We start from the raw sequence: 113,405 nt of genomic DNA, 5'->3' as shown, positions 1-113,405 counted from the left end.
CGACAGGGCCGGGCGGTCCTTGACCGAGCCGGCCGGATTGTTGCCTTCGAGCTTGAGCAGCAGGGTATTGCTGGTTTCGCCGGCGATGCGTTGCAAGCGAACCAGGGGCGTGTTGCCGACGCAATCGGCGATAGTTGGGAACTGCATGGTCATGGCGTATTTCGCAATCGGGACGGCAGGGGCGACTATCATACCGGCAAACCTTTCCCGGCCATATCACGCTTTGACGGGTTGTCATGGCGAATGCCTGCATGAGCCGCGCCGCAGCGCCTGGGCTGCCCCGGGTCGCCTGCGAGCGCCGTGGCCGCTTTCGCTCGACTCTTACCGTGCAGCCGCGCACGGGCCCTTGCCCGGCAAGGCCAGAGGCGTCGGCCAGTAGCCTGGCAGGCGCATGCACAGGCGCAGTCCGCAAGCTGCGTTTTCCGCCCACAGGCTGCCGCCCTGGCGACGGATCGCCGCCCGCGCGATGCTCAGTCCCAGGCCGAAGCCACCATGGCCCGGGCGCGAGCCTTCGAGCCGGGAGAACGGCGCGAAGATCCGCTCCAGATCGGCGGCGTCCACCCCGCCACCTTGATCTTCCAGCCAGACGAGCCAGTGGTTGCCCTGGCGGCGTCCATCGAGAACCACGGTACCGCTCGCGGGCGAATGACGGATGGCGTTGCGCAGCAGGTTCTCCAGCGCCTGAGCGAGCTGGTCGAGGTTGCCCAGCACCTGACAGCGGTTCGGCAACCGACAGTGCAGCCGCGCCCGGTCCCAGCCACTTTCGTAGCAGGCATTCTCGGCCAGCATGTCCCACAAGGGGTGCAATTCGATGGGCTCGAGCTCCAGTGGCGCGCGCTCGGCATCCTGCCAGGCCAGTTGCAAGGTGTCCTCGACCAGCCGCTGCATGGCGTCCACCTCGCGGCCAAGACGCAGGCGCAGGCCCTGCAGATCGTGCTCGCTGTCGCAGGCGATCCGCAAGCGGCTCAACGGGGTGCGCAGCTCATGGGAGAGATCGCGCAACAATTGCTGCTGCAGTGCGACGCTCCCCTGCAGGCGCTCGGCCATCTGGTCGAATGCCTTGGCCAACTCGCCCAGCTCGTCCTGCCGATCGATCAGGCGCTGGTCGAGACGCACCGACAACTGCTCGGCGCGCCAGGCACTGGCCTGCGCGCGCAAGCGGTTCAGCGGCACGATCAGCAGGCGGTACAGCCCGGCACAGAGCAGCAGGGTGAACAGGCCAGGCATCAGGCCGTTGGTCAGGATCTGCCAGAACAGCCGATACCGTCCAGGGTTGAAGCGTTGCGGCAGTTCGATGACCAGCATGCCCTGCCCTGGCGCATGGGGAAACGGCAGGCCCAGCCAGGGCTGCCCGACCGTGCGCCGGCTCATGGGCCAATCGACATGGCGCAGGCGCGTCAGGCGCTTGCGGGCCTCGGCATCCAGCGGCCGGCTGCCCAGCGACATCAACCTGTCGTCGACCACCCCCACCCAGCCCGCCTCGCGCCGGTGCATCTCGGCCAGCCAATGGTCCACGCCACTGCGCCCGCCAGCCTGCCAGGCTCGCTCGGCTTCGCCGGCGTAGCCGCGCAGTACCTGCCGAGCCTCTGCCGACAGATAGGCGCTACGCGTTTCCATGTGCCGGCCCCAGGTGTAGCTCAGGCCGATCATCGACAGGCAGAAGCCGGTGAGCAGGATCGACAGCTTCCAGAACAGCGAGTGACGGTCGGGCACCTCAACCCGCCTCGCCGGCGCCGAGCACATAACCCTTGCCCCAGACCGTGCGCAGCTGACGCTCGTGGTAACCGATGGCCTTGAGCTTGCGGCGGATCTGGCTGACATGCATGTCCAGGCTGCGGTCATGCCGGGCGTAGCCACGTTGCAGCACCTGCTGATAGAGAAAGGCCTTGCTCAGCACTTCGTCCTGGCTGCGATAGAGGGTCTCGAGCAGGCGGAATTCGCTAGGTGTCAGGCCAGCCCAGTGTCCGCCGAGGCAGACATCGTTGGCCTGGTCGTCGAAGCGCAACTGCCCCTGGATCGGCTCGCGGGCCTTTTGATGACGCCGCTCGAAGGCGACGCGGCGCAAGATGGCCTCGATGCGTACCCGCAGTTCGGCCATGCTGAACGGCTTGGGCAGATAGTCATCGGCTCCGCGCTGGAACCCGGTGATCCGGTCAGTCTCGGCGCCCAGGGCGGAGATCAGGATCACCGGCGTGGCGCTATGCCGGCGCAAGCGCGCCAGCGCATCGAGACCGTTCAGGCCAGGCAGCAGGATGTCCAGCAATACCAGGTCGAAGCTCTTGCGCCCTGCCGTCTCGAGCCCCTCCAGGCCGTTGCGGCACCAGGTGACCTGAAAGCCGCCGCGCTGCAACTCTTCGTGCAGGTAGGCGCCGAGCACGGGGTCGTCCTCGATGGCAAGAATACGGGATGAACCAAAGGTTTCGGGATTCATTGTCGACTGCTAGCCATTCTCAATCGCGCGATTATCGGGCAATCGCTGCGCCACAGGCAACCGATGCCTTCCGATGCTGGCCGGACGTGTTGGCGATACCGACGCATGGCACATCAGACCTTGCAAAAAGTGTGCATTAGCCGTGCTGGCGGGGTAACGTGCGCCCAAGGTTCGCCTGCCAAGGCGGCGAGGCAGGCGTGTGACAGGAGACCGTTGTGCTTGATCGACTGGGAATCAGAAGTCGGGTGTTGCTGCTGGCATTGGTGCCAGCCGGCCTGATGGCGCTGGTATTGGGCAGCTATTTCACCTGGCTGCAGCAGAACGAGTTGCGCACCCAGCTGCTGCAGCGCGGCAAGATGATCGCCGAACACCTGGCGCCGCTCGCCGCGCCGTCCCTGGCTCGGCATTCCGCGCGGCAGCTCGAGCGTATCGCTGCCGAAGCCCTGGAGCAGGCCGACGTGCGTTCGGTGAGCTTCCTGGCGGCTGACCGCAGCCGCCTGGCACATGCCGGCCCGAGCATGCTCAACCAGCCGCCGAGCAGCACCGGTGGCGGTACCTCGATGTTGCAACGCAGCGGCAACGATGCCACCCGCTACCTGCTGCCGGTGCTCGGTCGCCACCGCGACCTGGCGGCCGACACGGTGCCTGGCGAAAGCGAGCGTCTGCTGGGCTGGGTGGAAGTGGAACTGTCCCATGACGGCACCTTGCTGCGCGGCTATCGCAACCTGTTCACCAGCCTGCTGCTGATCCTGGCCTGCCTGTTCCTGACCACGCTGCTCGCCTTGCGCATGAGCCGCGCGATCAACGCACCGATCAGTCGTATCAAGCATGCCGTGACGCAGCTCAAGGACGGTCACCTGGAAGAGCGTCTGCCGGTGCTCGGCAGCCGCGAGCTGGACGAGCTGGCCGCCGGTATCAACCGCATGGCCCAGACCCTGCAGAGCGCCCACGAGGAGCTGCAACACAGCATCGACCAGGCGACCGAGGACGTTCGGCAGAACCTGGAGACCATCGAGATCCAGAACATCGAACTGGACATGGCGCGCAAGGAGGCACTGGAAGCCAGCCGCATCAAGTCGGAATTCCTGGCCAACATGAGCCACGAGATCCGCACCCCGCTCAATGGCATCCTCGGTTTTACCCACCTGCTGCAGAAAAGCGAGCTCAGCCCGCGCCAGCTCGACTACCTGGGCACCATCGAGAAGTCCGCCGGAAACCTGCTGGGGATCATCAACGAGATCCTCGACTTCTCCAAGATCGAGGCCGGCAAACTGGTGCTCGACAGCATTCCCTTCAACCTGCGCGACGTGATCCAGGACACCCTGACGATCCTTGCACCCGCGGCACATGCCAAGCAGCTGGAGATGGTCAGCCTGATCTATCGCGACACGCCGCTGTCGCTGGTCGGCGATCCCCTGCGCCTGAAGCAGATCCTGACCAACCTGGTCAGCAACGCGATCAAGTTCACCCGTGAAGGCCACATCGTGGTACGGGCCATGCTCGAGGACGAACAGCCAGACAGCGTCCAGCTGCGCATCAGTATCCAGGACAGCGGTATCGGACTGTCGCCCGACGACTTGCGCACCTTGTTCCAGGCGTTCAGCCAGGCGGACAATTCGCTTTCCCGCCAGCCCGGCGGGACTGGCTTGGGGCTGGTGATCTCGAAGCGACTGATCGAGCAGATGGGCGGTGAGATCGGGGTCGACAGTACCCCTGGCGAGGGTTCGCAGTTCTGGATCAGCCTGACCCTGCCCAAGGCTCAGGACGATGCCGAGGACCTGCCGCTGCAACCTCTGGTCGGCCGCCGCGTGGCGTTGATCGACCAGCATGAGCTGGCGCGCCAGGCACTCGAGCACCAGCTCGAGGGGTGCGGGCTGGCAGTCAGCCCGTTCTCCTCGCTGGAGCAGCTGGTACAGGCCGTGCAGGCTGCTGGCCAGGCGGGTCAGCCATTCGACTTCGCCGTACTGGGTGTCAGCCTGGACAAACTGTCGCCGCCGCAGCTGGGCGAGCATGCGCAGCGCCTGGAGAGCCTGGGCTGCCAGCCCGTGGTGCTCTGCCCCACCACCGAACAGACCCAGTACCATGCCTATCTGGCCGATGGCCTTGGCTCGTTGCTCGCCAAGCCGGTATGCACGCGCAAGCTCAGGCGATTGCTGCTGGAACTGGTCCAGCCACGACGTCCCGCTCGCGGGCTGGCCAAGCAGGAAAGCGAGCGGGTGCCAAGGATTCTTTGCGTGGACGACAACCCGGCCAATCTGTTGCTGGTGCAGACCCTGCTGGAGGATCTCGGTGCGCTGGTACTGGCCGTGGACACTGGTCAGGCGGCGCTCCAGGCGGTACAGGAAGGCACCTTCGACCTGGTGCTGATGGACGTGCAGATGCCCGGCATGGATGGCCGGGCCTGCACCCAGCAGATCCGCCGCTGGGAGGCTGCCCAAGGCAAGCACCCCTTGCCGATCGTGGCGCTGACGGCCCATGCCATGGCCAACGAGAAACGTGCCTTGCTGCAAGCAGGCATGGATGACTATCTGACCAAGCCGATCAGTGATCGACAACTGGCCCAGGTCGTCCTCAAATGGACCGGGCTCGATATAGGACTGCCGCGCCAGGGCATCGCCGACGAGCGCCTGCCGGCCAGCCACGAACTCAAGGTACTCGATGCGCAGCAAGGCCTGCGACTGGCTGCCGGCAAGCCGGACTTGGCGGCGGACATGCTGGCCATGCTGCTGGCTTCGCTGGAAAGCGATCGCGAGGCGATCCGCGTGGCCCGTGAAGCCGCCGACCGCAGCGCGATCATCGAGCATGTGCACCGTCTCAACGGCGCCTCGCGCTACTGCGGTGTGCCGCAGCTGCGAGCGGCCTGCCAGCGCAGCGAAACCCTGCTCAAGCAGGACCATCCGCACGCCATGCAGGCCCTGGACGAGCTGGACCAGGCCATCGTCCGCCTGGCTGTCCAGGCCAGGTCGAGCGCCTGATCTGCCTGGGCCGGCGCACCGGCGCAGGTCAATGCGCGTACTTGCCGGCCTGGCTACACTGGGTTTCCCCATGACAGGAAGACCACGCCATGCGCATTCTGTTGTACAGCAGCCAGCTCCATGACCAGGACAGTTTCAGCAAGGCTGCCGCTAGCGGCAGTTTCGACCTGCATTTCCAGCCCGCTCGGCTGACCACCGATACGGTGGTCCTGGCCCATGGGTTCGAGGTGGTCTGCGCATTCATCAACGACGAGCTGGATGCCAGCGTGCTCGAGCGGCTGGCCCAGGGCGGTACAAGACTGATCGCCCTGCGCTCGGCCGGCTACAACCATGTCGACCTGAGCGCTGCCCAACGCCTGGGCCTGGACGTGGTCCGGGTGCCGGCCTACTCGCCGCATGCGGTGGCCGAGCATGCCGTGGCCCTGGTGCTGGCCCTCAACCGCCGACTGCACCGAGCCTACAACCGCACCCGCGACGGCGACTTCACCCTGCACGGGCTGACCGGCTTCGACCTGTACGGCAAGTGCGTCGGCGTGGTCGGCACCGGGCAGATCGGCGCGACGTTCGCGCGCATCATGGCCGGCTTCGGCTGCCGGCTGCTGGCCTGCGACCCGTATCCCGATCCCGAGCTGCTGGCACTTGGCGTACGGTACGTGGAGCTGGAGCAACTGCTGCGCGAAGCCCGGGTGATCAGCCTGCATTGCCCGCTGACCGAGCAGACCCACCATCTGATCAATGCACGCAGCCTGGCCGAGCTGCAGCCTGGCGCGATGCTGATCAATACCGGCCGAGGCGCGCTGGTCGATACCCCGGCGTTGATCGATGCGCTGAAGACTGGCCGATTGGGTTACCTCGGGCTGGATGTCTATGAGGAAGAGGCTCGCCTGTTCTTCGAGGACCGCTCGGACCTGCCCTTGCAGGACGACGTGCTGGCCCGCCTGCTGACCTTCCCCAACGTGATCGTCACGGCCCACCAAGCTTTCCTGACGGGCGAGGCGCTGGACGCCATCGCGCGTACCACCCTGGACAACGTGCTCGCCTGGTCGGCCGGGCAGCCGCGCAACCTGGTCGCGGGCTAGCAGTCGATACACAGGGTGCCGGCGCTCGTGAATTAAACCGCGACTGGCCCTACAATACGCGGCAATTCTGGAGGACCTATGGTCGAGCACGATTTCCGCTACACCCTGTTCAATCCGCAGCACACCCTGATCGAATGCCGCGCCCTGGTGCCGGGTCGCTACCAGGTCACCGGCAACGGCGGCGCCATCCAGCGAGGCGATGTCCTGCTGGTCACCCTCAAGGGCAGCCGCGAGCTGTCCATGCGCCTGGTCGTGGAAAGCGTTCGGCACCTGATCAACCCAAGCGGCCAGTGGGTCGCCGTGGCCAGCGGGCCTGTATTCAACGAACTGGAGATTCGCCAGTGGCAAGTCAAGTGCGACCGCTGCCAGAGCGTGCTCGACTTCGAGTTCGCGGTGGATGCCAAGCTCGGCGCCAAGGCTCGCCAGTCGGCAGCGAGCGCGCGCATCGCCGAACTGGGCTGGGCCAGCCAGGGTGAGCGCCATCTGTGCCCGGACTGCCAGGAGCCAGCCTGATGAGACACGCCCTGGCCGGTACGCTCATCGCCTGTGCCCTGCTTGGCTGCGCCGAGCGCGGAGCGCAGCTGGAGCAGGAACGCAGCTACGTGCTGGAGTGGATCGGCGAACGCCCGCTGATCGACGACAGTCACCTGACCCTGACCTTGGGGTCGGACAACCGGGCCTACGGCAATGCCGGCTGCAACCACTGGTTCGCACCGTATGCGCTCGATGGCGAACGCATCACCTTCGGCGCTCCGGGAAAGACCCGCAAGCTCTGCGCGCCGGCGATCATGGAGCAGGAACAGCGCTTCATCGAAGCCTTGCCCAAGCTCCAGCGCTGGGATGTCTCGGCCGAAGGCCAGGTACGCTTCTGGCCGGCCGAGGGCAAGCCGCTGCGGTTCTGGGCAGATGAAAGCTAATTGGCATCAGGACACTGGCTGCGTTTGCATGCATGCAAAAAGTGAAGTACGTGGCGGCGTGGCGATCCTGTAAGGACAAACCGTCATTTTTGCCAGTTGGCACATTCGAATGGTCCTCTGATACTCGAAGCTCCACTACAGGAGGCCGAGTCATGAAGATCAACGTTAGAACGCTTATAGGCCAGGTGCTCGAACTAGATGTACAGGCCGACGACACCGTTGCAATGGTCAAGAAGAATCTTGTAGAAAAGACGGGCATACCCCAGGAGCAGCAATCTCTTCGCCTAGGCAGTCAGGAGTTGGATGACGACCAGACCCTGAAGCATTACGAAATAGAGGAAGACGCCTTACTCCACCTTGTATTGAAAATGGAATAAGACGCTGCGCAGTTTCCTCAGGATAATACGTGGCAAGCTTTAGCTGCCTCTAAGCGCCTTGATTTTCTGCTGCAAGCCTTCGAGCGTCTGCTCGCCGAGCAACTGCTCGCGCACCTTGCCCTTGTCGTCGATGATGTAGGTCACCGGCAGGGCCTCGCTGCGTGGCAGGTCGTAGCGCTCGGCCGGATCCTGGGCCAGGACGGTGAACTCGATGCCCAGGGTTTCGCTGGCCTGCCTGAGTTCGTCGCCCTGCAGGCCATCGAAATTGACCCCGACCACCTTGATCCCTTCGGACTGCCATTGCTTGGCGGCGGCGTTGAGCTGGGGTACCTCCGTGCGGCATGGGCCGCACCACTCCGCCCAGTAGTTGAGCACCAGCCAATGCCCGTCGATCTGCTCGGCCTGCACCGCCTTGCCGTGCTGATCCACCCCGTAGTCGGCACCGCAACCACCGAGCAGCAGGCTCATGCTGATGGCCAGTGCCGCCGCCAAACGTCTTGTCATGGGACATCCTCGTGAAGTTTTCAAGCGAGCGATCGAGTCGCTGCGGTTAGAATAGCTGCCACACCCTGCTGGATGCGACCTGTCATGACCGAACTGATCTTCTATCATAACCCGCGCTGCTCCAAATCCCGCGCAGCCCTGGAACTGCTCGAGCAACGCGGCCTGGCACCGACCGTGGTGCGCTACCTCGAGACCCCCCCGGACGCAGCCACCCTCCAGGGGCTGCTCGGCAAGCTGGGTATCGGCGCGCGTCAGTTGCTGCGTACGGGCGAAGAAGAATACCAGGCCCTGGGCCTGGCCGATCCAGCGCTGACCGAGGCACGACTGGTCGAAGCCATGGCCAGCCATCCGAAACTGATCGAGCGGCCCGTGCTGGTGGTCGGCGACAAGGCGGTGATCGGCCGGCCACCGGAAAAGGTCCTGGAGCTGCTGCCATGAGCGCGCCGTATATCCTGGTCCTGTACTACAGCCGGCACGGCTCGACCAGCGAAATGGCCCGGCACATTGCCCGCGGCGTCGAGCTCGGCGGCCTGGAAGCCCGCCTGCGCACCGTCCCGGCGATTTCCACCGAATGCGAAGCCGTGGCGCCGGACATCCCGGCCAGCGGCGCGCTGTACGCCACGCTCGACGACCTGCGCAACTGCGCCGGCCTGGCCTTGGGTAGCCCTACCCGTTTCGGCAACATGGCCGCACCGCTGAAGTACTTCCTCGACGGCACCAGCAGCCTCTGGCTGGGCGGCGAACTGGTCGGCAAGCCGGCCGCGGTCTTCACGTCCACCGCCAGCCTGCACGGCGGACAGGAAACCACCCTGCTGTCCATGCTCTTGCCTTTGATGCACCACGGCATGCTGGTGCTGGGGTTGCCGTACAGCGAAGCGGCCTTGCTCAACACCCGTGGCGGAGGCACGCCCTACGGTGCCAGCCATCACGCTGGGGCGGATGGCAAGCGCGACCTGGATGCCGAGGAAATCGCCCTGTGTCGTGCGCTTGGCCAGCGCCTGGCGAATACTGCCAAGCGGCTTGACGGCCTGAGCGGCTGATTCGCGAGTCTTGAAACCAGTGGTGTGATTCAATGGACCGGCCGCGATCGGCCCGCAAGGGCCGCAGGTTCAGCAGCGTGACCTGGCAGACCCATCGCTGGGTGTCGCAGGGTCGTTCCTACGAACTGCCGTGACTGCCAGGCATCAGTGATTCACCGTATGGGCCAGCATCACCGAAAGCTGGCACAACGGTCGGCCGCTTTGCTCGTGCCACTGGTTGAACGCCTCTTGCACCAACGCCAGGTCGCGCTGGCTGGTGGGCTGCTTGTCGACCACACCCTGGGCGACCAGCGCGGCGGCCACGTCCCCAGTGGGCACGAAGGTATCCTTGCCGGCCATGCGCAAGAAGCGGGGCGCCGACAGGCCGCCGAGCTGGTTGCCGTGTCGGGTCAGGTACTTCCACAGGCCGACGATATCGGTCACCGGCCAGTCGGCGATGAAGGCGGCGAAGCTACCGTGGTCCTTCTGCACGTCGAGGATCATCTGCGCATTGCGCGGTACGCTCTTGAGCTTGCCGAGATGACGAATGATGCGGGCGTCCTGCATCAAGCGCTCAAGGTGCTCGGCACTCATGAGCACGACCTTTTCCGGATCGAACCCGAAGAACACCTGTTCGAAGGCCGGCCACTTGGCATCCACCAGGCTGTGCTTGAGTCCGGCGCGAAACACCCGCAGAGCCAGGGTCGACAGGTAGCGGTCGTCGCCGATGGCGCGCAACTGCGCCGCGGACCTGGGTTGCGGCAGCCTGGCTTCCAGCGCTGCCGCCGAGCCGAAGCGGTTCAGGCAGTATTCATGCAGCCACTTGTAGTCACGCATCGGATCAGATGTTCACTACGTCGAGAAAACGGGGGGTGGCGCTCTCGTCGATGCGCAGGCTGGCGAAATCGAACAGGTTGCGATCGGCCAGCTGAGACGGCACCACGTTCTGCAGGGCGCGGAAGATGTTGTCGGTGCGCCCGGGATGCTTGCGCTCCCATTCCACCAGCATTTCCTTGACCACCTGGCGCTGCAGGTTTTCCTGCGAGCCGCACAGGTTGCACGGGATGATCGGGAACTGGCGCATGTCCGAATAGGCCTGGATGTCCTTTTCGCTGCAATAGGCCAGCGGACGGATCACCACGTTGCGACCATCGTCGGCACGCAGCTTGGGCGGCATGGCTTTCATGGTGCCGTTGAAGAACATGTTGAGGTAGAAGGTCTCGACGATGTCATCGCGGTGGTGCCCCAGCGCCATCTTCGTCGCGCCGATCTCGTCGGCGAAGGTGTACAGGGTACCGCGACGCAGGCGCGAGCACAGCGAACAGGTGGTCTTGCCTTCCGGGATCAGCTCCTTGACCACCGAGTAGGTGTCCTTCTCGACGATGTGGTACTCGATGCCAAGGGTTTCGAGATAGGCCGGCAGCACATGCTCAGGGAAGCCCGGCTGCTTCTGGTCCATGTTCACCGCGACGATCTCGAACTTGATCGGGGCCACCTTCTGCAGATGCAGCAGGACATCGAGCATGGTGTAGCTGTCCTTGCCGCCGGACAGGCAGACCATGACCTTGTCGCCATCCTCGATCATGTTGTAGTCGGTGATGGCTTCGCCGGCGAGACGCCGCAGGCGTTTCTGCAGTTTGTTCTGATTGACCGAAAGGGTGCCCATAGCGCTTGCGTCCGCGAGGTGTGACAAAAGCCGGCTATTTTACGCACAAACCACGCCCTCGCGTAGGGCCTTCCGATAAAGACCGCCGGGTAATCACGGCGCCGGCGGCGAGCACCATTTGCTCTAAAAAGCGGCGTACCGGTCGGCGGACGCTTCCTATACTGCCTCATGAGGCCCAGGCGCCCTTGCGCTCGACATCCCATTCGCACCTGCAGCCGCTACCGCCCCACCGGGGCCGTCTGGCAACCAAGACAGGAGTGGCCGGCATGATCCATCATGTTCTGGGCTTGTTCACTCATCCCGATCAGGAGTGGCGAGAGATCCGTGGCGAGGAGCAAAGCATTGGCCACATGTACCTGACTCATACCCTGATCCTGGCGGCGATCCCGGCTGTGTCGGCGTTCATCGGCACCACGCAGGTCGGCTGGGTGATCGACGATCGAGCCGCGGTGATGCTGACTCTGGAAAGCGCCTTCTGGATGAGCTTGATGTCCTACCTGGCCATGCTCGCTGGCGTCGCGGTGATGGGAGCATTCATTCACTGGATGGCCGGAACCTATGATGCGACGCCCTCGCTGGCGCGCTGCGTCGCGTTCGCCACCTATACCGCCACGCCGTTGTTCATCGGTGGCCTGGCCGCCCTGTACCCGCATCTCTGGCTGGGCATGCTGGTTGGCACCGCGGCGGTCTGCTACACCATCTACCTGCTTTATGTGGGGCTGCCCACCTTCATGAACCTGCCTGCCGACGAAGGTTTCCTGTTCTCCAGCTCCGTACTGGCCGTGGGCCTCGTGGTGCTGGTGGCGATCATGGCGAGCAGCGTGATCATCTGGGGACTGGGTGTGGGGCCTGTGTACGTCGGCTAGCGAACCAGTGCCTTCGCGCCAGCGGCGCAAGCGAGCGGTGTCCTGGCGCTTCGCTGACCGCTGGCGCGGTGAAGATGGCTGGCTTGCGGCATAATGATGGGCGAGGAGTTCCAAGCCATGCCCGATTTGCTCATGCAACGCGTCGAGACCTGTTACCAGCAGGCCGAGGCCTTCTTCAAGCGCCCTTTCCCCCGTCCCGAGGTCAGCTTCAAGCTACGCGGCCAGAAAGCCGGGGTGGCCCACCTGCAGCGCAACCTGCTGCGTTTCAACCTGCAACTGTACCGGGAAAACACCGAGGACTTCTTGCGCCAGACCGTCGCCCATGAAGTGGCACACCTGGTCGCACACCAGCTGTTCGGCGGTCGTATCCAGCCACACGGCGAGCAATGGCAGCTGATCATGCGTGGCGTCTACGAGCTGCCGCCCAAGCGCTGCCATGACTACGAGGTCAAGCGTCGTCTCGTCACCCGCTACATCTACCGCTGCCCTTGCCCACAGAGCGACTTTGCCTTCACCGGGCAGCGACACAAGCTGGTGCGCCAGGGTCGACGCTACATCTGCCGCACCTGCAAGCAGCTGCTCAAGTACAGTGGCGAGACGCGCGTGGAATGAAACGACGCAGGCGCCTGCACAGCCGAGGCGGTCGGCGCCCAGCAGATCCCTCGAACGACAAAGGCGACCGCAAGGTCGCCTTTGTCTGTACGCCAGGATCGTTTGGCAGGATCAGCGTGCCGGGCCTTCGGCGACGCCCAGGTCGTCGGTCGGGCGCGTGTCGGTCAGCGTCGAACCACCGGAGGCCAGTTCGGCCTGCAGGGTGTCGTTGTCCATTTCCTTGACCCACTTGGCGACCACCACGGTGGCCACGGCATTGCCGATCAGGTTGGTCAGGGCACGGGCTTCGGACATGAAGCGGTCGATACCGAGGATCAGCGCGAGGCCAGCGACCGGCAGGTGGCCGACCGCCGACAGGGTCGCGGCCAGGACGATGAAGCCCGAACCGGTGACGCCCGCGGCGCCTTTGGAAGCGACCAGCAGCACCAGCAGCAAGGTGATCTGGTGAGTGATGTCCATCGTGGTGTCGGTAGCCTGGGCGATGAACACCGCGGCCATGGTCAGGTAGATCGAAGTGCCGTCGAGGTTGAAGGAATAGCCGGTGGGGATCACCAGGCCGACCACGGACTTCTTGGCGCCCAGGCGCTCCATCTTGGCCAGCATGCGTGGCAGCGCCGATTCCGAGGACGAGGTACCGAGCACGATCAGCAGCTCCTCACGGATGTAGCGGATCAGCTTCAGCACGCTGAAACCGTGGGCACGGCAGATGCTGCCCAGCACCACCAGCACGAACAGCACGCAGGTGATGTAGAAGCACGCCATCAGGTAGCCCAGCTGCACCAGCGAGCCGACGCCGTACTGGCCGATGGTGAAGGCCATGGCACCGAACGCGCCCAGCGGCGCCAGCTTCATGATCATGTTGATGATGTTGAACATCACATGGGCGAAGCGATCGATCATGTCCAGCAATGGCTTGCCGTAGCTGCCCAGCCGGTGCAAGGCGAAGCCGAACAGCACGGAGAACATCAGCACCTGAAGAATGTCGCCGTTGGCGAAGGCGCCGACCACCGTATTGGGGATCACGTTGAGCAGGAAGCCGACAGTGGTCTGCTGCGCGCCGGCGGCGGCGTAGGCGGCCACGCTGCTGGCGTTGAGCGTGCTGACATCGACGTGCATGCCGGCGCCCGGCTTGACCACGTTGACCACGACCAGGCCGATGATCAGGGCGATGGTGGAAACGATCTCGAAGTACAACAGCGCGTAGCCGCCGGTCTTGCCGACCGATTTCATGCTCTGCATGCCGGCGATGCCGCTGACCACGGTGCAGAAGATGATCGGGGCGATGACCATCTTGATGAGTTTGACGAAGCCGTCACCCAGCGGTTTCAGGGCGACGCCGGTTTCGGGATAGTAATGGCCGAGCAGGATGCCGATGGTGATGGCGACCAACACCTGGACATACAGAGACTTGTAGAGCGGCTGACGTGTCGTCATGGCTGATTCTTCCTCGAGTGTGTTCCGCGGCCCTTCCCAGGACATGGATCACCTTGCGCTAACCCTCCTGCACCTGGAGGGATTTGTTGTCTGGAACTGCAGGTTGCAGAACTCTGACGCAAGCTTGAGCAAGGACAGTGCCAATTGCCCAAAACCGGTGCAAACACTGGATTTGGCTGGTCGAACTGCTCGTTGAAAGTGCACGCCATCAGGTCCACATGGCGGTTTTCCGCCTTCGGCATCGACGATCCGGCCCTTCGCGGCGGAAACCCGCCTCGCCGCTGTCGCGCGGCGAGCTCTTCGGTTCGACTGTTTTCAGCAAGGCTCGCTCATGCGCCCGCAACGAGCCTCAGGCCTGGTCCTGGCTGAAGAGGATGCGAAACGCCGCGCCACCAAGCGGCGAGTCGCCCAGCTCCAGGTGAGCGTCATAGCTTTCCAGGATGTCCTTGACCACCGCTAGGCCGATGCCTTGCCCTGGATGCTGTCGGTCAAGGCGCTCGCCACGGTGCAGGATACGCTCGCGTTGCTCGAAGGGTACACCGGGGCCGTCGTCTTCGATGCACAACTGCAAACGCCCCGCCGATACGAGCAGGCTGACCCTGACCTTGCCGAGACAGAGGCGATAAGCGTTTTCCAACAGGTTGCCAAGCAGCTCCAGCAACGCACCCTGTTCCATCGGTACCTGGGCCTGGGCCGCCACGTCCAGCTCGACCTCCACCTGCTTGTCCCGGTAGACCTTGGCCAAGGTCTCGCACACCCCTTGCAGGACCGGTCGAAGCGACACCTGGTGACGGACCAGGCCGCTCTTGCGCAAGCTGGCCCGCTGCAACTGGTAGTCGATCTGCTGACTCATGCGCTCGATCTGCGTCTGTAGCACCTGGGCCTGCTCCCGCTCGCCGGGCGTCTTGCCCAGGTTGTCACCAACCCCCTGCAACACCGCCAGCGGTGTCTTGAGGCTGTGGGCCAGGTCGTCCAGCGAATCACGGTAGCGCTGGCGTTGTTCCCGCTCGCTGTGCAGCAGCCGGTTCAGCGAGCCGGTCAGGCGCAGCAACTCCCGCGGATGGTCGCCACTGAGGCTTTGCCGCTGGCCGCTTTCGACCTCGTCGAGCTCCCGACTCAGGCGCCGCAACGAACGCAATCCCCAGGTCAGGCCCACCCAGAGCAGCACCAGCAGCACGGACAAGGCGGCGGCGAAGCCCAGGTAGAGCTTCTCGCGAAGCCCGTCGAGGGTTTGCCGGTATTCGCGCACCGGCTGGAGGGCGACGATGCTGTAGGCCGCGGCCTTGCCGCCGAGCAGCTTGACCTCGACGTCATAGACGAAGAAGTCTTCGCCATCTGCCTGGTCGATACGGGCGAACTCGGTGCCACGACCATCGTAGCGAGGCTGGTAGCTGATGTGCCTGCCCACGGTGGCGCGAGACTGCCACACCAGCCGCCCCTGACGATCATAGATATAGCCGAGCAGGCCGGCGTAAGGCAGATCGTAGCGTTCGTCGGGCAACAGCTCGGGCATCTGCAGGCGGCCATTTTCGATACGCGCCGCGGAAATCAGCGTGGTGACGTCGGAGGCCAGGCGCTGCTGGATCGAATCCTCGAGAGCGAGACTGAAGGTTTTCTGCAAGGCCGGCAGCAGGGCGAGCATGAACAGCAGCGCCAGCACCGTCGCGGCAGCCATCAGGCGCAGGCGTAGCGAGCCGATCATCGGCAGCGCTCGGTGAACAGGTAGCCCAGGCCTCGGATCGTATCGATCGGCCGAAAGCCATTCGTGCCGGCCAGCTTGCGGCGCAGCCGCCCGACCAGCACTTCGATCACGTTCGGATCGCGCTCCTCGTCGTCGGGGTACAACTGCTCGATGAGTCGCTCCTTGGCCACGACCTGCTGGTGATGGCGCATCAGGTATTCGAGGATGCGGTATTCGTAGGCGGTCAGCGCCAGCGGTCGCTCGTCCAGCGTGGCCTGCTTGCGATTGAGGTCCAGCACCAGCGGCCCCGCGGCGATGGTCGCCTGGGTAAAGCCGCTGCAGCGACGTAGCAAGGCGTTCAGGCGCGCCTCGAGCTCCTCGAACTGGAAAGGCTTGACCAGGTAGTCATCGGCTCCGGCTGCCAGCCCCTCGACCTTGTCCTGCCAGTTGCCGCGCGCGGTGAGGATGAGGATTGGAAAGCTCCGGCCATGGCCGCGGATTCGGCCGATCAGCTCGAGCCCGCTCATGCCGGGCAGGCCAAGATCGATGATCGCCAGGTCGTGGTTGTAGTGCATGCTCTGGTACAGCGCCTCCTCGGCGTCGGCGACCGCTTGGACCAGGTGGCCGCTTTCGCCCAGGCGCGTACGGAGGTGGTGGCGCAGCAGCGCCTCGTCCTCGACCACCAGCAACTTCATGAAGATCTCCCCGTCCCCAGGACACAGGCTGCCATGGGCGACAAACATACCAGCGAAGCAGGTGTTGGCAGACACCTGCTTCGCTGGCAGCCAGTATCAGAATTTGTAGTTGGCCGAGAGGTAGGTCTGGGCGCTGCTGTTCAGCCTCAGGGTACCGGCCTTCGCCTGGCCATGCCTGGCCAGCTCGGTGCTGGCATTGCTGCGCAGGTAGCGGTAGCCAAGCTCCACCGAGGCCTTGTCGGTGAGCGGCTGCAGGACGCCGAACTGAGCGCCGTACAGGTAGCCCCGGCCAGTATCGCGGCTGAACCCGGACGATTCCTGGGCCAGCTTGGTCAGGCCCAGGCTCGCGCCCCCGAACAGCTTGGTGGTATCGCCCAGCGGCAGGAACAGGTCGTAGCTGCCCAGCAGGTTTTCCTGGCGCAGCTTGATCCCGCTGTGCTGGCCGGAGGTATTGTCATAGGTGACATAGTAGCGGCCCTGGTCGTTGATCCGGCCGGCACGCAGGCCCCAGGTCGAGTCCTTGCCGATGATGCCGTCGGTATTCAGGTGGCCGGTGTTGCGCTGGAGCAGCCCGGACTTGCGTATCTTGTCGCTGGCCTGGCCGTAGCTCAGGCCGACGAAGGTATCGCTGGCCTGCGCGGCCAGGCTGGCGCTGCCGATTGCCAAGGTGGCGATGAGGGTGCCGAGTGTCTTCATGCTGCGCTACTCCTTGAGGATGTGTTTCGTCGATATGCCAGCTACAGTAAGCGGAGCGCGCTGAACCGCCGCTGAACCCTTGCTGAACCAGCGCTGAACGAAGTCCGAACTCGGCCCACCGGGAGTGACCCACATGCGTGTCCTGCTTGCCCTGGCGCTGCTCTGCAGCGCCTCCCTGGTTCAGGCGGCTGTCCAGACCCGCGAGATCCTCTACCGGGACGCCGCTGGGCAGCGCCTGGTCGGCTACCATGCCTACGACGACGCGTTCGACGGCAAGCGCCCGGGCATCCTCGTGGTACATGAATGGTGGGGGCTGAACGACTATGCCAAGCGCCGCGCCCGTGATCTGGCCGCGCTCGGCTACAGTGCCCTGGCCATCGACATGTACGGCGACGGCAAGCACACCGAACACCCCAAGGATGCGCAGGCCTTCATGGCCGCCGCGCTGAGGGATCCGCAAACGGCCGAGCGGCGCTTCGCTGCCGGCCTCGAGCTGCTGGGCATCCAGCCCCTCACCGACAAGACCAGGCTCGCGGCGATCGGCTACTGCTTCGGTGGCAAGGTGGTGCTGGACGCCGCCCGCCGTGGCGAGCCGCTGGCCGGCGTGGTGAGCTTCCATGGCGCGCTGGCAACGCAGACGCCGGCTACGCCAGGCAGCGTCAAGGCCAAGGTGCTGGTCGAGCATGGTGCCGCCGACAGCATGGTCGACGAGCGCCAGGTGCAGGCCTTCAAGCAGGAGATGAGCGATGCGGGGGCCAGCTTCGACTTCGTCAGCATTCCCGGAGCCCGGCATGGCTTCAGCAATCCCGATGCCGACCGGCTTGGCCATGGCGCCCATGGCGGGCCGGACATCGCCTACAGCAAGACCGCCGATGAAAGCTCCTGGGCCGACATGCGGGCGTTCCTCGACAAACTGTTCAGGTAACGGCCACCGAGGTGCCGCTAGGCAGGTTCCCCTGGCGTGTCGACGGCTGGCACAATGGTCCGCATGAACAGACTTCCCGCCTGCTGCGCCCCGCTCCAGTACCACTGGCCCCTGCCCTTGCCGCTCCCCGGTGCCGTGCTGGTGAGTTGTGCCTTCGACCCATCCCGCCTGGCAGGCGACGACTTCCAGAGGGCCGGCATCGAGCAGAGCCCTGGCCTGCAACGCTCGGTGGCCAAGCGCCAGGCCGAATACCTGGCCGGCCGGGTCTGCGCCAGGGCAGCGCTGGAGCGCCTGGATGGTCGCGAGTACGTCCCGGCGACCCACGATGACCGCTCGCCAATCTGGCCGAGCGGCATCCACGGCTCGATCACCCATGGCAAGGGCTGGGCCGCCGCCGTGGTGGCCGCCGCCGATGCCTGCGGTGGCCTGGGCCTGGACCAGGAAAGCCTGCTGGACGATGAACGCGCCGAGCGGCTGGCAGGCGAAATCCTCACGCCCGCCGAGCTGGGGCGCCTGGACCGCAGCCAGCCGGGCCTGGCGGTGACCTTGACCTTCTCGCTCAAGGAAAGTCTGTTCAAGACGCTCTATCCACTGACACGCAAGCGTTTCTGGTTCGAGCATGCCGAACTGCTCGAGTGGTCCAGCCAAGGCCAGGCCCGCCTGCGGCTGCTGACCGATCTTTCGCCAGACTGGCGCAGCGGACGGGAACTGGAGGGGCAGTTCCGGGTGGCCGATGGGCAGCTGCTGAGCCTGGTCAGCGTCTGAGTCCAATCAAGCCTTGGACCACTCGTCGAACAGTAGCCGCTGCTGCCGGGTTCGCTGGCCCAGGTAAAAAGTGACCGCTCACGGCCGTACGCTGGAGCTTTCACCGTGCCGGGACAGGTCCTTCGTCAGCTGGAAAAAAATCGCTGACGAATGGCAATTCGGTCCTAGGACGCACCCTGCAAGGGGTGGCCCGGCATGCTCACAAACTACGCACAAGTTATCCACAGAAGGCTGCCTTGCATTAGGCACTCGACCGCACTATCTTGTACCGCCATCAGGGCGGACCAACTACATGTTGGGTTTCGAGAGACTTTCCAAGCACAAGTGATGCAGGAAACTCAAGCCTGAAATAGCGCTTTTTCTGCATGAACTTTACGCGAATTCGCCAGACAAACCGCTCCTGCAAGGCAAGTGTCACCAGCCCGGGTTGGGCTGGTCGCGACAGGGGAACCGCGCTGCCGGCGCGATGACCTGCGACAACGGGTCCCGTGCTTTGAGCCCGGGATTTTGACTTCGGCCAGGGAGCGGCAAGCAATTGCCCTTTTTATCCTGATCTGTCCCGAAGTCGGTGAGCACGCCCGAACGAACGCACCTGTGTCGTGCGTTGGCGGTCGGGCCGTCGAGCAGTGGACAGGACAGCGGGCGCCTTGGTGGCGCTTGAACAAACATTGAGAATGTGGAGACACACCCCCCATGCAAACCGACACAACTCGCGAGAACCCGCAGGCCAAGGCGCCGCAGGCCGCCGACTCGAGCCAGGACCTGGCTGCGACCGCTCCCGGCCAACTGCGCGTGATCAAGCGCAACGGCACGGTCGTCGCCTACACCGACGACAAGATCACCGTGGCCATCACCAAGGCGTTCCTCGCAGTTGAAGGCGGCACCGCTGCCGCCTCGTCGCGCATCCACGACACCGTCGCGCGTCTGACCGAGCAGGTCACCGCCACCTTCAAGCGTCGCATGCCATCGGGCGGCACCATCCACATCGAGGAAATCCAGGACCAGGTCGAACTGGCCCTGATGCGTGCCGGCGAGCAGAAGGTCGCGCGCGACTACGTGATCTACCGCGAGCAGCGCGCCAAGGAGCGTGCCAGCCGTGCCGGCAGCGGCGCCGTGGTCGAGCCGCACCCGAGCATCCGCATCACCCTGGCCGACGGCAGCCTGGCGCCGCTGGACATGGCGCGCCTGAACACCATCATCAGCGAAGCCTGCGAAGGCCTGGCCGAAGTCGATGGTCAGCTGATCCAGCGCGATACCCTGAAGAACCTTTATGACGGCGTGTCCATCAAGAACGTCAACACCGCGCTGGTGATGACTGCCCGTACCCTGGTCGAGCGCGAGCCGAACTACTCGTTCGTCACCGCCCGTCTGCTGATGGATACCCTGCGCGCCGAAGGCCTGGGCTTCCTCGGCGTGGCCGAGAGCGCCACCCACCACGAGATGGCCGAGCTGTACGCCAAGGCCCTGCCAGCCTACGTCGCCAAGGGCGTGGAATTCGAGCTGCTCGATCCAGCCCTGCAGGGTTACGACCTGGAGCGCCTGGGCCAGGCGATCGATCACGAGCGCGACCAGCAGTTCACCTACCTGGGCCTGCAGACCCTGTACGACCGCTACTTCATTCACAAGGACGGCGTGCGCTTCGAACTGCCGCAGGTGTTCTTCATGCGCGTGGCCATGGGCCTGGCGCTGGAAGAGAAGGACAAGGAAGCCCGCGCGATCGAGTTCTACAACCTGCTGTCGTCGTTCGACTACATGGCCTCGACCCCGACCCTGTTCAATGCCGGCACCCTGCGCCCGCAGCTGTCGAGCTGCTACCTGACCACCGTGCCGGACGACCTGTCGGGCATCTACCACGCGATCCACGACAACGCCATGCTGTCGAAATTCGCCGGTGGCCTGGGCAACGACTGGACTCCGGTCCGCGCGCTGGGCTCCTACATCAAGGGCACCAACGGCAAGTCTCAGGGCGTGGTGCCGTTCCTCAAGGTGGTCAACGACACCGCGGTGGCGGTCAACCAGGGCGGCAAGCGCAAGGGCGCGGTCTGCGCGTACCTGGAAACCTGGCACCTGGATATCGAAGAGTTCATCGAGCTGCGCAAGAACACCGGTGACGATCGTCGTCGTACCCACGACATGAACACCGCCAACTGGATCCCCGACCTGTTCATGAAGCGTGTCTTCGACGACGGCAAGTGGACCCTGTTCTCGCCGTCGGAAGTGCCGGACCTGCACGACCTGACCGGCAAGGCCTTCGAAGAGCGCTACGAGTACTACGAAGCCCTGACCGAGTACAACAAGATCAAGGTGTTCAAGACCATCCAGGCCAAGGACCTGTGGCGCAAGATGCTCTCGATGCTGTTCGAGACCGGCCACCCGTGGCTGACCTTCAAGGACCCGTGCAACCTGCGCTCGCCGCAGCAGCACGTGGGCGTCGTGCACAGCTCCAACCTGTGCACCGAGATCACCCTGAACACCAACAAGGACGAGATCGCCGTCTGCAACCTGGGCTCGATCAACCTGCCGAACCACATCGTCGACGGCAAGCTGGACACCGCCAAGCTGCAGCGCACCGTCAACACTGCCGTGCGCATGCTCGACAACGTGATCGACATCAACTACTACTCGGTCCCGCAGGCGCGCAACTCTAACTTCAAGCACCGTCCGGTCGGTCTGGGCATCATGGGCTTCCAGGACGCGCTGTACCTGCAGCACATCCCGTACGGTTCGGATGCCGCCGTGGAGTTCGCCGACAAGTCGATGGAAGCGGTCAGTTACTACGCCATCCAGGCCTCCTGCGACCTGGCCGACGAGCGCGGTGCCTACGAGACGTTCCAGGGCTCGCTGTGGTCCAAGGGCATCCTGCCACTGGATTCGCAACAGATCCTGATCGAAGCCCGTGGCGCCAAGTACATCGACGTCAACCTGGACGAGACCCTCGACTGGGCGCCGGTACGCGAGCGCGTCAAGAAAGGCATCCGCAACTCGAACATCATGGCCATCGCGCCGACCGCGACCATCGCCAACATCACCGGCGTGTCGCAGTCGATCGAGCCGACGTACCAGAACCTGTACGTCAAGTCGAACCTGTCGGGCGAGTTCACCGTGATCAACCCGTACCTGGTCCGTGACCTCAAGGCTCGCGGCTTGTGGGACTCGGTGATGATCAACGACCTGAAGTACTACGATGGCTCCGTGCAGCAGATCGAGCGCATTCCGCAAGAGCTCAAGGCCTTGTACGCCACCGCGTTCGAGGTCGAGACCAAGTGGATCGTCGACGCCGCCTCCCGTCGCCAGAAGTGGATCGACCAGGCCCAGTCGCTGAACCTGTACATCGCCGGCGCCTCGGGCAAGAAGCTCGACGTGACCTACCGCATGGCCTGGTACCGTGGCCTGAAGACCACCTACTACCTCCGTGCCCTGGCCGCGACCAGCACCGAAAAGTCGACCATCAACACCGGCAAGCTCAACGCCGTGTCCAGCGGTGGCGACAGCGCCCCGGTCCAGGCCGCCGGCCCGGCCCCGGTGCCGAAGGCCTGCGCGATCGACGAGCCGGATTGCGAGGCTTGCCAGTAACACTGCCTAGCGAAGCGGGAGAAAGGCCTGTTTGGCTTTTTCCTGCAGCGCTGGAAGACAGATATGCTTTCATCAGGCAATAAAAAACCCAACGCAGTTATAGCTGCGCTGGGTTTGGAATCTCCCGCGAACAATAGCATCGTTCAAAGGGAGGCTAGATCTGGCAGATCTATCGAGCGCGAATCTTCGTGCCTGTCAGGACTGGTGTCATGCACCCTACTCCATTACCTGTTCATTGCTTTCTTGCTGATATCTGCCGCGCTTGAACAAACGAGACAGGTCTACCTAAGCTATATGGCTTAAATCTGTAGGAAACTTCTGTTTTTGGGCTGCATCCATGCTGCCCGGCACACCACTTGGTACGCTCGCGGTTTCGTTTGCACAAGGACCTTGCACATGGCGGACCTCGCCAAGGTGGGGATCCCGTCTCCTGTCCCGTTTGTGGCATCACACGTATTGCCAATGGCTCCCACAACACCTTCCTGGATCATCAGCCGGTAGCATTGGTTGGCGTCAGCCGTACTGCCTGCTCGTGCTCATCGGTCATCATCTCCGGGCTGGCCTGGTTTCACATCAACGATCATCTCGCCGCCGTCCAATGGCAGCATGACAGCCAACGGCGGCGTCGTCCTTGCCGCTTCCTCTGCCTCGACAGGCGCACCCGGCAATGTATCCGGGGCATTCGCTGCAGCCAGGCGCAATCCCGACCATGTCTTCTATGAAGGGGTGAATTTCGGCTTTCAACCTAGCCCCGGTCAGCCTCATGCCAAAGGGGGCATGGCCTTCATTGCAGAGCCGCAGACGCCTTGCGTGTTCGCCAAGTCCTGCTCGGTGCCAAGAGGAACGACCCAGACCGGCACGGCAGTGGAGCCTGCGCGAAACTTTGGCCAGATTGCACTGCTAGCTCCGAGCCTGGAGCAGAACGGCACGGCAGGTGGGTCGAATGACGACAAGCGTGTCACGGGTATCCTGCAACCGGTGGCGGGGAGTTCGATGGCTGCCAGCCTGTCCATGTGGTCATGGGCAATTCGGGCTGCAGGGCCAGCAGGGATAGGGGCGGCAGCTACCGGGGCTGGAAGCATGGCTGTTGGCAGCGCCACCTTGCCGGTCCTGGCTACTTTGGTTGGCGTCATGCTGCCTGACAGTGTTGCCGACGGACGTCTGTACCAAGATCAGCAGATCGACCCGGCACGGCTGGCCGAGGCAGCCACACGCGTGCGATTCCAGTTCCGTCGCGACGAGGCAGGCACTGTTCAGCTCTACGGCATCCATACCAGCGCCAACGCCGGTGATGACCGAGTGCCGACCATCCAGGCCGAATGGGATACTGACAAGCGTACGATGGAGGCCCATCTGGATGGACTGACCCTCACTTGGACGCCCAACAACGGACCAATCATCACAGCACCGACTTCCTACCCGGATGCCCCCGAAAAGCTTCCTACTGTTCTGGTTCACCCTATTGCGCAAGATCGGGACTCGCAGATAACCCATTATCCGGGAAGTGATGTCAAGGACATCACCTGGCAGGACATCATTGTCTCGTTTCCGATCGACTCGGGCATGCCACCTCTTTAGCCAGCATTGCCATTCTGCCATTGTTCACCAAAAATACAGCGAGACTTATGGGTGGCGGAACACAAAAGGCAAGCAGATGCTGGACGCTGAAGATTTGCGTCAAGCAGTCGAAAGCAACTTCGACGCCATCAAGCCCTACATGCTGGAGGAGGGTTTTGAAGACGCATCTCTCGAAGAGGCACGCAGGAGAGTGCACCAGATCAACGAAGAACAGGGGTGGTACTGATGGATGCTGCGACGATCAACAGATGGATAGACAGTATCGGACATACATACGATGTGCTGGTGGTCAACGGGCTGATACCTAACCTGCCTTTGACGCCAATGCTTGGCAGCCCGGACAGCGAGGACCTGCTTCAAAAACCAACGCCCGGCATAACACTTTGGTTTTGCGCAGAGACCAAACGGCTGGAACAGGTGATGATAACCTTGGCGCAGACAGTTGGTCAGCCAGTTTACACGGGGGAGTTGCCAATTCCATTTACACACGGCATGGATCAGCAGACAGTGCGTCGTTTACTAGGCGTGCCGACGGAAATAAAAAAGCCTGTGAAACTTCCGGGTGGGCTAGGCATGCGAGGGGGGGCAGACACGTACCATGCGCATCGTAAAAGACATGCGCCTATCAACATCAGTCTTGGTTACTTGGAGAACCTGAGCGTAAACAATATCAGCTTTTCCTTGTTAACAAAAAGCCAAGGACGTTAAGCAACTCTTGTCACCTGTCAAGACGCTCAGCAAGAAGAGATTCGTAAAGATTATAATTCTTTGATGTCGGACCAGTCACCTCGGTCATTCTTGCCAGACTTTGGTTGCCGAGGTGCTTACCCGTTCCTTGACTGTCCTGGTCTGGGAAAGCCTGGAGTTGAACATCTTCAACAAAGGTTCCGGCTCACCGATGCCTATGCCATCGACCCGACGGTCAGCCTTGTAAATGAAGCGTTGAGCGCCTGCCGCCGCTCAGGCTGAACTGACGCTTTGCTACCGCTCTCGCCCGGCACTTGCACGATGCTTCGTGTCAAAAATGGCCGGAGCTCAAGCCGCTGACCATTCGTCTGACCGGCCAAGAACGTCAGAACAACGTCGTATCCTGCTTCTGGAGCCGGCAGAATTTGACCTGAAGCTGAGTGTCTTCACCTTGCCCCTTGCGTCATAACACTATATCATGTGCCATAAAATTAGAATCAACACTACATATGCTACTTCTGCCTTTCGTGACGCCTTGACAACCCTTACTGACGGGTGCCGGGAATCTTTCCAAAAAGAGATCGGAGATGCGACATGACTGCCCTGAAAAGCTGTTTTCCGCTACAATGCAGCCCCTCAAAAACCGGCCTCGATCACCGGCCACTTCCGATGACCGGATTCTGCCCTCTACGCCTCCAAAGCTAGCGCGCTAACGAAGCCAGTAGCCTGAGCACCACGGCTCGATGGCCAACTCAATCAGAATTCAGGATCTCGCCGGACACCTCGCAAGTAGAGGCTTTGCCTGCGGGATCCCAGTATCACATCATCTTGAAATTCACGGTCGCCCCTGAGGCGGCCCTTATGCGGAGCCAAATATCATGCTGAGCTGGGACGAATTCGACAAGGACGAAAACGAAGCCACCACCAAGGGCACAAGTACCCCTCAAGCCAGCCAGCCGAGCATGGACAAGCTCGACAGCGCCGGCGATGCCGCCGCCCAGGAAGCCCGCGCCGCCACCGCCGCCGACTCCGACGCGGTCAAGCGCGCCAAGGCCGCCCTGGACGAACTCGACATCGCCGAAGGTCTGGCCGAGCTGGAAGGCTCCTCGGCGCGGGTACGCGTCGACGAGAAGCGCATGATCAACTGCCGTGCCGATCTCAACCAGCTGGTGCCTTTCAAGTACGACTGGGCCTGGCAGAAGTACCTCGACGGCTGCGCCAACCACTGGATGCCGCAGGAGGTCAACATGACCGCCGACATCGCCCTGTGGAAGAGCCAGGACGGCCTGACCGAGGACGAGCGCCGCATCGTCATGCGTAACCTGGGCTTCTTCTCCACCGCCGACTCGCTGGTGGCCAACAACCTGGCGCTGGCCGTGTACCGCCTGATCACCAACCCGGAGTGCCGCCAGTACATCCTGCGCCAGGCCTTCGAAGAGGCGATCCACACCCACGCCTACCAGTACTGCATCGAGTCGCTGGGCATGGATGAAGGCGAGATCTTCAACATGTATCACGAGATTCCCTCGGTCGCGAAGAAGGCCGCCTGGGGCCTGAAGTACACCCGCGCCATCTCCGATCCTCAGTTCAACACCGGCACCCCGGAGACCGACAAGGAGCTGCTGCGCAACCTGATCGCCTACTACTGCGTGCTCGAAGGCATCTTCTTCTACTGCGGCTTCACCCAGATCCTCTCCATGGGCCGGCGCAACAAGATGACCGGCGTCGCCGAGCAGTTCCAGTACATCCTGCGTGACGAGTCAATGCACCTGAATTTCGGCATCGACGTGATCAACCAGATCAAGATCGAGAACCCGCACCTGTGGGACGCCGAGATGAAGGAAGAGGCGACCCAGATGATCCTGCAGGGCACCCAGCTGGAGATCGAATACGCACGCGACACCATGCCGCGCGGCGTGCTGGGCATGAACGCGGCGATGATGGAGGACTACCTCAAGTTCATCGCCAACCGCCGCCTGACCCAGATCGGCCTGAAGGAAGAGTACCCAGGGACCACCAACCCGTTCCCGTGGATGAGCGAGATCATGGACTTGAAGAAAGAGAAGAACTTCTTCGAGACCCGGGTGATCGAGTATCAGACCGGTGGGGCGTTGAGCTGGGATTGAGGCGTTAGCGCGGTTCTTTGCGCCGATAGCATGCCACGCACGGCATGCAAGCTAGACAGTCCAATGACTGCCCAGACTGAAGAAGCCACCTGAGCCGACATGGCCTAGGTGGCTTTTGCATGTTCAGGTCCTGCTCGATGCGACATCGGACATTGCTCACCTGTTTGCTCAAGAAAGACCCTGCTCGGTGGCCCTGGCCTGATTTCGACTGCGCGTATCGGTAGATCAGCCGCGCGGCAAGCTTGATCCCCGGAAACGCGCGCCTTCAGTCGCCGACAATGAACAAAGGGTTGTAACCGCTGCGCTGGTAGCTGCCCTGCTCGGCCAGCAGCATATCCAGGGCAAGGCTGGCCAGATCGTCGGCGATCGGCTCGGCGCGCCCCTGGAGCTGACGTTGCATCAGTTTGAGATAGTGCTGGCAATGTCCGCACGCTTCGGCCTGAACTGGCAGGTACGGCCTGCCCTGCTCGTTGTCCAGGCCAAGGTACGACAGCTCGCCGCCGTGATCGCAAACGCTGCAGCGCACGCGCTCCAGATGCCATTGGCTCGAGCAGAGGCTGCAATACAGGTAGCGCAGGCCATCGCGCGGCTGCTCGTCATGGACCACGCTGGCGACCGGCGCCGAGCCGCAACAGGGGCACAAGCCTTGAGCCTTGCGCTCTGGCCTTTGCGGCGCGCGAGGCAACGCCAGGGCCAGGCGCACCCAGGCGACCTGCAGCGCCGCCGCCACCAGAGGCATCAAGCCGCGGTTGGCGCGTTCGCCGGGCCGGCCTTCGAGCACATCGTCGGCCAGGCTCTGCAGCAGGGCTGGCGACGCTGCTCGCAAAGCCTCCAGCAATGGCCGCTGGGCCGCGCCCACGTGCAAGGCCAACGACTCGAGAATGGCCATAAGATCCGTCTGCCAATCGACCACGCGTCGCAACGTCTGGAAGCCCAATGCCGGCAGGCCATGCTCCAGGGCCTGGTCGAAAGCGCCTTCGCCTGGCTGCCAAGCAGGCCTGGCGGCCTGCAAGGCCTGATCCTGGGCTTCTACCAGCCGGGCCATGAACGCCAGGAACTCATCCAGTTCCGGCACCTGCATGACAAGCTCGCGCAGCCGCAATGCCCGCCGACGAAAGACCTGGTCACTGGGCAGCAATACCTGAGGGGCCTCGAGCGTGCCGGTTGGCGCCTGACCGAATACGTGTTCCACGCGAACTCCTGTGAGCGTACTTTCAATGATTGCAATGCCTTGCCAGGTTCGCCAACGCTGCAGAATCGCTGGCGATCCCGGCTCAGCGCCGTTTCGGCTGCGGCGGATCGCTGGGCCCCGGCAGCTGGCTGTCATCGCCCTTGCGTTCGCCACGCATGATCTGCTCGTACCACAGCCCATGATGGTGCTTGGCCCAGGCATGGCTGACTCGCCCCTGGGTCATGGCGCGTATCGAACCTTTGACCCAGATGGCCGAATAGATATGGATGATGAGCGTGATGATCGCCACGAAGGCCGCGTAGCCGTGGATCATCGCTGACCAGCGCAACAGTTCGCGCGGCATCTGGTCGGCAAAATAGGGCCGCCAGATGATCACCCCGGTCACCAGCAGCACTGGAACACAAGCCAGGAACAACCAGTAGACCGCCTTCTGTCCGGCGTTGTTCTGCCCCACCGGCGGCAGCTTCTCGTCGCGGTTGCTCAGTACGTCACCGATCTGCTTGATCCACTGGATATCGTAGGAGCGGAACAGGTTGGCGCGCATGAAGCGTATCGCCTGGATGGCGAAGAACACCGACATGAAGATACCGATGAACGGATGCACGATCCGGGTTTCACCGGGGCCGCCGAACAGTCCGGTCAAGCCGAAGAAGACCGGATGGAACAGCGCCAGGCCACTGAGGCTCAACAGCACGAAACAGGCCGCGATCAGCCAATGGTTGGTGCGCGACCACCAGCCATAGCGCAGGATGCCTTTGCGCACGTTGGAATGACTCATGGTCGATCCTCCCCTCGGCGGTTCTCTTCGAGCGCATCGGCGGACTTGGTCGGGTCGGGGTCGTCCTCGGGTTCCTCCTTCGGGCCCTTGATGATGTAGTGGAAGAACCCGGCCATCACCGATACCCCGAGCGCCACCGACATCAAGGGTTTGGTGATGCCTTTCCACATGTCCACCACCGGGCTGATGTGCGGGTCATTGGGCAACCCGCTGTAGATCTCCGGCTTGTCGGCGTGCTGCAGCACATACATGACATGCGTTCCGCCAACCCCGGCCGGATCATAGACGCCAGCATTCTCGTAGCCACGCTTCTTGAGGTACTCGACCCGCTGGTCGGCACGATCGTGCATGGCTTGCTTGGTACCGAACATGATCGCCGAGGTCGGACAGCTTTTCACGCACGCCGGCTCCAGCCCGTTGAACACCCTGTCCGAGCACAGGGTGCACTTGTAGGCCTTGTTGTCTTGCTTGGACACGCGCGGAATGTTGAAAGGACAGCCGGCCACGCAGTAGCCGCAGCCAATGCAGTGCTCGGAGTTGAAGTCGACGATGCCGTTGGCGTACTGCACGATGGCCCCAGGCGACGGACAAGCCTTCAGGCAGCCGGGATCGGCGCAGTGCATGCAGTTGTCCTTGCGGATCAGCCATTCCAGTTCGCCCTGCTCGTTCTCGTATTCGCTGAAGCGCATCACTTCGAAGGACGAAGGGCTCAGGTCCTGAGGGTTGTTGTAGGTACCGTCGCACTCGCCTACCTCGTCGCGCAGGTCGTTCCATTCCGAGCAGGCGACCTGGCAGGCCTTGCAGCCGATGCACAGTGATACATCGATCAGCTTGGCCACAGGTTCGACGCCGCCGCTGCGAATCTGCGGCGACTGTTCGAGAGTGGCCGAGCGTCGGATGAAGTTCTGGGTGTTCATTTGATCGCCGCGCATCAGGCACTTCCTCCAATCTTCTCGATGTTCACCAGGAACGACTTGAACTCTGGTGTCTGGGTATTACCGTCCCCCACGAATGGCGTCAGGGTGTTGGTCAGGTGAGCCTTGCGGGCCACCCCTGTATAGCCCCAGTGGATCGGAATGCCGACCTGATGCACCGTGCGCCCGTCGATCTGCAGCGGTACCAGCCGCTTGGTGACCACGGCCACCGCTTCGATGAAGCCGCGCTTGGAGCGGACCCGGACGCGGTCCCCGGCCTTGATCCCGAGTTCGTTGCCAAGCGCCTCGCCGATTTCCACGAGCTTTTCCGGCTGCATGATTGCGTTGAGCCGTGCATGCGTGGTCCAGAAATGGAAATGCTCGGTCAAACGATAGGTCGTCGCCGCATAGGGAAACTCCTTGTTGTCGCCAAAGTGCTGGCGATCCTCGGCGAAGACCCGGGCCACGGGGTTATGGACCGCAAGGGCATTGCCTGGATGCAATGGATTGCCATCGATGGGCGATTCGAGCGGCTCGTAGTGTTCCGGGAACGGCCCCTCACCCAGCCACTCGCTGGAAAAGAAGTGCCCGGTGCCGCTTTCAGTGAGGATGAACGGGCCGACGTTGTCCTTGGGCGGCGCGGTGACCGGATAGTCCGGGATGTCGGCGCCGACCCAGCGCTCGCCGCTCCACCAGACCAGGCGCTTGTGCATGGCCCAGGGGGTGCCGTCGGGGCGAGCCGAGGCACGGTTGTAGAGCACCCGGCGATTGAGCGGCCAGGCCCATGCCCAGTTCAAGGTGGTGCCATTGTTGAAGGGGTCGGAGTTGTCGCGGCGATCCATCTGGTTGCCCTGTTCGGTCCAGGCGCCCGAATAGATCCAGCAACCGCAGGCGGTGGTACCGTCGTTGCGCAGTTCGCCGAAATCGTTGAGCAGTTGACCCTTGGGCCGGATGACCCGGCCCTGCCCATCGTCGATATCGGCCAGGGCCCGGCCGTTGTACTCCATGGCCAGCTCGTCGGCACCGGGCTCCTCCAGGTCGCTGTAGCGCCAGGTCAGGTTGAGAATCGGATCGGGGAAGGCGCCGCCCTCTTCCTGGTAGAGCTTGCGCAAGCGGTTGAACAAGGCGCCCATGATCGCGGTGTCGGGACGTGCCTGGCCTGGCGGCGGCGCGGCCCTGAAATGCCACTGCAGCCAGCGTGAACTGTTGGTGATCGAGCCGTTGTCCTCGGCGAAGCAGGTAGTCGGCAGGCGGAACACCTGGGTCTGGATCTGGCTTGGATCGACATCGTTGAAGGTGCCCTGGTTCTTCCAGAATTCGCCGGTCTCGGTGGCCAGCGGATCCATGATGCAAAGGAACTTGAGTTTGGACAGCGCGTCGCTGACCTTGGCCTTGTTGGGGAAGGCGGCGAGGATGTTGAAGCCTTGGCAGAAGGCCCCCGTCATCTTGCCCAAGGTCATGTCGTTGATGGCGTAGAGCACGTCATACAAGGGTTCGCTGAGCTTGGGCAGCCAGTGATAGCACCAGTCGTTTTCGGCGGTGGCCGCATCGCCCCACCAGGCTTTCATCAAGCTGACGAAGAAACGATCGTAGTATTTCCAGTAGGATACCTGGTTAGGCAGTTGCGGCAGCTTGGTGTGTTCCCTGATGTAGTCGTCGTAGTTTTGCAGCTGCACGCCGGCTAGGGTCATGTAGCCCGGCAGCAGGTTCGACAGCAGGCCGATATCGGTCAGGCCCTGGATGTTGGAGTGGCCACGCAAGGCATTGACGCCGCCTCCGGGCATGCCCATGTTGCCCAGCAGCAGTTGCACCATGCAGCCGGCACGGATCATCTGCGACCCGATCGAATGCTGTGTCCAGCCCAAGGCATAGAGAATGGTCATGGTCTTTCCAGGCGCGGCGGTCTGGGCGATCAGGTCCCACAGTTGCAGCACCTTTTCGCGCGGGATGCCGCAAACCTTCTCGACCATCTCCACGGTATAGCGGCGGTAATGCTCGCGCATCAGCTGGAACACGCAGCGCGGATGCTGCAAGGTCGCGTCGACACGCACCTGGCCGTTGGCATCCAGCTCGAAATTCCAGCTTGCCTTGTCGTACTGGTGTCGGCCTTCGTCGTAGCCGACGAACAGCCCGTTGTCGAAACCGAAGCCCTCCTTCACCAGGTGGCTGGCATCGGTATAGGTGCGCACATACTCGTGCTGGTAGCGATCGTTTTCGATCAGGTAGGCGATCAGGCCGCCAAGGAAGACGATGTCCGTGCCGGTGCGGATCCAGGCATGGTAGTCCGCCACTGCCGTGGTGCGGTTGTAGCGTGGATCGATGGAAATCAGGATCGCATCGTTGTGTTCCTTGGCGTGCATGACCCAACGGAAGCCCACCGGATGCGCCTCGGCCGAATTCCCACCCATGGAGAGGATGACATCAGCGTTACGGATATCGACCCAGTGATTGGTCATGGCACCGCGACCGAATGAAGGGGCAAGACCTGCCACCGTCGGAGCGTGTCAGACGCGAGCCTGGTTATCCACCTTGAGCATGCCCAGGCTGCGGGCGATCTTCTGGGTGATGTACGCGGTCTCGTTGGTACAGGCCGAAGCGGCAACCATCGAGGTGGTCATCCAGCGGTTGACCACCCTCCCCTGGTCGTCATGGGTCTCGAAGTGCTGGTCGCGATCGTCCTTCATCAATCGGGCGATGCGGTCGAGCGCTTCATCCCAGCCGATGGTCCGCCAATGGTCGGTGCCTGGCTCGCGCACCTGCGGGTACTTCAGGCGCGATTCGCTCTTGATGAAGTCCAGCACCCCAGCACCGCGCGGGCATAGCGAGCCGCGACTGACCGGGTGGTCCGGGTCGCCCTCGACGTGGAAGACCTCGTTGGTGACATTGAGTGCGTCGTCGCCCCGGGTATACAGCAACATGCCGCAGCCTACCGAACAGTAGGTGCAGACATTGCGGGCAACCTTCGCACCGGTGAGTTTGAAGTAACGAATCGACGCAAGTGCCTCATCCGGGGCGAAACCCATCATGGCCATGCTCGAAGCGCCCATTCCGGCGGCACCTAGCTTGAGAAACTGTCGCCGGGATACATTCATGGTCATGGATGTCTCCTGATGCAGTGCAGATCAACGGTTTCTCGGTTGACTGTAGTCTCATTGAGACAGGTGTCGACGAAGCAACGACCAATGGTCATCCTGGCTCCTGCCTCGATGGCCGCAGGCCGTGACCGCTCCGCCGGACGGCATCGTCCCGGACCACACCGGATTGGCCGCCGCCGAACCCGGCCGGGTTGCTGCCCGCAGGCCTCGCAATAGCCGTCGAAGGTCGCTCAGAACTGCAGCATTTCCAGCGCCCGGCCGCGACATACCCGCTCCTGCCGGGCGGCGTCCAGGCCCATGCGCGCGAACCACGCCTGGCTCTCCCGCCACCAGCGCGATACGTCCGGTTGCGATGGCTGGCCCAGATCCGAACTGTAGATGACACCCGGCACCTGACCCAGTACCTGGGAAAAATCCTCCCAGCCCTGGTAGCCGAGCAGATAGGTCAGCGCCGTCTGCTCGGTATAGACGTTCGGCAGCGCCGCCAGCTCCATCAGCGCCTTGGCATCCAGCCCGGTCAGGGGGCTGGCCGGCTGGTTGAGCATCAGCCGAGGCACATCCAGCCTGACCGCCGCATCCACCAGCAGGCGCACTTCCTCGGCATTGGCGTGACCGGTGGAGACCACGATCGGATGGTCCCGGGCCATGCGCAGGATATCCAGGGTCGCCGAGCCCAGGCGCCCGTCCCGGCTGACAGTCAGCGGCCGCACCGGATGGTCGCGCAGCAAGGCGTGGCCCACCTCGCGCCGCAGCGCCGAGCGATGACTGCGACCGGTGACGGTGGGCAGATGCACGATCAGGCGGGCCGGGCTGTCACCGTGACAGCACAGCGAGCGCTGGACCACCCGATGATCGATGCCGCCAGCGATCTCGTTGAGCACCACCGAACCGGAAACCGGCAGGCCCTCGCGGCGGGCCTCCCAAGCCTGCGCCGCCGTGCAGCCCAGGTGGTTCTTGAGCACCACCCAACCGTCTTCCTTGGCATACAGCCGAGCTGCCTGGAGCGCGCCATGGCGACGGACGAAGGCGTCCGGCCCGGCATGGTAATGCACGTCGATGAACCGCGCCGCGACCAGGGATGTGCTCATGGCTGCACCTGCGGCTTGATATGCAAGGTGTCAGCCATTGCCGCGACGATTTCCTGAAGATGCTCAGGCAGCGGACGCATGCCCGCCCCGGCGATCTCCAGCTGTCGGTGGGCAGGGTTGGCGGTCAGGCGTACATTGACCTGGCGTACCAGTTGCGATTGCTGCCCATGGATACTCAACACGGGCTTGTCGAAGCGGTCGAGGATCTGCGCGAGGTCCAACCCCCTGAGCATGTCGAAGCCTTCGCTCAAGCGGCGCATCCTTCGAGGGTCGGCCCCGCATTCGATTCGCGCTGGCAGCGAAGGTGCCGCAGTACCCGCCGGCTGCACCCGATACGCCAACAGATGCAAGGCCTCTGTCATCTTGCCGGCACGGGCGAGCCTGGCCATTTCGCCCAGCCGCTGTTCGAGCAGGGCGTCAGCGCGGGTGGGTGCCGATATCAGCAGGACATTATCGACCTGTCGGGCCAATGGCATACCGAGCAGCGCCTGCGCCAAGCTCCCGCCCAAGGCGTTTCCAGCCAGCAGGCTGATCGGCCCGAGCGCCTGCAAATGCGACGACCAACGATGGGCATAGACAGCTAGCGAACAGCTGTCTTCGTCGAGCAGCGAAAGCGTATCGAAGATCCGCACGCGATAGTCGCAGCCAACCAGATGATCGGTGAGCGGTGCGAAGAACGCGCCCTCGTCCCATTCAGGCATCACCGGAGACATGACCACCGCAAGGTGCGAGCCGTTACCGAAAGTTCTGCTGATAGGCACGGGGGCATTCACAGACCTGTCTCTCCACCGAGCCGAGTGGATAGCTGCAGGTGCTGGAGGCGCTCCACGGTTTGCTCGACCAGCGAATGCACCAGTTGCCCGGCGGTACGTATGTCGTTGACCAGGTCCAGCACCTCTCCGGCCCATATCACCCGTTGCTCGAGGTCATCCTCCCGCACGGCGCGGGCGAAGGCTTCGCCAACGGCGGCCGGCGCCTGCCGCAGAGCCTCGTCGCGACCCAGCCAGCGCGCGGAGAACTGGTTGGCGAGCGCCCGGCCGCTGTAGGATGCCGGCCAGTCGATGCCGCGCACCAGGTCGAAGATGCGCGTGCGGATCGTTTGCGCGGTCGCGCTTTCGATCAGCTTGCGCTTGTAGGCAGCGCTCGGTAGCGCTTCTTCGGTGGCCAGCATGCGCGTGCCAAGCATGGCGCCATCGGCGCCCAGCGCCAGTGCCGCGGCCAGGCCCCGGCCGTCGGCGATCCCGCCGGCGGCGATCAACGGATAGTCGGCCGGCACCAGATCGCGCACCACTGGCAGCAACGCCATCAGCCCGCGCTCGAGGCTGTGCCCTCCGGCTTCGGCGCCTTGCACGATCAGGGCATCGGCTCCAGCATCCAGGGCCTGGCGTGCCTGGTCGGGTTCATGGACCTGCACGATAGCCTTGGCGCCCCGTTCATGGATGAGCGGGATGAACGGCCGCGGATCGCCGAACGAAAGCGCGATCACATCGGGGCGGTAGCTCAAGGCCAGGTCCAGCACACGCATCTGCTTGACGACCGTGAACATCACCAGGCCCACGCCCCAGGGTTCACGCACGTCGCGCATGGCTGGCAATTGCGCCTGCATCCAGGCTTCGTCGCCATAGCTGGCCCCCACCAGTCCCAGCCCGCCAGCGTTGGAAACCGCTGCCGCCAGGCGCGCCCCGGAAGCGCCACCCATGGGCGCGAGCACCACCGGATGGCGCAGCTTGAAGGCGCGCGTCAAGGTTGTCTGCAATGCACTCATGCCGGTCAACCCCGTTCCAGGGGCAATGCCCCATTGGTGGTCAGCACGGGAGCGGCGGGGATGAAATGCTCGACCGTGTACAGGTGATATTCCCAGCTGCCGTATTGCTTCAAGCCGTTGTAGCGACCAAGGAACTCAGGGTCCTGGAACAGCGACTCGAACTCCGCCCTGCTGCTCCATTGCGCCTGGTTGATGACGGTCTTGCCATCACTGCTCTTGAACAGACGGCTCCACCTGAAGGACGGATAGGTACGCGCGACGTAGCTGACGGTATCCCAAAGGACTTCAAGCGCCTTGTCCTGCTGGCCGTCATGCACATGTACGACATTGACGAGAAAGATGGCGTCCTTTTCATCGGCGCCTGGCACATCGAAGGGAGGAAGCTTGCTCATCTCATGCTCCTGGGCATTGACGTGGAAGATGGGCCGAGACTCACAGGGATACCTCGTGGGACAAGGCAGCGGTGGCCGGCCGGCGTTGGCCGGATTGCTCCATCAGGGGCAGGACCTCGGCGACGAACCGCTGCAACCCGCTGCGGTAATCGAGCCAGGTCAGGTTCAGCCCATCGACGCCGAGCTGCGACCAGCGCTGCATCTGCTCGACGATCATCGGCGCGGTACCGACCAGCGGTACGCCGGCGAAGCCGGCCTTGAAGTGGAAACGAAAGCGCTCGGCATCGCTCTGGTCCTTGAACATGCCGCTCTGGATGCCGATTTCCTGGGTGACATTGTCCAACGCGGCGTCATCGCCGTGCTGGTTGACGTAGTAGTCCAGTTTCCTGCGTGCCTCGGCCAGGCTGTCTTCCTGCACGACGTAGGCATACACCCAGACCTGAATCCGACGGCCGAACTCCAGGCGTGCCTGATCACGGTAGGCACGTATCCGGGCGCGAATGACGTCGTCGTCGTCCTCGTGCTTGAGGATCAGGTAGGCGGCATCGCAGTGCTGCGTGCAGAAACGTCGCCCGCGCGCAGAGCCGCCGGCGTTCATCAGGAACGGTCGATTGAGCGGCTTGGGTGCCGAGAAGGCTTGATCGATGGTGAAGAACCGGCCCTTGTAATCGAAGTAGCCCGGGTCTTCCCACGCCAGGCGAGCGATGGCCAGCCATTCGTCGGCGTGGTCGTAGCGCTGGTCATGCTCGCGCTGTCGACCCTCGAACATGGCCATCTCGCGGCCGAACCAGCCACAGATCATGTTAAGACCGAAGCGTCCGCCGCTGATATGGTCGATCGTGGCGGCCTGCTTGGCGGCGAACAGCGGGTGCACGGTGGACAGGTGCGAGGTGGCGAACACGGCGATCTGCTCGGTGACCGAAGCCAGCCCGGCTGCCCAGGTGTAGGTTTCGAAGGACACGCCCATCGGATTGCTCTGGCCTCCCCAGCCACGCCAGCGCCCGACCGGTAGCAGCAGTTCCAGCCCTGCGCGGTCGGCCATCTGGGCGATTTCCAGGTTGAGGTTCCAGTTGGCCGCCTGGTGCCGCTCCGGGGCGCTCGTCAGGGTGCAGCCGCCTTCGATGTTGAAGCCGAAGACACCTAGCTTGATCCGATTGGTACTGCTACGTACAGGGTTGGGCTTGCGAATCACGGGGGCCAGCACGGTCATGGCGGTTTCCTTTTCTCAAGCAGGGGTGCGCTTGTTCTCGGCGGTCAGCCAGGGTTGGTCGTAGCGGTGGAGCGCGCGGGCTCGCTCGAGCGACAGGCCTTGGGCGATGCTGGCAATGATGTCGCGCTCGGTGCGTTCCACTGCCTGGGCACGACGTACCACTTCTTCGGCATGCTGGCGCGGTATGACCAGGCATCCGCTGCTGTCGCAGGCCACCAGGTCGCCGGGGGCGATCCTGACCCCATCGATATCCAGAGGAATCTGGGTGGCCTTGAGCTGCGCGCGATTCTTCGCCGACTTCATGTAGCGAGCCCGGCTGAACAGCGGATAGCCAAGCCGTTGCAAGGTATCGATGTCACGGGCCGCGCCATCGATGACCGTGCCGCGAATGTTCCGGCGCACGGCCACCTGGGTCAGGATGTCGCCCCAGGTGGTGCAGTCGCAGCGGCCGGGGTTGCTCGACACGATCACGGCATCGGCCGGTACCGCATCGATGTAGTTGGCTGCGTTGCGAAACCCCGTGCCCTGCTCGACCGGTTCGTACAGCACGGTGAAGGCGAAGCCGCAGCAGCGGGTGCCAGGCACCTGCTGGGCGATCCCGGCCAAGCCGCCGTCCAGGCTGAGACTGTCCATGGCGTCGGAGAGCGCCGCGGTGTCCAGGCGTTCGCAGGCGAGCAGCAAGGCGCGTTCGTCCATCGAGAAAGGGGCAATCATGCTGGAACTCCCGAGGTGGCAGGGGCGACGGAAGATTGCGCACGTGCGCAAAGGGACTGGCTGAGTTCGATGATGCGCCCGGCCACTTCACGGGTGCCGGCTCGCCCACCGAGGTCATAGGTGCGCAGATCGCTGCGCATCACCTGTTTCACCGCTGCTCGTATGGCTTGGGCAGCATGCCCATGGCCAAGGTGGTCGAGCATCAGCGCCGTGCTCAGGAACATCGCCGACGGATTGGCCTTGTCGAACCCGGCGTAGGTCGGCGCACTGCCATGCACCGGCTCGAAATAGGCGGTGCCTTCACCAAAATTGGCGCTCGGCGCGAGGCCGAGACCGCCCATGAGCCCGGCACCGAGGTCCGAGAGAATGTCACCGAACATGTTTTCGGCCACGATCACGCCAAAACGCTCCGGTCGGCGGACCATCCACATGGCGACCGCGTCGACGTTCTCGATGCAGGCATGTATCTGTGGGTAGTCGGCGGCGGTTTCCTCCAGGATCTGGCGCACGAAGGCACCGCTGTGGCGCAGCACGTTCGGCTTGTCGGCCAGGGTCAGGCGATCGAAGCCATTGGCCACGGCATGTTCGAAGGCGAAGCGCAGCAGCCGGGCAACACCATGCCGGGTCTGCAGCCGCAGCGTGACTGCGGCATCCTCGCGGCCGGTGCGGGTCCAGGCCGCGCCATGGCGCTCGCGTTGTTCGAGCAACGGCTCGACCGCCTCTGGCACATGGGCGAAGTCCAACCCGGCGTACAGCCCCTCGGTATTCTCGCGGATGACGGTGAAGCGAAAGCGCTCATCCAGAATGTCGTCGATGGGCCTGACATTGGCGAACAGTCCCAGCCGTTGCCGCAGCTGGATGACTGGCGACAGATAGTGCCGCGACACCGAGCGCAGATGCACCGGCAGCTCGGCCTGGGCCTCGTGCAGGGGCTTGCTGGTGATGGCGCCGAGCAGCGTGGCATCGCTCTGGCCGATCGCTTGCCAGGTCGCGGCCGGTACGCTGTCGCCCTCGCCTCGCCAGCACGCCCAGCCGATTTCGCCCAAGCGCAGCTCGATGGGCAGCGCCAGGGCCTGGAACACCGGCAGCACGGCCTCGGTCACCTCGATGCCGATCCCATCGCCAGGCAATACGCAGACATGCTGCAGGCCGCTCATGCCCAGCCACCTTGGGCAAGCCGCGGCGCTTCGATGCCATGGCCAAGGCTGGGACCAGACGTACAGCGACGCTCCTGCCGTTGTTCATGCAAGGCCCGCATGGCATGGAACTCCGAAGCAGCCAGGCCGTTGGCGACGAGACCGCGCGCCTGCGCCTGGGTGTCGAAAGACAGGTCATAGGTGGCGGTGAGCACGTCCAGCAGCGAGGCGGGCAAATGGCTGAGCGGTACCTGCTCGGCTGTGTGTTGGGACAGGTTCAGCAGCTCGACCAGGTCGTAGGCAGTGCGCAAGCCGGCTCGCTGCAGATACGCGACGAACATGCCCAGGTGCAGGTTGCCGGCGCCCTTGCCCATGCCGCAGATCGATGTGTCGATATACTCGGCCCCTGCCTCGACGGCAGCGATGGCGTTGGCCAAGGCCAGGGACAGGTTGTTGTGGGCATGGAACCCCAGCGGTATCAGTACCCGGCGGGATATGCGGCCAATTAGCCGGTCCACGTCGGCAGGGATCATGCTGCCATTGGAATCGGCGAAGGTCAGGATATCGGCGCCGGCGTTCTCGGCGCGCAGACACATGTCGGAGATGATGGCCGGTTGCAGCTGCGTGACATGGGTGATGTTGGCACTGACTTGCAGGCGATGCGCCTTGGCCCGGGCCATGCACGCGAGCCCTTGCTCCAGGCGCGAGGGGCGAAGGCACACACGCACCATCTCCACACCGGCGTCATGGAGCATGACAAGGTCTTCATCGCTGACATGCTGCGGGTGGACCATCACGACCAGGCCGATACGATCGGCAGCAGCGTCTCGCAGCAGGTGAAGATAACGGGCATCGACCTTTGCCGTCATGCCGAAGGCTGGATCGTCCTGATACGGCCCCTTGCAGTAGCCGACTTCGCAGTATTCGATACCTGCACTGGCAAGTTGGGAAATCGCGCTCTGGGCATACGCTTCGGAGAACTGGAAGTTATTGCGATAACCGCCGTCGCGCAGTGTTACATCCACGACCTTGATTCGATTCATTTTTTCAATCCTTCCCCGTGGCACACGAAACGACGCACAGGGCATTCGAGGATGCCTGCCTCATTCGAAACGTGATCGCTAATCCGGCAAGTTGATCAACGTCGGACGTTGATTTGCAAAGGTTGAAACCTGACGAGAGTTCTAGTTCTGCATGACACCGGGTTCATGGTGCGGTGCACGGCGGGTCGAGTAAACTGCCATTACAACGATATCGCTGTTAAAAAATTCACATCTTTCCTGGCCTGTTTCCTGCTTGAACCGATGTGTCTCAACTAAGCTACACAGCTGTTTCACAATTGAAGCAATTGGCGACGAACTTTACGAGTTGCCGAACCACAGGTACATGCCGGATGTCCTGATGCACGGTCAGCCAGAGATCACTGCTCAGGCGCGTCTGTTCCAAGGCCACGCGCTCGAGCGCGTAGTTGCGTCGGTCAGCGATGCAGCAAGGCAGCAAGGCGATGCCGACCCCCGCTTGCGCGGCCGCGGCCAGCACGTCCAAGGAGCTGGCGCGGAGCACGACCGGACGATCCTGGGCTACGTGGCTCAGCCATTCCTGCGCCAGACCGTCTTCATGTTCGTCATAGGCGAGGAACTCGTAGTCTCGCGCCTGGCGATCGAGCAGATAGCCCAGGGAGGCGAAAAAGCCGAACTCCCGTACAGCGATCTTGCGTGCCACCAGCTCGCTTTCGGTCGGCCGTCCCCAACGCAAGGCAACGTCGGCTTCGCGCTTGACCAGGCTGGCTACCTGGGTCTCGGCGCGAAGGCGCAAGTTCAGCAAAGGGTACTGCCTGCGCAGGCCGTCGAGTTTCGGCGCGATCACGTGTGTCGCCAGCGAAGGAGGTACGCTGAGGGTGATGGTCGTCAGTTGCTCGGTCTGGATCCCGTAGGCAGCGTGGCTGATCGCGCAGGCTTGCGCCTGCATGTGCTGGCCCAGCCCGGCGATGCGCTCACCACTGGTTGTGAGTTCGTACTTGCGGCTGCGCCGGTCGACCAGACGCACGTTCAGCGACTGCTCGAGCGCGGCGATGCGCCTGGCGACGGTCGCATGCTCCACCTGCAGCGAACGGGCGGCTCCGGCCAGCGACTGGTATTGGCAGAAAGTCAGGAAGAAACGCAGGTCTTCCCAGCAGAACGAAGCATTGGCCTCGTCGAGTCGAGCGGGCGATACGTGGCACATGTCCATCCCGAAACGCTCCTTGGTACTAGCCGAACAACGGATTGAAACACCGACACGCGCCACCCTTGGCGACGCTCAGGTGGCAAGCCAGCGTCCAGGTCGCTCGCTGCCAAAGGGCAAACCGATACCAAGCGAGGATTTTCTCGCGGCGGGCAAGTCCTTACGATGGATCTGGTTGGATCCTATATTTCAAAACTGCACGGAAAAAGCGGCCGTCATTCCGAACATTCAGGATCGATCTGTCCGCAATGAAAGGTGGCAACCAATGGAAAGACTCAACGGGATCGTGCTGTTCGTCCGGGTCGCCCAAGCCGGCAGCTTCGTGGCTGCCGGACGATTGCTAGGTATCTCGGCCTCGGCGGTCGGCAAAGGCATCGCCAGGCTCGAACAACGACTCAACATCAGATTGTTTCATCGTAATACGCGCAGCCTGCACCTGACGGCCGAGGGCAGCTTGTTCCTGGCGCGCTGCCAACGCATTCTGGAGGAACTTGACGCTGCCGAGGTGGAGCTTTCGCAGTCCATCGAACAACCCTGTGGGCGCCTGCGCGTGAGCGTACCGCTGGCGGGACAGTTCATGCTCTCGCTGCTTGCCCGTTTCATGGCGCAGTACCCGCAAGTCCAGCTGGAGCTGGATTTCAGCGATCGTCTGGTGGATGTCATCGAGGAAGGCTTCGATGCGGTCATCCGCACTGGGGCCCTGCGCGATTCGCGCCTGGTATCGCGCCACCTAGGCACTTATGATTTTCATTTGGTGGCGGCACCGGCGTACCTGCAACGGCGTGGCATACCGCGCCAGGTCACGGACCTGGTCGAGCATGCCTGTCTGTTCTACCACCTGTCTGCCACAGGGCGTCTCGAACGCTGGCCGCTGGAAGATCCCGATGACTGCACCTGGCAAAGCTTGCCGAAGACCATGATCTGCAACCATCTGGACATGCTCATCACCGCTGCCATCGCGGGCCAGGGGATCGCGTGCGTACCCGGCCGCGCAGTGCGTCAGGCGTTGGCCGAGGGAACCTTGCAGCCATTGCTGCTGGACAAGGTGAAGAGCGACATCCACTTCAGCGTCATGTGGCCTTCCCATCCCTTCATCACACCGAAGTTGCGTTGTTTGGTGAATTTTCTTTCCGAACACATCTAGACATGGTAAAGGGGCCTGCCCCGGCAGAAACTGATGCGCAAAGGCACGCTCTTCCACGCCAGGGGCTGGTCAACAGGCGACCCGGTTTGCGCCGGCTCGCCCAGGCACGTCGCTGCTGTCATGGGATTCGCCCGCTGTAGGCTAAAGCTCGCCTCGGCAACGCTGGATGCAGACAAGCTGAGGCGTTGAACGCCCCCCTGGGCGAGCAGCGGGCCGCCGTCGACCACATGCCAAGCGAAGCGGGCGCGGCCGCGCCCTGCCTGGGCACGGCCGCGCATCGCCGCCTACCGCTGGGCCTTGGCCTTCAGACGGAAGCGATGCAGCAATGGCTCGGTGTAGCCGCTCGGCTGCGAAGTGCCTTCGAACACCAGCGCGCAGGCGGCCTGGAAGGCCACGGAGTTGGCGAAGTTCTCGGCCATCGGGCGGTACTGGGGATCGCCCTGGTTCTGCTGGTCGACCTTCATGGCCATGCGTTCGAGGGTTTCGCTCACCTGTGCACGGTCGATCACCCCGTGGTGCAGCCAGTTGGCCATGTGCTGGCTGGAAATGCGCAAGGTGGCGCGGTCTTCCATCAGCCCGACATCGTGGATGTCCGGCACCTTGGAGCAGCCGATGCCCTGCTCGACCCAGCGCACCACATAGCCGAGCAGGCCCTGCGCATTGTTGTCCAGCTCTTCGGCGATCTCCTGGGCGCTCCAGGCAGGCGCCTCGACCACGGGTACGCTGAGCAGCCCATCGAGCAAAGCCGGGCGCTCGGCCTCGAGGTCGGCCTGGCTCAGCTCGGCCTGTACCTGGCGCACGTCGAGCTGGTGATAGTGCAACGCATGCAAGGTGGCGGCGGTGGGCGAAGGCACCCAGGCGGTGCTGGCACCGGCCTGCAGATGGCCAATCTTCTGTTCGAGCATGGCTGCCATTTGGTCCGGCATGGCCCACATGCCCTTGCCGATCTGCGCGCGGCCACCCAGGCCGCAGGCCAGGCCGACGAGCACGTTGTTGCGCTCGTACGCCTTGATCCATGGGGTGTTCTTCATATCGCCCTTGCGCAGCACCGGACCGGCCTGCATGACGCTATGAATCTCGTCGCCAGTGCGGTCGAGAAAACCGGTATTGATGAAGGCGACCCGCGCCGAGGCGGCTCCGATACAAGCACGCAGGTTGATGCTGGTGCGCCGCTCCTCGTCCATGATGCCCATCTTCAGCGTATGCGGCGCAATGTCCACCAGCGTCTCGACCCGGCCGAACAGCTCGTTGGCGAAGGCCACCTCGGCCGGCCCGTGCATCTTCGGCTTGACGATATAGATGGAACCGCGCCGGGAATTGCGCCGGGCCGTCAGGTCGCGCTTGGCGATCAACGTGGTGACCACCGCGTCGAGAATCCCTTCGGGGATCTCCTTGTCACCCTCGTAGAGGATCGCCGGGTTGGTCATCAGGTGGCCGACATTGCGCACGAACAGCATCGAACGGCCTGGCAGGGTCAGGTTCGCCCCCTTGCCGGTCAGGTACTCGCGATCCGGATTGAGGCGGCGCACGAAGGTACTGCCGGATTTGCTGATCGCCTCTTCCAGGGTGCCGGACATCAGCCCCAGCCAGTTGCGGTAGACCTGCACCTTGTCCTGGGCATCGACAGCGGCCACCGAGTCCTCGCAATCGAGGATGGTGCTCAAGGCCGCCTCGAGCAGCAAGTCCTTGACGCCGGCCTTGTCGCTGCGGCCAATGGGGTGATGCTTGTCGATCTGGATTTCCACATGCAGGCCATGATGTTTCAACAGCACGGCAGAAGGCGCATCGGCGTCGCCCTGGTAGCCGACGAATGCTGCCGGCTCGGCGAGCCTGGCCTGTCCATCGGCCAGGCGGGCGACCAGCGCGCCATCTGCGATGCGGTAGCCTTGCACCTGGGCATGGCTGCCCGTGGTCAAGGGCGCGACCTGATCGAGGAACGCCTTGGCCAAGGTGATGACCTTGGCGCCCCTGATCGGGTTGTAGCCGCTACCCTTCTCGGCACCGTCGGCTTCGCTGATCGCATCGGTGCCGTACAAGGCGTCATACAGCGAGCCCCAGCGGGCGTTGGCTGCGTTCAAGGCGTAGCGCGCATTGGACATTGGCACGACCAGCTGCGGACCGGCCTGGATCGCCAGCTCGTCATCGACATTGGCGGTGGTCGCCTGGACAGACGGATCATCGGCTACCAGGTAGCCGATGTCTTGCAGGAATTCGCGGTACTGCGCCATGTCGCGGATCGGCCCTGGATGCTCGGCGTGCCAGCGATCCAGTTCGGCCTGCAACCGGTCGCGCTCGGCGAGCAGCTCCTGGTTTCTCGGGGCCAGCTCATGCACCAGCGCATCGAAGCCGGACCAGAAGCGCTCGGCCTCGATGCCGCTGCCCGGCAATGCTTCGTCCTCGATGAACGAGGCGAGCTCGGGGGCGACCTGCAGGCGGTGACGGGTGATTCGTGTAGTCATGTTCGCTTTCCTTGTTCAGTCCAGACTGCGAGTGCCAGCGAACGCGACCTGTGCGTCCTGTTCGGCCTTGACCCCGGAAACTCCGACCGCGCCGATCACCTGGCCGTCGACCTGCACCGGCACGCCACCTTCCAGGGAAGTCAGCAGCGGCGCCGAGAGAAACGCCGTGCGTCCGCCGTTGACCATCTCTTCGTAGCCTTTCGATTCGCGTCGGCCCAGCGCGGCGCTACGGGCCTTTTCCAGGGCGATGTAGGCGCCGATCGGCGCACAGCCATCGAGGCGTTCCAGGGCCAGCGGATGGCCGCCATCGTCGACCACGGCGATCGCCACCTGCCAACCGTTGGCCTGGGCCTCGGCACGGGCGGCCGAGAGGATCCGGTTGACGTCTGCTTGCTGGAGTACTGGCTTGGTGAGCATCTTGCGTCCTCGTGATGATCGATGGTTTCAAGTCTGTGGCAGGGCCTGGTCGACCAGTTCGATCCAGTGTCGCACCGGGGTGCGTCCGGGACCGTCCAGGTGAACCTGGCAGCCGATGTTGGCCGTGGCGATGACCTGGGGCGAGCCGCTTTCCAGGGCATTGAGCTTGTTGTCGCGCAACTGGCGGGACAGCTTGGGCTGGGTCACCGAGTAAGTGCCGGCGGACCCACAGCATAGATGACTGTCGGGCACGACGGTCAGGTGAAAGCCGAGCCGCTCGAGTACGTCCTCGACCGCGCCACCGAGCCGCTGGGCATGTTGCAAGGTACATGGGCAGTGAAAGGCGACCTTGAGCTGGGGGTCGAGCCCAAGATCCTGCAAGGGCGCGCTGCGCATCACTTCGACCAGGTCCAGGGTCATCTCGCTGACCCGCCGGGCTTTCTGCGCGTAGGCTGGGTCGTCTCGCAGCAGATGGGCGTAGTCCTTGACGAATGCCCCACAGCCGCTGGCGGTCATGACGATCGACTCGGCGCCGGCCTCGATGGCTGGCCACCAGGCGTCGATGTTCGCCCGGGCCCGCTCGAGCCCGGCCTGTTGAGCGTTGAGGTGGTAGTCCACGGCACCGCAGCAGCCGGCCTTGCGGATCGGCCGCACGCTGATACCGAGCCGATCCAGCACGCGCGTGGCCGCCGCGTTGGTGTTGGGCGACAGGCCCGGCTGGACGCAACCTTCGAGCATCAGCACCTGGCGGGGGTGGCGAACCGCTGGACGTGCGCCGGCGCCATGCATCTGGACTGGAACCTTGGCTTTCAGGGCCTGCGGCAACAGCGGGCGCAGTGCCCTGCCGGTACGCAGCAGGCTGCCGAACAGCGCTGGATTGGGCAGCACCGCGCGCAGCCCCGTGCGCAGCAAGCGCTCGCCCAACGGGCGCGGTACCGCCTCTTCGACCACGGCCCGGCCGATGTCCAGCAGGTTGTGATAACGCACTCCGGACGGACAGGTCGATTCGCAGTTGCGGCAGGTCAGGCAGCGGTCGAGGTGCTCGAGCGTCCTGGCGGTGGGCTTGTTGCCCTCGAGCACTTGCTTCATCAGATAGATGCGGCCTCGTGGGCCATCGAGCTCGTCGCCCAGCAGCTGGTAGGTAGGGCATGTGGCGTTGCAGAAGCCGCAGTGCACGCAGCTGCGCAGGATCGCTTCGGCTTCCTCGGCCTGGGGCAGGGCCCGGGCCTGTTCGCTCAGGTGTGTCTGCATGTCAGAGCTCCGCGTACATTCGGCCAGGGTTGAAGATGGCCTGGGGATCCAGGCTGGTCTTTAGCTGCTGGTGCAGGCGCAGCAGGCCTGGCGACAGCGGCTGGAAAATCGCTTCGCCACCTGCATGGCAGACTGCATGGCCGCCCAGACGATGCGCCTCGGCCTGGACCTGCGCCGCCGTGGCGTCGGTCTTGAGCCAAAGCTGGGCGCCGCCCCAGTCGAGCAGGTGCTCGCCAGGCAAGCGTGGCGCCGTGCTGGCAGGCGGCAGCGACAGTCGCCAGAGCGGCCGCGGGTCGCTGAAGAAGGCCAGGCGCTGCTCGCGCAAATCCTCCCAGAAACCTGCCTCGGCGACCTCGCCACCCAGGCGCTCGCGAGCGGCGGCGACCGAACCCTCGCCACCTTCCAGGCGCAGGTGCAGCGCCTGTCCGTCATGGCAGGCAGCGCTGATCGGCAAAGGCTGGCAGCCCCACTCGGCCAGCCGACGGCGCGCCTGTTCGAGGTCGAGCGAAAGGCGCAAGGTCGAGCTGGCGCGTGGCTTGGGCAGGACCTTAAGGGATACTTCGGTGATCAGCCCCAGGCACCCGAAGCTGCCGGCCATCAGCCTGGACAGGTCATAGCCGGCGACGTTCTTCATGACCTCCGCGCCAAAGCGTAGGTGCTTGCCCAGCCCGGTGATCACCCGTGTGCCCAGGACGAAGTCGCGCACCGATCCCGACCAGGGGCGGCGCGGACCCGACAGGCCCGCGGCGACCATCCCGCCTACGGTGGCATGCGGGCCAAGATGCGGTGGCTCGCAGGGCAGCCACTGGTCATGCCGTGCCAAGGCCTCTTCCAGCTCCTGCAACGGCGTGCCGGCCCGGACAGTGACGATCAGCTCGGTCGGGTCGTAGTTGACGATGCCACGGTGGATCCGCGTGTCGAGCGGCGTACCGCGCACCGGACGCCCGAGATGGGCCTTGGATCGTCCACCTTGGATATGCAGTGCGGTCTTCGAAGCGAGGGCATCCCGGACCTGCTCCAGCAGCCGGGTGCTTGCATCGGTTGTCGGCTCGACCATCAGAATCGCTCCAGCTCGGGGAAGGGAAGCTGCCCCCGGTGCACATGCATGCCGCCGAATTCGGCGCAGCGGTGCAAGGTGGGGATGTTCTTGCCAGGGTTCATCAAGCCGGAGGGGTCGAAGGCGGCCTTGATCCGGTGGAAGGTGGTGATTTCGTCCGCGCTGAACTGGCTGCACATCTGGTTGATCTTCTCGCGTCCGACGCCGTGCTCCCCGGTGATACTGCCGCCAACCGCGACGCACAACTCGAGGATCTTCCCGCCAAGCAGCTCGGCCCGTTCCAGCTCGCCAGGCTGGTTGGCATCGAACAGGATCAGCGGATGCATGTTGCCGTCGCCAGCATGGAACACGTTGGCGACCCGCAGACCGTACTGCGAGGAGAGGTCGGCGATGCCCTTCAGGACACCTGGCAAGGCTCGGCGCGGGATGGTGCCATCCATGCAGTAGTAGTCGGGCGAGATGCGCCCCACCGCCGGGAAAGCATTCTTGCGCCCTGCCCAGAATCGCACGCGTTCTGCCTCGTCGCGTGCCAGCCGGACGTCGGTGGCGCCTGCCGCCTCGAGGATCTGGCGGACCCGCGCGCAATCGTCATGCACATCGGCCTCGACGCCATCCAGCTCGCAGAGCAGGATGGCTTCGGCTTCGGTCGGGTAGCCGGCATGGATGAAGTCCTCGGCTGCGCGAATGGCCAGGTTGTCCATCATTTCCAGGCCGCCGGGAATGATGCCGGCGGCGATGATGTCAGCCACCGCCCTGCCCGCTTTCTCGACCGAGTCGAACGCGGCCAGCAGGACCTTGGCCACCTGGGGTTTGGGCAACAGCTTGACGGTTACCTCGGTCACCACTCCGAGCATGCCTTCGGAGCCCGTGAACAGCGCCAGCAGGTCGAAGCCCGGACAATCCAGGCTGTCTGCGCCCAAGGTGAGACGCTCTCCCTCGACGGTGAGGATCTCGACCTTCAGCAGGTTGTGGACGGTGAGACCATACTTTAGGCAATGCACCCCGCCGGCATTTTCCGCGACGTTGCCGCCGATCGAGCAGGCGATCTGCGACGAAGGATCAGGCGCGTAGTACAGGCCCAGCGGACTGGCGGCTTGGGAAATCGCCAGGTTGCGCACGCCCGGCTGGACCCGGGCATAACGGGCCTCGGCGTCGATTTCGAGGATCTGGTTGAAACGCGCCATCACCAGCAGGACGCCCTGTTCAAGCGGCAACGCGCCACCGGAAAGCCCGGTTCCGCTGCCGCGGGTGACGACCGGGACTTGCAAGGCGTGACAGATCTTGAGGATCTGTTCGACCTGCTCGATACGCTCTGGCAGCAATACCAGCAAGGGGGTGGAGCGATAGGCCGACAGTCCGTCGCATTCGTAGGGCCTGAGGTCTTCGCTGTCGCTGAGGACATCGAGCTCTGGCAGGCAAGCCCGCAACCTTTCCAGCAACAGTGCCTTGTCGACTTTCGGCAGGGCACCGTCAACGCGCTCTTCGTAGAGAATGTTCATGGTTCGGCTCGTGGCTGTTGTTGGTCTTGTCCTGGTGATGCCAGGCATGAACGGCACCATCATTGGCCGCCACGCGCGCGCCGTCCACTGCCATGCGCAGTGGTCAGACCAGTACTTGCCAGCAGCTAGCGCCGCGCTGTCGTCTTGAGCGCCCAGGACAGAGCGCTTGCTTGCCTGGCACTGGACAACGACGGGCCATCCGGTGCAGGCTGGTCTGACCAGTTAGGAGAACCATGAATGGCACTGCCTCAAGCCTCTGAAAAACGCCAGTTGGCCGATGTGGTCGCGCAAAAGATCGAGCAACTGGTGGTCGAAGGCGTGCTCAAGCCGGGCCAGGCCCTGCCTTCCGAACGGCGCCTGTGCGAAAAGCTGGGCATTTCCCGACCCGCCTTGCGCGAGGGGCTGCGGGTGCTGCGCGGCAAGGGGCTGATCAGTACCAGCCATGGCCGCGGCTCGCATGTGGCCAGGCTCGACAGCGAACTGGAAACCCGGCCGCTGATGCACTTGTTCAGCTCCCAGCCGCGGACGTTGTACGATCTGCTGGAGGTGCGCGCGCTGCTCGAGGGGGAATCGGCGCGCCTTGCCGCCCTGCGCGGTACCGAGGCGGATTTCGTGCTGATCGGCAAGCGCTACCAGGAGATGATCGCCGCCCATGAATCGCCCGAAGGGTGCGATGCGCAGGAACACGCGCGCCTCGACCATGCCTTCCACCTGGCCATCTGCGACGCCTCGCACAACCCGGTGCTGGTGCATACCTTGCAGTTTCTCACCGACCTGATGCTCAGCTCGGTATTCGCCTCGGTCAACAATCTCTATCACCGCCCCAGCAGCCTCAAGCAGCTCGATCGCCAGCATGCCAAGCTCTATCACTCCGTACTCGAGCGCCTGCCCGATGTCGCACAGCGCGCTGCTCGGGACCACATCAACGGTATCCGCGAGAACCTGCGCGAGATCGAACTCGAGGAGCAACGGCTGGTGCGCTCGACGCTGCGCCTCAATGGCTGGCAATGAGCAGGAGTGTGCTGGCCGATATTGCTTCGCAGTGCTTGCAGGGTGCTAGGGCCAAGCTTGTAGGGACACCTGTCGTGCCGTGCCAGGTCTTGGCGGCGTCAGGCTTCGCAAGACGGTACCGAAGGGCATGTCCGTGGCCGGCTTGACTGCTCAAGACCTGGTCGCCCCCCCGTCGGTGAGCAGTTCCGGTCAATGCCGCAGGTGCTGGTAGCGATACAAAGCTCTTGCCGCCTCCACGACCTGCGGTACGCAGGCTTGCAGCTCGTCGACAGTCATCGCGTCGAGCAGTTCGAAGTTATCCTCCAGGCCATGCAGTGAGATGCTCTTGAGCTGTTGCTGCTGCTCGGCGGGCAGATCTTCCCAGCCGGCCACTTGCGTAGCGCGCATGTAACCGAAGCACCATTCCTCGAGCACGATCGCGGGCCCTTGCTCCCCGTCACCCTCCTCGAATAGCGGCTGGAATGCTTCGAGGTTGTCGCTGAGCTCGCCAGCCACCTGCTCGTAATAGCGCAGCATCAGCGCGGTGTACGCCTCGGCATGGGCCGGCGTCTTGAACTTTGGCACCTTGCCGCCACTGACCGCAGGCAACCACCGTTCGGCCAGGACCGTTTTGGGGGAGCTGGCAAGGGCCGTGAAAAAGCCATTGAGCTCTGCCAGGTTGATGACCGAGAAATCGTTGCCGTAGGTAATCAGCAGGTCTTCGAGGCGATCGAGTTCTTTTTCGCTGAGCGAAGCAAGCATGGGCGTGGGTATCCTGATGGAAATGTAATCCACCCTAACACATGGGGTCGCAGGCGAGGTGTTTCGTGGGGTCGGGCCCCACATGCTGGCTATGGTCTGCCTGCACGCTCGCCGAGCGGTGAGCAGGCAAGGCGAAAACAGGCAAGCAAGCGCAGTTCACCGGTGGTAGATGTGCATTGCCAGCCAGTTGCGCCCAACCTGATCGCCGCGCAGACATTGTTCGTACGAAGCTAACAGGGCAGATACCAGGTCAGCGAGGAGGTCATGCCATTGGCCAGCAGCAACCAGAGCAGGAGCCTGCTGATGCAGCAAGATCGAAGGGGAAGAGTCTCGCTCGTACTGTCTCACTCGCCAGCTACCGGCAAGTGAGACAGCCTCGGACACTTACACGGCCAGCGCGCGCTCACGCAGTTCGCTGTTGAGGATGCGGTCGTTCTCGCTGTAGTCGACCGGGCAGTCGATCACATGCACGCCCGGCGTCTTCACGCAGTGCTCGAGCAGCGGCAGCAGGCCCTCGGCGTTCTCCACGCGGTGGCCGGTGGCGCCATAGGCTTCGGCATACTTGACGAAGTCCGGGTTGCCGTAGTCCAGGCCGAAGTCGGTGAAGCCCATGTTGGCCTGCTTCCAGCGGATCATGCCGTAGCCATCATCGCGCAGGATCACCACGGTGATGTGCATGCCCAGACGCACCGCGGTTTCCAGCTCCTGGCTGTTCATCATGAAGCCACCATCGCCACATACCGAGATCACCGGGCGCTCCGGATAGACCAGGTGCGCGGCCATGGCCGACGGCAGGCCGGCGCCCATGGTCGCCAGGGCGTTGTCCAGCAGCACGGTGTTGGGCTTGTGCGCCTTGTAGTTGCGGGCGAACCAGATCTTGTAGATGCCGTTGTCCAGGGCGACGATGCCTTCGGATGGCAACACCCGGCGGATGTCGGCGACCAGGCGCTGTGGATAGACCGGGAAGCGGTCATCGTCGGCGCCTTCGGCGATCTGCGCTTCGTTGGCTTCGCGGATGGCCAGCAGGCGGGTGAAATCCCAGTGGCTGGTGTCGTCGAGCGCCTCGCCGATCTGCCAGACGGCGTTGGCGATGTCGCCAATCACCTCGACCTGCGGGAAGTACACGGCATCGACCTCGGCGGAACGGAAGTTGATGTGGATCACCTCGGTGCCGCCACGGACCATGAAGAACGGTGGCTTCTCGATCACGTCGTGGCCGATGTTGACGATCAGGTCGGCGGCCTCGACGGCGCGGTGGACGAAGTCACCGGAGGACAGCGCGGCGTTGCCGAGGAAGCGCGGATGGCGCTCGTCGACCACGCCCTTGCCCATCTGGGTGGTGATGAACGGGATGCCGGTCTTGTCGATCAGTTGCTTGAGGACCTTGGCGGTCATCTTGCGGTTGGCGCCTGCGCCGATCACCAGGATCGGGTTGCGCGCGTTCTGCAGTTTCTGCACGGCGGCCTCGATGGCCTTGTGCTCGGCCAGCGGGCGACGGTGCAGGCTTGGCGGGATCGGCAGGCTGTCGGTCTGCTCCGCGGCGATGTCCTCGGGCAGCTCCAGGTGCACGGCGCCAGGCTTTTCTTCCTCGGCCAGGCGGAAGGCTTCGCGCATGCGGGCCGGGATGTTGTCGGCCGAGGCGAACTGGTGGGTGTACTTGGTGATGGGGTCCATCATGCCGCACACGTCGATGATCTGGAAGCGGCCCTGCTTGGACTTCTTGATCGGCTTTTGCCCTGTGATCATCATCATCGGCATGCCGCCCAGGTAGGCGTAGGCGCTGGCGGTGACCAGGTTGGTGGCGCCAGGGCCGAGGGTCGACAGGCTGACGCCGGTCTTGCCGGTCAGGCGGCCGTAGGTGGCGGCCATGAAGCCGGCGGACTGTTCGTGGCGGGTCAGCACCAGCTTGATCTTGGACTTGCGCAGGGACTCGAGCAGGTCGAGGTTTTCCTCGCCGGGAATGCCGAACACAAACTCGACACCTTCGTTTTCCAGGCATTGCACAACGACATCGGCGGCCTTGGCCATCTTGCTTGCTACCTCAAGTGATATTGCGGTGATGAATCCAGGAGTTTCAGCGCGGTGCGCTGACGTCGGTCTGTCCGCTGGCCAACAGCAAGCCACGAACAAAAGTCTTGACGCAGGCAAGGCCGGGCGGAGTCACGAATAAACACCACTTCATTGTCGCATCCGTGCAATCACTACCTGTCAATACTCCTGGAAACCCGCAATCCTAGGCTTCGTCCGGGCTGGCGAGGCGCATCAGGCCAGGCGCTAACCACCTAGCATGCCTATCAATGGGACCAGCACCAAGGTACCGATGGCCATGGCCAATACGCACCCGACATGCACATGCATGTACTCCGGCAAGCGAAGGTTGAGGGATATGGCCAATGGAGGCAGCACCGCAGCGCCTAGCAACGCACTGGACAGGATGATGCTCCAACTCCCACCATAAATAAGGAGCGCAGCCGGCACTACCGAGACGATTGGCAGGTAAGTGGGATACCAGCCCAGCTCGATCCACTGACGACGCCAGAGCAATACGCCGAACAACGAGGCGAGCGCCTGACCGATTATGATTTCTGGCACCAGGCCCGAGCCATAGGCCGGACTCGCGGGAGACAGCAGGTAAGCCAGCACGACGCCTAGCAATAGCCCGAGGCTGGCCAGCTCGTTGCCGAAGAATGTGACTTCGCTGAAGTCGGCCAGCACTCGTCTGATGGTCCAGACAAGGCCATGAGCGCATGGTTGGACGGACAGCCGGGACGGGCATGCAGGCTGCCAGAATCGGGCCGTTCGTACCAGACCAGGGTATCGCTCGCACAAGGCTAGAGCGAGGGCACAAGCCCCGGCGACGCCCAGCATGTTGCCGGTTACACCGGGCAGGTTCAAAGGCACACACACGTAGTTGAACAGAAACAGGCTCGAAGGCGTCACTAGCAATGCTCCAAGCATTGCCCCCGTGAGTAGTACACGCCAGCCTCCACCGTACAGCATCACCATCATCGCAGGGACAGAGATGAAGGATACATAGGTGGGCTGCCAATTTCCTTCTTGCAATGTCCACCCCCAGAGAAGATGACTGGTCATCAAGCTCAATAGTGAACTGCCGATCAGCCAAGGCCACAGCCCGGTACCATGACAAATCGCGAACCCTTGCAAAGGATGGTCGCGAAGATGCGCCCGATGAGCGAGCCAGGCTCCCGCCAGCAAGCCAAGGCCGGGCAACTCGTGCTTGTAGAAGGTGGCCTCGCTGAGATCACCGAGTATCCAGCGCAGGCGTCCGAGCGGATCGTTGATATGCATTAGCAAATCCGCATAGTCTGGCCATACGCCCAGCCATTGCTGAGCTCTTCCGCTGATGAATTCGATGGTGAGCACGCAGAGCAGGGAAACAGCCAGGCAAAGGGCAAGATGGGAAAAGATACTGTAACGAAGCGGTTCGAGAGACTTGTCCATCTGATCGGCTTTCCTGATTGGAAGGCCACCAGTAAGCGGTCAGGCGCCTTGTCTCAACAATCAGATGCGTCCGAGCGCTGCGAGGGAAACGTCCATTTTCAAAAAAGTTTTGGCTGATGGCAAGCTGCAAGCTGACCGGGCCGCTAGCCCAGGCGTTCGAAGCCTTCCAGGCCAGCGCCGGATGCCCCGAGGCCACGCCCGGCCTGCCGCCTGAACCCCAGAAAGGACAAAACCCCTGGCTGCGGTCGCAGTCAGGGGTTTTGCGGAATGAATCTTGGCGATGACCTACTCTCACATGGGGAAACCCCACACTACCATCGGCGATGCATCGTTTCACTGCTGAGTTCGGGATGGGATCAGGTGGTGCCAATGCTCTATGGTCGCCAAGAAAAACGGTGCCGATCCGTCCAGGGGACGTGTCGGCCAACTCGGATGTGTGATGCAAGGTGCGAATTTTCGGTGCTGCGTCTTCACTCACCGCAACCTGCGCTGCAGATTGCTTGGGTGTTATATGGTCAAGCCTCACGGGCCATTAGTATCGGTTAGCTCAACGCCTCACAGCGCTTACACACCCGACCTATCAACGTCGTAGTCTTCGACGGCCCTTCAGGGAGCTCGAGGCTCCAGTGAGATCTCATCTTGAGGCAAGTTTCCCGCTTAGATGCTTTCAGCGGTTATCTCTTCCGAACATAGCTACCCGGCAATGCCACTGGCGTGACAACCGGAACACCAGAGGTTCGTCCACTCCGGTCCTCTCGTACTAGGAGCAGCCCCTCTCAAATCTCAAACGTCCACGGCAGATAGGGACCGAACTGTCTCACGACGTTCTAAACCCAGCTCGCGTACCACTTTAAATGGCGAACAGCCATACCCTTGGGACCGGCTTCAGCCCCAGGATGTGATGAGCCGACATCGAGGTGCCAAACACCGCCGTCGATATGAACTCTTGGGCGGTATCAGCCTGTTATCCCCGGAGTACCTTTTATCCGTTGAGCGATGGCCCTTCCATACAGAACCACCGGATCACTAAGACCTACTTTCGTACCTGCTCGACGTGTGGGTCTCGCAGTCAAGCGCGCTTTTGCCTTTATACTCTGCGACCGATTTCCGACCGGTCTGAGCGCACCTTCGTACTCCTCCGTTACTCTTTGGGAGGAGACCGCCCCAGTCAAACTACCCACCATACACTGTCCTCGATCCGGATGACGGACCTGAGTTAGAACCTCAAAGTTGCCAGGGTGGTATTTCAAGGATGGCTCCACGCAGACTGGCGTCCACGCTTCATAGCCTCCCACCTATCCTACACAAGCAAGTTCAAAGTCCAGTGCAAAGCTATAGTAAAGGTTCACGGGGTCTTTCCGTCTAGCCGCGGATACACTGCATCTTCACAGCGATTTCAATTTCACTGAGTCTCGGGTGGAGACAGCGCCGCCATCGTTACGCCATTCGTGCAGGTCGGAACTTACCCGACAAGGAATTTCGCTACCTTAGGACCGTTATAGTTACGGCCGCCGTTTACCGGGGCTTCGATCAAGAGCTTCGCTTGCGCTAACCCCATCAATTAACCTTCCGGCACCGGGCAGGCGTCACACCCTATACGTCCACTTTCGTGTTTGCAGAGTGCTGTGTTTTTAATAAACAGTCGCAGCGGCCTGGTATCTTCGACCGGCATGGGCTTACGGAGCAAGTCCTTGACCCTCGCCGGCGCACCTTCTCCCGAAGTTACGGTGCCATTTTGCCTAGTTCCTTCACCCGAGTTCTCTCAAGCGCCTTGGTATTCTCTACCTAACCACCTGTGTCGGTTTGGGGTACGGTTCCCGATTATCTGAAGCTTAGGAGCTTTTCCTGGAAGCCTGGCATCAACCACTTCGTCGCCTAGTGGCAACTCGTCATCAGCTCTCGGCCTAGGGATCCCGGATTTGCCTAAGATCCCAGCCTACCACCTTAAACTTGGACAACCAACGCCAAGCTGGCCTAGCCTTCTCCGTCCCTCCATCGCAATAACCGGAAGTACAGGAATATTAACCTGTTTTCCATCGACTACGCTCTTCAGCCTCGCCTTAGGGACCGACTAACCCTGCGTCGATTAACGTTGCGCAGGAAACCTTGGTCTTTCGGCGTGCGAGTTTTTCACTCGCATTGTCGTTACTCATGTCAGCATTCGCACTTCTGATACCTCCAGCCAGCCTCTCGACTGACCTTCACAGGCTTACAGAACGCTCCTCTACCGCGTCACCTGGTGGTGACACCCGTAGCTTCGGTGCATGGTTTGAGCCCCGTTACATCTTCCGCGCAGGCCGACTCGACTAGTGAGCTATTACGCTTTCTTTAAAGGATGGCTGCTTCTAAGCCAACCTCCTAGCTGTCTAAGCCTTCCCACATCGTTTCCCACTTAACCATGACTTTGGGACCTTAGCTGACGGTCTGGGTTGTTTCCCTTTTCACGACGGACGTTAGCACCCGCCGTGTGTCTCCCATGCTCGGCACTTGCTGGTATTCGGAGTTTGCATCGGTTTGGTAAGTCGGGATGACCCCCTAGCCGAAACAGTGCTCTACCCCCAGCAGTGATACATGAGGCGCTACCTAAATAGCTTTCGAGGAGAACCAGCTATCTCCGAGCTTGATTAGCCTTTCACTCCGATCCACAGGTCATCCGCTAACTTTTCAACGGTAGTCGGTTCGGTCCTCCAGTCAGTGTTACCTAACCTTCAACCTGCCCATGGATAGATCGCCCGGTTTCGGGTCTATACCCAGCGACTTGACGCCCTATTAAGACTCGCTTTCGCTACGCCTCCCCTATACGGTTAAGCTTGCCACTGAATATAAGTCGCTGACCCATTATACAAAAGGTACGCAGTCACAGCACGAAGCTGCTCCCACTGCTTGTACGCATACGGTTTCAGGTTCTATTTCACTCCCCTCTCCGGGGTTCTTTTCGCCTTTCCCTCACGGTACTGGTTCACTATCGGTCAGTCAGTAGTATTTAGCCTTGGAGGATGGTCCCCCCATGTTCAGACAAAGTTTCTCGTGCTCCGTCCTACTCGATTTCACCGGCAAGAGATTTTCGTGTACGGGGCTATCACCCACTATGGCCGCACTTTCCAGAGCGTTCCACTAATCTCAAACCGGCTTAAGGGCTGGTCCCCGTTCGCTCGCCACTACTAAGGGAATCTCGGTTGATTTCTATTCCTCAGGGTACTTAGATGTTTCAGTTCCCCTGGTTCGCCTCTTGCACCTATGTATTCAGTGCAAGATAACCAGCTTGTGCTGGCTGGGTTCCCCCATTCAGAGATCTCTGGATCACAGTCTGTTTGCCGACTCCCCAAAGCTTATCGCAGGCTACCACGTCTTTCATCGCCTCTGACTGCCAAGGCATCCACCGTATGCGCTTCTTCACTTGACCATATAACCCCAAGCAATCTGGTTATACTGTGAAGACGACATTCGCCGAAAATTCGCATGGCTCGCATGAGCCACTTACAAATTTTACCTTAGCCTGATCACCCCCAGTGAAAGGGATCATCAGTCTATATCTATCACACATCCGAATTTTTAAAGAACGATCTGACAAAAGCCAGACATCAATCTTCACGAGGAAGACTCATGTCTAGGTTCTGACGACAGGCAAGGTGGTGGAGCCAAGCGGGATCGAACCGCTGACCTCCTGCGTGCAAGGCAGGCGCTCTCCCAGCTGAGCTATGGCCCCAGAAACTGGTAGGTCTGGGCAGATTTGAACTGCCGACCTCACCCTTATCAGGGGTGCGCTCTAACCAACTGAGCTACAGACCTATATGCAGGGTCTTGATCGTCTTCTACAAGGAATCAAGCAATTCGTGTGGGGGCTCATCAGCTGGCTGATGTCGTCGATTAAGGAGGTGATCCAGCCGCAGGTTCCCCTACGGCTACCTTGTTACGACTTCACCCCAGTCATGAATCACACCGTGGTAACCGTCCTCCCGAAGGTTAGACTAGCTACTTCTGGTGCAACCCACTCCCATGGTGTGACGGGCGGTGTGTACAAGGCCCGGGAACGTATTCACCGCGACGTTCTGATTCGCGATTACTAGCGATTCCGACTTCACGCAGTCGAGTTGCAGACTGCGATCCGGACTACGATCGGTTTTGTGAGATTGGCTCCACCTCGCGGCTTGGCAACCCTCTGTACCGACCATTGTAGCACGTGTGTAGCCCAGGCCGTAAGGGCCATGATGACTTGACGTCATCCCCACCTTCCTCCGGTTTGTCACCGGCAGTCTCCTTAGAGTGCCCACCCGAGGTGCTGGTAACTAAGGACAAGGGTTGCGCTCGTTACGGGACTTAACCCAACATCTCACGACACGAGCTGACGACAGCCATGCAGCACCTGTGTCAGAGTTCCCGAAGGCACCGCTCCATCTCTGGGGCGTTCTCTGCATGTCAAGGCCTGGTAAGGTTCTTCGCGTTGCTTCGAATTAAACCACATGCTCCACCGCTTGTGCGGGCCCCCGTCAATTCATTTGAGTTTTAACCTTGCGGCCGTACTCCCCAGGCGGTCAACTTAATGCGTTAGCTGCGCCACTAAGATCTCAAGGATCCCAACGGCTAGTTGACATCGTTTACGGCGTGGACTACCAGGGTATCTAATCCTGTTTGCTCCCCACGCTTTCGCACCTCAGTGTCAGTATCAGTCCAGGTGGTCGCCTTCGCCACTGGTGTTCCTTCCTATATCTACGCATTTCACCGCTACACAGGAAATTCCACCACCCTCTACCGTACTCTAGCCGACCAGTTTTGGATGCAGTTCCCAGGTTGAGCCCGGGGCTTTCACATCCAACTTGATCAACCACCTACGCGCGCTTTACGCCCAGTAATTCCGATTAACGCTTGCACCCTCTGTATTACCGCGGCTGCTGGCACAGAGTTAGCCGGTGCTTATTCTGCCGGTAACGTCAAAACTGCAGGATATTAGCCTACAGCCCTTCCTCCCGGCTTAAAGTGCTTTACAATCCGAAGACCTTCTTCACACACGCGGCATGGCTGGATCAGGCTTTCGCCCATTGTCCAATATTCCCCACTGCTGCCTCCCGTAGGAGTCTGGACCGTGTCTCAGTTCCAGTGTGACTGATCATCCTCTCAGACCAGTTACGGATCGTCGCCTTGGTGAGCCGTTACCTCACCAACCAGCTAATCCGACCTAGGCTCATCTGATAGCGCAAGGCCCGAAGGTCCCCTGCTTTCTCCCGTAGGACGTATGCGGTATTAGCGTTCCTTTCGAAACGTTGTCCCCCACTACCAGGCAGATTCCTAGGCATTACTCACCCGTCCGCCGCTGAATCCGGGAGCAAGCTCCCGTCATCCGCTCGACTTGCATGTGTTAGGCCTGCCGCCAGCGTTCAATCTGAGCCATGATCAAACTCTTCAGTTCAATACTGCTTGGGTTTTTAAGAAACCCTAAACTTGGCTCAGCAATCTCAAATGACTACTATGATTGCTCATGTGTCACTTGTGATGCTGATAATCTTGGTGACTATCAGTCCAAACTCACAAGCACCCACACGAATTGCTTGATTCGATTTGTTAAAGAGCGTTTGGCCAAGAGCGTTTCGTCTCAACCGAGGCCGCGCATTCTACGCTGTCCTCATCGTCTGTCAAGCGTTTATTTCGAAGTATTTGCCGAGAATCTCGTTCAACTTCAACCACTTGACTCGCTGCGACTGCATCGCTGCGGGAGGCAAATAATACGTCATTGGAAATCCGTGTCAACAGGCACCAGCAAAAATATTTCACCGCACGCCTCAGGCAACTATTCGACTTCCCTTCGGATCTGTAAAGAAACCATTCTAGAGCGAGCGGCCATGAGCGAAACCCAAACCGAGAAAACCCCCGGCCTGTCTGCCGACGAAGAACAGGAAATCGATCAGAACCAGCCTCCTCGCGCAGCCGTGCTGCATGAAATCATCCGTGCCCAGGGTGATCAGGAACTCGAACGCACCCTGGCCGCACTCTGGTGGTCGGCTTTGGCAGCCGGCCTGACCATGGGCCTGTCGATGATGGCAATGGGATTGTTCTATGCCCGCCTGCCGCAAGGCGAAAGCGCGCAGGTCATTGCCAGCCTCGGCTACAGCGCCGGCTTCCTCGCGGTGATCCTGGCGCGCCAGCAGCTGTTCACGGAAAACACCTTGACCGCCGTCCTGCCACTGATGACCACACCGACCCTGGCCAACCTCGGGCGCCTGCTCAGGCTCTGGCTAGTGGTCCTGGCCGGCAACATGGCCGGTACATTGCTAGTCGCCTGGGTCATGCTGGAACTGCCGATCTTCGACGCCAAGACCGACGCTGCCTTTCTCGAGGTAGGCCACAAGGTCATGGAGAACGATATCGCCCAGATGTTCGCCAAGGGCATCGTTTCAGGCTGGATGATCGCGACGATGGTCTGGATGATCCCCTCCATGGAGAATGCGAAGATCTGGATCATCGTGCTGGTCACCTACTTGATGGCGCTTGGCGACTTCACCCATATCGTCGTCGGTTCCGTCGAAGCCTCTTACCTGGTCTGGGCCGGCGAGCAGAGCTGGGCCGACTTCTGGCTCCAGTTCGCCCTGCCTACCCTGGCGGGCAACATCGTCGGCGGCAGCTTCATCTTTGCCTTGATCAGCCACGCCCAGGTGCGCAGCGATAGCGGGCGCTCGCCTTCGCGCCTGCTTGAGGACGGCAAAGCCGACAGGCAAGCGCGCACCGAGGACGAGCATCGGTCCGGATAGCGCCTGGCACACCGGTCGAGCGATGAGGGCCATGGAGCGGGCTCTTTCGCACGATACGAATCACTTTCCGGCACCGTGACAGCCTCGCCCGACGACGTTGCGCCTGGCAGAGTCGTGTCGCCGAACACAGCGCGACCCATTCAGGGCGACCGTGGCGCGCCAAGCCGCCGGAACGCACGTCCAGGCATACCGGACAGTACATGGCCAATCGCCAGGAACGACAAAGGTGCTCGAATCACGGTGAATTGGCCTGCAAAGCCATTCTTTGGCCATCGACAATTGCTGACAATGCCCGCGCGATCCATACGGCAATACGGCACCCCTTCCTGGACCTCCCCCTCATGATGGACAACACCACCGGCAAAGGTCTTTCCTTTGCCAAGCGCATCTACCTGCCACGCATCATAGGCAAAGGTTTCGGACTGATCGTTGTCGCGGCCGCCATCACGCCCATGGCGCTGCCTACCTGGACATGGATGCTGTTGCTGTTCAATGGGCTGGTCTGGCCCCATGTCGCCTATCAATGGTCCCGACGCTCGAGTACGCCATACCAGGCAGAACGGTGCAACCTGCTCATCGACTCGTTGATGGCCGGTTTCTGGACAGCCACGATGCACTTCAATCCCTTGCCAAGCCTTACCGTCCTGTCCATGGTGACCATGAACAACGTGGCAGCCGGTGGCAAGCCCCTGCTGCTGCAGGGAGTGCTGGCCCAGGCAAGCGGCGCGCTACTGGCCATGGCGGTACTGGGAGCAGGCCTGCAACTGGACGTCACCTCGCTCCAGGTATATGCCTGCTTGCCCATGCTCAGCCTTTATCCGCTAGCGCTCGGCTGGGTCTGCTACGACCTGGCGATCAAGCTTTCCGAGCACAAGCGCAGGCTGGATACCCTGAGCCGCACCGACAGCCTTACCGGTCTGCTCAACCACGGTGCCTGGCAGGATCACCTGCAGTTGCGGTTCGCGGCTTGCCGGCAACGCCAGGAATCGGCCGTGATCGCCCTGATCGACATCGATCATTTCAAGACCATCAATGATACCTACGGCCACGGGACCGGCGATATGGTGCTGCGCCAGCTCAGCCAGGAACTCAAGCGCAGCGTGCGCGAAGGTGACAAGGCCGGGCGCTACGGTGGCGATGAATTCTGCGTGATCCTTCGCCAGGCCAGCGAGGCGCAAGCCTACCTGGTCATGGAACGACTACGTGAACGTGTCGCCAGCTACCGCGACCCTCGGCTGCCGGAACTGCGCATTCGCCTGAGCATCGGCCTGTCTGGCTACGATCCTGACCTGAGCGGACCGGAAACCTGGCTGGAAAATGCAGACAAAGCCTTGTATGTCGCCAAGCGCCAAGGCCGTGACCAAGTGAACCTCTCCCAGACGCCAGCCGTCCCGCTACGCCTCGTGCACTCCGACTAGGCGCGACCGAATGTCACAACGCCACCGACCCCTCGGGCTGGCGCTAGACTTGCGGGATGTCTTGCCATTCTCAGCCGCGAGGAACCAGGCTCCGTATGGGTAGCACCATCAGTTCCGATCTGGCCATCATTGCCCGCATCAAAGCCGTGCCGGCCATTCTCCAGGTGATCTGCGAGACTGCGGGCCTGCGTTTCGCGGCAATCGCGCGGGTCACGGAGCACAGCTGGACCGCTTGCGCCACGCTCGACACGCTGGGCTTCGGGCTGCAGGCCGGCGACGAGCTGGATGTGGCCACCACCTTGTGCCATGACATTCGCGCAACGCGCCAGACCATCGTCATCGACAAGGCCAGCGAGGACGAACGGTATTGCCAGCACCCGGCGCCTCGCCATTATCGCTTCGAAAGCTATATTTCCGTGCCAGTGCTGCGGGTCGATGGCAGCTTCTTCGGCACCTTGTGCGCGCTCGATCCGAAACCAGCCGCGCTGCGCGGCAGTGCCATCGAGCCCATGATGGAAGCCTTCGCCCGCCTGCTGTCGATCCAGATCGACAGCGAACAACGTGCCCAGCAGACTGAACTGGCCTTGCGCGAGGAGCGCGCCATGGCCGAGGTGCGCGAACAATTCATCGCCGTGCTTGGCCACGACCTGCGCAATCCCTTGTTCGCCATCACCGCCGGAGCCGAGTTGCTCGCCCAACGGCTGGATGACGAAAGAAGCCTGTCGATCGCACGACATATACAGACCTGCGGCAAGCGTGCCTCGCAGTTGGTGCGCGATGTGCTGGATTTCGCGCGCGGCCGCCTGGGCGGCGGCATATCGCTCGACATCCAGCCTTGCCCAGATCTGGAAGCGGCGCTGCGTCACGTGGCTTCGGAACTGCAAGGCGTTCATCCGCAGCGGGAAGTCCGTCTGCAACTGGAAAGCCTGGTCGGCATTCGCTGTGACCGGGAACGCGTCACCCAGCTCCTTTCCAACCTGATCGCCAATGCCCTGGTGCATGGCGCACCCGACATGCCAGTGACGGTACATGCCTGGGTCAGCGCCGGCGCGTTCTTGCTCGAGGTGCACAATCATGGCGAGGCGATCCCGCCGCAGATCATGGCGCACCTGTTCGAGCCGTTTTCCAGGCCGCGTGACGATCGTCCACGGCAGGGCCTTGGCCTGGGGCTTTATATCGCCAACCAGATCGCCCTGGCCCACGGCGGTCGCATGGAGGTGCTGTCCAGCAGCAAGGACGGCACCCGCTTCACCTTCACCTTGCCCTTGGCATAGGGGCCATGACTGACCCTGGTGGTGGCCCTGGCGTCCGCTCATGTCCATGCAAGCCATCACCGGCGCAAAAAAATGGGCGACCGAAGTCGCCCCAAATGCCTTGCGTGCTCCTTGAATGCGAAAGGACCGGCGACTTGCGCGCTCTTGCCCTTCCAGCTGAACTATTCGTCAATGGCGAGCTGACCTGCCGTGGCAGGCATCGTGCCTGCGATCGATGCCTGCCCAGAGGGCCGGTGTCTTGCAGATCCGTCGCGACTCGATGGATGCACGTTAACCAATCGGGCCGACAGCCAGATTGATCGAGATCAATGGCATGGGGTGCCGGCAAGCGGAGGCCGGACGGACTTGATCTGCATCAACCTTCAACGCTTCCTGGGCTTGCCCTTGGGCTTTTTCTTCGACTTGCCCAGCGGCATCGCCTGCTCGAAGGCCTGGCGCATTTCGTCCAGGCGCTTGTCGTTGAGATCATGGATACGTCTGGCGCGCTCGGCACCGAAATCGATGAGATTGTCCTGGCTCATGGCAGACTCGAAGGTTGGTCGCGGATGAACACATGATGAAGCGCGGCGACGAAACTGGCCAGCGTGTGCTCAGACCTCGATATCGATCAGCAGTCCTTGTCGCGTTCGCTCACCGATCAGCGGCTCGACCGGAACGGTGTTGTCCGCATTCAGCGTCTCGCCTGGCACGGCACTGTAGCGCTCTGCCTGATCCTGTTGCCGCTGGTGCCGGCGGCGCTGTTCTTCGCGCAGCAAGAGCGCGTGTTCGGCCGGGTCGCGCTGGTTACGCAGGTCGATCGTGGCGCCGCCCGAGGAAGACTGTATCGGCGCCACCGGGGCGACGCTGGGCGTCGGCCTCGGCTGGTCCAGCTGCGAGGTCACCGGGGCGGCGCTTAGTGGAATGACGGGCGGCAGCATGAACGATCTCCTGTGACCACGACGCTGGCGCGGTTGCTCCGGCTCCGTGAAGCGGTTCCGGGCGATGCGGCGCGCCCGGGCATGCAATATGGACCGCCTCATCCGGCGTCCGTTTCGTCCTGCTCCTCGCCAGCCGTTGCGGTTTCGCTCCAGGGGCGCTTGTAGACCGCCTGCCAGACCTCGTCGAGATGCTTGCGCAACGCTGCGGGGGCATTCTTGAGCGAGGCGCTGTCGTCGCGCTCGCCACCGATCGGCGCCTCGCCTGCCGGAACGATCAGCGACTGGCCGGTAATGGTGTAGCTGGCCTGGCGCTGACGCAGCTCTATGGCGATGTCATGCGGCTCGATACCGCCTCCGCAGAAGGCATGGCTGGCCACCGTCACTTCCGCCACGCCATCGTTGTCGACATCGCCTACGTCACTGACGTCGCTATAGAAGTCGACATCCAGATCCAGGCCCGGGCAAGTGGTTTCCTGCTCGATCTGCCAGCGGGAGGTGAAGCTGGTCGTGTCGCGACGCTCGTAAAGCGTAGCCCGCAGGGTCACCTTGTCCACCTCCTGCTCCGTCTCGGCATCGGTGGCCTGACCGTCGACCCGGCTGAGCACCAGCAAGCCCTCGCCGTCGAGATCGCGGTAATGCACGCTCTTGATGGGCGCCTGCACGCCGAGCACCTCCAGCTGCTCCACCGGAATCGGCGGCAGGACTTCGAAGCGCTTGTGTTCACAACCTGCCAGCAGCGCCAGGCTGCCGAGGGCCAGGAGGATGTTCAACCTGAGATGCTGGACAGGCATGGCCAATCGGAACCCTCTGCTACAAGGCGGTATTCGTCGATGAAATGGCTAGACGCTTTGGTCTGCACTACCTATCCGTTAAGATAGTCGGCTTTTCATCGCGGGAGTCAGGCAGTATGGCGCAGCAGTATCAACCGGGGCAACGCTGGATCAGCGACAGCGAAGCCGAGCTTGGCCTCGGCACCATCCTGGCACAGGACGGCCGCTTGCTGACGGTGCTGTACCCGGCGACAGGCGACACCCGCCAGTATTCACTGCGCAATGCGCCCCTGACCCGCGTGCGTTTTTCGCCAGGCGACCAGATCACCCACTTCGAAGGCTGGAAACTTACCGTCCGCGAAGTCGAGGATCATGACGGCCTGCTGGTCTATCACGGACTCGACCAGCAGAGCCAGCCACGCACGCTGCCGGAAACCCAGCTCTCCAACTTCATCCAGTTCCGCCTGGCCAGCGATCGCCTGTTCGCCGGCCAGATCGACCCGCTGCCCTGGTTTTCGCTGCGCTACAACACCCTCGAGCACACCAGCCGACAAATGCAGTCCCCGCTCTGGGGCCTGGGTGGATGCCGGGCGCAGCCCATCGCCCACCAGTTGCACATCGCCCGTGAAGTCGCCGACCGCATTGCGCCACGGGTGCTGCTGGCCGATGAGGTAGGCTTGGGCAAGACCATCGAGGCGGGCCTTGTGATCCATCGCCAGCTGCTGTCGGGACGCGCCAATCGGGTGCTGATCCTGGTGCCGGAGAACCTGCAGCACCAGTGGTTGGTGGAAATGCGTCGGCGCTTCAATCTCCAGGTTGCGCTGTTCGATGCCGAGCGCTTCGTTCAGAGCGATGCCAGCAATCCGTTCGAGGACGCCCAACTGGCACTGGTGGCCCTGGAATGGCTGACCGAGGACGAAAAGGCACAGGATGCGCTGTTCGCGGCGGGCTGGGACCTGCTGGTGGTCGACGAGGCGCATCATCTGGTCTGGCACGAAGAGCGCGTCAGCCCGCAATACGCACTGGTCGAGCAACTGGCCGAAGTCATCCCCGGCGTGCTACTGCTCACCGCGACGCCCGAACAGCTCGGCCAGGACAGCCACTTCGCCCGCCTGCGCCTGCTCGACCCCAACCGCTTCCACGACCTGGCCGCGTTTCGTGCCGAGAGCGAGCATTATCGGCCAGTGGCCGAGGCGGTCCAGGAACTGCTCGATGAAGGTCGGCTTTCGGCCAAGGCCCACGCCACCATCCAGGGTTTCCTGGGCGCCGAAGGCGAAGCCTTGCTGGGCGCCGTGAGCGACGGCGACAGCCAGGCCAGTGCCCGCCTGATTCGCGAGTTGCTCGATCGTCATGGCACCGGTCGCGTCTTGTTCCGCAATACGCGCGCGGCGATCCAGGGCTTCCCGGAACGCGAACTGCATGCCTACCCCTTGCCCAACCCTGCGCAATACACTGACCTGCCGGCCGGAGAACACGCCGAGCTGTATCCCGAGGTGGCCTTCCAGGCTGTCGGCGAAACGGCCGAGGACGATCGCTGGTGGCGCTTCGACCCGCGGGTCGACTGGCTCGTCGAGACCTTGAAGATGCTCAAGCGCACCAAGGTCCTGGTGATCTGCGCCCATGCCGAAACCGCCATGGACCTGGAAGACGCCCTGCGGGTACGCTCGGGCATTCCGGCGACGGTCTTCCACGAGGGCATGAGCATCCTCGAGCGAGACCGCGCCGCCGCCTATTTCGCCGACGAGGAATTCGGCGCCCAGGTCCTGATCTGTTCGGAGATCGGCAGCGAAGGCCGCAACTTCCAGTTCTCCCATCATCTGGTGATGTTCGATCTGCCGGCGCATCCCGACCTGCTGGAGCAGCGCATTGGCCGTCTCGACCGCATCGGCCAGAAACATACCATCCAACTGCATGTGCCATACCTGCAGGACAGTCCCCAGGAGCGCCTGTTCCAGTGGTATCACCTGGCACTGAACGCCTTCCTGGCGACCTGCCCTACCGGCAACGCCCTTCAGCACCGTTTCGGCCCGCGCTTGCTGGCGCTGCTCGAAGGCACCGATGGCGATGGCTGGGAGGCACTGGTGGACGAGGCGCGCGCCGAGCGCGAACGGCTCGAAGCTGAACTGCACAACGGCCGTGACCGCCTGCTCGAGCTGAACTCCGGCGGTGCCGGCGAGGGCCAGGCGCTGGTCGAGGCGATTCTCGAACAGGATGACCAGTTCACCCTGCCGATCTACATGGAAACCTTGTTCGACGCCTTTGGCATCGACAGTGAGGACCACTCCGAGAATGCCTTGATCCTCAAGCCCAGCGAGAAGATGCTCGATGCCAGCTTCCCGCTCGGTGACGAAGAAGGCGTGACCATCACCTACGATCGAACCCAGGCGCTGTCTCGCGAAGACATGCAGTTCCTCACCTGGGAACATCCCATGGTGCAAGGTGGCATGGACCTGGTGCTCTCGGGATCGATGGGCAATACCGCCGTGGCGCTGATCAAGAACAAGGCGCTCAAGCCGGGGACCGTGCTGCTCGAGCTGCTGTACGTCAGCGAGGTGGTAGCGCCACGCAGCCTGCAACTTGGACGCTACTTGCCGCCAGCCGCGCTGCGCTGCCTGCTCGACGCCAATGGCAACGACCTGGCGCCGCGGGTGGCGTTCGAGACGCTCAACGAGCAGCTCGAAAGCGTGCCCAGGGCCAGCGCCAACAAATTCATCCAAGCCCAGCGCGAGGTGCTCTCCAAGCGCATCGCCAACGGCGAAACCAAGATCCTGCCTCGGCACGAGGAGCGCGTGGCCCAGGCCCAGCGCCGCCTGGCCGCCGAGGCCGACGAAGAGCTGGCACGGCTGAGCGCACTCAAGGCGGTCAACCCGAGCGTGCGCGACAGCGAGCTCGAGGCATTGCGCAAGCAGCGCGAAGCCGGGCTGGCGATGCTCGACAAGGCCGCCTTGCGTCTGGAAGCCATCAGAGTACTGGTCGCGGGCTGATCGAAGCCGGGCGGTAAACCGAGCCGGCTGCCAGCCATCCTTGGCGCCAGGATCCACTGCGGCTTCGAATCGGCGAAGCCGCCGGCCAGTGCTCGCGAGATCGATGGCGCGTCCAATCCGGCACGCTCGACCAGGGCCACGACTTCGGCGGTGTCCAGTGCGTTGCAGGCTGCGAGTGTCGGCGCAACATGGCAGTGACGCCATGCGCGACGGCAAAGAGCATGAAAAAACTGTTACTGTGCCTTGGCGAACGAGTCCAAGTGTTACCTGGCGCCACCTCTGATGCCGGACTACAGCACCATCTCGGTGCACCAGTGCCAACCAGGCGCACCATGGAAGCCCATTACGCTGCGTTTGTTCGGACCTGCATGAGGACGAACGGGGACACCACCACGGCCCAGATTCGTGGATCTCGCTGCTGTAACTCCAAGGCCTGCTCGGCGGCGAGCGGGACCACAGTGCCAGCATTACGCCACTTGAGCACCGCCTCGCTGCGGTTTTCCGCCATGGCGGCAGCCACTTCGATGAGATCGAGCGAAGGGTCGACCCAAATCAGGTCACCCTTGGCCCAGAAACGCTCCAAGGCTTTCCACTCGATGGTTGCGGTTTCGCCAAGCAGCTTGGCATAGAGGGTGCTTGTTCGATCGGTCATGGGTACCTGTCAAAAATCGCGGGCAATCAATCAAGCCGGTATTTTCGCAGAAAAACCCGGTTTCAAATAAGCAAATGATCGTTCAGGCCCGTGTTCATGGGATCAGGCCGCGTCCTGCCAGTTGCCAACGGCGTGTTTCTGTACTTTTGTGTCGAGCACGCGACACCCTTGCGAGGAGCTTCGAGTTGCCGGCTTTTCAAGCGCTCGACCCGCGCTCTACACTGTACCGGTACAGTTCCGGGACACGTTCCGGGGAAGGCGGGCTTGCGCGACGGCATGGCCATGACGCGAATCCCGCCCGGTCTGTAGCCCTGGCCGCCAGGACTATAAGAATTACAACAGAATGAGTGGAGCACCATGATCAAGATTTCCAAGCTGTTCGCTGCAATGGTACTGGCCGGTGTCGCTGGCCATTCGGTCGCCGCCGACACCATCAAGATCGGCATCGCTGGGCCCAAGACAGGCCCGGTCACCCAGTACGGCGACATGCAGTTCATCGGCGCGACACAGGCCATCAAGGACATCAACGCCAAGGGCGGCGTCGACGGCAAGATGCTCGAAGCCAAGGAATACGACGACGCGTGCGACCCCAAGCAAGCCGTGGCAGTGGCCAACAAGGTGGTCAATGATGGCGTCAAGTTCGTAATCGGTCACCTGTGCTCCAGCTCCACCCAGCCTGCGTCCGATATCTATGAAGATGAAGGCGTGATCATGATCACCCCGGCCGCCACCAGCCCGGAAATCACCTCGCGTGGCTACAAGCTGGTGTTCCGCACCATCGGCCTGGACAGTGCCCAGGGCCCGGCTGCCGGCAACTACATCGCCGACCACGTCAAGCCCAAGGTGGTCGCTGTCCTGCACGATAAGCAGCAGTACGGTGAAGGCATCGCCACGGCCGTCAAGCAGACCCTCGAAAAAAAGCACATCAAGGTCGCGGTCTTCGAGGGCCTCAATGCGGGTGACAAGGACTTTTCCTCGATCATCCAGAAACTCAAGCAGAACAACGTCGACTTCGTCTACTACGGCGGCTACCACCCCGAACTGGGCCTGATCCTGCGTCAGGCCAAGGAAAAGGGACTGAACGCGAAGTTCATGGGTCCGGAAGGCGTGGGCAACGACTCGATCTCGCAGATCGCCCAGAATGCATCCGAAGGCCTGCTGGTCACCTTGCCGAAATCCTTCGATGCCGAGCCGGCGAACAAGGCCATCGTCGACGCCATCAAGGCCGATGGCAAGGACCCGAGCGGTCCGTTCGTGTTCCCTTCCTATTCCGCAGTGCAGGTGATCGCCGATGCCATCAAGGCTGCCGGCAACAGCGACGATGCCGAGAAGGTCGCCGCGCAAATCCACAAGGGTATCTTCAAGACCCCGACCGGCGACCTGTCGTTCGATGAGAAAGGCGACCTCAAGGACTTCAAGTTCGTGGTCTACGAATGGCACTTCGGCAAGCCCAAGACCGAAGTCTCTCCTCAGTAACTGCGTGACTAAATGACCGAGAAGCCCACTGTGCGAGCAGTGGGCTTTGTTTTACGAGGTTCATGGGCCTGATTCCCGCGATCCGGGAGCCCGCCCACCTGAAAATCTTAAAACCGTCACCCGCGGTTCCTGGCCGTGCCCGCTGTTGGTCCATCACCATCGGCGATGCCGGGTACACCACCCGCCAGCGAATGCCATCAGGTTTTTAGGAGCGCTGTAATGCCTGAGATCTACCACTTTTTCCAACAGCTGGTTAATGGCCTGACCATTGGCAGCACCTACGCCCTCATAGCCATCGGCTACACGATGGTCTACGGCATCATCGGCATGATCAACTTCGCCCATGGCGAGGTGTACATGATCGGTTCGTACGTGGCCTTCATCGCCCTGGCGGGGTTGGCCATGATGGGCATCGACTCGCTACCCATCCTGATGACCGTCGCCTTCGTCGCGACGATCTTCGTGACCAGCGCGTACGGCTACAGCATCGAGCGGGTGGCCTACCGCCCGCTACGCAACAGCAATCGCCTGATCCCGCTGATCTCCGCCATCGGCATGTCGATCTTCCTGCAAAATACCGTGCTGCTGTCACAGGACTCGAAGGACAAGTCCATTCCGAACCTGATTCCAGGGAGCCTGTCGTTCGGCCCGGGAGGCGCCGAGGAAGTCCTGGTCTCGTACATGCAGATCCTGGTCTTCGTCGTCACCCTGGTGTCCATGGTCGCGCTGACCCTGTTCATCTCCCGCTCTCGCCTGGGGCGTGCCTGCCGGGCCTGTGCCGAAGACATCAAGATGGCCAACCTGCTAGGCATCAACACCAACAACATCATCGCCCTGACGTTCGTCATCGGCGCAGCGCTGGCTGCCGTCGCCGCCGTGCTGCTGAGCATGCAATATGGCGTGATCAACCCCAACGCCGGCTTCCTGGTGGGCCTCAAGGCCTTCACCGCCGCGGTGCTGGGCGGCATCGGCAGCATCCCGGGCGCCATGCTTGGCGGCCTGGTCCTCGGCGTCGCCGAGGCGTTCGGTGCCGATATCTTCGGTGATCAGTACAAGGACGTGGTGGCGTTCGGCCTGTTGGTCCTGGTCCTGCTGTTCCGGCCGACCGGCATTCTTGGCCGTCCGGAGGTTGAAAAAGTATGAACAGAAATCTCAAACCGGCGTTCTTCAGCGCCTTGCTGGTCTGGGCCGTGGCCTTCCCGGTGCTCGGACTGAAACTCAGCATCGACGGCATCAGCCTTGTCGTCCACAGCCAGGGGTCCTTCACTCTCACGGTGATTGCGGTCTGCTCGGTCCTGATGTTCCTGCGCGTACTGTTCGACAAGCAGTGGAGCGCCGTGATGCGTAGCCGCTCACAGCACAAGCTGGTACCCCCGGCAGTGAGCAATTTCCTGACCTTGCCGCGTACCCAACGCTGGGTCATTCTCGGTCTGATCGTGGTGGCTCTGGCATGGCCGTTCTTCGGTTCACGCGGCGCGGTGGACATCGCCACCCTGATCCTGATCTACGTCCTGCTCGGCCTGGGCCTGAACATCGTGGTCGGCCTGGCGGGCCTGCTCGACCTGGGCTACGTCGGCTTCTACGCGGTCGGTGCCTATAGCTACGCCCTGCTGTCGCACTATTACGGCCTGAGCTTCTGGATCTGCCTGCCGATCGCCGGGCTCATGGCCGCGACCTTCGGCTTCCTGCTGGGCTTCCCGGTGTTACGGCTGCGTGGCGACTACCTGGCGATCGTGACCCTCGGCTTCGGCGAGATCATTCGTCTGTTCCTGCGCAACCTGACCGACCTGACCGGCGGCCCCAACGGCATCAGCAACATCCAGAAACCCACCTTCTTCGGCCTGACGTTCGAGCGCCGGGCGGCCGAAGGCATGCAGACCTTCCACGAGTTCTTCGGCCTGCCCTACAACTCGATCAACAAGGTGATCTTTCTCTACCTGGTAGCGTTGCTGCTGGCACTGCTGGCGCTGTTCGTCATCAATCGCCTGCTGCGCATGCCGATCGGTCGTGCCTGGGAAGCGCTGCGCGAAGACGAGATCGCCTGCCGGGCGCTGGGGCTCAACCCGACCGTGATCAAGCTTTCGGCCTTCACCCTCGGCGCCTGCTTCGCCGGTTTCGCCGGCAGCTTCTTCGCCGCTCGCCAGGGCCTGGTCACGCCGGAGTCGTTCACCTTCATCGAATCGGCGATCATCCTGGCCATCGTCGTGCTTGGCGGCATGGGCTCGCAGCTGGGGGTGATCCTCGCGGCCATCGTGATGATCCTGCTACCGGAGCTGATGCGCGAGTTCAGCGAGTACCGCATGCTGATGTTCGGTGCCCTGATGGTGTTGATGATGATCTGGCGTCCGCAAGGCTTGCTGCCTATGCAACGCCCTCACATGGAGCTGCGTCGATGAGCCGCGAAATCCTGCAAGTCAGCGGCCTGAGCATGCGCTTCGGCGGCCTGTTGGCGGTCAACGGCGTGGGCCTGACCGTCAAGGAACGACAAGTGGTGGCGCTGATCGGTCCCAACGGTGCCGGCAAGACCACGGTGTTCAACTGCCTGACCGGCTTCTACAAGCCGAGCGGCGGCAGCATCCTGCTCGATGGCCAGCCGATCCAGGGCCTTGCCGGCCACCAGATCGCCCGCAAGGGCGTGGTGCGGACTTTCCAGAACGTGCGCCTGTTCAAGGAAATGACCGCGCTGGAAAACCTGTTGATCGCCCAGCACCGCCACCTCAATACCAACTTCCTGGCCGGCCTGTTCAAGACCCCGGCGTTCCGCCGCAGCGAACGCGAGGCCATGGAGCGTGCCCAGTACTGGCTGGACAAGGTCAACCTGACCGAGTTCGCCAACCGTACGGCCGGCACCCTGGCCTACGGCCAGCAGCGGCGCCTGGAAATTGCCCGCTGCATGATGACCCGTCCGCGGATCATCATGCTCGACGAACCGGCGGCCGGCCTGAACCCCAAGGAAACCGAGGACCTCAAGGCACTGATCGGTTATCTGCGCCAGGAACACGACGTCACGGTGCTGCTCATCGAGCACGACATGAAACTGGTGATGAGCATTTCCGACCATATCGTGGTGATCAACCAGGGTACGCCCCTGGCTGACGGCACGCCGGAGGAAATCCGCGCCAATCCCGAAGTGATCAAGGCTTACCTGGGGGAAGCGTGATGCTGAAGTTCGAGAACGTGTCCACCTTCTACGGCAAGATCCAGGCGCTGCACAGTGTCAACGTGGAAATCAACCAGGGCGAGATCGTGACGCTGATCGGTGCCAACGGCGCTGGCAAGTCGACCTTGCTCATGACCCTGTGCGGCTCTCCCCAGGCACACGCCGGCAGCATCCGCTACCTGGGCGAGGAGCTGGTCGGCCAGCCGTCCTCGCACATCATGCGCAAGAGCATCGCCGTGGTCCCCGAAGGTCGCCGGGTATTCGCCCGACTGACCGTCGAGGAAAACCTGGCCATGGGTGGCTTCTTCACCGACAAGCGCGATTACCAGGAGCAACTGGACAAGGTCCTGCACCTGTTCCCGCGTCTGAAGGAGCGCTACGACCAGCGCGGGGGCACCATGTCCGGTGGCGAGCAGCAAATGCTGGCGATCGGTCGGGCGCTGATGAGCAAGCCCAAGCTCCTGCTGCTCGACGAACCCTCGCTGGGCCTGGCGCCGATCATCATCCAGCAGATCTTCGATATCATCGAGCAGCTGCGGCGCGACGGCGTGACCGTTTTCCTGGTCGAGCAGAACGCCAACCAGGCCTTGAAGATCGCCGATCGTGCCTATGTACTGGAAAACGGTCACGTGGTGATGCAAGGCCCTGGCGAGGCACTGCTGGTCGATCCGAAGGTACGCGACGCCTACCTGGGTGGATGACCTGCCACGCTCGCCGTGCGGGCAACCTGTCGAGCCCTGGTTCGACTCGTTGCCAGCCAGCCCCAAGGCCATTGCGCGATCTTGGGCTGGCCGGCTTGCTCGGCCACCGCAGGAGGCCTTGAGATAAGCCGCCAGGCTGCGTAACGTGACGCACTCCTTAAGCCGGACCTCTTGGAGCCTGCCCGATGCGCGTCACCCCTTCCCTGTTGCTCGCTTCCCTGTTGCCTCTGTTTACCGGATGCCAGCTCCTGGCCACCCAGCCGAGCGATTCGAATACCGGCACCACGCGCCTGCAGGGGGAGCTGAGCGCCGAGAACGGCCAGCTGCTGTTCAAGCCGTGCAACGAAAGCCGTCGCTTCGTCGTCAACGACATCGGTGACACCGGTATATTGCAGGAAGCGGCCAACCTGGCCGACGACGCCCGCGGCAAACTGTTCGCCGACGTGCGCGGCACGCTCGGCGGCAGCCGCCAGGCAGGCAACGATGGCCAGCTCGATGTCCGCCAGCTGTATCGCCTGGAAGCCGACACCTCCGCCTGCAGCGACCCCAATTTCAAGCAGCTGACCCTGCGCGCCGAAGGTCATGGACCGGACTGGGAGATCAAGGCCAGCGGCAAGGGCATGGTCCTGGAGCGTCGCGACCAGCCACCGCTGCCCTTGCCCTTCCTGGAGGAACAGCTGCCTAGCGGCAGCCTCAACCTGTCCAGCGAGGCCGACGGCCAGCGCATCGAGTTGTGGCTGGCGCCCCAGCGTTGCGTCGACAGCGCCACCGGTGCGCTACGCCACCTCAATGCCGAACTGCGTGTCGGCGGCCAGACGCTGCAAGGCTGTGGCTACTACGGCGGGGCACGGGATAACTGATCGTTGGCCATGTTTCTCCTGCCAGAGAAGACGGCGAAGCGCTTATACTTGGCGGTTTACGTGAAGCCGCCGGCCATTGATGGCCGGGAAAATGGACCCTGCCATGCTACGAATCACCGAACTCAAACTGCCCCTGGACCACTCCGACGAGGACTTGCGCGCGGCCATCCTGCAACGCCTGGGTATCGCCGACGCGCAGTTGACCGCATTCACCCTGTTCAAGCGCAGCTATGATGCGCGCAAGAAGAACAGCGAACTGTTGTTCATCTACACCATTGACCTGGAAGTGAGCAACGAAGCGGAACTGCTGCGCAAGTTCGCCGATGATCCCAATGTCGGCCCGGCCCCGGATGTCAGCTACACGTTCGTCGGCCATGCCAGCGCCGCTCCCGAGCAGCGCCCTGTCGTGGTCGGTTTCGGTCCTTGCGGCATTTTCGCCGGCCTGTTGCTGGCTCAGATGGGCTTGCGTCCGATCATCGTCGAACGCGGCAAGGAAGTGCGCCAGCGCACCAAGGATACCTGGGGGCTGTGGCGCAAGAGCGTGCTCAACCCGGAATCCAATGTGCAGTTCGGCGAAGGCGGTGCCGGTACCTTTTCCGACGGCAAGCTCTACAGCCAGATCAAGGACCCGCGGCACCATGGTCGCAAGGTGCTCGAGGAGTTCGTCAAAGCTGGCGCCCCGCAGGAGATCCTCTACATCAACAAGCCGCATATCGGCACGTTCCGCCTGACCGGGATGGTCGAGAACATGCGCAAGGAAATCATTGCCCTTGGCGGCGAGGTGCGTTTCGAACACAAGGTCACCGACCTGCTGATCGAGGACGGTCAGCTACAAGGCGTGGTGCTGGACAACGCCGAGCAACTGGCTTCCCGTCATGTGGTGCTGGCCCTCGGGCACAGTGCGCGCGACACCTTCCGCATGCTGCACGCCAAGGGCATCTACATGGAGGCCAAACCCTTCTCGATCGGCTTTCGCATCGAGCATCCGCAGTCGCTGATCGACCAGGCGCGCCTGGGCAAGTATGCCGGCCATCCCAAGCTGGGCGCCGCCGACTACAAGCTGGTCCATCACGCCCGCAACGGACGATCGGTCTACAGCTTCTGCATGTGCCCTGGCGGTACCGTGGTCGCCGCGACCAGCGAGCCAGGCCGGGTGGTGACCAACGGCATGAGCCAATATTCGCGCAACGAGCGCAATGCCAACTCGGGGATCGTGGTCGGCATCGATCCGCAACGTGACTACCCTGGTGGCCCACTGGCCGGCATCGAACTGCAGGAGCGCCTCGAAGCCCATGCCTACCTTCTCGGGGGTAGCAACTACCAGGCCCCGGCGCAGCTGGTCGGCGACTTCGTGGCTGGCAAGCCCTCCACGGCCCTGGGCAGCGTCGAGCCATCGTACAAGCCGGGCGTGACCTTGGGCGACCTGGCACCGAGCCTGCCGGACTTTGCCATCGAAGCCATCCGCGAAGCGCTTCCAGCCTTCGCTCGCCAGATCAAAGGTTATGACTTGCACGATGCGGTGCTGACCGGGATCGAAACACGCACTTCATCCCCCCTGCGCATCACTCGTGGCGAGGACTACCAGAGCCTGAACCTCAAGGGGCTATTCCCGGCTGGAGAAGGCGCGGGCTACGCCGGTGGCATCCTTTCCGCGGGGGTCGACGGTATCCGCGTGGCCGAAGCGGTCGCACGCGACATGCTGGGCATCGCCAGCTGATTGTTCCGCCGAGCCCAAGCACGGACAAGGCCGCCTTGCAGGCCTTGTCCCGTCAGGCTCGTGACGCCGTCTGGGCCGGCCATCGAAGCGCGGAAGTTCGGAGAATTTCTTACGCATCGTGGAATTTTCCTCGTTCCATCTACTTCTCGTTCCGCTAGTCTCCTCCAGGCTTCCCATAAATGTTTTATAACTAAAAAGAATATAATTTTTATTCTAAAGCATATTATTTCAGGCTAGGGTGTACGTCCCATTTCCTTCACCGACAACCGGAGGGCCACTTGCCCGTGCGTAGTCTGCTCACCCGTTTCCTCCAGCTGGAAGCTGCCAGCGGCCTGTTGCTGATCGCGGCGGCTGTCCTGGCGCTGATCGTCAACAATTCGCCCATGTCGTTGCTGTATCAGGGCTTGCTCGAAGTGCCGGTCGCCGTGCAGGTTGGCGCCCTGCAGATCGCCAAGCCGTTGCTGCTGTGGATCAATGACGGGCTGATGGCGCTGTTCTTCCTGCTCATCGGCCTGGAGGTCAAGCGCGAGGTGCTCGATGGCCAGCTTTCCAAGCCTTCGCAAGTGATCCTGCCAGCCACGGCGGCGGTCGGTGGCATGCTGGTGCCTGCACTGATCTACTGGTTCATCAATCGTCACGACCCGTCGGCAACCGCCGGCTGGGCGATCCCGACCGCCACCGACATTGCCTTCGCCCTGGGCGTGCTGGCCTTGCTCGGCAAGCGCGTCCCGGTATCGCTGAAGCTGTTCCTGATGACCCTGGCGATCATCGACGACCTTGGCGCGATCATCATCATCGCCTTGTTCTACTCCGGCACCTTGTCGACCTTGTCCTTGATGCTGGCCGCTGCCTGCCTGGTCGCCCTGGTGGCGATGAACCGCCTCGGCGTGATCAAGCTGGGGCCGTACCTGCTGATTGGCGTGATCCTCTGGGTCTGCGTGCTGAAAAGCGGCGTGCATGCCACGCTGGCCGGCGTCGCCCTGGCCTTGACCATTCCCTTGCGCACCCAGAACGCCGAGCCTTCGCCACTGCTGACCTTGGAGCATGCGCTTCACCCATGGGTGGCGTATGCCATCCTGCCGCTCTTCGCCTTTGCCAATGCTGGCGTATCGCTGGCTGGTATGAGCCTGGAAAGCTTCACCCATCCGGTGCCGATGGGTATCGCCCTAGGCTTGCTGGCAGGCAAGACCCTAGGCGTCTTTGGCCTGACCTGGCTAGCGGTCAAACTGGGGCTGGCCGCCCTGCCCGCTGGCGCCAACTGGCGCCAGCTGCTGGGGGTGGCGATTCTCTGCGGCATCGGCTTCACCATGAGCCTATTCGTCGGCAGCCTGGCTTTCGCCCCGCACCTGAGCGAATACGCGGGCATGGACCGCATGGGCATCCTGACCGGTTCGTTCTTCGCCGCGGTGATCGGTTACCTGGTCACGGCGATGGCCAGTCGCAAGCCCGCCAAGGCCTGATCCATGCGTTGAAAAAAACCCCGACCGGGAATGCCCGATCGGGGTTTTGTCCAAGGCCGCTTCGAGTCAGTGGGAGACGCGGCTGGTGCCATCCACGGTCATGATCCGCACGCGCTCACCGACCCGGAAAATCTCGTTTTCCTGAACCGCCTGCACATAGGCACGGGTGCTACCGTCATCTTCACGCACGGTGATTTCCACACCCTGGGTACGGGTGATGCCCTCTTCCGCGGCCGAGCCCGCCAGACCACCGGCCACCGCACCGATCACGGCCGCGACGATGCTGCCGCGCCCGCCGCCGATGGCGCTACCGGCCACCCCACCGACGACCGCGCCAGCCCCACCACCGATGGGGGTCTTGGTACCTTCGATCTTCACGGGGCGCAGGGCTTCGATGGTACCCATGCGTACGGTCTGCACGCGACGGGCCTCGTCGCGCGAATAGGTATCGCCCGCCAGGTTCGAGGCACAGCCGCCAAGCAGCAGCGACATGGCGGTGAAGCTCGCCACCAGCATTCCGGATTTACGCATGGGAAACTCTCCAAAGGTCAGGTATCCATTAGACTCCGTACGCCGACCGCTGTCACGATACTCCAGACGTGAAATTCGCTTCATTGGCCTGGACATTGACGTCACGGCCCGTCGGCGCCGGGCGATCAAGAAATCAGACCCCTGATGATGCCGGATTACTCCGTTAGCGTGGGCTGGGGATGGCGACCATTTGTTTCGTTGCCCACAAGGATCACGGGACGCCGGGGTGGGCACTTAGCCGCTTTGCTGCCTGCTCGCGCCAGGCAAGCCATCGGCGGACGCGCCACCCTGCACCATGCAGGATCGCGCGTGTGCGGATCAAGGTGCCAGCCGCTCGCGCTGCCAGCTTCCGTCGACCAGTCGGTAGTTCAGCCGATCATGCAGGCGGCTGGCACGCCCCTGCCAGAACTCGATCCGTTCCGGGAGCAGGCGGTAGCCCCCCCAGTGAGGGGGACAATGCGGCTGGACACCACTGAAGCGTGTCTCGGTAGCCCTGACCAGCTCTTCGAGCTGCTCACGGCCACCGATTACCTGGCTCTGCGGCGAAGCCCACGCGCCCAGGCGACTTCCCAAGGGGCGCACCTGGTAGTACTCGTCCGACTCCTGGGGCGTGACCTTTTCGACCTGGCCTTCGATACGTACCTGACGCTCCAGCGCCGGCCAGAAGAACGTCATGGCCGCATAAGGGTTGGCGTGCAGCTGCCGACCCTTGGCGCTGTCGTAGTTGCTGAAGAAGGTGAAGCCACTGTCGTCCAGCCCCTTGAGCAACAGCACTCGGCAATGAGGGCGACCATCGCCGTCGACGGTGGCCAAGGTCATGGCATTGGCTTCCACCGGCGCCTGCTCGGTTTGCACCGCATCGGCGAACCATTGCCGGAACAACGCCAGCGGTTCGCTTGGCGCCTGTGCTTCGGCCAGGCCGTCGCGGGTGTAGTCGCGACGCATATCGGCCAAGGATCGATTCATGACTGCATTCCTTGCCGATCAGTTGCTTTTCGCGGTGCTGTTGGCAGCGACCTTCTTCTGGGCTGCTGCCTTCTTGGCAGGCTTGGCCGGCGTCGCCTTCTTCTTGGCAGTGACCTTGGCCACTGGCTTGGCCTTGGCGACCGGCTTCTTGGCGGCCGGCTTGGCTGCCGCCTTGCTGTCCGCGGCCTTGGCCACCGGCGCCTTGGCATCCTGCACCGCGATCATTGCCGGCGTCTGCGTCACTGGTGTGGCTTGCTGGTACTTGGCCAGGAGGGCGACCATGGTGTTCTGCGGCGTCAGCAACATTTCGACGCGGCGGTTCAATGCCCGACCTTCTGCGCTGTCGTTGGCCGCGCGTGGCATTACCGACCCCATGCCCTTGAGCGTCAGCCGATCACGCTGCAGGCCGCTGAGACGGAAGATCGCCGACACCGACGCGGCGCGTTCGAGGCTGAGCTTCTGGTTGACGGCCGCGGCGCCGGTACTGTCGGCATGCCCCAGCACGAGCACGGCGGTCTTCGGGTCGAGTTCGACCACCTTGGCCACACGGGTGATCGGACCCAGGGTGGCAGGCAGGAGCATGTTCGGCCGATCCGGGTTGTAAGAACCGTCCACTGGCAAAGTCACGGCCAGCAGATCGTCGCGGCGCTCCACCTGCAACTGGCTGCCCTTGACGGCTTCGCGCAGCTTCGGCTCGTAGTCGTCGAGCCAGGCCTGGGTCGCCTTCTGGTCGATCTTCGGGACCTCGGGCTTGGCTTCGGCCACCTTGTCCTCGCCACCGAACGGCCACCACCAGTGCTTGCCGCTTTCGCTCTTGGCTTCGGCCTTGGCCACCTTCTCGGTGACAGCTTCCTTGACCTCCTGGTCGGCGACCTTGTCCGAGCCGAACGGCCACCAGGCATGACCACCGTCCCTGGAAGCATCTTGCTGGTGCTGGGCGCAGCCAGACATGGCCAGGCACAGGGCGAGTGCTAAGGTTTTGTATGAAGACATCAGCGATACACCATGAAATGAAAAGGTTTTTGCCTAGCCACGGGGGCGTTGGCGTTGAGAATAGACAAAGCCTGCGGGTAATACCCGCATTAACCGATCAAAGGCAACTGCCCAGCGCTCGGACCAGGGCTTGCGCCCGGGGGTCCATGAGAACGTACGGCCCCAGCGTATTGGTGACGAACCCGAAAGCCACATCGTGCTCGGGATCGGCGAAGCCGACCGAGCCACCAGCGCCAGGGTGGCCGAACGCCCTCGCGCCGAGACCGAACGTGGCGTTGGCGACCGCGGGCTGGTCGAGCATGCAGCCAAGCCCGAAGCGAGTCTGGGTCAGCAACGTCCGGTCCTGGCCAACGCTATGCTCACGTGTCAGTTCGTCGAGCAGCTCCGATTCGAGCAGACTGCCATCGAGCAGGCCGGCATAGAAGCCTGCCAGGCTTCGAGCATTGCCATGCCCGTTGGCGGCAGGCTGCTGCATCCGCCGCCATTGGGGCTTGTTGGTACTGGTCAGCATGCCAGGCGGGTTGGTGAACGCCCGGGTCGACAAGGCCTCGGGTTCACGCAGGGTCACCTGCAACAGCCGACGGGCCGCTTCGTCGCCGGTATTGCCCTTGCCGCGCGCCAGGTGTGCCACCCGGTCGAACTGGTCATCGTGCAAACCGATGTGGAAGTCCAGCCCCAGCGGTCTTGCAGTACGCGCCACGATCGAGTCGCCCGGCGCCCTTCCGTCGGCTCGGCGGATCAACTCGCCGACCAGCCAGCCGTAGGTGATGGCGGCATAGCCGTGGGCCGTGCCAGGCACCCACCAGGGCGCTTCGCACGCCAATGCCTCGACCATGGTCTGCCAGTCATAGAACGCCTCGGCCGGCAACAGTTCACGGATCGCCGGCAAACCGGCACGGTGGCTGAGCAACTGGCGCAGGGTCACGCTTTCCTTGCCCGCCTGGGCGAACTGCGGCCAGTAGCGCGCCACGGGAACGTCAAGGGCAAGCTTGCCCTCGCCCACCAGTTGCAGGGCGGCGACGGCGGTGAACGTCTTGGTGCAGGAAAACAGGTTGACGATGGTATCGCTGTGCCAGGCCTGGACCCCATCCTTGTCAGCGCTGCCCGCCCACAGGTCGATGACGGTTTCGCCGCCAACCTGGATGCACAACGCCGCGCCGCGCTCCTGATGATCCTCGAACAATGCGGCGAATGCGTCGCGCACCGCTTCGAACTTCAGCTCATAGTGACCCTGGATCTGCACCCGCCTGTCTCCTCGTCGAACGCGTACCGCAAAAGTCCTGCATTGTTTCAGTAGTCAGGCCATTTGCAAACACCGCGCGACCGGACGGTACGACAACCTGTCATGGCTGTGGCTGCGCTTGCTGACGCAGTGCCTCCAGGGCCTGCAGGTTGCCATGACGTACCGCTTCCACGAACCCTTGCCATGGCAGGTCGGTGATGCCCACCAGGCCAAGGTGGCCATTCTCGCCGTCGAGCAACCGCCCGCTGGCAGGCTGGTCGAGATACTGGAACCAGTGCGTGCCGACGATCATCGGTTGCGCCACCGCCGCCTTGACGAACCCCTGGTACGCCGGTCCGCGCGCTTCTTCGCGCGCGACTTCCATCGGCCCAGGCCAGAATGGCCCACGATCGCGCGAGCCGAACTGGAATTCCGAGACCAGCACGGGCTTGTCCAGCTCGGCCAGACGCACGAAATCATGACCGTCCTCGGGCCGTGGCGTATAGAAGTTGAAGCTCAGCACATCGCAGAACTCGGCGCAGGCCTTGACCGCCTCTGGCGTGCTGACGGCGAAGCGACCGCCAAGCAGCAGGTGGTTGGGCGCATGCCAGTTCAGCGAGTCGGCGATGGTCTTGAAGTAGGTTTCGGCGAACACCTGCTGGAAGTGCTGGTAGTCCCGCTCGATTTCCGGATGGGCAGGATTGGGCAGCGGCGCCTCGAAGCCCGGGTCCTCCATCAGTTCCCAGGCCGGCAACTCGATGCCCCAGGCCTTGGACAGGCCTTCCTGATTACGGTACTTGTCCCGCAACTGCTTGAGGAAGGCCCGCTTGGCAGGCACGTCGGTAGTCAGGCGCAGCGTGCCGAAAGCCAGGCCATAGCGCGCCTTCGGCGTATCCCCAGGCGCTGCCCAGGCCAGTTCGTTGTCGGCGAAGTAGCCGATCAGCCAGGGATCGTCGCGATGATCACGGGCGGCAATGGCCACGGCGCGTTCGGCAGCCATGGCGAAGCGCGGGTCGAACGGGTCGGGCATGCGGCCCCACCAGTCCATGCCAGTACTGATGCTGGCGTAGTCGCCAACGATCGACAGTGGCAGCGTATAGGCGACCCGTGACTGACCGCCCAGGCCGGGGTCGCTCCAGTTGCCGATCGTGTTGAAGCCCCAGGCCAGCAGGCGATCCAGCGCATGACCCCGCCAGCGCGCCGGATCGAACACGGCCGGCGGACAATTCGACGCTCTCGGGTCCGCCGCAACCTGCTCGCATGGCTGGGCATGGATGCGCGCGAGGTTGGCGGCGTGGAAGTCGAACCAGCGACCCTGGTTGAAGGCGCGCCCACGGGACGAGGCGTTGCCATCGTCATCGTTGCCCTTGCCATAGAAAACGGCCAGCGGCTCACCTTCGCCGGGAAGCTGCCTGAACATGTCCTCGCGGCCCGCTACATAAGTGCGCCCGCCATCCACCGCTACCGCATTGACGCCCAGCGAGAAGAACGGGTTGCCTTCCGGCGTCACCAGGTACCAGCGGCCCTGACGCTTCTCGGTGCGAAAGAATCCGCTGGCCTCGAACGCCAGCCCACCTTTGACACCGCCAAAGGTATCCAGCGCCAGCTTGGCGCGTTCATCCAGCCAGGCCCCGAGCATCTGCCGCTCGCGTGCCGCGCCGGCCTGCAGCTGAGCGTCGTTCTCGACCTTGTCGGGCCAGCGCTGCCGAGTAGCCTGGCCATAGCCGTCGATCAGGTCGGCATAGGCCGCCTGGAGCGCCAGGACATCGTCCTGCAGGCCGACCTTTTCGATCAGCAGGCTCTGGGCCACCTTCGGCTGCGGGATGCTCAAGGTGATGGAGGCCACCTGGGCCAGGTCGATTTCGCCACTGCTGCTGGCCAGCGACAGGCGCTGGCCCTGATGGGTCCAGGGCATGGGCGGACCGGCACGCATGCCATGGCTCAACGGCGAACTTGCCTTGAGCGGCACCAGCACGGTCTGCGCCGGCCCGGCGGGCAAGTCGATGCGACTGGTCAACGTGCGGCCGTCGCTTGCCTGCACCACCACGTCCAGCGTCAGCGCCCAGTCCATCGCGCTCTGCAGGCGTAAGGTCAGGGCCTGCCCAGCGGACCAGTCCCAGGTGCCGGTCTGCGGGCTCAAGCGCAACTGCGGCCGTTCCACCGGGTTGAACACCACGCGTCTGAGCACTTCGCCCTCGGCGGTCTGCTCGGCGTTGTACTGGGGCAGCACGGCATTGTCCGTGGTCACCTCGACGATCGCTGCCGGGCGCACGAAGCTGAACAGTGTCGTCTGCCCGGCCAGGACCGGTGAGCCAAGCCAAAACGCCAGCACGGCTGACAACAAAGGGCGGATCATGGCGCCAGGGGCCTCCTGTTGGACGATGCGGGCTCGCGTTGCACAACGGTACGGGCTGCCGCGCCGTCCACTTCCCGGTCAGCCGATTTCCCGGCGGAACGGCGGCAATGCATTGAGAATAGCCTTGCCATAGCGCTGGGTGACCAGGCGACGATCCAGCAGGGTGATGATGCCCCGGTCCTGTTCGGTGCGTAGCAGTCGCCCGCAAGCCTGGATCAGCCTGAGCGATGCATCGGGCACGGCGATCTCCATGAACGGATTGCCGCCACGTGCCTCGATCCACTCCGCCAACGCCGCTTCGACCGGATCATCCGGCACGGCGAACGGAATCTTGGCGATGACCACATGTTCGCAGTAGGCACCTGGCAGGTCGACACCCTCGGCGAAGCTGGCCAGGCCGAACAGTACGCTGGACTGGCCATCGTCCACGCGGGCCTTGTGCTTGTTGAGGGTCTCCTGCTTGGACAGGTTGCCCTGAATCAGCACCAGCTTGCGCCAGTCGCGGTCGAGGCCATCGAACACGTCCTGCATCTGCCGACGCGAGGAAAACAGTACCAGCGCGCCACGCGCGCCCTCCACCAGCTCCGGCAGGTCGCGAATGATCGCCGCGGTATGGGCCGCCGCGTCACGTGGGTCGGCGCGCAGGTCAGGCACCCGCAGCACGCCGGCGTCGCCATGATGGAACGGGCTTGGCACCACGCAGGTCACCGCGTCGCGCGGCAGGCCCGAGCGCATGCGGTAGCGGTCGAACGTGCCCAGGGCAGTCAGCGTCGCGGAGGTCACCAGGGCGCCATGGGCAACGTTCCAGAGGCTGCGCCGCAGCATTTCGGCGGCCAGGATGGGGCTGGCATTGACCTCGATGTCGAACAGCGCGCCACCTTCGGCCAAGGTCAGCCAACGCGCCATCGGCGGGTTGTCCTGCGGGTCTTCTGCAGTGAATGCGGTCCAGAGCTCCCAGTTGCCCTGGGCGCGGGTCAGCAGGCTGCCGAACAGCGGGTACCATTCTTCCGCCTGGTGGCTGGCGATACCGATGCTCTTCTCGCCGTCCATGCCTTCCTTGAGCAGATCGGCCAGGCGCGTGAACAGGTCGTTGAGCCGGGCGAACCCTTTCTTCAGTTCGATACCGGCCTCGCGGATGGCCTGCGGTACCACGCCGCCTTCGAAGCGATAGCGAGGCCGCTCGCGGCCTTCCATGTCTTCGCCGGGGCGGAAGTCGGCGACCTGTTCGCAGAGGCCGAACATGAACTGCTGCTGGGTACGGATCTCTCGCGCCAGCTCCGGCACCTGCTCGATCAGGCGCCCCAGGTCGCCGGGCAGCGGATGCTGGGCCAGCAGCTTGGTCAGGTTCCTGGCCGTCTGCTCGAGCCACTCGGCGGTCGAGCGCAATCGCGAATAGTGAGCGAAGTGGCCGATGGCTTTGTCGGGCAGGTGGTGCCCTTCGTCGAACACGTACACCGTATCGCGCGGGTCGGGCAGCACGGCGCCGCCGCCCAGCGCGAGGTCCGCCAGGACCATGTCGTGGTTGGTGACGATGACATCCACCTTGCCCATGCCTTCGCGCGCCTTGTAGAACACGCATTGCTGGAAGTTGGGACAGTGGCGACCGGTACACTGGCCGTGGTCGGTGGTCAGCCGCGCCCACGCCTGGTCCTCGATCGCTTCCGGCCAGCTGTCGCGATCGCCGTCCCAACGGTTGCCCGCCAGGCGCTCGATCATGCTGTTGAACAGCTTCTGGCTGGCCTCGTCGATTTCGATGTGGAAGCCCTCGTCCTCGAACAGCTGGGCGGTCGCGGACTGGGCATGGCCTTCCTGCAACAGCAGGTCGAGCTTGGACAGGCACAGGTAGCGACCCCGCCCCTTGGCCAGGGCGAAACTGAAGTTCAACCCACTGTTGCGCATCAGGTCGGGCAGGTCCTTGAAGACGATCTGCTCCTGCAGGGCCACGGTGGCGGTGGCGATCACCAGGCGCTTGCCGGCGGCCTTGGCGGCCGGGATCGCGGCCAGGCTGTAGGCGACCGTCTTGCCGGTACCGGTACCGGCCTCCACCGCCACCACGGCGGGTTCGCCGGTGCGCCGGCCTTCTTCATCGCAGGCGATGTCGCCAAGCACCTTGGCCACTTCGGCGATCATCAGCCGCTGCCCGTAACGGGGACGCAGGCCCTTGGCTTCGAGGAACCGCGAATAGGCGCCCTGGATGGTGGTCTTGAGTTCGTTGCTGATCATGGTCTGCGGACGCCCGAAGGGCTGTATGGATTTTCAGTGTTTCGCATGGGCCGCTATCATACCCGGCAATTGTCCCTCGCGCTTCCCGGAGATCCCGATGCTTGCCTATGCCTTGTCCCACACTCTGCATCTCGTGGCCGCCCTGCTCTGGGTCGGCGGCATGGGCTTCGCCTGGCTGGTGCTGCGCCCAGCCACGGCCGCAGCCTTGCAGGGGCCGGAGCGGCTGCGCCTGTGGGTGGAAGTTTTCCGACGCTTCTTCGGATGGGTCTGGCTGGCTATCGCGCTGCTGGCGATCAGCGGGACAGGCATGATGCACGCTACCGGCCTTGGCCTGCAGACCGCACCGCGCCACGTGCAAATGATGATCGGTGGCGCGCTGGCCATGTTCGCGCTGTTCATGCGTGTCCATACGCTGCTGTGGCCGCAACTGCGCGAGGCGGTGCAGAAACAGGACTGGACGACCGGTGCCTGGGCCCTGTCGAGGATCCGACGAATGGTAGGCATCAACCTGCTGCTCGGCCTGGCCGTGGTGGTGCTGGCTTCCTGGGGCTGAGCGGTCAGCTCCAGGCTCCAGGCGGTGGGGGCTGCGGCAGTGGAACGAATGATGTGCAGCGACGCCGCACCGCTTTTACTTGCGGCTTGTGGCTTGCCGCCTGGGGCCCGCTGTGGCCGCTCAGGGTCTGCGGATCGACATCACATGGAAGATGCCGGTCAGCAGGATCTGCAGACGATCGAACCAGCGATGGCTGCGTCCACGCAGGCTGGCATTGAAGAACAGGATCTCCAGCACATGCAGCCCGAGCAGCAGGATGGCGACGGCATTTATCAGAAGGTTGAACGGCAAAACCTGGGGCATCAGCAGATTGATCAGTGCCACCCACCAGAATGCCACGGTAAGCAGCTTGCCCAGCCCTAGTAACACTTGCATGCCTGTCCTCCATCTGTTCTGCCATCGCGGGGCATGCGCTCTGCCCCGCGATGGGTTTGGCATGGCCGGCTCAACGTTGGATCTTGATCTCGGTCCTGCGGTTCATCGCCCGGCCGCTTTCGGTGGAGTTGTCGGCGACCGGCTGCGATTCGCCCGCGCCGCTGACCGAGACGAAGCTGCTGCGCGGCACGCCGGTGCTGACCAGATAGTCCGTCACCGCGTGGGCGCGGCGCTGCGAGAGTCTCTGGTTGTAGGCGTCGGAGCCGACGCTGTCGGTATGCCCGGTCACGCTCAGGCGTACATTGGCCGCCTCCTGCCGCAGTCGCGCGGCAACACTATCGAGGTGCTGTCGGTCCGCCGCGGTCAGGCGCGCCGAATCGAACTCGAAGTGCACATCGCGAATGACGATCACTTCTTCCTTCTGCGCCACCACCGGTTCGGGGACAGGTGCTGGTGCCGGGGCCGGTTCGGGCGGGCAGCCATTGGCGTCGACTTGTACCCCACGCGGGGTGCCTGGGCACTTGTCGCGACTGTCGGGGACGCCGTCGCCGTCCTCGTCGCCATCGCCATGTGCCCAGCAGTAACCCGCTGCCAGACCGCCTCCGAGCAGCGCCCCCCAGCCGATCCAGCTGGAGCTCTCGATGGCGCCCAGGGCCGCGCCGGTGGCGCCCCCGGCGGCAGCACATTTCGGCCAGTCGGTTTTCTGCAGACCTGCACAGCCAGTCAACACGCTGGTGAGCAGAACCAGGGGTATCGCGGTACGTACTATGCTCATCTGTCGCTGCCTCCTAGGGGAATCGGTACAAAGCCGACGCCCTGGGAGTAAAGACCGCCGCGGCGATCTCTGCCAGCGTGATGCCAGCCCTGCCGGCATGGACACTATACCCGCGGCCCTCGGCCCGTTAGTCTTGGCTCATATGAACGAGGACTGGCGATGACCGACGGATTTTCCCAGCGCACCCCCCAGCAAGCCCTGGCCGCCTTGCTCGAGCGCTTCGCACCGGCCCGGTTGCTGCTGGTCGGCAGTCGCTTCCCGGCCCTGGATGCGTTTGCCCAGGCGCACCCGCAAGCGCGCATCGAGACCGCTGCGCCCGGACCGCTTCCAGCGGCGCTCGCGGCGCGCCGATTCGATCTGGCGTTGCTGGTCGACTGCCTCGAGCACCTGCCCAAGCGCGCCGGCCTGGAACTGCTCGGTGGCATTCGCAATCTCAATGCCAGCCGGGTGGCGGTACTGGCCGACCTGCCGGCCTGCGGTTGGCAGGAGACGGATTTCTTTTCCCTGGCGCTTTCGGTCAGCGAAAAGTTTCGCCGCGACGAGCAGGTCCTGAGCCTGTTCACCTATGATCTACATGACTACAAGCAGGTCCCGGACTGGCTCAATGCCAAGTTCTGGGCCAATCCAGGGAATTTCGGCAAGTACTGGTGGTGATTCGATGAGTGTCTCGGTCTGCCCATGTGGCAGTGGCAACCTGCTCGACGCCTGCTGCGGGCATTTCCATGCCGGCACCCCGGCGCCCGATGCCCAGGCATTGATGCGTTCGCGCTACAGCGCCTATGTCCTTGGCCTGGTGGACTACCTGGTGGCGACCACCCTGCCCGCACAGCAAGCCGGGCTCGACCAGGCCGCCATGGCGGCCTGGAGCGCCCAGAGCACCTGGCTGGGCCTGGAAGTGGAAACCGCCGAGGTATTCGGTGGCCAGCCCGAACACGCCTTCGTCACCTTCACGGCCCGCTGGCATGACCAGGCGGGCGACCACCAGCATCGCGAGCGCTCAGCCTTCGTCCAGCACGCCGGTCGCTGGTATTTCATCGACCCGACCGTCGAGCTCAAGGCCGGTCGCAACGACCCCTGCCCCTGCGCCAGCGGGCAGAAGTTCAAGAAATGCTGCTCCAGCTACATGGCCAGCTGACGATGAACGTCCTGGCCCGCTCGCTCGCCCTGGGTGTGGTCCTGGCCCTGCTGGGCGGGTGCGCGGGCTGGGGCGGCGATACCTGGCAGGAGCCGGAGCTGCACCTGGTCAAGGTGCAAACGCTCAAGGCCAAGCTCCACCAGCAGGAGTTCGTGTTGTATGTTCGGGTCGTCAACCCCAACGACAGCCGCCTGTTCATCCGCAACCTGGATTATTCCGTGCGCCTGGAGGAACTGTTGCTGGTCGACGACCAGGCCAGTCTCTGGCGCAGTGTCGCCCCCCACAGCCAGCGCACCTTCCAGATCACCGCCCGGACCAACCTGTGGAAGCAGCTGCGACCACTGTCGCGGCTGCTCAAGCGCAGCCAGCCTCTGCACTATCGACTGCAAGTGGAGCTGGACAGCGGATTATTCTTCTGGCGCCAAATGCACTTGATGCGCAGTGGTGAGATAATTCCCGGCGATCTCAAACCGGAGTAACCCGCAATGACCCAGCAACCCCATGTCCATGGTCCAGACTGCAACCACGATCACGATCACCACCACGGCCATGTACACGGCCCGCACTGCAACCATGCTCCCCAGGAGCCGGTGCGCAACGCCCTGAAGGACGTGGGCCGCAACGACCCTTGCCCGTGCGGCAGCGAGAAGAAGTTCAAGAAGTGCCACGGCGCTTGACCTGCTACTGAGCTGCAAGCTGCAAGCTGCAAGCTGCAAGCAAAAGCGTGGCGGCACAAGATGTTCCCATGCCTGCATAGGCGACGCGAACCACTCCAGCTTGTGCCTTGCGGCTTGCAGCCCCCAAGAACCTTCTGCCAGGAGCCCGGCCATGGCCGCCTCTCTTCCTTCTTCGGTACGCGCGCGACTGGCGAGCGCTGCCACATTGCTCGGCCTGCTTGGCCTGGCGGGCTGCCAGACGGGCGGTCAGCCCGATACGCTCGCGCCGACCAGCGGTGTCCAGCCGCTCAAGGGCCTGGCGCAGAACGTCTCGGTTCGACGCAATGCCATGGGCGCACCGCTGATCGAAAGCAGCAGCTTCCATGATGCCTTGTTCAGTCTCGGCTACGTGCATGCCAGCGACCGTATCGAACAGATGGTCGCCATGCGCCTGCTGGCACAGGGGCGCTTCGCCGAACTGGCCGGGGCCGAGGCGCTCGACAGCGATCGACTGATGCGCGCGGCCAATCTCGGACAGAGCGCCGCCCAGCTGTACGGCAATGCCTCGCCACGCCTCAAGCGCTTTCTCGAGGTCTATGCGCGAGGCGTCAATGCCTACCTGTTCCGCTACCGCGACAAGCTGCCGGGCGTTCTCGCCCAAAGCACCTATCGTGCCGAATATTGGAAGCCCGAGGATTCGGCGCTGATCTTTGCGCTGTATGCCTTCAGCCAGTCAGTGAACCTGCACGAAGAGTTGTCGGCACTGACCCTCGCGCAGAAGGTCGGCAGCGACAAGCTGGCCTGGCTGCTACCCATCGCGGCCGACGAGCCTCTGGCCAGCGCCGAAGCGGAAAAGCTCCGAGGTCTGGACATCGTCAGGCAGCTCCCGGGCCTGGCGGCGTTGACCGACGCCAGCCAGCGCCTGGCCGAGCTCGGCCTGCTGGGTAACCCGGGCTCGGCCAACTGGGCGCTTGGCCCACTGCGTAGCCGTAGCGGCAAGAGCCTGCTGAGCAGCGACAGTCGTGCCGCCTGGGCGTTGGTTCCGGTGCAGGTCCACACCAGCAAGTACCAGGTCGCCGGCCTGTCCCTGCCTGGGCTGCCGATCGTGCTGGCCGGCTACAATGGCCAGTTGGCGTGGAGCAGCAGCGCGGTGATGGCCGACAATCAGGACCTGTTCCTCGAACGGTTGCGCCACCAGGGCAACCGGTTGCACTACCTGGCCGATGGCAAGTGGCAGCCGGCCCGCGGGCGCAACGAGACGTTCTTCGTACGTGGCCAGCCGCCGCAGCGCGAAGTGCTGTACGAGACTCGCCACGGCACGCTGCTGGCACAACCGGACAGCGCCAGCCTTGGCCTTGCCCTGCACTTGCCGACGTGGGAGGGTGATCGAAGTCTCGACGCACTGTTCGACCTGACCCGTGCGGGCTCGCTCGAGCGTGCCTTCGAAACCACCCGGGAAGTCGGCGCGGCCGCGCTCAACTTCGTTTTCGCCGACGCGCAGCAGATCGGCTGGCAAGTCAGCGGCCGCTACCCCAACCGTCGCGACGGCCAGGGCCTGCTGCCCTCTCCCGGCTGGGACAGCCGCTACGACTGGGACGGTTATGCCGACCCGATGCTCCACCCCTACGACCAGGATCCGGCGACCGGCTGGCTCGGTCATGCCAGCGAGCGCAGCCAGCCACGGGGCTACGGCATGCAGCTGTCGAGCAGCTGGTATTACCCGCAGCGGGCGCAGCGCCTGGCTCAGCTGGCCGGCAACGGCCGCCATGACAGCCGCAGCCTGATGGCCATGCACGACGACCAGGTGAGCCTGCTGGCCGACAAGCTCAAGCAGATGTTCGACGCGCCAGGCATGGCGCAGGCTCTGCAGCAGGCCATCGCGGCCTTGCCGAGTGAGCAACGGCCCAAGGCCAGCGAGGCCCTGGCACGGCTCAAGGCTTTCGACGGCCGGTTGAGTCCGGTATCGGCAGACGCGGCCTTGTACGGGTTGTTCCTGCAGCAGGTCGCTCGGCAGACCTTCCTCGACGAACTCGGCCCTGAGTCGGAGCCGGCCTGGAAAGCTTTCGTCGGCAATGCCCGCCTGTCCTATTCGGCCCAGGCCGATCACCTGCTTGGTCGTGAAGACAGTCCATTCTGGGATGATCGCGCCACGACACGCAGGGAAGACAAGCCGGCCATCCTCGCCCGCAGCCTGGCTGCGGCGATGGACGCTGGCGTGGCGCAGCTGGGTAGCGATCGCCGCGCCTGGCAATGGGGCAAACTGCACCAGTACCGCTGGCCAGCGCCCGCCTGGCACGGCCTGGGCGACGTCATCGAGCGACCGGCGCAGGCCGCTGGCGGCGACTTCAGTACCTTGAACCTGACGCCTTACGCCTGGGGCGACGGCTTCGCCACCCACTTGCCCGCCTCGGCGCGCCTGCTGGTCGACTTCGCCCAGGCCGAACCGCTGCAGGTCCTGACCAGCAATGGCCAGTCGGGCAACCCGGCCAGCCGCAACCATGCCGACGGTCTGGATGCCTGGTTCAAGGGACGCTTCATGACCTTGCCGCTGCAGCCACGGCATTTCACCCAGGGCTATGGCACCCAGGGCCTGACCCTGGTGCCCGAGAGGTAGATAGCAGACAGTCCATGGCAGCGGGCGCATCGAGCTCGAACTTCCCCGGCCCGGCAGGGTTCCTACCTGTAACTCCCTGCCAACGGCCCTGCCATGGATCTTGTCATCGCTCGCCCCGAAGGTCTGTACTGCCCGCCTGGTGACTTCTACATCGACCCCTGGCGCCCCGTGGAGCGGGCCGTCATCACCCATGGTCACGGCGATCATTCGCGGCCCGGCAATGGCCACTACCTCACCGCCGAGCCCGGTGCCGGCGTGCTGCGCAGCCGCCTGGGCCAGGACATCCGCCTGCAGACCCTGCCGTATGGCCAGCGGCTCGAGCACCACGGCGTCACCCTCAGCCTGCACCCTGCCGGGCACGTGCTGGGCTCGGCCCAGGTCCGCCTGGAATACCAGGGCCAAGTCTGGGTCGCCTCGGGCGATTACAAGGTCGAGCCCGACGGTACCTGCGCGCCGTTCGAACCGGTACGCTGCCATACCTTCATCACCGAATCGACCTTCGGCCTGCCGATCTATCGCTGGCCGTCCCAGGCCGAGGTGTTCGCCCAGATCGACGCCTGGTGGCGCGCCAACCAGGCCCAGGGCAAGGCCAGCGTGCTGTTCAGCTATGCCTTCGGCAAGGCCCAGCGCATTCTTCACGGGCTCGACGCAAGCATTGGCCCGATCCTCGTGCATGGCGCCGTCGAGCCATTGAACCGAGTCTATCGAGAAGCCGGTGTCGCCCTGCCCGCGACCCGCTACGCCGGGGACATCGCGCGCCATGACCCGCTGTTGCGCGAGGCGCTGATCATGGCGCCTCCTTCGGCGTCCGGAAGCAGCTGGATGAAACGCTTCGGCGACTACAGCGACGGTTTCGCCAGCGGCTGGATGCGCCTGCGCGGCACTCGCCGGCGACGCGGCGTCGATCGCGGCTTCGTGCTTTCCGACCACGCCGACTGGCCTGGGCTACTCTGGGCCATCGGGCAGACCGGTGCCGAACGGGTCATGGTCACGCACGGCTCGGTCAATGTGCTGGTGCGCTACCTCAACGAACAGGGACTCGATGCACGTGCCTTCGTCACCGAATACGGCGATGAAGACGATGCCGCCAGCACGACGGAGCACGATGCATGAAGGATTTCGCCGAACTCTACCTGCGCCTGGACGCCACGACGTCCAGCAATGCCAAGCTCGAGGCGCTGCGCGCCTACTTCGCCCAGGCAAGCGCCGCCGACGCTGCCTGGGCGGTGTACTTCCTGGCGGGCGGGCGACCACGGCAACTGGTGCCGACCCGGCTGCTGCGCGAGCTGACCGTTGCGCTGTCAGGGCTACCGGAGTGGTTGTTCGAGGAGAGCTACCATGCGGTGGGCGACCTGGCCGAGACCATTTCCCTGCTGCTGCCCGAGTCCGAGCACGCCAGCGACGAGGGGCTGGCGCACTGGGTCGAGGTGCATCTGCTGCCTCTGCGCGGTGCGACGCCGGAGCAGGTTCAGCAGCGTCTGCCCGAACTCTGGGCACGCCTGGACCGCCCCAGCCTGATGCTCTGCCTGAAGCTGGTCACCGGCAGCTTCCGGGTCGGCGTGTCCAAGCTGTTGGTCACCCGTGCCCTGGCCCAGCTGGCGGGCCTGGATGCCAAGCGCGTGGCCCAGCGTCTGGTCGGCTATACCGACCTGAGCCATCGTCCTACCTCGCACAGTTACCTCAAGCTGATCGCGCCAGAGTCGGCCGACGAGCATGCCCTGCGCGGCGGGCAGCCTTATCCGTTCTTCCTGGCTCATGCCCTGCAAGCTCCCGTCGAGCAGTTCGACGCCCTGCTGGGCCCGGCCAGCGACTGGCAAGCGGAATGGAAGTGGGACGGAATTCGCGCCCAGGTGGTCAAGCGTGACGGCCAGCTGTGGATCTGGTCGCGCGGCGAGGAACTGGTCACCGAACGCTTTCCAGAACTGCACGGCCTCGCCGAGACGCTGCTGGACGGCACGGTGATCGACGGCGAGATCCTGGTCTGGAAAACCACGCCCGACCGTGACGCTCCCGGCGTGCAGCCTTTCGCCCTGCTACAGCAGCGCCTGGGCCGCAAGACCCTTGGCAAGAAGCTGCTGGCCGAGGCGCCAGTAGTCCTGCAAGCCTATGACCTGCTCGAATGGCAGGGCGAGGACTGGCGCAGCCGGCCGCAGCACGAGCGTCGCCGCCAGCTGGAATACCTGGTGGACCATCACCCCCTGGCGCCGGTCCTGCTTTCACCGCTGCTCGAAGGCCGCGACTGGGCCGACCTGGCCAGCCAGCGCGAGCGATCGCGCGACCTCGGCGTGGAAGGCCTGATGCTCAAGCAGCGTGATGCGCTGTATGGCGTGGGTCGGACCAAGGACATGGGGCTGTGGTGGAAGTGGAAGATCGACCCATTCAGCGTCGACGCCGTGCTGATCTATGCCCAGCGTGGCCATGGACGCCGCGCCAGCCTCTACAGCGACTACACCTTCGCCGTCTGGGATGGTCCGGCGGACATGCCTGGACGCACCCTGGTGCCCTTCGCCAAGGCCTATTCCGGCCTGACCGACGCAGAAATGCGCCAAGTCGATGCCATCATCCGCAAGACCACGGTGGAGACCTTCGGGCCGGTGCGCAGCGTGACCCCGACCCTGGTCTTCGAGCTGGGCTTCGAAGGCATCGCGCTCTCCAGGCGCCACAAGAGCGGCATCGCGGTACGCTTCCCACGGATGCTGCGCTGGCGCCATGACAAGCCCGTCGAGCAGGCTGACGACCTGGCCACGCTGCAGGCGCTACTGGCCTGAAGGCTGGCACGCGGCCCGAAGCAAGGCTGCAGGATCACCGCAGTTGTGCTTGTATCTGTGTGCGCGACTTCGTCGCGAACCGTTCACCTTCTTCGCCAGGATCACCATGCACCCTCGGACCCATGAACTGCTGGCGCCCGCACCGGGCATCACGCGTCTGCTGCACAGCTTCCACTTCGGCCCCGCGGACAGCGGCAAGGTCTACGTCCAGGCTTCGCTGCACGCCGACGAGCTGCCCGGCATGCTGGTCGCCTGGCACCTCAAGGGTCGCCTGGCCGACCTGGAACGCCAAGGCCGACTACGTCGGGAAATCGTCCTGGTCCCGATCGCCAACCCGGCAGGGCTGGGGCAGGTGTTGCTGGAGGGGCCACTGGGCCGCTTCGAGCTGCACAGCGGCGAGAACTTCAACCGCAACTTCGTCGATCTGTCCGATGTGGTCGGAGACCAGGTCGAACCCCACCTGAGCCAGGATCCAGCGCACAACCTGGCGCTGATTCGCCAGCGTCTGCGCCAGGCGCTGGATGCCCATGTACCGACCACGCCATTGCACTCCCTGCGGCTGGCGCTGCAGCGGCTGGCCTGCGAAGCCGAACTGGTGCTGGACCTGCACTGCGACTTCGAGGCGGTCGAGCACTTGTACACCACCCCGCAAGCCTGGCCGCAGGTCGAGCCACTGGCACGCTACCTCGGTGCCCAGGCCAGCCTGCTGGCCACCGACTCGGGCGGGCAATCGTTCGACGAATGTTTCAGCCTGTTCTGGTGGCAGTTGCAGCAACGTTTCGCCAAGCGCTTCCCCATCCCCGAAGGCAGCGTCTCGGTCACCGTCGAACTGCGCGGCCAGGGCGACGTCAGCCATGACCTGGCCAGGCAGGACTGCCAGGCGCTGCTGGACTTCCTGACCTTGCGCGGCGTGATCGATGGCCCCGTCCCACCTCTGCCGGTCCTGCCCCGTCCAGCGACACCGCTGGCGGCGGTCGAGCCTCTGGTCGCCGTCACGGGCGGGCTGCTGGTGTTCCACGCCAGCCCCGGCGATGACCTGGAAGCCGGGCAACTGGTCGCCGAGATCATCGACCCGCTCACTGACCAGGTCACGCCTGTACGCAATGCGCAGCCCGGCCTGCTCTATGCGCGCAGCGCGCGACGCATGGCCACGACCGGCATGGTGGTGGCGCATGTCGCTGGTCGGCGGATCTGCCGCAGCGGTTACCTGCTGGCGCCTTGATGGGTAAAACCAACCGGCAATGCCGACGGTCTGTAAAGGATGTTCCCCGACGGACCCGCCAGCCGTATGCCTTCACGCCCCGATCCCGCCAGCCAATGGTTCGACGCCCGCGGCTGGACGCCATTCGCTTTCCAACGCCGCGTCTGGGCCGCCGTTTCCCGAGGCGAGTCGGGGCTCTTGCATGCCAATACCGGTGCCGGCAAGACCTACGCCGTGTGGTTCGCCGCGCTGCGCGCCTTTGGCAAGGCCCAGGCGCGCCAGCCGGCGCCATTGCAGGTGCTGTGGATCACGCCCATGCGCGCCCTGGCTGCCGACACGGCGCGCGCATTGCAGGCGCCGCTGGATGACCTGGCACTGGACTGGACGGTCGGGGTACGCAGTGGCGATACCGGCAGTGCCGAGCGGGCCCGCCAGGCCCGACGCCTGCCAAGCACGCTGGTCACCACGCCGGAAAGCCTGACGCTGCTGTTGACCCGCGAACGGGCAGAGCAGGATTTTTGCAGCCTGCGCATGGTCGTGGTGGACGAGTGGCACGAGTTGCTCGGCAACAAGCGTGGCGTGCAACTGCAACTGGCCCTGGCGCGTCTGCGCCGCTGGCACCCAGGCTTGGTCACCTGGGGTTTGTCGGCCACGCTCGGTAATCTCGAGCATGCCCGCGAAGTGCTCCTGCCGCACGGCGGCGAGCTGGTCAAGGGCCGCCAGGACAAGCGCATCCTGGTCGACACCCTATTGCCCGATGCCATCGAACGTTTTCCCTGGGCCGGCCACATGGGGTTGAAGATGCTTGGCCAGGTCCGCGACCAGATCGACGCCAGCAGCAGCTGCCTGGTCTTCACCAACACTCGCGCCCAGTCGGAACTGTGGTACCAGGCGCTGCTCGAGGCGCGACCGGACTGGGCCGGGCTGATTGCCCTGCACCATTCCTCGCTGGCCCGCGACACGCGTGACTGGGTAGAGCGCAGCCTCAAGGACGGCGCGCTCAAGGCAGTGGTCTGCACCTCAAGCCTCGACCTGGGCGTGGATTTCCTGCCGGTCGAGCGGGTCTTGCAGATTGGTTCGGCCAAGGGCGTGGCGCGTCTGCTGCAACGTGCCGGACGCTCCGGCCACGCGCCAGGCCGCGTCTCGCGGATCACCCTGGTGCCGACTCACAGCCTGGAGCTGGTGGAGGCCGCAGCGGCGCGCCGAGCCCTGGCCTGCGGCCATATCGAAGCGCGCCGATCCCCACGTCTGTGCATGGATGTACTGGTCCAGCATCTGGTCAGCATGGCATTGGGCAGCGGCTTCCGGCCCGCCGAGCTGCTGGCTGAAGTGCGCAGCACCTGGGCTTTCCATGACTTGAGCGACAGTCAGTGGCAATGGGCCCTGGCGTTCGTTCGCCACGGCGGCGACTCGCTCAGTGCCTATCCCGACTACCAGCGGGTCGAGGCGCAGGCCGACGGCGTCTGGCGCGTTACCAGCCAACGCCTGGCGCGGCGCCACCGCATGGGCATCGGCACCATCGTCAGCGAGGCACATCTGCACCTCAAATACTGGAGCAAGGGCGGCGGCGGCAAGCACCTGGGCAGTGTCGAGGAAGCCTTCATCGCCCGCTTGCGCCCTGGCGACACGCTGCTCTTCGCCGGACGGGTACTGGAGCTGGTACGGGTGGAGAACATGACGGCCTATGTACGCCGCAGCACGGCAAGGAAGGCTGCGGTGGCGCGCTGGAGTGGCGCACGCCAGCCCCTCTCCGGCGAGCTTGCCCAGGCTCTGGTCGAGCAACTCGATGCCGCCGCGCAAGGTCGCTTCGACAGCCCCGAAATGCGCACGGTAAAGCCATTACTCCAATTGCAGGCGGTCTGGTCGGCGTTGCCCACCCGGCACACCCTGCTGGCCGAGACACTGGTCTCGCGCCAGGGCAGCCATCTGTTCCTCTATCCGTTCGCCGGACGCATGGCCAACCTCGGCCTGGCCAGCCTGGTCGCCTGGCGGATCAGCCGCACACGACCGTTGAGCGTATCGATCGCGGTGAACGACTACGGCTTCGAACTGCTCAGCCCAAGCCAGGTGGACTGGGCCGGCCATCTGACCGAAGCGTTGTCGCCCGACAGCCTACTCGAGGACGTGCTCGCCAGCCTCAACGCGGGGGAAATGGCCTTGCGCCGCTTCCGTGAAATCGCCCAGATCGCCGGGCTGGTGTTCGGTGGCTACCCGGCGGCACAGAAGAGCATCCGTCAGATCCAGGCATCCAGTGGCCTGTTCTTCGAGGTCTTTCGCAAACATGACAGCGGCAACCTGCTGCTTGGCCAGGCTCGCGATGAAGTATTGCGGGACGAACTGGAAATCGAGCGCCTGCAACACCAATTGCTGCGCATCAACCAGCTTCGCCTGGACCTGCACGTGCTCGAACACCCCAGCCCCCTGGCCTTCGCCCTGGTGGTGGAAGGCTTGCGCGAGACCATGAGCAGCGAGAAGCTTGCCGACCGCATCGCGCGCATGGTCGCCGACCTGGAAGGCGCTGCCGACGGAGGCAGACGATGAACCTGTACCACGAGCAGATCGAGCACTGCGGCGAAACGCTCTGGCTATTGCCTGACAAGGCAATCTACTGGCCCCGCCGGCAGATGCTGCTGGTGGCCGACCTGCACATCGGCAAGGCCGCCAGCTATCGCGCCCTGCACCAGCCGGTGCCACGCGGCACCACACAGGCCACCCTGGCACGCCTGGACAGCCTGCTGGCAGCCCATGCCTGCCGTTGCCTGGTGGTGCTTGGCGACTTCCTGCACGCTCGCAATGCGCGGGCGCCGGCGACACTGGCGCGGCTCCAGGCCTGGCGCGCCAGCCATCCCGAGCTGGACATCGTGCTGATACGCGGCAACCATGACCGCCATGCCGGCGACCCGCCCGCCGAGCTGCGCATGCGGGTGGTGGATGAGCCGTGGCTGGTCGGGCCGTTCGCCCTGCAGCATGAGCCACAGCCGCACCCGACCCATGCCGTGCTCGCCGGGCACGTGCATCCGGTCTACGTGCTGCGCGGCCGCGCGCGCCAGCGTCTCCGCCTGCCTTGCTACCTGATGGATGCAGGCGTCAGCCTGCTGCCGGCGTTCGGCGAGTTCACTGGTGGCTGGGAAATCACCCCAACGGCGACTGCGAAGGTCTACCTCACAGGCGCCGACCGGGTCTGGGAAGTGCCCTGACCTCAGGCCTGGGGAGTCGGTGGGGGTTCGTCAGGGATGGTCGGCACCCCTTCAGGCGGCGTTTCCGGCTCGGAAGGTTGCGGGAAGTCCGGATCCGGCTGGCCAGGGATTCCACCTGCCTGCACGGAGCCTTGCGGCTGGGCCAGCAGCGACCATGCCAACAACCCGATCTGGTTGGGCTGCAGCACGGCCAGCTTGGCACTGATAGCGGGGTCGATTTTCATAGGCAACTCCTGGCAAAGAGCCGGCACACGTCGTGTGTGCAAGGGCTGTTCACTAGCTTGGAGTGCCTTTGGCAAAACTAATTCCCGACCACGTTCGATCAGGTCCGCGGAAGAGTGACGCCGCGCTGTCCCTGGTACTTGCCACCACGGTCCTTGTAGGACACTTCGCACTCTTCGTCGGATTCCAGGAAAAGCATCTGGGCCACGCCCTCGTTGGCGTAGATCTTGGCTGGCAAGGTGGTGGTATTGGAGAACTCCAGGGTCACATGGCCCTCCCACTCCGGCTCCAGGGGCGTGACGTTGACGATGATGCCGCAACGGGCATAGGTGCTCTTGCCCAGGCAGATGGTCAGCACGTTGCGCGGAATGCGGAAATACTCGACGGTGCGGGCCAGGGCGAAGGAGTTCGGTGGAATGATGCAGACATCGCTCTTGACATCGACGAAGCTGCCGGCATCGAAGTTCTTCGGGTCGACGGTGGCCGAGTTGATGTTGGTGAAGACCTTGAATTCGTCCGCGCAGCGCACGTCGTAGCCGTAGCTGGAGACGCCGAAGGAAATGACTCGGCTGTCCTGCTCGCCGCGCACCTGACGCTCGACGAACGGTTCGATCATGCCGTGTTCCTGCGCCATGCGGCGAATCCACTTGTCCGATTTGATGCTCATGGCGGGTGTCCTGAAAATGCGATGGGGAAAACCAGGGCGCATCTTACGATACCCGCGCCAGACGGCAAAGTTCCGTCCCTCGAGACCACGCGAGACGGGCCTTGCCGGTTCCATCGATCCGAATTTCGACAAAGCCGCTGTTGGCCATTGGCAGGCCGGGGAAAGTGGGTTATGGTGACGCCACTGTGCTGCACGTGACACCGAGAATCTCTGTTTGATGCACGATTACCATCGGCCCATCGCTGAATTTTCCTGCTCTTTGCACTCAGTCCCGGCCCGGGGTGTTTCCTGAGCCGTAATCAACTTTGTCCAAGGAGACAGAAACATGTCCAATCGCCAATCCGGTGTTGTCAAGTGGTTCAACGATGAGAAGGGCTACGGCTTCATCACCCCTCAGTCGGGTGACGACCTGTTCGTACACTTCAAGGCCATCCAGGCTGACGGCTTCAAAACCCTGAAAGAAGGCCAGGCTGTTACTTTCGTCGCTACCCGCGGCCAGAAAGGCATGCAGGCTGAAGAAGTCCAGATCGCCTAAGTCGATCTCGCTTCGCGCTTGAAGAAACCCGCCATCGGCGGGTTTTTTTATGCCTGGGCCAGCCCTGCAACGGTCGAGTCGGCAGGCTGGCGTGATGGCTCGACGCGGCCACCACGCCGCGGGTGCGCTCAGTCCTCGCTGATGGTGATGCTCGGCATCGCTGGCGTCGCGGCTTCCTGCAGGACGATGCGAGCACCTACCTGGCGCGCCAGTTCCTGATAGATCATCGCAATCTGGCTTTCCGGTTCGGCGATGGCGGTTGGCCGGCCATTGTCGGCCTGCTCACGGATCAGCATGGACAACGGCAGCGATGCCAGCAGCTCGACGCCGTATTGCGCCGCCAGCTTCTCGCCGCCGCCTTCACCGAACAGGTGCTCGGCGTGGCCGCAGTTCGAACAGATGTGCACGGCCATGTTCTCCACCACTCCCAGCACCGGGATGTTGACCTTGCGGAACATTTCCACGCCCTTGCGAGCGTCCAGCAATGCCAGGTCCTGCGGCGTGGTGACGATCACCGAACCGGCCACGGGGACTTTCTGCGCCAGGGTCAGCTGGATGTCGCCGGTACCCGGGGGCATGTCGATCACCAGGTAATCGAGATCGTCCCAGGCCGTCTGGGTCACCAGTTGCAGCAAGGCGCCGGACACCATCGGACCGCGCCAGACCATCGGGGTATTGTCATCGGTAAGGAAGGCCATGGACATGACTTCCACGCCATGGGCCTTGATCGGTACGAACCACTTCTGCTCGCGTATCTGCGGCCGGGTACCTTCGGGGATACCGAACATGACCCCTTGGCTGGGCCCATAGATATCGGCATCGAGGATGCCGACCCTGGCGCCTTCGCGAGCCAGGGCCAGGGCCAGGTTGGCAGCAGTGGTCGACTTGCCCACCCCGCCCTTGCCCGAAGCCACCGCGATGACGTTCTTCACGTTGGCCATGCCTGGCACCTGGGCTTGCGCCTTGTGCGCGGCGATCACGGTGTCGACGCTGACCCGCGCCGCCGCCACGCCAGGCAGGCCTTCGATGGCCGAGCGCAACACCTGGGCCCAGCCATTGGCGAACAGCCCGGCGGCATAGCCCAGCTGCAGCTGTACATCGACCTGGCCTGCCTGGATGTCGATACTGCGGACACAGCCTGCGCTGACCGGGTCCTGGTTCAGGTAGGGATCGGTGTACTGGCGAAGAATGGCTTCGACGGCGGCACGCGTGACGGCACTCATGGAGACTCCCGTGGCAAGACTGACTGATGAATCGAGCCCCTATGCTAACCCGTCGACCGGCATCAGATGCGCTGATGGGGTGAAATATATTTCCCGGCGCTTTATAGTGGCCGATCATCGTCAAGTTCACCCGTCGCCACATAAGTAGCCGAGCCCCCATGTCCGAGCCACGCCAGATTCTCGTCACCAGCGCCCTGCCCTACGCCAATGGTTCGATCCACCTTGGCCACATGCTGGAGTACATCCAGACGGACATGTGGGTTCGCTTCCAGAAGCTGCGTGGCAACCAGTGCATCTATGTCTGCGCCGACGACGCTCACGGTTCGGCCATCATGCTGCGCGCCGAGAAGGAAGGCATCACCCCTGAGCAACTCATCGCCAATGTCCAGGCCGAGCACAGCCGCGACTTCGCCGACTTCCTGGTCGACTTCGACAACTTCCATTCGACCCACTGCGAAGAAAACCGCGAGCTGTCCAGCCTGGTCTATCGCCGCCTGCGCGATGCCGGGCACATCGCCAGCCGCTCGGTGACCCAGTACTTCGACCCGGAAAAAGGCATGTTCCTCGCCGACCGGTTCATCAAGGGCACCTGCCCGCGCTGCGCGGCCGAAGACCAGTATGGCGACAACTGCGAAAAATGCGGCGCGACCTACTCGCCGACCGAGCTGAAGGACCCCAAGTCGGCGATTTCCGGCGCCACCCCGGTGCTGCGCGATTCCCGGCACTTCTTCTTCAAGCTTCCGCAGTTCCAGGCCATGCTGCAGGAGTGGACCCGCAGCGGTACGCTGCAGGATGCGGTAGCCAACAAGCTGGCCGAGTGGCTCGACGCCGGCCTGCAGGAATGGGACATCTCCCGCGATGCTCCGTACTTCGGCTTCGAGATTCCAGATGAACCCGGCAAGTACTTCTACGTCTGGCTGGACGCGCCCATCGGCTACATGGCCAGCTTCAAGAACCTTTGCGCGCGTCGTCCGGAGCTGGATTTCGACGCGTTCTGGAACAAGGACTCCAAAGCCGAGCTGTACCATTTCATCGGCAAGGACATCGTCAACTTCCACGCCCTGTTCTGGCCGGCCATGCTCGAAGGCGCCGGTCTGCGCAAGCCGACCGGCATCAATGTGCACGGCTACCTGACCGTCAATGGTGCCAAGATGTCCAAGTCGCGTGGCACCTTCATCAAGGCGCGCACCTACCTGGACCACCTGGCACCGGAATATCTGCGCTACTACTACGCCTCCAAGCTGGGACGCAGCGTCGATGACCTGGACCTGAACCTCGAGGATTTCGTCCAGAAGGTCAATTCCGACCTGGTCGGCAAGGTGGTCAATATCGCCAGCCGTTGCGCCGGATTCATCCACAAGGGCAACCAGGGCGTGCTGGTGGCCGCGCACGCCGCGCCGGAACTGACCGACGCCTTCGTCCAGGCCGCGCCTTCGATCGCCGAAGCCTACGAGGCCCGTGATTTCGCCCGCGCCATGCGCGAAATCATGGCCCTGGCCGATCGCGCCAACGCCTGGATCGCCGACAAGGCGCCGTGGTCGCTGGCCAAGCAGGAAGGCCAGCAGGATCAGGTGCAGGCCATCTGCGCCCAAGGCATCAACCTGTTCCGCCTGCTGGTGATCTTCCTCAAGCCCGTGCTGCCGGTCATGGCGGCCGATGCCGAGGCGTTCCTCAACGTGGCTCCGCTTGCCTGGAACGACTACCAGTCGCGCCTGGAGAACCATCAGCTCAATGCCTTCAAGCCGCTGATGAGTCGCATCGAGCCAGCCCGGATCGAGGCGATGATCGCAGCCAGCAAGCAGGACCTGGCCGTGGCGCAGCCCGCGGCACCGGCCGGCAACGGCGAACTGGCCAAGGACCCACTGGCAGAGCAGATCGAGTTCGACACCTTTGCCGCGGTCGACCTTCGTGTGGCGCTGATCGTCAAGGCCGAGGCGGTGGAAGGGGCCGACAAGTTGCTGCGCCTGACTCTCGACATCGGTGACGAGCAACGCAATGTCTTCTCCGGCATCAAGTCGGCGTACCCGGATCCAGCCAAGCTCGAAGGCCGCCTGACCATGATGGTGGCCAACCTCAAGCCCCGCAAGATGCGCTTCGGCGTGTCCGAGGGCATGGTCATGGCGGCTGGTCCTGGCGGCGAGGAAATCTACCTGCTCAGCCCCGACAGCGGTGCCAAGCCTGGCCAACGCATCAAGTGACGCGCCAGCCCCGGCCGCTGGGCCGGGGCCTTCCCGCCTGGCGCCGCTTGGCGGCACCAGGGTCGCATGCTTTCTCGCCTGACCGCCGTACCCGTTACAATCGACCTGGTACGAGGCAGCGCCGCGCACCACGTCAAGGAATGCCCCAACCATGAATGCCGCCAAGCGCCTGGAGATTTTTCGCAGGCTCCATGAAGACAATCCCGAACCGCGGACCGAACTGGCCTATACCACGCCATTCGAACTGTTGATCGCCGTGATCCTGTCGGCGCAGGCAACGGACGTGGGTGTCAACAAGGCCACGGCCAGGCTGTTCCCGGTCGCCAATACGCCACAAGCGGTGCTTGCCCTGGGAGTGGACGGCCTGAGCGAGTACATCAGGACCATCGGCCTGTACAACAGCAAGGCACGCAACGTCATCGAGACCTGTCGCCTGTTGATCGAACGGCATGCTGGCGAGGTCCCACAGACCCGCGAGGCCCTCGAGGCGTTGCCCGGCGTGGGACGCAAGACGGCCAACGTGGTCCTCAACACAGCGTTCCGGCAATTGACCATGGCCGTCGATACGCACATCTTTCGAGTCAGCAATCGCACTGGCATCGCCCCAGGCAAGAACGTGCTGGAAGTCGAAAGAAAGCTGTTGAAGTTCGTGCCACGCGACTACTTGCTCGATGCCCACCACTGGCTGATTCTGCATGGCAGGTACGTTTGCCAGGCACGCAAGCCCCGCTGCGGCAGCTGTCGCATCGAAGACCTGTGCGAATACAAGGCGAAGACAAGTGATGATTGAGGTTATTGGGAAAGCCACGCCCTTCGATTGAAAAAATCTTTTTTACCGTCGCCATGATTCTCGCTATAAGGTCGGCCAACGGCCCTCTTGGCTTGGAGTGACTCATGAGTACCGATAAAGAAGATCTTGTCCTGGACGATGATTTCACCAGCAGCGAAGACGATGGCGAAGCGCCTGTCGAGACTGCGAAGACCAACCTGACCAAGCGTCGCACCATCGACAACCTGCTCGAAGAACGGCGCCTGCAGAAACAGCTGGCAGAATACGATTACGATTTCTGAAAATCGCTGGCCAAGCCTCCGTTGGAGGCTTGGTGCCTCATACCAGTCCGTGTCGCTGGGCAAGTTCGATGAGGTCCACCAGCGAACGGGCATTGAGCTTGTGCAACAGGCGGGTCTTGTAGGTGCTGACCGTCTTGTTGCTGAGGAACATGCTGTCGGCGATTTCCTTGTTGCTGCGTCCCTTGGCCAGCTGCTGCAACACCATCATCTCGCGCCCTGACAAGCGCTCGACCATTTCCGTCTCGGTACCTCCGTTGATGATGCATCGTGCCTTGTGCAGGGCCTGATTGGGGAAGTAACTGTAGCCGGACAGCACCGCCTTGATGGCACTGAGCAGTTCGGTGAGCTCCTGCTGCTTGCAGACGTAGCCGGCAGCCCCAGCCTGCATGCAGCGCATCGAAAAGTGGCCTGGCGCCTGGGATGTCAGCACCAGCACCTTGGTGTGCGCGCTGCACATGGACAGGCGGGTGATCACTTCCAGGCCGTCGAGCTTGGGAATCCCGATGTCCAGGATCACGATGTCGGGAAGATGCTCCCTCGCCAGCTGCAACGCATCCACGCCATTGTCGGTCTCCGCCGCGACCTCGTACCCATGTCGTTCCATCAGCATGCGCACCGCCAGACGAATGACCGGATGATCATCCACGATCAATACCTTGTTCATGCGATATCAACTTTCCGTTGTTCTAGTTCTGAATCCGTACAATAACCGAGACGACCGCTCGAGTGCGTGGCGTCTCCCCGCACATTTACCTGCCGAGATAAAACTTACATCAACTAGCGAAAGGTCCTACATCTAGTAACTTTTTGATTTAGATTCAAACAGAATTCGGAACGACTTCGGCCTGAAGACTAACAACGGCAAAAGATATGAAACAGCAGACAAAGCCGTTTTCCGATGCAGGCATCGTTCCATCGTGCATGGCGAAAAACGCCTGGATCGCCAGGCCGCCCGGGTAGTCTTTCCTGGGGGCGAAATGGCTCACTTTCGAACATCAGCGCCAAGCATGCTAAACCCGCACGCAATGCACTCGAGAGGGGGTCCCATGAGCCCGCCACAAACCATCAGCCCGCTGACCATCATCGCCATCTTCGCCGGGATCATAGAGGCATCCGCGCTGGCCTCCCTACCGTTCCTGAGCGAACGCAGCCAGACCATCTACACCTGGTTCCTGGTCGGCTTCCCGTTCTTTCTCACGATCCTGTTCTTCCTGACCTTGAACTTCAATCACAGGTCGCTCTACTTCCCTGCCAACCGGCTCGAGCGCGAGGACACGACCAGGGCAGGCGTCGACCTCCTGGAGCGTGCCGCAAGCCCAGCAGCGCTGCAGCTGCCACTGATGGAACTGGCTACCGGGGATGGATTGCCGGAAACGATGACCATCGTGCTGTCCGGCGCGGATACGCAGCGGACGATCGAGACACATGTGCTGCGCGCGGTGGGCCTGCCGGCGAGCCGGCATCATCGCTGGGTGGTCTACAACATGGACCGTCAGACACGCATATGCATATCGGTCGACCCATTATCGACGACCCGACAGGCGCCGCCCTCCTGAGCCGGCACCTGCCGAGGCGCGCCAATGCAAAACCCCGGCATGGCGCCGGGGTCATTTGGCTCGACGTCGTCGAATCAGAGCAGCGAACGGCCTTTGTTGGCGGCGATACGCATGCGCAGCGCATTGAGCTTGATGAAGCCGGCCGCGTCTTCCTGGTTGTAGGCGCCGCCATCTTCCTCGAAGGTCGCGATGTTGGCGTCGAACAGCGAGTCGTCGGACTTGCGGCCCACGACAACGACATTGCCCTTGTACAGCTTCAGGCGCACCACGCCGTTCACGTTGACCTGCGAGGCGTCGATCATCTGCTGCAGCATCAGGCGCTCCGGGCTCCACCAGTAGCCGGTGTAGATCAGGCTGGCGTACTTGGGCATCAGCTCATCCTTGAGGTGAGCGACTTCGCGGTCCAGGGTGATCGATTCGATAGCCCGGTGCGCCTTGAGCATGATGGTCCCGCCGGGAGTTTCGTAGCAGCCACGCGACTTCATGCCGACATAGCGGTTTTCCACGATATCCAGTCGGCCGATGCCGTTTTCGCCGCCGATGCGGTTGAGCGTGGCCAGTACCGTGGCGGGGCTCATATCGACGCCGTCGAGCGCGACGATATCGCCATTGCGGTAGGTCAGCTCCAGGTAGGTTGGCTGGTCGGGGGCCTTCTCCGGAGAGACGCTCCAGCGCCACATGTCTTCCTCGTGCTCGGTCCAGGTATCCTCCAGGACCCCGCCTTCATAGGAAATATGCAGCAGGTTGGCATCCATCGAATAGGGCGATTTCTTCTTGCCATGGCGCTCGATCGGGATGCCATGCTTCTCGGCATAGTCCATCAGCTTCTCGCGCGACAGCAGGTCCCACTCGCGCCATGGCGCGATGACCTTGACGCCCGGCTTGAGCGCGTAGGCGCCCAGCTCGAAGCGAACCTGGTCGTTGCCCTTGCCGGTCGCGCCATGGGAAATGGCATCGGCGCCGGTCTCGTTGGCGATCTCGATCAGGCGCTTGGCGATCAGCGGGCGGGCAATGGAAGTACCGAGCAGGTACTCGCCTTCGTACACCGTGTTGGCACGGAACATCGGGAAGACGAAATCTCGCACGAACTCTTCGCGCAGGTCATCGATGTAGATTTCCTTGACGCCCATGGCCTGCGCCTTGGCGCGAGCGGGCTCGACTTCCTCGCCCTGGCCCAGGTCGGCGGTGAAGGTCACCACTTCGCAGTTGTAGGTGTCTTGCAGCCACTTGAGAATCACCGAAGTATCAAGGCCGCCGGAATACGCCAGTACGACCTTTTTTACGTCCGCCATGCCATCACTCCACGGGGTTGTACGGAAAGGGCCCGATTCTACCGGGCTTGTGGGTGATTTTACAGTAGGGCGACAGCTTGTGATGCCAAAGCGACAAGGTTTTTCCGGCAGGTTTTCGCTACGGCCGTGTCACGGTTCGCCAGGCCGAGGCGACCTGGCAGTGCTGGCGGTCTGCGCTGGTGTCGATGCACCAGCCTGCTGCGCCCGCTCGGCCGGTCCACCTGCAGGTGCCGCGCCTTCCACCGGCCCTTGGACCGCGGCAACCCGATCCAGCTCGAGGCTCACCCGTCGGTTGCGCGCCCGGTTGGCCGAGCTGTCGTTTCGGGCGAGCGGATAGCGCTCACCGTGAAAGCGCACCACGATGTCGGCTTCCGGCACGCCATGGGCCTTGAGGTAGTCGGCCACCGCCAGGGCGCGGCGGCGGGAAAGCTCGCGATTGGTCAAGCGGTTGCCGCTGTTGTCGGAGTGGCCGTCGAGCTCGACCCGGTTAACCGTCGGGTCGGCCTTCATGTAGGCCAATACCACGTCCAGCCGGGCCTTGGCCGACGCATCCAGCTCGGTGCCGCCGCCAGGGAAGCCTACCTGGGTCTGGCGGACCTGGTCGTAGTTCATCGGCAGCAGCTTGCCCGCGCAGGCCTGGTAGTCACCATAGGCCTTGGCGAAGCTTACCGGCAGTACCCGCACCTCCATTGCCTGGCCACCTTCGCCGGCCCGGTTGCGCACCACCGTGCTGCGACCGTCGAGCAAGCCGTTGATCAGGCGGCTGGCTTGCCCCTGGGAGGAGCTGAAGAGCACTCCATCACGGGCCAGGCGCACCGTTCCCAGACTGATGTCGGCCCGCCCGGGCTGCCAAGGCGCGGCAGCCGCCAGCAGAGTGGCCGGACCTGCACCCAGGGCGTTGCCGGCCGAACGCAGGCGAAAGACTGGCCCTTCGCCGGCACGGCGCACGAACTCGCCGCTGCCGAAGCCCTCGATAGGCTGGGTCAACCGACACTCGAACTGATCGCCTTCGACTGTCCAGGCGATGTTTTCCATGCGGGTCTGGAAGGTCAGTGCCGTCGCCGGCAGGCTGGCGAACAGGCTGAGCAGAACTAGATGACGACGCACGAGCGGCTCCACGGGATGATCACGGCTACCTCCGGGCTATCGGCGTATCGGCGCAAAACTTGACCGGTTGCACGGCAAACCTTGCCCTTGCAGGCGCGCAAGGCTGCAAGGCAGTGCTCGCATCGGGGTTTTCCGGTAGCATTGCTGCCTGAGTTCGACCCGCCTGGAATTCCCAATGTCCGATCGCCTGACCCTCCTGCGTCCCGATGACTGGCATATCCACCTGCGCGATGGCGCGGTGTTGCCGCATACCGTCGGTGACGTGGCGCGCACCTTCGCCCGTGCCATCATCATGCCCAACCTGGTACCCCCGGTGCGCAACGCCTGCGAGGCGGGCGCGTACCGCGAGCGCATCCTGGCCGCGCTGCCGGCCGGTAGTCGCTTCGAACCGCTGATGGTGCTGTACCTCACCGACCGCACCAGCCCGGATGACATCCGCGCCGCCAAGGCCAGCGGCTTCGTCCATGCAGCCAAGCTCTATCCGGCCGGCGCGACCACCAATTCCGACTCGGGCGTGAGCAGTATCGACAATATCTTCCCCGTCCTCGAAGCGCTGGCCGAGGCAGGCATGCCCTTGCTGGTGCACGGCGAGGTGACGCGCGCCGAGATCGACGTATTCGATCGCGAAAAACGCTTCATCGACGAGCACCTGCGCCGCGTGGTCGAGCGCTTCCCGACCCTCAAGGTGGTGTTCGAACACATCACCACGGCGGATGCCGCGCAGTTCGTCCGGGAGGCCCCGGCCAACGTCGGCGCCACGATCACCGCGCAGCATCTGCTATACAACCGCAACCACATGCTGGTCGGCGGCATCCGCCCGCATTTCTATTGCCTGCCGATCCTCAAGCGCAATACGCATCAGGTAGCCCTGCTCGAGGCGGCCACCAGCGGCAACAGCAAGTTCTTCCTGGGTACCGATTCGGCTCCGCATGCTCGTCACGCCAAGGAGTCGGCCTGCGGCTGCGCGGGCTGCTACACCGCCTATGCGGCCATCGAGCTGTATGCCGAGGCGTTCGAACAGCGCGGCGCGCTGGACAAGCTCGAAGGCTTCGCGAGCCTGCACGGCCCGGCGTTCTATGGCCTGCCGGCCAACACCGATACGATCACCCTGGTTCGCCAGGAATGGACCGCGCCTGAAAGCCTGCCCTTCGGCGAGCAGACGGTGATACCGCTGCGCGCGGGCGAGAAGCTGCGCTGGCGTCTGCTGGAGGAAAACGCGTGAGCGAAGACCGCTACGAAGAAGACCAGGACGGTCAGGCCGCCGGCCCGCGCCACCCCATGGCAGAACGCTTCCGTGGCTATCTGCCCGTGGTGGTGGATGTCGAGACCGGCGGTTTCAACAGCGCCACCGATGCGCTCCTGGAAATCGCCGCCGTGACCATCGGCATGGACGAAAAAGGTTTCCTGTTCCCCGAACACACCTATTTCCATCGGGTGGAGCCGTTCGAGGGTGCCAACATCGAACAGGCGGCGCTGGAATTCACCGGCATCAAGCTCGATCATCCGCTGCGCATGGCGGTGAGCGAAGAAACCGCCCTGACCGACATCTTCCGTGGCGTGCGCAAGGCACTCAAGGCCAACAGCTGCAAGCGAGCGATCCTGGTCGGGCACAACAGCAGCTTCGACCTGGGTTTCCTGAACGCGGCGGTAGCCCGTACCGACCTCAAGCGCAATCCATTCCACCCCTTCTCCAGCTTCGATACCGCTACGCTGGCCGGCCTCGCCTACGGGCAGACGGTACTGGCCAGGGCGTGCCAAAGCGCCGACATCGATTTCGATGGACGAGAAGCACACTCGGCGCGGTACGACACGGAAAAGACCGCCGAACTGTTCTGTGCCATCGTCAACCGCTGGAAAGACATGGGCGGTTGGCGCCACTTCGACGACTGACGCCAGTGCAAAAAAACCGGCCCATGGGGCCGGTTCTTTCATGCACGGCAATACCGGGATTCACAGCTTGCCGGCATTCTCGCTCAGGTAGGCAGCGACACCTTCCGGCGAAGCGGTCATGCCTTTGTCGCCTTTCTTCCAGTTGGCCGGGCAGACTTCGCCGTGCTCCTCGTGGAACTGCAGGGCGTCGACCAGGCGCAGCAGCTCGTCCATGTTGCGGCCCAGCGGCAGGTCGTTGATGATCTGCGAGCGGACGACGCCGTTCTTGTCGATCAGGAATGCGCCACGGAAGGCCACGCCACCTTCGGACTCGACATCGTAGGCCTTGCAGATTTCGTGGGAGATATCGGCTGCCAGGGTGTACTTGACCTGACCGATGCCGCCTTTCTCGACCGGCGTGTTGCGCCAGGCATTATGGGTGAAATGGGAGTCGATGGAGACACCGATCACTTCCACGCCACGCGCCTGGAATTCCGGCATGCGGTTGTCCAGGGCGATGAGCTCGGACGGGCAGACGAAAGTGAAGTCCAGCGGGTAGAAGAACACCAGGCCGTACTTGCCCTTGATGGCCGAGGCCAGGTTGAAGGTGTCGACGATCTCGCCATTGCCGAGCACGGCAGCGACGGTGAAATCGGGGGCTTGCTTGCCAACGAGCACGCTCATTCGTTATCTCCTGATGATGAACAAAGGGTTCAACCTTGGCCGCTTCGGGCCAAGGTTCGCCCAAAAGGCTGCCCATCATACACGCCTGCTGTCGATAGACCGAGTCTAACCGTCGGTCAGGCCAGCCGGCAGCGACCTGGATGCGCTTTGACAAGCATTCTCATTACCATTACTCTCCAGACCATCAAGCCACAACCGACGATGGTCTGACTTATGTATGTGTGTCTCTGTGTTGGTGTAACCGACGGACAGATCCGCGATGCGATCTATGAAGGATGCTGCAGCTACAAGGAAGTCCGAGCCGCCACGAACGTAGGCACCCAGTGTGGCAAATGCGCCTGCCTGGCCAAGGAGGTGGTGCGCGACACCCTGGCCGAGCTGCACGTCAGCCAGCAGGCCGCACTGCCCTACCCCGTGGAATTCACCACGGCCTGAATCGCCCTTCTCGAAGAACCGGACCTGGCGTCCGGTTTTTTTATGTCCGCAATTCAACGACTTATATATAGACGCGGTTCAAAAACATTCTTACTTCCATTAATTTTCATTGATTATTCAATAACTTAGGTTTGACAGCGAAAGTTGCCCGGCTCACACTCTTGCTCATTGCCACTTCTACAGCAGGAATCCGAACATGAAAGGCGACGTCAGCGTCATCCAGCATCTCAACAAGATCCTCGGGAACGAGCTGGTCGCGATCAATCAGTACTTCCTTCATGCTCGCATGTACGAAGACTGGGGCCTGAACAAGCTCGGCAAGCACGAATACGACGAGTCCATCGACGAGATGAAGCATGCCGACAAGCTGATCAAGCGCATCCTCTTCCTCGAAGGCATCCCGAACGTCCAGGACCTGGGCAAGCTGCTGATCGGCGAACATACGCGGGAAATGCTCGAGTGCGACCTGCGAATCGAACAGAAAGGCCTGCAGGACCTCAAGGCAGCGATCGCCCACTGCGAGACGGTCGGAGACTTTGGCAGCCGCGACCTGCTCGAGGACATCCTGGAATCCGAAGAGGAACACATCGATTGGCTGGAAACCCAGCTGGGGCTGATCGACAAGATCGGTATCGAGAACTACCTGCAGACGCAGATGGGCGAAGAATGATCGGCGTCTGAACGAAGAAGCCTCGCAT

General features: G+C 63.2%; 101 protein-coding genes, 2 tRNA genes, 3 rRNA genes and 1 pseudogene (1 of these 107 cut by a window edge). 51 read left to right on the top strand and 56 right to left on the bottom strand.

The window, feature by feature from the left end; genetic code table 11:
* The 3 genes from cysM to ACY8GK_RS21065 all read right to left on the bottom strand — a co-directional run.
* Positions 1-153, bottom strand: partial view of a cysteine synthase CysM gene (gene cysM / locus ACY8GK_RS21075; RefSeq protein ID WP_196179537.1) — the 5' end (the start) only. 750 nt of this gene lie to the left of the window's left edge; only the first 153 of its 903 coding nucleotides appear in the window; it begins with the start codon at positions 151-153; its stop codon lies off the left edge, out of view.
* A gap of 168 nt (positions 154-321) precedes the next feature.
* Positions 322-1,713: a histidine kinase sensor domain-containing protein gene (locus ACY8GK_RS21070; RefSeq protein ID WP_462401954.1), complete on the bottom strand. Its 1,392-nt coding sequence runs from the start codon at positions 1,711-1,713 to the stop codon at positions 322-324.
* Between the two features lies 1 nt (position 1,714).
* Positions 1,715-2,431 carry a response regulator transcription factor gene (locus ACY8GK_RS21065; protein ID WP_196179533.1) on the bottom strand — a complete coding sequence of 239 codons (717 nt, stop codon included), beginning with the start codon at positions 2,429-2,431 and terminating at the stop codon, positions 1,715-1,717.
* Positions 2,432-2,646: 215 nt separating this feature from the next.
* Here ACY8GK_RS21065 and ACY8GK_RS21060 point away from each other — a divergent pair, with 215 nt between their 5' ends.
* The 5 genes from ACY8GK_RS21060 to ACY8GK_RS21040 all read left to right on the top strand — a co-directional run bounded on the left by ACY8GK_RS21060 (position 2,647) and on the right by ACY8GK_RS21040 (position 7,779).
* Complete coding sequence (locus ACY8GK_RS21060) at positions 2,647-5,406, top strand: response regulator (protein WP_462401953.1); 2,760 nt, start codon at positions 2,647-2,649, stop codon at positions 5,404-5,406.
* 89 nt (positions 5,407-5,495) lie between these two features.
* Complete coding sequence (locus tag ACY8GK_RS21055; RefSeq protein WP_196179529.1) at positions 5,496-6,485, top strand: 2-hydroxyacid dehydrogenase; 990 nt, start codon at positions 5,496-5,498, stop codon at positions 6,483-6,485.
* A gap of 78 nt (positions 6,486-6,563) precedes the next feature.
* On the top strand, positions 6,564-6,998 hold the full coding sequence (locus ACY8GK_RS21050; RefSeq protein ID WP_196179526.1) for a hypothetical protein: 435 nt from the start codon (positions 6,564-6,566) through the stop codon (positions 6,996-6,998).
* Complete coding sequence (locus tag ACY8GK_RS21045; RefSeq protein WP_462401952.1) at positions 6,998-7,402, top strand: META domain-containing protein; 405 nt, start codon at positions 6,998-7,000, stop codon at positions 7,400-7,402. Before ACY8GK_RS21050 ends, ACY8GK_RS21045 begins: the two co-directional genes overlap by 1 nt.
* 152 nt (positions 7,403-7,554) lie before the next feature.
* Positions 7,555-7,779: a ubiquitin-like protein gene (locus ACY8GK_RS21040; protein ID WP_462401951.1), complete on the top strand. Its 225-nt coding sequence runs from the start codon at positions 7,555-7,557 to the stop codon at positions 7,777-7,779.
* 39 nt (positions 7,780-7,818) lie between these two features.
* Here ACY8GK_RS21040 and ACY8GK_RS21035 read toward each other — a convergent pair whose 3' ends face one another.
* A complete protein-coding gene (locus tag ACY8GK_RS21035; RefSeq protein WP_462401950.1) occupies positions 7,819-8,283 on the bottom strand; it encodes a TlpA disulfide reductase family protein in 465 nt (154 codons plus the stop codon).
* Between the two features lie 84 nt (positions 8,284-8,367).
* Here ACY8GK_RS21035 and arsC point away from each other — a divergent pair, with 84 nt between their 5' ends.
* Both arsC and wrbA read left to right on the top strand, forming a co-directional pair.
* A complete protein-coding gene (arsC, locus tag ACY8GK_RS21030) occupies positions 8,368-8,721 on the top strand; it encodes an arsenate reductase (glutaredoxin) (protein ID WP_196179520.1) in 354 nt (117 codons plus the stop codon).
* The gene (wrbA, locus tag ACY8GK_RS21025; protein ID WP_196179518.1) at positions 8,718-9,323 is read left to right on the top strand and encodes an NAD(P)H:quinone oxidoreductase; all 606 of its coding nucleotides are present in this window, start codon (positions 8,718-8,720) and stop codon (positions 9,321-9,323) included. The genes arsC and wrbA overlap by 4 nt, the downstream gene beginning before the upstream one ends.
* Before the next feature lie 144 nt (positions 9,324-9,467).
* Here the strand turns inward: wrbA and ACY8GK_RS21020 are convergent, their stop codons facing one another.
* Together ACY8GK_RS21020 and ttcA are read right to left on the bottom strand one after the other, a co-directional pair.
* A complete protein-coding gene (locus tag ACY8GK_RS21020; protein WP_196179516.1) occupies positions 9,468-10,139 on the bottom strand; it encodes a DNA-3-methyladenine glycosylase I in 672 nt (223 codons plus the stop codon).
* Between the two features lie 4 nt (positions 10,140-10,143).
* Positions 10,144-10,968 (bottom strand): tRNA 2-thiocytidine(32) synthetase TtcA, encoded by an 825-nt coding sequence (gene ttcA, locus ACY8GK_RS21015; protein ID WP_196179515.1) that lies wholly within the window; start codon positions 10,966-10,968, stop codon positions 10,144-10,146.
* Positions 10,969-11,234: 266 nt separating this feature from the next.
* Here ttcA and ACY8GK_RS21010 point away from each other — a divergent pair, with 266 nt between their 5' ends.
* Complete coding sequence (locus ACY8GK_RS21010; RefSeq protein WP_462401949.1) at positions 11,235-11,834, top strand: Yip1 family protein; 600 nt, start codon at positions 11,235-11,237, stop codon at positions 11,832-11,834.
* A gap of 117 nt (positions 11,835-11,951) precedes the next feature.
* Positions 11,952-12,446: a SprT family zinc-dependent metalloprotease gene (locus ACY8GK_RS21005; RefSeq protein WP_196179511.1), complete on the top strand. Its 495-nt coding sequence runs from the start codon at positions 11,952-11,954 to the stop codon at positions 12,444-12,446.
* A gap of 111 nt (positions 12,447-12,557) precedes the next feature.
* Here ACY8GK_RS21005 and ACY8GK_RS21000 read toward each other — a convergent pair whose 3' ends face one another.
* From ACY8GK_RS21000 to ACY8GK_RS20985, 4 genes are all read right to left on the bottom strand, one after another.
* On the bottom strand, positions 12,558-13,880 hold the full coding sequence (locus ACY8GK_RS21000) for a dicarboxylate/amino acid:cation symporter (RefSeq protein ID WP_462401948.1): 1,323 nt from the start codon (positions 13,878-13,880) through the stop codon (positions 12,558-12,560).
* Between the two features lie 349 nt (positions 13,881-14,229).
* Positions 14,230-15,582, bottom strand: a complete 1,353-nt coding sequence (locus ACY8GK_RS20995) for an ATP-binding protein (RefSeq protein ID WP_196179507.1) — start codon at positions 15,580-15,582, stop codon at positions 14,230-14,232.
* Entirely contained in the window at positions 15,579-16,256 is a 678-nt protein-coding gene (locus ACY8GK_RS20990) for a response regulator (RefSeq protein WP_196179505.1), read from the bottom strand. Before ACY8GK_RS20990 ends, ACY8GK_RS20995 begins: the two co-directional genes overlap by 4 nt.
* 96 nt (positions 16,257-16,352) lie before the next feature.
* Positions 16,353-16,952 (bottom strand): hypothetical protein, encoded by a 600-nt coding sequence (locus ACY8GK_RS20985; protein WP_462401947.1) that lies wholly within the window; start codon positions 16,950-16,952, stop codon positions 16,353-16,355.
* Between the two features lie 133 nt (positions 16,953-17,085).
* On the opposite strand from ACY8GK_RS20985, the gene ACY8GK_RS20980 reads away from it, so the two are divergent.
* The 8 genes from ACY8GK_RS20980 (at position 17,086) to ACY8GK_RS20945 (ending at position 26,606) form a co-directional block, all read left to right on the top strand.
* On the top strand, positions 17,086-17,877 hold the full coding sequence (locus ACY8GK_RS20980; protein ID WP_196179501.1) for a dienelactone hydrolase family protein: 792 nt from the start codon (positions 17,086-17,088) through the stop codon (positions 17,875-17,877).
* 63 nt (positions 17,878-17,940) lie between these two features.
* Positions 17,941-18,642 (top strand): 4'-phosphopantetheinyl transferase family protein, encoded by a 702-nt coding sequence (locus ACY8GK_RS20975; RefSeq protein ID WP_196179499.1) that lies wholly within the window; start codon positions 17,941-17,943, stop codon positions 18,640-18,642.
* A 693-nt stretch (positions 18,643-19,335) separates the two neighbouring features.
* A complete protein-coding gene (locus ACY8GK_RS20970) occupies positions 19,336-22,215 on the top strand; it encodes a ribonucleoside-diphosphate reductase subunit alpha (protein ID WP_462401946.1) in 2,880 nt (959 codons plus the stop codon).
* A gap of 356 nt (positions 22,216-22,571) precedes the next feature.
* Positions 22,572-22,937, top strand: a complete 366-nt coding sequence (locus ACY8GK_RS20965; protein WP_462401945.1) for a PAAR domain-containing protein — start codon at positions 22,572-22,574, stop codon at positions 22,935-22,937.
* Positions 22,822-23,793: an S-type pyocin domain-containing protein gene (locus ACY8GK_RS20960; protein ID WP_462401944.1), complete on the top strand. Its 972-nt coding sequence runs from the start codon at positions 22,822-22,824 to the stop codon at positions 23,791-23,793. Before ACY8GK_RS20965 ends, ACY8GK_RS20960 begins: the two co-directional genes overlap by 116 nt.
* Positions 23,794-23,869: 76 nt before the next feature.
* Positions 23,870-24,019 carry a hypothetical protein gene (locus tag ACY8GK_RS20955; protein WP_462401943.1) on the top strand — a complete coding sequence of 50 codons (150 nt, stop codon included), beginning with the start codon at positions 23,870-23,872 and terminating at the stop codon, positions 24,017-24,019.
* Entirely contained in the window at positions 24,019-24,501 is a 483-nt protein-coding gene (locus ACY8GK_RS20950; protein WP_196179491.1) for a DUF6392 family protein, read from the top strand. Before ACY8GK_RS20955 ends, ACY8GK_RS20950 begins: the two co-directional genes overlap by 1 nt.
* An 857-nt stretch (positions 24,502-25,358) precedes the next feature.
* Positions 25,359-26,606 (top strand): ribonucleotide-diphosphate reductase subunit beta, encoded by a 1,248-nt coding sequence (locus ACY8GK_RS20945; protein WP_462401942.1) that lies wholly within the window; start codon positions 25,359-25,361, stop codon positions 26,604-26,606.
* Positions 26,607-26,871: 265 nt separating this feature from the next.
* On the opposite strand, the gene fdhE is transcribed toward ACY8GK_RS20945, so the two are convergent.
* The 13 genes from fdhE to ACY8GK_RS20880 all read right to left on the bottom strand — a co-directional run bounded on the left by fdhE (position 26,872) and on the right by ACY8GK_RS20880 (position 41,119).
* Positions 26,872-27,798, bottom strand: a complete 927-nt coding sequence (fdhE, locus tag ACY8GK_RS20940; protein ID WP_462401941.1) for a formate dehydrogenase accessory protein FdhE — start codon at positions 27,796-27,798, stop codon at positions 26,872-26,874.
* An 82-nt stretch (positions 27,799-27,880) separates the two neighbouring features.
* Positions 27,881-28,576, bottom strand: coding sequence for a formate dehydrogenase subunit gamma (locus tag ACY8GK_RS20935; protein WP_196181510.1), 696 nt, complete (start codon positions 28,574-28,576; stop codon positions 27,881-27,883).
* On the bottom strand, positions 28,573-29,508 hold the full coding sequence (fdxH, locus tag ACY8GK_RS20930) for a formate dehydrogenase subunit beta (RefSeq protein ID WP_196181512.1): 936 nt from the start codon (positions 29,506-29,508) through the stop codon (positions 28,573-28,575). The genes ACY8GK_RS20935 and fdxH overlap by 4 nt, the downstream gene beginning before the upstream one ends.
* Positions 29,508-32,582 (bottom strand): formate dehydrogenase-N subunit alpha, encoded by a 3,075-nt coding sequence (fdnG, locus tag ACY8GK_RS20925; protein ID WP_462403048.1) that lies wholly within the window; start codon positions 32,580-32,582, stop codon positions 29,508-29,510. Before fdnG ends, fdxH begins: the two co-directional genes overlap by 1 nt.
* 233 nt (positions 32,583-32,815) lie before the next feature.
* Positions 32,816-33,673 carry a DUF6282 family protein gene (locus ACY8GK_RS20920; RefSeq protein WP_462401940.1) on the bottom strand — a complete coding sequence of 286 codons (858 nt, stop codon included), beginning with the start codon at positions 33,671-33,673 and terminating at the stop codon, positions 32,816-32,818.
* Complete coding sequence (locus ACY8GK_RS20915) at positions 33,670-34,434, bottom strand: alpha/beta fold hydrolase (RefSeq protein ID WP_462401939.1); 765 nt, start codon at positions 34,432-34,434, stop codon at positions 33,670-33,672. Before ACY8GK_RS20915 ends, ACY8GK_RS20920 begins: the two co-directional genes overlap by 4 nt.
* 8 nt (positions 34,435-34,442) lie before the next feature.
* Positions 34,443-35,438 (bottom strand): NAD(P)H-dependent flavin oxidoreductase, encoded by a 996-nt coding sequence (locus tag ACY8GK_RS20910; RefSeq protein ID WP_462401938.1) that lies wholly within the window; start codon positions 35,436-35,438, stop codon positions 34,443-34,445.
* A gap of 5 nt (positions 35,439-35,443) precedes the next feature.
* Positions 35,444-35,830: an antibiotic biosynthesis monooxygenase family protein gene (locus tag ACY8GK_RS20905; RefSeq protein ID WP_196181516.1), complete on the bottom strand. Its 387-nt coding sequence runs from the start codon at positions 35,828-35,830 to the stop codon at positions 35,444-35,446.
* Positions 35,831-35,870: 40 nt separating this feature from the next.
* The gene (locus tag ACY8GK_RS20900) at positions 35,871-37,040 is read right to left on the bottom strand and encodes an LLM class flavin-dependent oxidoreductase (RefSeq protein ID WP_462401937.1); all 1,170 of its coding nucleotides are present in this window, start codon (positions 37,038-37,040) and stop codon (positions 35,871-35,873) included.
* 15 nt (positions 37,041-37,055) lie between these two features.
* A complete protein-coding gene (locus ACY8GK_RS20895; RefSeq protein ID WP_196181518.1) occupies positions 37,056-37,754 on the bottom strand; it encodes an RraA family protein in 699 nt (232 codons plus the stop codon).
* On the bottom strand, positions 37,751-38,911 hold the full coding sequence (locus ACY8GK_RS20890) for an isocitrate/isopropylmalate dehydrogenase family protein (protein WP_462401936.1): 1,161 nt from the start codon (positions 38,909-38,911) through the stop codon (positions 37,751-37,753). The genes ACY8GK_RS20895 and ACY8GK_RS20890 overlap by 4 nt, the downstream gene beginning before the upstream one ends.
* A complete protein-coding gene (locus tag ACY8GK_RS20885) occupies positions 38,908-39,933 on the bottom strand; it encodes a beta/alpha barrel domain-containing protein (RefSeq protein WP_462401935.1) in 1,026 nt (341 codons plus the stop codon). Before ACY8GK_RS20885 ends, ACY8GK_RS20890 begins: the two co-directional genes overlap by 4 nt.
* A gap of 277 nt (positions 39,934-40,210) precedes the next feature.
* Positions 40,211-41,119, bottom strand: a complete 909-nt coding sequence (locus tag ACY8GK_RS20880) for a LysR family transcriptional regulator (protein ID WP_462401934.1) — start codon at positions 41,117-41,119, stop codon at positions 40,211-40,213.
* A 259-nt stretch (positions 41,120-41,378) separates the two neighbouring features.
* Here ACY8GK_RS20880 and ACY8GK_RS20875 point away from each other — a divergent pair, with 259 nt between their 5' ends.
* A complete protein-coding gene (locus ACY8GK_RS20875; protein WP_462403047.1) occupies positions 41,379-42,257 on the top strand; it encodes a LysR family transcriptional regulator in 879 nt (292 codons plus the stop codon).
* Positions 42,258-42,541: 284 nt separating this feature from the next.
* Here the strand turns inward: ACY8GK_RS20875 and ACY8GK_RS20870 are convergent, their stop codons facing one another.
* The 5 genes from ACY8GK_RS20870 to glcD are packed head-to-tail and all read right to left on the bottom strand — an operon-like array spanning position 42,542 to position 48,940.
* Positions 42,542-44,716 (bottom strand): malate synthase G, encoded by a 2,175-nt coding sequence (locus ACY8GK_RS20870; RefSeq protein ID WP_462401933.1) that lies wholly within the window; start codon positions 44,714-44,716, stop codon positions 42,542-42,544.
* A gap of 15 nt (positions 44,717-44,731) precedes the next feature.
* Complete coding sequence (locus ACY8GK_RS20865) at positions 44,732-45,133, bottom strand: heme-binding protein (protein WP_196181522.1); 402 nt, start codon at positions 45,131-45,133, stop codon at positions 44,732-44,734.
* A gap of 27 nt (positions 45,134-45,160) precedes the next feature.
* Positions 45,161-46,384 carry a glycolate oxidase subunit GlcF gene (gene glcF, locus ACY8GK_RS20860; protein ID WP_462401932.1) on the bottom strand — a complete coding sequence of 408 codons (1,224 nt, stop codon included), beginning with the start codon at positions 46,382-46,384 and terminating at the stop codon, positions 45,161-45,163.
* A 1-nt stretch (position 46,385) separates the two neighbouring features.
* Positions 46,386-47,441 (bottom strand): glycolate oxidase subunit GlcE, encoded by a 1,056-nt coding sequence (glcE, locus tag ACY8GK_RS20855; RefSeq protein WP_196181525.1) that lies wholly within the window; start codon positions 47,439-47,441, stop codon positions 46,386-46,388.
* Entirely contained in the window at positions 47,441-48,940 is a 1,500-nt protein-coding gene (glcD, locus tag ACY8GK_RS20850; RefSeq protein WP_462401931.1) for a glycolate oxidase subunit GlcD, read from the bottom strand. The genes glcE and glcD overlap by 1 nt, the downstream gene beginning before the upstream one ends.
* 237 nt (positions 48,941-49,177) lie before the next feature.
* Here glcD and glcC point away from each other — a divergent pair, with 237 nt between their 5' ends.
* Entirely contained in the window at positions 49,178-49,951 is a 774-nt protein-coding gene (glcC, locus tag ACY8GK_RS20845) for a transcriptional regulator GlcC (RefSeq protein ID WP_196181529.1), read from the top strand.
* A gap of 189 nt (positions 49,952-50,140) precedes the next feature.
* Here glcC and ACY8GK_RS20840 read toward each other — a convergent pair whose 3' ends face one another.
* The 8 genes from ACY8GK_RS20840 to ACY8GK_RS20805 all read right to left on the bottom strand — a co-directional run bounded on the left by ACY8GK_RS20840 (position 50,141) and on the right by ACY8GK_RS20805 (position 59,558).
* Positions 50,141-50,692, bottom strand: coding sequence for a UPF0149 family protein (locus ACY8GK_RS20840; RefSeq protein ID WP_196181531.1), 552 nt, complete (start codon positions 50,690-50,692; stop codon positions 50,141-50,143).
* 384 nt (positions 50,693-51,076) lie between these two features.
* The gene (locus tag ACY8GK_RS20835; protein WP_196181533.1) at positions 51,077-52,720 is read right to left on the bottom strand and encodes an acetolactate synthase large subunit; all 1,644 of its coding nucleotides are present in this window, start codon (positions 52,718-52,720) and stop codon (positions 51,077-51,079) included.
* 246 nt (positions 52,721-52,966) lie between these two features.
* Complete coding sequence (locus ACY8GK_RS20830; RefSeq protein WP_196181535.1) at positions 52,967-54,154, bottom strand: hypothetical protein; 1,188 nt, start codon at positions 54,152-54,154, stop codon at positions 52,967-52,969.
* 272 nt (positions 54,155-54,426) lie between these two features.
* A 5S ribosomal RNA gene (gene rrf / locus ACY8GK_RS20825) occupies positions 54,427-54,542 on the bottom strand.
* 123 nt (positions 54,543-54,665) lie between these two features.
* Positions 54,666-57,557 (bottom strand): 23S ribosomal RNA (locus ACY8GK_RS20820).
* A gap of 227 nt (positions 57,558-57,784) precedes the next feature.
* A tRNA-Ala gene (locus tag ACY8GK_RS20815) sits at positions 57,785-57,860 on the bottom strand.
* 6 nt (positions 57,861-57,866) lie between these two features.
* Positions 57,867-57,943: transfer RNA gene (locus tag ACY8GK_RS20810), tRNA-Ile, on the bottom strand.
* A gap of 79 nt (positions 57,944-58,022) precedes the next feature.
* A 16S ribosomal RNA gene (locus ACY8GK_RS20805) occupies positions 58,023-59,558 on the bottom strand.
* The 16S, 23S and 5S rRNA genes sit together here with 2 tRNA genes alongside, the layout of an rRNA operon.
* A gap of 430 nt (positions 59,559-59,988) precedes the next feature.
* Between ACY8GK_RS20805 and ACY8GK_RS20800 the strand changes: the two genes are divergently transcribed.
* The 3 genes from ACY8GK_RS20800 to ACY8GK_RS20790 all read left to right on the top strand — a co-directional run bounded on the left by ACY8GK_RS20800 (position 59,989) and on the right by ACY8GK_RS20790 (position 63,586).
* On the top strand, positions 59,989-60,894 hold the full coding sequence (locus ACY8GK_RS20800) for a formate/nitrite transporter family protein (protein WP_462401930.1): 906 nt from the start codon (positions 59,989-59,991) through the stop codon (positions 60,892-60,894).
* A 344-nt stretch (positions 60,895-61,238) separates the two neighbouring features.
* The gene (locus tag ACY8GK_RS20795; protein WP_196180780.1) at positions 61,239-62,312 is read left to right on the top strand and encodes a diguanylate cyclase; all 1,074 of its coding nucleotides are present in this window, start codon (positions 61,239-61,241) and stop codon (positions 62,310-62,312) included.
* 95 nt (positions 62,313-62,407) lie between these two features.
* Positions 62,408-63,586 (top strand): GAF domain-containing sensor histidine kinase, encoded by a 1,179-nt coding sequence (locus tag ACY8GK_RS20790; RefSeq protein ID WP_196180772.1) that lies wholly within the window; start codon positions 62,408-62,410, stop codon positions 63,584-63,586.
* Between the two features lie 362 nt (positions 63,587-63,948).
* On the opposite strand, the gene ACY8GK_RS20785 is transcribed toward ACY8GK_RS20790, so the two are convergent.
* The 3 genes from ACY8GK_RS20785 to ACY8GK_RS20775 all read right to left on the bottom strand — a co-directional run bounded on the left by ACY8GK_RS20785 (position 63,949) and on the right by ACY8GK_RS20775 (position 65,294).
* Positions 63,949-64,107 carry a hypothetical protein gene (locus ACY8GK_RS20785; protein ID WP_196180770.1) on the bottom strand — a complete coding sequence of 53 codons (159 nt, stop codon included), beginning with the start codon at positions 64,105-64,107 and terminating at the stop codon, positions 63,949-63,951.
* Positions 64,108-64,176: 69 nt separating this feature from the next.
* A complete protein-coding gene (locus ACY8GK_RS20780; RefSeq protein WP_196180768.1) occupies positions 64,177-64,503 on the bottom strand; it encodes an aspartate-semialdehyde dehydrogenase in 327 nt (108 codons plus the stop codon).
* A gap of 98 nt (positions 64,504-64,601) precedes the next feature.
* Entirely contained in the window at positions 64,602-65,294 is a 693-nt protein-coding gene (locus tag ACY8GK_RS20775) for a M949_RS01915 family surface polysaccharide biosynthesis protein (protein ID WP_196180766.1), read from the bottom strand.
* 116 nt (positions 65,295-65,410) lie between these two features.
* Here ACY8GK_RS20775 and rapA point away from each other — a divergent pair, with 116 nt between their 5' ends.
* A complete protein-coding gene (gene rapA / locus ACY8GK_RS20770; RefSeq protein WP_196180764.1) occupies positions 65,411-68,257 on the top strand; it encodes an RNA polymerase-associated protein RapA in 2,847 nt (948 codons plus the stop codon).
* A 23-nt stretch (positions 68,258-68,280) separates the two neighbouring features.
* Here rapA and ACY8GK_RS20765 read toward each other — a convergent pair.
* Positions 68,281-68,433 (bottom strand): annotated as a pseudogene (locus ACY8GK_RS20765) (NAD(P)-dependent oxidoreductase); the annotation flags it as partial.
* Between the two features lie 167 nt (positions 68,434-68,600).
* Positions 68,601-68,909 (bottom strand): DUF2288 domain-containing protein, encoded by a 309-nt coding sequence (locus tag ACY8GK_RS20760; protein WP_196180761.1) that lies wholly within the window; start codon positions 68,907-68,909, stop codon positions 68,601-68,603.
* A 357-nt stretch (positions 68,910-69,266) separates the two neighbouring features.
* Here ACY8GK_RS20760 and ACY8GK_RS20755 point away from each other — a divergent pair, with 357 nt between their 5' ends.
* The 8 genes from ACY8GK_RS20755 (at position 69,267) to nhaA (ending at position 78,283) form a co-directional block, all read left to right on the top strand.
* Positions 69,267-70,385 (top strand): branched-chain amino acid ABC transporter substrate-binding protein, encoded by a 1,119-nt coding sequence (locus ACY8GK_RS20755; protein ID WP_462401929.1) that lies wholly within the window; start codon positions 69,267-69,269, stop codon positions 70,383-70,385.
* 219 nt (positions 70,386-70,604) lie between these two features.
* Positions 70,605-71,528 carry a high-affinity branched-chain amino acid ABC transporter permease LivH gene (gene livH, locus ACY8GK_RS20750; RefSeq protein ID WP_196180757.1) on the top strand — a complete coding sequence of 308 codons (924 nt, stop codon included), beginning with the start codon at positions 70,605-70,607 and terminating at the stop codon, positions 71,526-71,528.
* On the top strand, positions 71,525-72,781 hold the full coding sequence (locus ACY8GK_RS20745; RefSeq protein ID WP_196180754.1) for a high-affinity branched-chain amino acid ABC transporter permease LivM: 1,257 nt from the start codon (positions 71,525-71,527) through the stop codon (positions 72,779-72,781). Before livH ends, ACY8GK_RS20745 begins: the two co-directional genes overlap by 4 nt.
* The gene (gene livG, locus ACY8GK_RS20740; protein WP_196180752.1) at positions 72,778-73,545 is read left to right on the top strand and encodes a high-affinity branched-chain amino acid ABC transporter ATP-binding protein LivG; all 768 of its coding nucleotides are present in this window, start codon (positions 72,778-72,780) and stop codon (positions 73,543-73,545) included. The genes ACY8GK_RS20745 and livG overlap by 4 nt, the downstream gene beginning before the upstream one ends.
* Entirely contained in the window at positions 73,545-74,246 is a 702-nt protein-coding gene (locus ACY8GK_RS20735; RefSeq protein WP_196180750.1) for an ABC transporter ATP-binding protein, read from the top strand. Before livG ends, ACY8GK_RS20735 begins: the two co-directional genes overlap by 1 nt.
* Positions 74,247-74,431: 185 nt before the next feature.
* Positions 74,432-75,106, top strand: coding sequence for a COG3650 family protein (locus tag ACY8GK_RS20730; protein ID WP_462401928.1), 675 nt, complete (start codon positions 74,432-74,434; stop codon positions 75,104-75,106).
* Between the two features lie 103 nt (positions 75,107-75,209).
* Complete coding sequence (locus tag ACY8GK_RS20725) at positions 75,210-76,823, top strand: NAD(P)/FAD-dependent oxidoreductase (protein WP_196180746.1); 1,614 nt, start codon at positions 75,210-75,212, stop codon at positions 76,821-76,823.
* Positions 76,824-77,107: 284 nt separating this feature from the next.
* Complete coding sequence (nhaA, locus tag ACY8GK_RS20720) at positions 77,108-78,283, top strand: Na+/H+ antiporter NhaA (RefSeq protein WP_462403046.1); 1,176 nt, start codon at positions 77,108-77,110, stop codon at positions 78,281-78,283.
* A gap of 66 nt (positions 78,284-78,349) precedes the next feature.
* On the opposite strand, the gene ACY8GK_RS20715 is transcribed toward nhaA, so the two are convergent.
* The 6 genes from ACY8GK_RS20715 to dinG all read right to left on the bottom strand — a co-directional run bounded on the left by ACY8GK_RS20715 (position 78,350) and on the right by dinG (position 86,574).
* Positions 78,350-78,814 (bottom strand): glycine zipper 2TM domain-containing protein, encoded by a 465-nt coding sequence (locus ACY8GK_RS20715; RefSeq protein ID WP_196180744.1) that lies wholly within the window; start codon positions 78,812-78,814, stop codon positions 78,350-78,352.
* A 318-nt stretch (positions 78,815-79,132) separates the two neighbouring features.
* On the bottom strand, positions 79,133-79,780 hold the full coding sequence (pdxH, locus tag ACY8GK_RS20710) for a pyridoxamine 5'-phosphate oxidase (RefSeq protein WP_196180742.1): 648 nt from the start codon (positions 79,778-79,780) through the stop codon (positions 79,133-79,135).
* An 18-nt stretch (positions 79,781-79,798) separates the two neighbouring features.
* The gene (locus ACY8GK_RS20705) at positions 79,799-80,773 is read right to left on the bottom strand and encodes an OmpA family protein (RefSeq protein WP_196180740.1); all 975 of its coding nucleotides are present in this window, start codon (positions 80,771-80,773) and stop codon (positions 79,799-79,801) included.
* 97 nt (positions 80,774-80,870) lie between these two features.
* The gene (locus ACY8GK_RS20700; RefSeq protein ID WP_196180738.1) at positions 80,871-82,016 is read right to left on the bottom strand and encodes a serine hydrolase domain-containing protein; all 1,146 of its coding nucleotides are present in this window, start codon (positions 82,014-82,016) and stop codon (positions 80,871-80,873) included.
* A 100-nt stretch (positions 82,017-82,116) separates the two neighbouring features.
* The gene (locus ACY8GK_RS20695; protein ID WP_462401927.1) at positions 82,117-84,351 is read right to left on the bottom strand and encodes a beta-galactosidase; all 2,235 of its coding nucleotides are present in this window, start codon (positions 84,349-84,351) and stop codon (positions 82,117-82,119) included.
* A 78-nt stretch (positions 84,352-84,429) separates the two neighbouring features.
* Positions 84,430-86,574, bottom strand: a complete 2,145-nt coding sequence (dinG, locus tag ACY8GK_RS20690; RefSeq protein ID WP_196180734.1) for an ATP-dependent DNA helicase DinG — start codon at positions 86,572-86,574, stop codon at positions 84,430-84,432.
* A gap of 97 nt (positions 86,575-86,671) precedes the next feature.
* On the opposite strand from dinG, the gene ACY8GK_RS20685 reads away from it, so the two are divergent.
* Complete coding sequence (locus ACY8GK_RS20685) at positions 86,672-87,127, top strand: CopD family protein (protein ID WP_196180732.1); 456 nt, start codon at positions 86,672-86,674, stop codon at positions 87,125-87,127.
* Positions 87,128-87,247: 120 nt separating this feature from the next.
* On the opposite strand, the gene ACY8GK_RS20680 is transcribed toward ACY8GK_RS20685, so the two are convergent.
* Together ACY8GK_RS20680 and ACY8GK_RS20675 are read right to left on the bottom strand one after the other, a co-directional pair.
* Positions 87,248-87,502, bottom strand: coding sequence for a DUF1145 domain-containing protein (locus ACY8GK_RS20680; RefSeq protein ID WP_462401926.1), 255 nt, complete (start codon positions 87,500-87,502; stop codon positions 87,248-87,250).
* A gap of 70 nt (positions 87,503-87,572) precedes the next feature.
* On the bottom strand, positions 87,573-88,277 hold the full coding sequence (locus ACY8GK_RS20675) for an OmpA family protein (RefSeq protein WP_462401925.1): 705 nt from the start codon (positions 88,275-88,277) through the stop codon (positions 87,573-87,575).
* 159 nt (positions 88,278-88,436) lie between these two features.
* Between ACY8GK_RS20675 and ACY8GK_RS20670 the strand changes: the two genes are divergently transcribed.
* The 10 genes from ACY8GK_RS20670 (at position 88,437) to pdeM (ending at position 99,848) form a co-directional block, all read left to right on the top strand.
* Positions 88,437-88,931 (top strand): DUF6231 family protein, encoded by a 495-nt coding sequence (locus ACY8GK_RS20670; protein ID WP_196180726.1) that lies wholly within the window; start codon positions 88,437-88,439, stop codon positions 88,929-88,931.
* 4 nt (positions 88,932-88,935) lie between these two features.
* Positions 88,936-89,412, top strand: a complete 477-nt coding sequence (locus tag ACY8GK_RS20665; protein WP_196180724.1) for a YchJ family protein — start codon at positions 88,936-88,938, stop codon at positions 89,410-89,412.
* A 2-nt stretch (positions 89,413-89,414) separates the two neighbouring features.
* Positions 89,415-89,891 (top strand): LEA/WHy family protein, encoded by a 477-nt coding sequence (locus tag ACY8GK_RS20660; protein WP_230376183.1) that lies wholly within the window; start codon positions 89,415-89,417, stop codon positions 89,889-89,891.
* A 6-nt stretch (positions 89,892-89,897) separates the two neighbouring features.
* A complete protein-coding gene (locus ACY8GK_RS20655) occupies positions 89,898-90,089 on the top strand; it encodes an SEC-C metal-binding domain-containing protein (protein ID WP_196180720.1) in 192 nt (63 codons plus the stop codon).
* Positions 90,090-90,240: 151 nt separating this feature from the next.
* Positions 90,241-92,682 (top strand): penicillin acylase family protein, encoded by a 2,442-nt coding sequence (locus tag ACY8GK_RS20650; protein ID WP_462401924.1) that lies wholly within the window; start codon positions 90,241-90,243, stop codon positions 92,680-92,682.
* Positions 92,683-92,775: 93 nt separating this feature from the next.
* A complete protein-coding gene (locus tag ACY8GK_RS20645; protein WP_196180716.1) occupies positions 92,776-93,795 on the top strand; it encodes a ligase-associated DNA damage response exonuclease in 1,020 nt (339 codons plus the stop codon).
* The gene (locus ACY8GK_RS20640) at positions 93,792-95,450 is read left to right on the top strand and encodes an ATP-dependent DNA ligase (protein WP_462401923.1); all 1,659 of its coding nucleotides are present in this window, start codon (positions 93,792-93,794) and stop codon (positions 95,448-95,450) included. Before ACY8GK_RS20645 ends, ACY8GK_RS20640 begins: the two co-directional genes overlap by 4 nt.
* Before the next feature lie 106 nt (positions 95,451-95,556).
* Entirely contained in the window at positions 95,557-96,672 is a 1,116-nt protein-coding gene (locus ACY8GK_RS20635) for a succinylglutamate desuccinylase/aspartoacylase family protein (RefSeq protein ID WP_196180712.1), read from the top strand.
* A 66-nt stretch (positions 96,673-96,738) separates the two neighbouring features.
* Positions 96,739-99,192: a ligase-associated DNA damage response DEXH box helicase gene (locus ACY8GK_RS20630; protein ID WP_462401922.1), complete on the top strand. Its 2,454-nt coding sequence runs from the start codon at positions 96,739-96,741 to the stop codon at positions 99,190-99,192.
* The gene (pdeM, locus tag ACY8GK_RS20625) at positions 99,189-99,848 is read left to right on the top strand and encodes a ligase-associated DNA damage response endonuclease PdeM (protein ID WP_462401921.1); all 660 of its coding nucleotides are present in this window, start codon (positions 99,189-99,191) and stop codon (positions 99,846-99,848) included. The genes ACY8GK_RS20630 and pdeM overlap by 4 nt, the downstream gene beginning before the upstream one ends.
* Before the next feature lie 2 nt (positions 99,849-99,850).
* Here pdeM and ACY8GK_RS20620 read toward each other — a convergent pair whose 3' ends face one another.
* Both ACY8GK_RS20620 and dcd read right to left on the bottom strand, forming a co-directional pair.
* A complete protein-coding gene (locus ACY8GK_RS20620; RefSeq protein ID WP_196180708.1) occupies positions 99,851-100,072 on the bottom strand; it encodes a hypothetical protein in 222 nt (73 codons plus the stop codon).
* Between the two features lie 98 nt (positions 100,073-100,170).
* Positions 100,171-100,737 carry a dCTP deaminase gene (gene dcd / locus ACY8GK_RS20615; RefSeq protein ID WP_008096785.1) on the bottom strand — a complete coding sequence of 189 codons (567 nt, stop codon included), beginning with the start codon at positions 100,735-100,737 and terminating at the stop codon, positions 100,171-100,173.
* Between the two features lie 325 nt (positions 100,738-101,062).
* Here dcd and ACY8GK_RS20610 point away from each other — a divergent pair, with 325 nt between their 5' ends.
* Entirely contained in the window at positions 101,063-101,272 is a 210-nt protein-coding gene (locus ACY8GK_RS20610) for a cold-shock protein (RefSeq protein WP_003254922.1), read from the top strand.
* Positions 101,273-101,400: 128 nt separating this feature from the next.
* On the opposite strand, the gene apbC is transcribed toward ACY8GK_RS20610, so the two are convergent.
* The gene (gene apbC / locus ACY8GK_RS20605; protein ID WP_196180706.1) at positions 101,401-102,495 is read right to left on the bottom strand and encodes an iron-sulfur cluster carrier protein ApbC; all 1,095 of its coding nucleotides are present in this window, start codon (positions 102,493-102,495) and stop codon (positions 101,401-101,403) included.
* Between the two features lie 158 nt (positions 102,496-102,653).
* Between apbC and metG the strand changes: the two genes are divergently transcribed.
* The 3 genes from metG (at position 102,654) to ACY8GK_RS20590 (ending at position 105,764) form a co-directional block, all read left to right on the top strand.
* Positions 102,654-104,693, top strand: a complete 2,040-nt coding sequence (gene metG, locus ACY8GK_RS20600; protein WP_196180704.1) for a methionine--tRNA ligase — start codon at positions 102,654-102,656, stop codon at positions 104,691-104,693.
* A 151-nt stretch (positions 104,694-104,844) separates the two neighbouring features.
* Positions 104,845-105,483, top strand: coding sequence for an endonuclease III (gene nth / locus ACY8GK_RS20595; RefSeq protein WP_196180702.1), 639 nt, complete (start codon positions 104,845-104,847; stop codon positions 105,481-105,483).
* A gap of 104 nt (positions 105,484-105,587) precedes the next feature.
* On the top strand, positions 105,588-105,764 hold the full coding sequence (locus ACY8GK_RS20590; protein WP_196180701.1) for a PA3496 family putative envelope integrity protein: 177 nt from the start codon (positions 105,588-105,590) through the stop codon (positions 105,762-105,764).
* Positions 105,765-105,801: 37 nt separating this feature from the next.
* Here the strand turns inward: ACY8GK_RS20590 and ACY8GK_RS20585 are convergent, their stop codons facing one another.
* Positions 105,802-106,428 carry a response regulator transcription factor gene (locus ACY8GK_RS20585; protein WP_196180700.1) on the bottom strand — a complete coding sequence of 209 codons (627 nt, stop codon included), beginning with the start codon at positions 106,426-106,428 and terminating at the stop codon, positions 105,802-105,804.
* Between the two features lie 382 nt (positions 106,429-106,810).
* Here ACY8GK_RS20585 and ACY8GK_RS20580 point away from each other — a divergent pair, with 382 nt between their 5' ends.
* Entirely contained in the window at positions 106,811-107,320 is a 510-nt protein-coding gene (locus ACY8GK_RS20580; RefSeq protein WP_462401920.1) for a hypothetical protein, read from the top strand.
* A gap of 74 nt (positions 107,321-107,394) precedes the next feature.
* Here ACY8GK_RS20580 and ACY8GK_RS20575 read toward each other — a convergent pair whose 3' ends face one another.
* Complete coding sequence (locus ACY8GK_RS20575) at positions 107,395-108,612, bottom strand: argininosuccinate synthase (protein ID WP_196180698.1); 1,218 nt, start codon at positions 108,610-108,612, stop codon at positions 107,395-107,397.
* 129 nt (positions 108,613-108,741) lie between these two features.
* Positions 108,742-109,719: a flagellar protein MotY gene (locus ACY8GK_RS20570; protein ID WP_462401919.1), complete on the bottom strand. Its 978-nt coding sequence runs from the start codon at positions 109,717-109,719 to the stop codon at positions 108,742-108,744.
* A gap of 175 nt (positions 109,720-109,894) precedes the next feature.
* On the opposite strand from ACY8GK_RS20570, the gene pyrC reads away from it, so the two are divergent.
* Positions 109,895-110,941 carry a dihydroorotase gene (pyrC, locus tag ACY8GK_RS20565; RefSeq protein WP_196180696.1) on the top strand — a complete coding sequence of 349 codons (1,047 nt, stop codon included), beginning with the start codon at positions 109,895-109,897 and terminating at the stop codon, positions 110,939-110,941.
* 56 nt (positions 110,942-110,997) lie between these two features.
* A complete protein-coding gene (gene rnt / locus ACY8GK_RS20560) occupies positions 110,998-111,609 on the top strand; it encodes a ribonuclease T (RefSeq protein ID WP_230376179.1) in 612 nt (203 codons plus the stop codon).
* 60 nt (positions 111,610-111,669) lie between these two features.
* Here rnt and ACY8GK_RS20555 read toward each other — a convergent pair whose 3' ends face one another.
* Positions 111,670-112,272, bottom strand: a complete 603-nt coding sequence (locus ACY8GK_RS20555; RefSeq protein ID WP_196180694.1) for a peroxiredoxin — start codon at positions 112,270-112,272, stop codon at positions 111,670-111,672.
* A 213-nt stretch (positions 112,273-112,485) separates the two neighbouring features.
* Between ACY8GK_RS20555 and ACY8GK_RS20550 the strand changes: the two genes are divergently transcribed.
* Together ACY8GK_RS20550 and bfr are read left to right on the top strand one after the other, a co-directional pair.
* Complete coding sequence (locus ACY8GK_RS20550) at positions 112,486-112,707, top strand: bacterioferritin-associated ferredoxin (protein ID WP_196180692.1); 222 nt, start codon at positions 112,486-112,488, stop codon at positions 112,705-112,707.
* 196 nt (positions 112,708-112,903) lie between these two features.
* A complete protein-coding gene (bfr, locus tag ACY8GK_RS20545) occupies positions 112,904-113,377 on the top strand; it encodes a bacterioferritin (RefSeq protein ID WP_462401918.1) in 474 nt (157 codons plus the stop codon).
* The last annotated feature ends 28 nt before the right edge of the window (positions 113,378-113,405 follow it).

It is taken from the genome of Pseudomonas sp. Marseille-QA0332 (assembly GCF_054950175.1).
This window is presented reverse-complemented; position numbering and strand designations above follow the sequence as displayed.

Excerpts from the sequence above, each read along its gene's own strand:
- pyrC (WP_196180696.1), top strand. The coding sequence starts at position 109,895 with ATGTCCGATCGCCTGACCCTCCTGCGTCCCGATGACTGGCATATCCAC.
- ACY8GK_RS20880 (WP_462401934.1), bottom strand. The coding sequence starts at position 41,119 with ATGGACATGTGCCACGTATCGCCCGCTCGACTCGACGAGGCCAATGCT.
- ACY8GK_RS20895 (WP_196181518.1), bottom strand. The coding sequence starts at position 37,754 with ATGATTGCCCCTTTCTCGATGGACGAACGCGCCTTGCTGCTCGCCTGC.
- ACY8GK_RS21010 (WP_462401949.1), top strand. The coding sequence starts at position 11,235 with ATGATCCATCATGTTCTGGGCTTGTTCACTCATCCCGATCAGGAGTGG.
- ACY8GK_RS20785 (WP_196180770.1), bottom strand. The coding sequence starts at position 64,107 with ATGAGCCAGGACAATCTCATCGATTTCGGTGCCGAGCGCGCCAGACGT.
- ACY8GK_RS20995 (WP_196179507.1), bottom strand. The coding sequence starts at position 15,582 with ATGATCGGCTCGCTACGCCTGCGCCTGATGGCTGCCGCGACGGTGCTG.
- ACY8GK_RS20730 (WP_462401928.1), top strand. The coding sequence starts at position 74,432 with ATGCGCGTCACCCCTTCCCTGTTGCTCGCTTCCCTGTTGCCTCTGTTT.
- ACY8GK_RS20835 (WP_196181533.1), bottom strand. The coding sequence starts at position 52,720 with ATGGCCAAGGCCGCCGATGTCGTTGTGCAATGCCTGGAAAACGAAGGT.
- glcE (WP_196181525.1), bottom strand. The coding sequence starts at position 47,441 with ATGGTCGAGCCGACAACCGATGCAAGCACCCGGCTGCTGGAGCAGGTC.
- ACY8GK_RS20775 (WP_196180766.1), bottom strand. The coding sequence starts at position 65,294 with ATGCCTGTCCAGCATCTCAGGTTGAACATCCTCCTGGCCCTCGGCAGC.
- ACY8GK_RS20950 (WP_196179491.1), top strand. The coding sequence starts at position 24,019 with ATGGATGCTGCGACGATCAACAGATGGATAGACAGTATCGGACATACA.
- ttcA (WP_196179515.1), bottom strand. The coding sequence starts at position 10,968 with ATGGGCACCCTTTCGGTCAATCAGAACAAACTGCAGAAACGCCTGCGG.
- ACY8GK_RS21020 (WP_196179516.1), bottom strand. The coding sequence starts at position 10,139 with ATGCGTGACTACAAGTGGCTGCATGAATACTGCCTGAACCGCTTCGGC.
- ACY8GK_RS20670 (WP_196180726.1), top strand. The coding sequence starts at position 88,437 with ATGACCGACGGATTTTCCCAGCGCACCCCCCAGCAAGCCCTGGCCGCC.
- livG (WP_196180752.1), top strand. The coding sequence starts at position 72,778 with ATGAGCCGCGAAATCCTGCAAGTCAGCGGCCTGAGCATGCGCTTCGGC.
- ACY8GK_RS20985 (WP_462401947.1), bottom strand. The coding sequence starts at position 16,952 with ATGAAGACACTCGGCACCCTCATCGCCACCTTGGCAATCGGCAGCGCC.
- ACY8GK_RS20645 (WP_196180716.1), top strand. The coding sequence starts at position 92,776 with ATGGATCTTGTCATCGCTCGCCCCGAAGGTCTGTACTGCCCGCCTGGT.
- ACY8GK_RS20620 (WP_196180708.1), bottom strand. The coding sequence starts at position 100,072 with ATGAAAATCGACCCCGCTATCAGTGCCAAGCTGGCCGTGCTGCAGCCC.
- ACY8GK_RS20580 (WP_462401920.1), top strand. The coding sequence starts at position 106,811 with ATGAGCCCGCCACAAACCATCAGCCCGCTGACCATCATCGCCATCTTC.
- ACY8GK_RS21005 (WP_196179511.1), top strand. The coding sequence starts at position 11,952 with ATGCCCGATTTGCTCATGCAACGCGTCGAGACCTGTTACCAGCAGGCC.
- ACY8GK_RS20705 (WP_196180740.1), bottom strand. The coding sequence starts at position 80,773 with ATGTCTTCATACAAAACCTTAGCACTCGCCCTGTGCCTGGCCATGTCT.
- dinG (WP_196180734.1), bottom strand. The coding sequence starts at position 86,574 with ATGATCAGCAACGAACTCAAGACCACCATCCAGGGCGCCTATTCGCGG.
- ACY8GK_RS20800 (WP_462401930.1), top strand. The coding sequence starts at position 59,989 with ATGAGCGAAACCCAAACCGAGAAAACCCCCGGCCTGTCTGCCGACGAA.
- ACY8GK_RS20635 (WP_196180712.1), top strand. The coding sequence starts at position 95,557 with ATGCACCCTCGGACCCATGAACTGCTGGCGCCCGCACCGGGCATCACG.
- apbC (WP_196180706.1), bottom strand. The coding sequence starts at position 102,495 with ATGAGTGCCGTCACGCGTGCCGCCGTCGAAGCCATTCTTCGCCAGTAC.
- glcD (WP_462401931.1), bottom strand. The coding sequence starts at position 48,940 with ATGAACATTCTCTACGAAGAGCGCGTTGACGGTGCCCTGCCGAAAGTC.
- arsC (WP_196179520.1), top strand. The coding sequence starts at position 8,368 with ATGACCGAACTGATCTTCTATCATAACCCGCGCTGCTCCAAATCCCGC.
- pdxH (WP_196180742.1), bottom strand. The coding sequence starts at position 79,780 with ATGAATCGATCCTTGGCCGATATGCGTCGCGACTACACCCGCGACGGC.
- ACY8GK_RS20575 (WP_196180698.1), bottom strand. The coding sequence starts at position 108,612 with ATGGCGGACGTAAAAAAGGTCGTACTGGCGTATTCCGGCGGCCTTGAT.
- ACY8GK_RS20865 (WP_196181522.1), bottom strand. The coding sequence starts at position 45,133 with ATGCTCACCAAGCCAGTACTCCAGCAAGCAGACGTCAACCGGATCCTC.
- glcF (WP_462401932.1), bottom strand. The coding sequence starts at position 46,384 with ATGCAGACACACCTGAGCGAACAGGCCCGGGCCCTGCCCCAGGCCGAG.
- ACY8GK_RS20550 (WP_196180692.1), top strand. The coding sequence starts at position 112,486 with ATGTATGTGTGTCTCTGTGTTGGTGTAACCGACGGACAGATCCGCGAT.
- rapA (WP_196180764.1), top strand. The coding sequence starts at position 65,411 with ATGGCGCAGCAGTATCAACCGGGGCAACGCTGGATCAGCGACAGCGAA.
- ACY8GK_RS20695 (WP_462401927.1), bottom strand. The coding sequence starts at position 84,351 with ATGATCCGCCCTTTGTTGTCAGCCGTGCTGGCGTTTTGGCTTGGCTCA.
- ACY8GK_RS20790 (WP_196180772.1), top strand. The coding sequence starts at position 62,408 with ATGGGTAGCACCATCAGTTCCGATCTGGCCATCATTGCCCGCATCAAA.
- livH (WP_196180757.1), top strand. The coding sequence starts at position 70,605 with ATGCCTGAGATCTACCACTTTTTCCAACAGCTGGTTAATGGCCTGACC.
- ACY8GK_RS20955 (WP_462401943.1), top strand. The coding sequence starts at position 23,870 with ATGCTGGACGCTGAAGATTTGCGTCAAGCAGTCGAAAGCAACTTCGAC.
- ACY8GK_RS21000 (WP_462401948.1), bottom strand. The coding sequence starts at position 13,880 with ATGACGACACGTCAGCCGCTCTACAAGTCTCTGTATGTCCAGGTGTTG.
- ACY8GK_RS20885 (WP_462401935.1), bottom strand. The coding sequence starts at position 39,933 with ATGAATCGAATCAAGGTCGTGGATGTAACACTGCGCGACGGCGGTTAT.
- ACY8GK_RS20795 (WP_196180780.1), top strand. The coding sequence starts at position 61,239 with ATGGACAACACCACCGGCAAAGGTCTTTCCTTTGCCAAGCGCATCTAC.
- ACY8GK_RS20905 (WP_196181516.1), bottom strand. The coding sequence starts at position 35,830 with ATGAGCAAGCTTCCTCCCTTCGATGTGCCAGGCGCCGATGAAAAGGAC.
- ACY8GK_RS20610 (WP_003254922.1), top strand. The coding sequence starts at position 101,063 with ATGTCCAATCGCCAATCCGGTGTTGTCAAGTGGTTCAACGATGAGAAG.
- ACY8GK_RS21065 (WP_196179533.1), bottom strand. The coding sequence starts at position 2,431 with ATGAATCCCGAAACCTTTGGTTCATCCCGTATTCTTGCCATCGAGGAC.
- ACY8GK_RS20725 (WP_196180746.1), top strand. The coding sequence starts at position 75,210 with ATGCTACGAATCACCGAACTCAAACTGCCCCTGGACCACTCCGACGAG.
- metG (WP_196180704.1), top strand. The coding sequence starts at position 102,654 with ATGTCCGAGCCACGCCAGATTCTCGTCACCAGCGCCCTGCCCTACGCC.
- ACY8GK_RS20715 (WP_196180744.1), bottom strand. The coding sequence starts at position 78,814 with ATGCGTAAATCCGGAATGCTGGTGGCGAGCTTCACCGCCATGTCGCTG.
- bfr (WP_462401918.1), top strand. The coding sequence starts at position 112,904 with ATGAAAGGCGACGTCAGCGTCATCCAGCATCTCAACAAGATCCTCGGG.
- ACY8GK_RS20650 (WP_462401924.1), top strand. The coding sequence starts at position 90,241 with ATGGCCGCCTCTCTTCCTTCTTCGGTACGCGCGCGACTGGCGAGCGCT.
- ACY8GK_RS20870 (WP_462401933.1), bottom strand. The coding sequence starts at position 44,716 with ATGACTACACGAATCACCCGTCACCGCCTGCAGGTCGCCCCCGAGCTC.
- fdxH (WP_196181512.1), bottom strand. The coding sequence starts at position 29,508 with ATGCGCGGCGATCAAATGAACACCCAGAACTTCATCCGACGCTCGGCC.
- ACY8GK_RS21040 (WP_462401951.1), top strand. The coding sequence starts at position 7,555 with ATGAAGATCAACGTTAGAACGCTTATAGGCCAGGTGCTCGAACTAGAT.
- ACY8GK_RS20640 (WP_462401923.1), top strand. The coding sequence starts at position 93,792 with ATGAAGGATTTCGCCGAACTCTACCTGCGCCTGGACGCCACGACGTCC.
- ACY8GK_RS21055 (WP_196179529.1), top strand. The coding sequence starts at position 5,496 with ATGCGCATTCTGTTGTACAGCAGCCAGCTCCATGACCAGGACAGTTTC.
- ACY8GK_RS20900 (WP_462401937.1), bottom strand. The coding sequence starts at position 37,040 with ATGACCGTGCTGGCCCCCGTGATTCGCAAGCCCAACCCTGTACGTAGC.
- ACY8GK_RS20735 (WP_196180750.1), top strand. The coding sequence starts at position 73,545 with ATGCTGAAGTTCGAGAACGTGTCCACCTTCTACGGCAAGATCCAGGCG.
- dcd (WP_008096785.1), bottom strand. The coding sequence starts at position 100,737 with ATGAGCATCAAATCGGACAAGTGGATTCGCCGCATGGCGCAGGAACAC.
- ACY8GK_RS20960 (WP_462401944.1), top strand. The coding sequence starts at position 22,822 with ATGACAGCCAACGGCGGCGTCGTCCTTGCCGCTTCCTCTGCCTCGACA.
- ACY8GK_RS20780 (WP_196180768.1), bottom strand. The coding sequence starts at position 64,503 with ATGCTGCCGCCCGTCATTCCACTAAGCGCCGCCCCGGTGACCTCGCAG.
- ACY8GK_RS20945 (WP_462401942.1), top strand. The coding sequence starts at position 25,359 with ATGCTGAGCTGGGACGAATTCGACAAGGACGAAAACGAAGCCACCACC.
- ACY8GK_RS21050 (WP_196179526.1), top strand. The coding sequence starts at position 6,564 with ATGGTCGAGCACGATTTCCGCTACACCCTGTTCAATCCGCAGCACACC.
- glcC (WP_196181529.1), top strand. The coding sequence starts at position 49,178 with ATGGCACTGCCTCAAGCCTCTGAAAAACGCCAGTTGGCCGATGTGGTC.
- ACY8GK_RS20840 (WP_196181531.1), bottom strand. The coding sequence starts at position 50,692 with ATGCTTGCTTCGCTCAGCGAAAAAGAACTCGATCGCCTCGAAGACCTG.
- ACY8GK_RS20920 (WP_462401940.1), bottom strand. The coding sequence starts at position 33,673 with ATGAGCACATCCCTGGTCGCGGCGCGGTTCATCGACGTGCATTACCAT.
- pdeM (WP_462401921.1), top strand. The coding sequence starts at position 99,189 with ATGAACCTGTACCACGAGCAGATCGAGCACTGCGGCGAAACGCTCTGG.
- ACY8GK_RS20935 (WP_196181510.1), bottom strand. The coding sequence starts at position 28,576 with ATGAGTCATTCCAACGTGCGCAAAGGCATCCTGCGCTATGGCTGGTGG.
- ACY8GK_RS20660 (WP_230376183.1), top strand. The coding sequence starts at position 89,415 with ATGAACGTCCTGGCCCGCTCGCTCGCCCTGGGTGTGGTCCTGGCCCTG.
- ACY8GK_RS20875 (WP_462403047.1), top strand. The coding sequence starts at position 41,379 with ATGGAAAGACTCAACGGGATCGTGCTGTTCGTCCGGGTCGCCCAAGCC.
- ACY8GK_RS20680 (WP_462401926.1), bottom strand. The coding sequence starts at position 87,502 with ATGCAAGTGTTACTAGGGCTGGGCAAGCTGCTTACCGTGGCATTCTGG.
- ACY8GK_RS20755 (WP_462401929.1), top strand. The coding sequence starts at position 69,267 with ATGATCAAGATTTCCAAGCTGTTCGCTGCAATGGTACTGGCCGGTGTC.
- ACY8GK_RS20585 (WP_196180700.1), bottom strand. The coding sequence starts at position 106,428 with ATGAACAAGGTATTGATCGTGGATGATCATCCGGTCATTCGTCTGGCG.
- ACY8GK_RS20555 (WP_196180694.1), bottom strand. The coding sequence starts at position 112,272 with ATGAGCGTGCTCGTTGGCAAGCAAGCCCCCGATTTCACCGTCGCTGCC.
- ACY8GK_RS20980 (WP_196179501.1), top strand. The coding sequence starts at position 17,086 with ATGCGTGTCCTGCTTGCCCTGGCGCTGCTCTGCAGCGCCTCCCTGGTT.
- nth (WP_196180702.1), top strand. The coding sequence starts at position 104,845 with ATGAATGCCGCCAAGCGCCTGGAGATTTTTCGCAGGCTCCATGAAGAC.
- ACY8GK_RS20745 (WP_196180754.1), top strand. The coding sequence starts at position 71,525 with ATGAACAGAAATCTCAAACCGGCGTTCTTCAGCGCCTTGCTGGTCTGG.
- ACY8GK_RS21035 (WP_462401950.1), bottom strand. The coding sequence starts at position 8,283 with ATGACAAGACGTTTGGCGGCGGCACTGGCCATCAGCATGAGCCTGCTG.
- ACY8GK_RS20890 (WP_462401936.1), bottom strand. The coding sequence starts at position 38,911 with ATGAGCGGCCTGCAGCATGTCTGCGTATTGCCTGGCGATGGGATCGGC.
- ACY8GK_RS20970 (WP_462401946.1), top strand. The coding sequence starts at position 19,336 with ATGCAAACCGACACAACTCGCGAGAACCCGCAGGCCAAGGCGCCGCAG.
- ACY8GK_RS21045 (WP_462401952.1), top strand. The coding sequence starts at position 6,998 with ATGAGACACGCCCTGGCCGGTACGCTCATCGCCTGTGCCCTGCTTGGC.
- ACY8GK_RS20910 (WP_462401938.1), bottom strand. The coding sequence starts at position 35,438 with ATGAGTGCATTGCAGACAACCTTGACGCGCGCCTTCAAGCTGCGCCAT.
- ACY8GK_RS20675 (WP_462401925.1), bottom strand. The coding sequence starts at position 88,277 with ATGAGCATAGTACGTACCGCGATACCCCTGGTTCTGCTCACCAGCGTG.
- ACY8GK_RS20590 (WP_196180701.1), top strand. The coding sequence starts at position 105,588 with ATGAGTACCGATAAAGAAGATCTTGTCCTGGACGATGATTTCACCAGC.
- ACY8GK_RS20665 (WP_196180724.1), top strand. The coding sequence starts at position 88,936 with ATGAGTGTCTCGGTCTGCCCATGTGGCAGTGGCAACCTGCTCGACGCC.
- wrbA (WP_196179518.1), top strand. The coding sequence starts at position 8,718 with ATGAGCGCGCCGTATATCCTGGTCCTGTACTACAGCCGGCACGGCTCG.
- rnt (WP_230376179.1), top strand. The coding sequence starts at position 110,998 with ATGGCAGAACGCTTCCGTGGCTATCTGCCCGTGGTGGTGGATGTCGAG.
- ACY8GK_RS20685 (WP_196180732.1), top strand. The coding sequence starts at position 86,672 with ATGCTTGCCTATGCCTTGTCCCACACTCTGCATCTCGTGGCCGCCCTG.
- ACY8GK_RS20630 (WP_462401922.1), top strand. The coding sequence starts at position 96,739 with ATGCCTTCACGCCCCGATCCCGCCAGCCAATGGTTCGACGCCCGCGGC.
- ACY8GK_RS20975 (WP_196179499.1), top strand. The coding sequence starts at position 17,941 with ATGAACAGACTTCCCGCCTGCTGCGCCCCGCTCCAGTACCACTGGCCC.
- ACY8GK_RS20830 (WP_196181535.1), bottom strand. The coding sequence starts at position 54,154 with ATGGACAAGTCTCTCGAACCGCTTCGTTACAGTATCTTTTCCCATCTT.
- ACY8GK_RS20990 (WP_196179505.1), bottom strand. The coding sequence starts at position 16,256 with ATGAAGTTGCTGGTGGTCGAGGACGAGGCGCTGCTGCGCCACCACCTC.
- ACY8GK_RS20655 (WP_196180720.1), top strand. The coding sequence starts at position 89,898 with ATGACCCAGCAACCCCATGTCCATGGTCCAGACTGCAACCACGATCAC.
- ACY8GK_RS20760 (WP_196180761.1), bottom strand. The coding sequence starts at position 68,909 with ATGACCGATCGAACAAGCACCCTCTATGCCAAGCTGCTTGGCGAAACC.